Here is a 113,876-nt window from a genome sequence, read left to right on the forward strand (position 1 = left end):
AGGCCAGGTTCTGTCGGGCGACCGCAAGGACGTGTTGCTGCTGGACGTGACGCCGTTGTCGCTGGGTATTGAAACCCTCGGCGGCGTGATGACGAAGATGATCAACAAGAACACGACCATCCCGACCAAGCACGCACAGGTCTATTCGACCGCTGACGACAACCAGAGCGCTGTGACGATCAAGGTGTTCCAGGGCGAGCGTGAAATGGCAGCGGGCAACAAGCTCCTTGGCGAGTTCAACCTTGAAGGCATTCCGCCGGCATCGCGCGGCACGCCGCAGATCGAAGTGAGCTTTGACATCGACGCGAACGGGATTTTGCACGTCGGCGCGAAGGACAAGGCAACGGGCAAGGAAAACCGCATCGTCATCAAGGCGAACTCGGGCTTGTCGGACGCTGAGATCGACAAGATGGTGAAGGACGCTGAAGCGAACGCAGACGAAGATCACCGTCTGCGTGAACTGGCCGACTCGCGCAATCAGGGCGACGCGTTGGTGCACAGCACGAAGAAGGCCGTGGCTGAATACGGCGACAAGGTCGAAGCGGCTGAGAAGGAAAAGATCGAAGCGGCGTTGAAGGATCTTGAAGAAGCACTGAAGAGCACGGCGAGCGACAAGGCCGCGATTGACGCGAAGATCGAAACGCTGGCAACGGCGTCGCAGAAACTCGGCGAAAAGATGTATGCCGACATGGCTGCAGCACAAGGTGCGGCGGGCGCGGCAGCGGGTGGGGCGAATTCGGCGGGCGCAGCAGGCGGCCCCGGTGCGCAAGCGGCACCGGAGCAGCACGACGATGTTGTCGATGCCGACTTCAAGGAAGTGAAGAAGGGCTGAGTCGACCGAGCTGCTGCTTGAGCCGTGTGAGTGCCTCAGCGATAAAGCCAGACCCGTGCGGCTATTGTCATGGCGCAGGCACGGTGAGGGAAACGAGAACGCTGGAGGTGAAGATTCCGCCGGCTATCAACGGCGGTCCGATCGGCGATTTATATGTCGAGATTCACATCAAGCAGCACTCGGTGTCGGCTAAATTAGTTCACCCCCCACAAAAGGAAAAGCGGACCGTTGTAACCGCAACTACTCTTCGAGCCTGCGCCGGGCCAGAGGGCGTGCCACGATAGACGCATGTACGCCGAACTGGCGGGCCGCGTCCGCTGCTGTCTTCTATCCGGTTTCGATCAGTTTCACGATTTCCCGCTGCTGGCGGGGCTTGAGCTTTGGCCGACGGCTGCCGGGAGGGCCTTCCCTACGGGCAGCAGCGAGGCCATGGCGGGTCCCTTCGCGCAGCATCTCCCGTTCGAACTCGGCGAACGACCCGGCGAAAGAACGGGCACCGAAGACGAGGCCAGTTCCACGTCTGCACCACAACCGACGAGGTGCGTGTGGCGCCGGTAATGCTTTAGGAAGCGGCCGACCGGATCTGCGGGAAACGGCTGAAGGCGGTGATTCCGACACTGATCGAATTCATGACGTGGTATAGACATCTTTCACTGTCGGACGGCTTACTCGAGGGGATTCTCGGCGTCGAAGGAGTCGGCAATGCGTCGCGCCGGCTCTACGCATGCCCGTTTTCCGGCAGAATCGCGACGCGCACATTAGCATCGAGCGCGGCCGAGAGTAAATGTGCGTCCCACCTCGCGCCATGTCGCTCGACATCGAGCAGCGCGGCAACTAGCGACAAACGCTCCCGGCATGCCTGTGCGTTGGCAGCCATCGATGCGTTGACATCCGTGTTGTCGACCGGCCGCGGTAATTTCTGGTTGCTACCCGCAGCAAGCAGCACGAGCGCATTAAGTGCCACGAGCAACGCTTTCATCATGCGTGCCCGTTTGCCACATCCGGTTGGCTTGCGATCGATCCTTCGGCACGTGCTGCGGTTACACCTGGTGGAGACGTTCACTAACGAACGCTTTAGTCGAGGCGACCTACACTATTGCGCCTTGGGTCGACCCTTCACACCACGCTCAACTTATCCACGACGCGCTGTACTCCCTTCGCCGACCACGCAGCCCCGCACGCCGCGCGCTTTTCTGCCAGCGAACTGACCATGCCCGTCAGCGTGACCACTCCGTCACGGGCGTCGATTTCGATGCCTGCGAACTCTCGCTGCGCACGTCGCGCAAGCGCTGCAGAAATCTGGACGCCAACATCGGCGGCGACCTGATCGGCCCGGACTGTGATCTGGTTCATCACACCCATCACTCCACGCATGCGGCTCACCAGCATTTCAGCGGCATGGCGCTGATAGCCCCAATCAACTTCGCCAGTGAGGGTCACGCAACCGCGTTCGACCTCGACCTGAATCGCGTCCTTGGGGAAGTCTTCCTGCCACTTGAGCGCCGATAGGATCGCAGTGGCGAGATCTTCGTCGCTGTGCGTCGCAGGCGACGATTCCGGGACATTCACTTCCATCACGAGCACGCGGCAGCCAGCCACGCGTTGCGCAGCCTTCTGCACCGCGAGTTTCTGCGCGTAGCTCGGCACTACCCCCGCGAGCGTAACGATGCGATCGTGAACGGTCACCCTGATATCCCGCGCGTCAATCGCCGGGTCCCAGAGCAATTCCTGCTCGACGTCCTGCTTTAGCGCTTGATCTGACTTCATCCCGGTCTCCTCCTCCAATCGTCCACGGCACCGAAGGACGCCGCCATGGCAATTCCGCATGCCCGCGACGAACAATTTCTAGCATCGCCCGAGGCGTCCAGAATATGTTGACATGGATCAAGCCGGAGCTTTGTCGTGCGCGCATGCGGGTGCGCACCGCGCACCCGCTGCGACGGCGATCGGTGACTGCCGTAGTCGTCGCGGGCTTGGTCTACCTGCTGGAACCGTTTGAGGAAGCCGGTGCCCGCTTGCCGCACGAAGTTTCACCCTTTACCGACGATGTGGCGGCGAACGGCACCACCACGGCAACGACGCACGGTAGTCAAGCGAGCCGAAAATGGTCGGCCATCTCTGCCTCGGACGTCCGCTATTGAGCGACTCGACCGATCGGTCAGGGTCGGCTTCTGCCGGACGCTGACCGATCAATGGCGGCACACTCCGCCAGTTCAACGTCGGACCGACAAGCGTCGGCCATGAAGCGTCATTCGCGAGCAACTTTGCTCAGACATTCAGGCGTCGGCTCCACTCGGGAACCGGCCATTCAATTCGCAATGTTGAAGCATTGCTTGTCGGACAGTCCGATCATTCGAGCCTTTCAGTGTTTGGCCAATTTTGAATGACCGGTCTCAGAAAAATCGAACAGGCGCTAACGCCCCCTTAGCCGCCAGTGCATCCAAAAGCGCGAATGCCAATGGCATCTTGATTGCGCAGGGCAATCGCGCTCCGACGTGCAGCCGGTCTGCTACGAAATTCGCCAGGCGGCGCTCAGGTGTTGATCCAGACGCGTGCCTGCTCCAGCTCGTTGACGTGGAACGCCATGACTTCGGCCTTCGTAAAGAACCGCGCCAGATGCATCGAGGCACGGATCCAGCCCGCATCGGCCACGACAGCGGCGCGCGTGACCTTGCGGGCCACGGAAACGCCGAGCGTTATATCGGTCCACAGCGCTTTCGGCTCGATGCCGGCGAAATGCTCGATGCGTTCGAGCACGCGGGTCTTGCCGTTCAGTTCGAGATCACCACGCATGCGCTCAATGGCTTCGCGCAGATCGTGGTCGGTGATTTTGCCTTCGACGGAAATTTCGATGACAGGGGAATCGGGCTCGGTGTGATACAGGATCATGGCAAGACCGCCTGACTAGGGAGACGTTACACGCTCAGGCGCGGCGCGGATGAGCCCAGCGTTCGATAATTTCTTCACGATACCCCTTTTCACACGGCTCGGTTAGCCGGGTTTAACGCCGTCGAGAGTACGTTGATGGCCCCGACCCGTTATCATCTTCCCGCCCGTGCGACACGTGTCGCTGCATGGCCGTCCGTTCGCTTGGAGTAAGCGCAGGGACGTGCGGCGCCTCGCGGCCATCTCCTGCCATTCACCGACGTGTGCCCGCAGAAGCTCAAACGGCCGCTCCGCAGTAGGCAGCGGAGGTTCACTCGCCAATCACTCTCACCGTATCCTCGGCCGATTCGGCCATTCGAGCCTGTCCGGCCTGGGCATTCCTGAATGTCCATTCTCGAAGACGCCCGATAGGGCCGATGCGCAACTGAGCGGTTTGCCCGACCTCGAACGAACGGATTCAGCACTGCTAGACCCCATCGAGCACGCGAATTCTGGCCGCAAAGTCAATCTCCAATGCGGTCTGGGAATTACCACATAACGATATATACTGTTTATATCGTTAAAATGCCGGGAGATGGGCATGGTTGAGCCCAGCATCAGGGAGCCAACGAAGAAAGGAGTGAGCATGCCAGAGAAGCATCTTTCCAGACGGTTCGATTCGGACTTCGACCTTCTTTCATCGAGACTTCTCGAAATGGGAGGGCTCGTGGAGTCAAAAATTGGACACGCGTTAGATGTCCTGAAGGAATTCGATTCGGCCCTCGTTGACGAGGTCATCGAAGGCGAACGTCGGCTCAATGCGATCGAAATCGGAATCGACGAAGAGGTTATCAATATCATCGCCCGTCGACAGCCCGCCGCGCTTGACTTGCGACTCCTGATGGCTACTTCGAAGTGCATTACCAACCTCGAACGCACGGGCGACGAGGCGCGGAAAATGGTGAAACGCTTGCGGCGGATCCACGAGAATGGCGCGGCGCCAGCCATCAACACCGCTGAACTCAAGGTCTCCGGAGAAATGGCCTTAGCCATCCTGCACAGAGCGCTGGATGCATTTGCGCGGATAGATACGGTTGCCGCTGCACAGATCGTTCTTGACGACGAGGCTATCGATAACGAGTTCCGCGCATTCATGCACAAGCTCGTCACGTACATTACGGTAGACCCTCGAACAATCTCGATGGGCCTGGACTATCTGCTAGTAGCGAAGGCCATCGAGTGTGTCGGCGACCACGCGAAAAACATTGCCGAATATGTGATCTACGTTGTCAAGGGTGCCGATGTTCGCCATGTATCCCTGGATCAGCTTGAGCGCGACGCCCAGAGTAGTTGAGGCTGGAGGGGGAAGCGTTGAAAACCGTGTGGTACGGAGGCCTTGATTATTGGGCTCGTGAGCTTGTTGCCAACGTTGAGGCCCACTGGGGCTCGGCCACCCACTGTGGAAAGCAGTGCGGCTGTGCGTGCCAGAATGCATCCGGATGGACCTTACAAAAGCGATGAATGAGGCGCTCGAACATGTGCCCGCTCACGACGCGTGCTATCTGCGGGAATGGTCCGGCAGGATCGAAACATCATTAAGCGCCGAATTTCCTCAACCTCCACGTTTTCGTCCAGCACTTCCAAGATGACCATTGATACCGGGCATGCCGCTGCCGTACACCTACAGGATCCGGCACATTATGCGAGTCTCGGGGAGTCGCCACCGCCGCGTCGTGCGCGCATCGCGCACGACGCGCTTGCGGGCGTGTCGATTGCCGGGCTTCTGGTGCCTGAGGCCGTTGCCTATGCGGGGATCGCGAATCTGCCACCCCAGGCGGGGCTGATTGCGTTGCTTGCGGGGCTAGTCGTCTATGCACTGACGGGCAGCAGCCGGTTCGCAATTGTGTCGGCGACGTCATCGTCGGCGGCAGTGCTGGCGGCGGCAGTACGCGCCGGCCCGGGTACCATCGGTGCACAGACGGTTTACGCCGCAGCCCTCGTCGCGACGACGGGCATCCTGTTCATACTAGCGGGCGCGGCGCGTATGGGCGGCATGTCGGACTTCATTTCGAAGCCTGTGTTGCGCGGCTTTACGTTCGGCCTTGCGTTGACGATCGCGATCAAACAACTGCCCAAGATCCTCGGTGTGCCGTCGCGTTACGGCGACACTCTGCGTATGGCCCTTGATCTGGTCAGCCAGGCGCCCAGTTGGAACATGCACAGCGTCGTGATCGGCGCGGCGGCGCTCACGATCCTGTTCACGCTCGGTCGCCACGCCCGCATGCCGGCGACATTGGTGGTCATCGTGCTGGGCATTGCTGCGGGTTACTGGATCGATTGGCACCGGTACGGCATTGCGGTGGTCGGCACAATCGATCTTCGGAACGTAAGCTTCGGCTTGCCGGCGCTCGATCGGTCGCAGTGGTTACAAACCGCGGAACTCGCGTTCGCGCTGATGCTGATTCTCTATGCGGAATCGTACGGTTCGATCCGCAGCTTCGCGCTGAAACACGGTGACACCGTTTCGGCGAACCGGGATCTCGTTGCGCTCGGTTGCGCGAATTTGGCCGCCGGGCTGTTGCACGGGATGCCGGTTGGTGCTGGCTACTCGGCGACGTCCGCCAACGAAGCCGCTGGCGCGCACAGTCGCCTCGCCGGGCTTTGTGCCGCGATGGTGATCGCGCTGGCTGTCCTGTTGCTGCGCCCGCTTCTTTCGCGCACGCCCGAGCCGGTGCTCGCGGCGATCGTGATCTTTGCAGTGAGCCACTCACTGCATCCAGAGGTGTTCAGGCCTTATTGGACGTGGCGACGCGACCGGCTGGTCGCGATTGCGGCGCTGCTTGCAGTGCTTGTGCTTGGCGTGCTGCATGGGTTACTGGCGGCAATCGGCGTGAGCTTACTCCTCACGCTGCGCAGGCTATCGGAGCCTGCCGTCTCAGTGCTCGGCCGCCTGAGGCAGACCCGCGATTTCGTCGATGTGTCCGTGCATGCGGATGCGGCACCCATTCCCGGCATCACGATCGTGCGCCCGGAGGTGCCGCTCTTCTTTGCCAATGCGGAGCGAGTCCTGAGCAAGGTGCGCGCGATGTTGCGCGAGCAAACAACGCCGGTGCATACGGTGATGCTGAGCCTCGAGGAGACGCCTGATGTCGACAGTTCGGCTATCGAGGCCCTGCGCATATTCGCTGCGGAATTGAAGTCGCGTGGACAGCGGCTGCTGCTCGTGCGGCTCAAACCGCGTGCGCTGTCCGTGCTCGAACGTGCAGCCAACGAGTCGCTGCCTTGCGATGCGCTGCGGGAGCTAAGTGTCGACGAATGCGTGCAGTCCATTCTTGGCGAGGCGTCCACGGCAGGAACAATCGATCCGGCCAGAGCCTCGTCCTGACGATGCGTTCGGAAGCGGCTTACGCTAGCTGAATGACTGCTGTGGCCGAAAAGCGTAAGGGGTTCCAGCGTGAACGAATGGCGGTTGGATTTTGAGAACGTCCGTCACCGTCGCGACGACCTGAATGACGGCAGTGGGTCGCGTGCCGCCTATCGCGGACACTTCCAGCCTTTCCGCCCTCGCGCCGCATTGGCAATGATGTGGTAGGGAGCTAACCCTGCTGTGAAGCGTCGAGCAGGTGTACGCCCCAGATGACAACAAAAAAATGCGCGGCGAGCACCACGCCATTAGCGCGACACTTTCGATCGCCTCCCATGGTTGCTGATCGGTCTGTTCCGCCACCGTGGCATGCATAACCATCACCCAAGTCCGCGCAATTCGAGCGCGTGGAGCCGCGCAGGCCACGATCTCCATTCGGATCGCATCAAATAAGAGGAACATTTCTGTATCACTTTTTCAAACACGGCCGGACTTGCTGATTGTCGCAGTCCATTGCCCGGTAAGTCTGGCATAGCGGTCAGGATAGTCGGGTCTGATCTCATCCGTCGCAGGCGCCCGCGGCGGTATGACCTCTAGCAGGCCCCGGCATTTTGCGAGTCCGGTTTCGCACCCTGGGCGGATTCATGGCGGTTGTCTTTCCAGCGGAATGTGACGTGTCCATCAGTGATGTCGATCAGGCGATTGTTCGAAATGGCGACCCGATGCGTGTAACGTCCCAGGTAGTCGAGCAACTGCTGCGGGCAGCCGAACCTTTCCTTTGCGTACACCACTCATTCGGTGCGTCTTGGGCCAGCCAGATGACGGGCGAACGTGCGTACATCCTGCAGGGAAGCGAGGGCGTTGAAGAACTGCAGTCGCCTGGTGTCAAACGCACGATGCAGTCGTTCGAGGAACAGACGCCTGAACAGGCGCGAGAGCACGCGCACCGGCAGGAAGAAGTCCGGGCGGCAAGCAACCCAGCGCGATTGGTCCGGCGCAGTCCGCCACCCGAGACCGCGCAGTGTAGGTGCGAATGGTCCATCAGATTCTGGCCCCACGTATGGAGGATCGCGATGAAGCCGATACCAGCGCCGCGGTGTTTCGGATCGGCCGCGATGATCTGCATTGTTTAGGCGGTGGCTCCAGAACAGAATGTCGTAGACCACGGCCTTGTTCTGCTACGCGATCGCCGCAATTTCCTCCGGGACCGTGAGAACGACGTGGACGTATGGTATCGGCAGCAGATCGGCCCGACGGTCGTCGAGCCATTGTGCCCGGGCAAGCAACTGACACTTTGGGGTAATGCCGATTTCTGCGCCGAATGGAGTGCACGCCGTAAGGCGTTATCGCAATATGGGCGTTGGATGAAGTCGTCCATCCGCCGTCGAAGCGGTCGTCACCCGTTCGCGCATCCAGCAGCCAAAGCGAAACTCTGCCCATTTATTGAACGTCAAGGTACTCGATCGAGTAGTCATCCCATTGGGGAGTCTTGCGCAACACCCAGCCAGGACGATACTGTCGAGCCTCATTGGCGTAATCCCAGGTGAGAGTCCACGCCGGCCAATTACCGTACCGCAGCACCCACGCTGGTTGTCGCGCAACCAGGCTCGGACGGGAAGGGAATTGCGATGGCCCGTCGCCCGCGAGCAGCGTATTGATGTCCTGAGCCGGCTCATTGTCGTCGATACACGCATAGAGGCAGTTGTTCACGGAGAACCAGTATTTCCCATGCGCACCCCCAGCCCGTTCGGCGAGCCCGCCGTGCGGGACCGGGCCCCGGACGACCACGCTGATAGGGCCCGGTTCTTCGATCAACGCATAGTGGGGGTAGCTGAATGCAGTGGGCGGTGCATGTCGTAGAGGCGGCTTGCCCATGAGCAGGCGTAAAAAGAGCGCGGATTTCGCGGGCGTCGCGGGATCCAAATACGCTCCCGAGAACACTCGACGCGCCATGTCGCCGCTGACCCGGATCACGGCATCATACTGAGCCATCGCGTGGCAGACCGTCACGGCCGAGAGTTCCACACCCACAAGGAACAGGGGATTGGCAGATCTCCAGTCACGAAGTGCCTGGATTACGCGCTCGATATCGGCCTCAGTCATGGATACTCTTTTCCCGTACCTACTGGATCCGACCGTAGCGTGGGACCGGACCCAGCAAGCAGGCCGCTACGGCATCAATTCAAAGCGGGTTCTCGTGACACTCAAGGCAATACGGGCACGCGCCTGACACATGTACGTTGAGAACTCTCCCTAGCCGCGATGTGTGCGGCCCCAGGTTCAATTGACCGTCGCTCTGGACTCGCGCAAAAATAGCATCGACCGTTCGCCTGCGAAGGTTTTGCGCGTCTTAGCGTCGTTGATGCGGCGAAGCGCGAGCTCGCGTGGCGGCACCTTCGGCCGCGTGCTCCGTAAGCAAGCGCCGCATGGTCGCCAGCAGATCCGGTACGTCGACGGGCTTGCGCAGAAAACCGTCGTATTGCACAAAGGCGGGTGGACTCGAGTCGGCCGAAATCAGGATGAAAATCGTTCCAGCGAGTCCTGGTGCGTTTCGGATGTGATGGCACAGGGCACTACCGGACATTTTCGGCATGTGCCAATCGGCCACTACGACGTCGACAGGGCTTCCCATCAGGACGGCCAGTGCCGCTTGGCCATCGCCTGCGGCTTTCACATCGTACCCATCGTGTTCGCAGCACATTTCCCAGCCGGCCAACGTCTCGGGTTCATCGTCCACCAGCAGCACCGTCGTCATCCGTCACTCCTTTCCCCGAGCACGACCCTGCGGGGCTCGGGAACCCACACGACAGACACCGAGTCGGACTGGTCTGCAGAAGCCGCATCTACCCTGAGCGCGGGTCAGCACGTATTCCGTCCGAACGCCCCGGGGCTCGGGGTCTGCACCAGCGCAGTTCATGCTTGCGCGGCCGCCGAGCTGTCGTCGACGACAAGTTGGTACATGTCGGGCCGGCAAGGACGATTCCAGTAAGAGCATGGCACTGCGTGCAGCACAACGCGTACATTTCTACATACTAATCAATTTGTCACATGTGCGGAGTTTAATTTCAGCTGGAAGATCCTGCGGTCCCCACCGCCAGCGCAAGGCGCAAACCCCCGACGCGAAAATCTGGATGATGCTGATCTCGCGAGAATTGCTGCAAGGTGCATTTTCCCGTCTCAGCCAGTTCGTTGGCACCTTGCTTGGGTGGGCAGTCGGCTTTCTTGCGTGCAGGGGGCGATCATGCGAACTTCCGGTCAAAGACGATCTCGCAACGATTCAAAGGAGATTTGCCGCCGATATCAAATACGCGCGAAAAATCGATCATGAATGACGCACTGCAACATCTCGCACTCCAATGCTCGCTACGGAACAAAATCGAATTCAAATGACGCGAGCATCTGCGCATGTGCTGGACGCAGGTCACTTATACAAAAGATTAAAAACTTAATTACATTGATTAATCACGTCTAGCCGCATTATTATCAAGTTGCGTTTTTATATGAAGAAATAGGCAGAGAGCATTCTGGATGGCGGATGGGTTACGTCGGCGTTGCCATCAGGCCCGCGGCATGATCGCGGACGGGTGAGGTCCTTAACCAATATGCTTCCCCACCAAGAGATGACGATGCTGGGTCGTGAATTGTCATTTTGATGCTGATCAAGAGGTTTCCGACAGAATCGGCGCGAAGTTACGCGGGTCCAGGCATACTGCTGTTAGTAGTAACCAGACACGCTTACTATCAGTAGTACATACAAATTATCGATATTGTAGCTTTCATGCAGCAAAGCGGGGCCAGCAAGTTTTCACAGGCATCGATCAAATACGGCTCGTCGCGCAAACGTTTGCGTCCGGCTCCCCGGGCACGCGACGAATCGACTTTCAGGAGCTCGCCATGAGTTTGTCGTCACCCGAACAATTCGCCACCGCGCAGAAATCCAATCTCGATACGTCGTGGGCCGTGGCTAACATGATGTTTGAAGGGTTGCAAAAGCTCGTTGAACTGAACCTCCAAGCGGTCAAGTCGACGCTCGCCGAAGGCCGCGAGAATGTGGGCAAGGCGCTGCCGGCTAACGATCCGCAAGATCTGGCATCGGCTCAGGCGCGCCTGATACAGCCAACGGCAGAGAAGATTCAGTCATACAGCCGTCAGGTGTTCGCGATTGTGGCCGAGACTCAAACCCAATTTTCGAAGCTCGCCGAGGCGCAATACCAGGTGCATAACCACCGGGTGCAAACGCTAGTCGACAATGTCTCGCAGAACGCGCCGGCTGGGTCGGAAGCGGTCGTCGCAGCATTTAAGTCGGCTATTACGGCCACCAATGGGCTCTACGAAACGGTCCAACGCGCCACCCGACAGGCAACTGAAGTCGCCGAAAGCAACTTCGAAACGGTCGTTGCCGCCGCATCGAAGGCAACGCAACACGCCGTCGAGCAAACGTCCCGAACTGCGAAGAAATCATAAGGGACACGTGCGGTCACCTTTGGTTGTCGCGACGCAGCGCGCGCGGCGATTTCGCGGCTGCACGTCACTTCGTCCGTATGGCTGGAGAGCTCTCGCCAGCCTCGTTGATCGCCAACCTTTGAGAGGAGATGGAGCAATGGAAAAACAACTGGCCTTGGTGACCGGCGGAATGGGTGGACTGGGCGAAGCCATCAGTGTCAAGCTGATTGACGCCGGTTATACCGTGGCGGTCACCTATTCGCCGAACAATACGGGCGTCGAGCGATGACTCGCGCGGATGGTCGCTGATGGCCGACAGTTTCACGCGTATGCGGTCGATGTGAGCGGGTACGATTCCTGTCAGCAATGTGCGAAAAAAATCAGGAACGACCTGGGTCCGGTCGACATTCTCATCAACAACGCGGGCATTACCCGAGACGCCAGCTTCAAGAAACTGGACAAGGTCAATTGGGACGCGGTGATCCGGACCAATCTCGATTCGGTGTTCAATATGACGAAGCCGCTGTGCGAGGGCATGATGGAATGCGGTTGGGGCCGCATCATCAATGTATCGTCGATCATCGGCTCCAAGGGTGGCTTCGGTCAGACCAACTACGCGGCCGCGAAGGCCGGTATGCACGGCTTCACGAAATCGCTGGCGCTGGAAGTGGCGAAGAAGGGTGTGACAGTCAACACGATCTCGCCCGGGTTCATCGCGACCAAGATGGTGACCGCACTGCCGCAGGACGTGCTCGACACCAGGATCATTCCGCAGATCCCGGTTGGCCGGCTAGGACAGCCCGCCAAGGTGGCGGAGCTCGTCCTGTATTTATGCTCGCGCGAGGCTGGGTTTGTGACCGGTGCGAACATCGCGATCAACGGTGGTCAGCATCTACAGTAACCCTCGAAAGGCAGTCGAACGCGAGACAAGGAGTTCGCCATGACCGAATCGTGGATGGGAATTGTTGCCGGATCAGTCGTACTCGCAATTGCAGCGACGGTGATCATTGGTCACTATCGGCGTGAATATAGGCGGGCGCAACTGCTCAGGCGAATGGACTTTCGTCAATGTTGGGACGTGATGCGTCGCAGGCATTGATGATACCGCTTGCGCATTAAAATCTATTCGTTATCCTGATAAATAGGGGTAGTACACTGCACATGGTTGCAGCGGATCCGCCCAACAATGCTGCGCTCCTCAATCTCGTTGAGCGCAGTGGTCGTCCTGCGTGTGATGCCCAGGACGACCACTGCGCTCACCTTCTCGAATTCCTTGCACATCTTGTCGCGCAATGCGCTCGCGCCGCAGTGCCGACCGATTGCACGGATACGCCTAGTTCCTGCACACTCACCGTATTCGAGCGGCCCTCATGAGCCAATAACGGAGACCGCGCCAAAGCAGGGGCTTGAATCGGCCCCGGAAAAATAACCGAAGGAGGTGTTTATAGTGGGTCGATGGACTCCGACTCCTCCGAAGCCACTTCCGTTCTCCAGTTGCGAATCAGTCTGCGAGGCGTTAGCCCGCCGGTCTGGCGGCGACTCCTACTTCCCGAGCAGATCACGATTGCGCAGCTGCATCATGTGATACAGCTCGCCATGGGCTGGCACGACGAACACCTGCACCGCTTCGTCATCCGCGGATGGCATTACGGTGGACATCGCGACGGTGCGTTGCAGTTCTTCGACGGCCCAGAGACCCTGTCCTTGGCTGCGTTTGGCCTGCACGAACACGAGCGCTTCACCTATCTGTACGACTTCACCTCGTGGTGGTTACATGACGTGCGCGTCGAGCGGCGAACGTGCAACCACTGGTCAACGCCACTACCACGCTGTGTCGCGGGCGCCGGGCGTTGCCCGCCAGAAGACGCCGGAGGTCCCGAGAGATATATGAACGCTCTGGAAGTTCATAGTGAGCACGAGTTTCTCGAGTGGATCGAGACTTTACGCGAAAGCCAGATCGAGGTGAACGATCTACGCGTTGAGGTCGATGAATGGCTGATCTGGCTGGATCGGTGTTTCGACCGGTGTGCGGCGAATGAGCGGCTGCAGACGCTTGCGCGGTAAGCTGATTACCCAGGCGACGGTTGAGCGGGAGGCTGCGATGCAGATCAGCGTGCAGATTGTGGTTCGGACGGAAGTCGACGAGCAGGCAAGCGTCACGGAGATTGCCCACTTGGAACGGGAAGGCTTCGATGCCGGCTCTCTCGGCTTGCATCTTGATGAGGCAAAGGCGCTGCTGGGCCGGCTGCAGCGTTCGATGATCGATGCCCAGGCCGCTGAGGCAATTGCTCGAGTGAGCGTGTGTCCGCAGTGCGGCTCCCGTCTGACCGTCAAAGGCCACCATCGTCTGGTCTACCGCTCCGTCTTTGGTCGGCTATCGATCGACAGCCCGCGGTTGTACCAGTGCCGTTGTTCCGGAAGCGGGCGACGGTCCGTCAGTCCACTGGCCAGTTGCCTGCGTGAGCGGACGAGTCCGGAGCTGCAGTATTTGCAAGCCAAATTTGCCGCGTTGATGTCCTACGGGCTGACCGTCCGGGTACTGGGGGAGGTGTTACCGCTTGAGCATGTGCTGGCGGCCACCACGATCCGGAGACGCGTCGCCACACTGGGCCGTCGCCTTGAGAGCTCGAGGGCAGCGGTCGCCGTCGAGCAACGGCGATGCACAGATCTGCCTGCTGGCCGATGCAACATTCCTCAGCACAGTATAGTGCGCGCCGTCGGCATTGACGGCGGCTATATCCGCCTCGCCGGGCACAGTAGTCGACAGGACGGCTGGTTCGAAGTCATCGTCGGAAAATCATTGCGCGACGACGGTAGCGGACACAGCTTCGCGTACGTTCATACACTCGAGCACGCGCCCGTCGATCGTATGCTGGCGTTTCTCGCGCAGGAAAGCGTCGCGGCGGATCAGCCGGTGACTTTCCTGTCCGATGGCGGTGACACCGTGCGTCGCGCGCAGCTCGACTTTGGCGATTGTGGCGATTGTGTACTCGACTGGTTTCACGTCGCCATGCGGGTACAAAATCTCGAACAGATGATCAAGGGGCTGCCGGATCGCGACGAACGGCCAAGTGTCGACGTGCTGATCGATGTGCTGCGCAGGGCCAAATGGCACCTCTGGTACGGCTGCCCCTACCCCGCACTGCGGCGGCTCGAAGGCCTGAGCTGGGAGCTCGATGCGGATTGCAGCCTCGAGGAGGCCAAGCTGCTGGCCAGACTGGAGGAGTTCATCGGCTACATCGAGAACAACCAGCGCTTTATCGTGAACTACGGGGACCGCTACCGTCATGGCGAGCCGATCACGTCGAGCTTCGTCGAGTCGGCGGTCAACCAGGTGGTCAGCAAGCGCTTTGTGAAGCGGCAGCAAATGGCGTGGCGACCGGCTCATGCGCATGACCTTCTGCAGGTGAGGACCGCCGTTCTGAATGAGCAGCTGCGATCACGCTTCGAGCAATGGTATCCGGCACTCGCGGCCAGCAATCAGGCTCACCATATTGCGGCATAGAGCCCCTGCTTTGGCGCGGTCTCCATGCTCAAGGAAGTTCTGCCGCTAAACAAGGGCATTTCGTTCAGCGGCGCCCGGAACCGGATTCACACCCTTGGAAAACTGCTCGACGCCGATATCGAGCGCGACATCTCGAAGCTGCCCCACGGGCGGTCATCGAAGTTGACGCTACCCACGAAGAACATTCGGCTCTTGTTGATTTGTGTCGCCAACGAGAAGCCAAGGCGCGCGCCAAATTTCTTGAGCGCCACCTATTGGATGCCCGCGAGCAAATTGTGGGCATCGTAGAGAAAGTTCTAGCACGATAGATAGTCTACCGGTGCCCGTCTTTCGAGGGTTCCGTCTGTACTGTCCGAGCCGATGTTCGATCACCCAGCGCAGCCTCGCAGAGAATCAAGATAGTCAGCATAGTGCTGCACCATTTTCCGGCGATGCGTGAGATACAACGCCTTGTTGTAGGTGCCCGCGACCTTGTTGCGGTGTACGTGCGCTAGTCGCCGCTCGACATCCTGAGGGGGAAATCCCGCTCGTGTAGATATGTGGACGCGGTGCCGCGTGCGCCGTGAGCGGTAAAGCCGATGCTGCCTGCACCGGCAAAGCCCAAGCTTTGCAGCGCGATTGATAGTCGTGGCGCTCATGCCTATCGCCGTTCAAAGAGCTCGCACGCTGAACGGCAAAGTCGCAGTTCTGCTTATGCAGATATCAAATCGACAGTCATCTTGCTACCAGTTGAGTCTCAGCCCGGCCTCTGTTGCACGATGCCGATCGTCGTCGTCCGCATGCAGGTATTGGCTCGTGGTCGAGATCGATTCATGGCCCAGGTTGTCCCGCACGTATCTGAGATCAACTTGACCATCCATCATGCGCGAACCCGTTGTGTGCCGCAGCCAATGGGCAGACGCCTGGCGCAACCGTTCGGTTGCGCGCTCGCGCGCTTCGCCTGCTGATTGCAGATGGTCGATCGCGTTGTCGAACACCTGCTTGATGATCAGGTGCACGGCGCCACGGGTCAGCGTCCGGGGCGTGCCACCGATCGGCAAGAGCAACGGCGTCGTTTCACCGCCATAGGGCAGGGCCGCGAGACCGTAGTGTCGCCGATAGCGGGTCAGTTCCGCCATCAGTTCCGTCGTCGCTGGCAGCAAGCGCTCCTTGTCGCCCTTGCCGGTGATCGCGAGCCACCAGCGGTCCTGACCGTCGCGATCGCGCCGTCTAAAAAACCCGCCCATCGGACTACTCACGACTTCCGAGATGCGCAGACCCATCAGATACAAGAGCGAGATCAGCCAGCGTACCCGCGCGTAGTGCTCCTGCTCACGTGCGGTGCCACGGGGCATCGCGTCAATCGATGTTTTGACGGCCTGCCAGAGATCGTCCTCGAGGAATCTCGTCACCCGTGGCTTGGCCTTGCGCGACCGCTGACGCGATAGGGACAGCGGATTGCCGGCAAGGTAGCCCGCGCTGACCAGCCACGCGAAGAGCGTATTCAGAATCACAAAGGCCTGCCGTTCGCTCGCGGGGGAGAGCGGTCCCGCGAACGGCCGCCACGACGGGTCCGCGCGGGCCACTTTGCGGCCGGTCATGACCCAGCGCTGTGCGGGTTGCGGGTCGGCCAGAAAGCGCCGATAGAGGAGCAAGTCTTCGTGCGTGAGCGAGGAGAGGGGTTTCCTCAGTTCGGTGGTCGACCACAGCAGCAGGCGTTCGGACTCCTTTCGGTAGGTGTCGAAGGTCGCCTTCGTGTCGACGAAGCGCGCGAGCCACGCCCGGATCGCGTCGACGTCGTTTTGCGCGGCGATTTGAGGGCGCGTACCGAGTGCGCGGTTCGAGCCATGGCCACCGTCCAGCTCGGACGGCAGAGACAGCTGTTCGAGCTGCTTTGGAGACAGGAGGGCGCCGTCGGACAGGCGGAGGGGCTCGGGAAGCGGCATGTTGGGTGAGACGTCGGTTTAAGTAATTTTGTTCCCATCAAGCAATGGCAAGTTGGCGGCAACGTCGATCATTGGGAACAAAATTGCTTTAAAAAGTTTTAACCAAAATTGTTCCTTCGGCTGACACTTTAAGCAATTTTGTATGATTGCCGGGCTGATCGACGGTTGAGCCCAACACCGGCCGCCGGGTGCATCGGCACGAAGATTTCAACCCAGGGGGCTGAGAACAAAATGAGTTTAAGAATGGACACAAATTCGCTTTAACCAACGGTGGACGTAGTCAATTCACGCAATGCGTCATTTTACTCGACATTATCGTCATAATGTCTAAATTGTTCTTTCGTATTCAGCGAAATTGACGTTATACGTTATATTATCAACACACAATCCTTTGGAACTGCTCGCCATGGATGCTTCGCCCGCCCTGGAGGCGCAGCTACACGCGGACATCGCGCAGGAAATCGAGCAGCTGCGCGCGCAGTTTCCGCGCACGCAGGAGCTGTATCGCGAGGTCTGCGTGCTGCTGTTTTTCCGGCACGGGATCACGCCGACCGCCAACCGGCTCTATCAACTGGTGAAGAAGGGCAGCATGAACGCGCCGGCCGAGGCGCTCACGCGCTTCTGGGCGACCCTCCGTGAAAAGAGCCGGGTGCGCATCGAGCATCCCGACCTGCCGGCGGAACTGCAGTCCGCGACCGGCGAGCTGGCGGCCGCGCTCTGGACGCGGGCGGTCGATATGGCGCAAGAACAACTGGCTGCCGCGCAGTTCGAGGCGCAACGCTCGGTCGCGGACGCGCGGACCCAGCAGGCTCAGGCCGAGGCCGAACGCGACCAGGTGCGTCAGGAACTGACGGGCAGTGCGGCCGCGCTGGACGCCGCGCAGACTCGCATCGCCGAACTGGACCAGGCGCTGGCCATCTCCGTCGCCGCGGCGTCGACGCTGCAGGAGCAGGTACGACTGACGCAACAGGGCGAGCAGCAGTTGCAGCGAGCGCTCGAAACCGCTCGACATGACTTCGCTTCCGAACTGGACAAGCTGCGTGCCGACGGCACGCTGGCGCAGGAGCGGCTCAAAGCCGCCGAAACCCGGGCGCTACTGGAAATCGATCGCGAGCGGCAAGCAGCCGCCCGCTTGCGGAAGGAGCTGGACGCGGCCAACCGGAAAGCGGAGCAGGGCAGTGTCCGGTATCGCGACGACGTGCAGAAATTGCAGGCTCAAGTCGGTAATCTGCGTCAGCAAGTCGGTGTGCTGGAGGGTAATCTGGATGCGCTGCGCACCGCGAACGCGCGTTATGCCGATGAAGCGGCGCAGGCGCGTGAGCAGAGGGACCAACTGGCGTTGTCACTGACGCATGCCACCGTAAAGAAGGTACCAAAGACAAAGCAGACCGCCGGCGTGCGCACAAGCAGTGCACCAGTGCGCAAATCGCCGCGCACGCGAGAATCTTGAGTGTCTCGCACCCCCGTGTCCGAGAGCTGAGTAGAGCATATTTGCGAAAAATATTCGCTGTCAGCGAATATTTGTTGCTTCTTGGTTAAGACCTTGCTAATCTAAGTCCGTGGTTTGGTAAACAGAGAAACCTCAAGCAAGTTTGAGCTTCGGCTCGCGGGATACATGTCGTATGTGTGTTCCAAACCTATGCCCCGTTCTGATTTTCACGACGACACGGTGCGTACCTGATCGCAGAGGGATGCGATCAGTCAAGAGTGGATGAAGGGTTTTCGGTTTGTTGTCTCTGCTCAAGAAAGTGTGAGGGGAGAGCCGTTGGTTTTACATCGGTCATCGATCGGTGTCTTTCGGCGCTCACATCGGTCATCGATCGGTGTCTTTCTTGGGAACTGTCCGTATGAAAACACAGACCACACAACAACCGAAGTGCATTAAACGGAAGCTGGGCGTAGCTGACAAGCCTCGTTCAGTGCCGAAAGCGGACAAGATGAAGCTGCTTTGTCTTGTGCGTAAAGTGCTTCAGAAGTGGCTTCTGCATCCTGCAACCTTCCACTGGTGCCTTGTGCATTTCCCGGCATTTGTGGAGCAAGCGGAAATGAAGACTCGCGATTTCTTGGAGTTCATTCGCGTCTTACGTTGACCTGCACGCCCTTCCATTTTTGAACTGGAGAAAGTCATGATTAGTAACGCGCTAAAGGTTGTTCGTCAGTATCACAATCTCAACCAAACCCAGCTTGCTGCAAAGCTGGATATCTCCACCTCCTATCTGTCAGAACTTGAGGCGGGGAAGAAAGAGCCTACCCTGGAACTATTGAAGCGGTACTCGGCTGTCTTCAATGTGCCACTGTCGTCGCTGGTTGTGTTTTCTGAGTCGTTGGATGGAGTGCACAGCAAAAGTAAGCTGCACGCGTTTCTTTCCAAGAAGATGTTGAAAATTCTGGAGTGGATTGGGGACCAAGATGAAGAAAAACCAGCCACCGAGCGCAAAGCGATACCGGCTAGATGAGTCTCCGCTGTTTGGTTTGGAGAACCGACGAAAACTTGCGGAGCTTCTAAGAGTAGACCCTAGCAAGCTGCATTCCGTTGAAAAATCGGGACTGGCAGGTCAATACAAAGTTTGGCCTGACAAAGAAAGCGGCCGGTTAATTACTCAACCGGTAGGAGATTTGGCGGTGGTACACGAGCGTCTTTTGACGCTTCTAACCAGAATAGCTCCCCCGGCCTACCTACACTCGGCGGTAAAAAAACGATCCTATAAAACGAACGCCGAGGAGCATCGATCTGGCGCCGTCCTAAAGATCGATATCCGCAAGTTTTACCCGTCGATTCGGTATAACTTCGTCTTCTCGTTTTTTCGCGAAGTGATGATGTGTTCGGTCGATATCGCGACCATTCTTTCGAAGCTTTGCACGGCGACCACACATCGGCATGGCGTCCATATGCCCACGGGGAGCTGTATCAGCCCGTTGCTATCGTATTGGGTAAATTGCAGGCTGTTCGACGCTCTACACGCGCTGTGCGCTTCGAAGGGTGCGGCATTTACGCTCTACATAGACGACATGACAATGTCGGGCGTTGGCGCGTCGAGAGCTTTGCTTACAGCGGTCGCGTTACGGATCAAAGGCTTTGGCTACGACTATCACAAAATAAAGACGTACGAGAGCGTCCCGGCCAAGGTCACCGGCATCATGATCGTTAACGGACAGCTTCGGCTCCCACATTCCCGATTAAGAAAAATCCGCGAAACTCAGTTAATGCTCGAAAGTGCGACGGGTCAAGACCGTACCAAGCTGCTTGCCAGTTTGGTTGGACGCCTATCAGAGGCGGAACAGATAGACCCGCAACTTCGCCCCCAGCGCGAGCGTATCTTGCAGAAATATCGTGACGAGTGGAGTGCTGTTGTTGCCGCCCGAGCACAAAAAGCGGCAGCAGCAACGCGACGCAAGCAACAGCGTGCGTCTGACAATGCCGCTGCAAAAAAGACCAGCCCTGCGGTCGTGTCCGGCTGACCCCGCGAGCGATTTGAAGGCCTATGGACCTGCTCTTGCAATGTGAGTCCAGTCTGGTCAGCACCAGCGGGGCTCCCGGGACGCATTGGCGTGTCGATCTGTGCCATGGGCGCGGGAATGAACGCCGTTGTGCGACCGATAGCGCGGCCTGGTTCTCCAGGATGTCGTCCGCTTCAATGAGGTGGCGCACTTCATAGGATTTGAGCGCGACGCGCATAGCCGTAGCGCTCGTCAACGTGGTCTCGTCCAGATGTTCGTCAGCCCAGTCCAGTTAGCACTGTCCGGCTGTAGCATCGATGCTACGCCTGACAGTCATCCACTACACTGAGTCGCTCCATGCTTTTTGGAAGTCATCCTGTCTTGATAGCGTTATATCTGAACGGATCTTCGGCAGCCAGCTTACCTTCGATGACCAGTATCGGTGAGCGCTGGTTGCTGAGGGCGGCAAGTAGTGACCGGTGGTCGATGATCTTAAGCCAGACGCTCGTCCCGTACGTCGCGGGAGTCTTTTCATAGGACGAGCGCCCCTCCGCCGCGCCGTAACCAGACTGACGATCGTTGGAAAGTGCCTGGATCGATTCGCCACTTGTGGTTTGTAGCCAGCGTCACGACAAACTGGTAACAACGGATCGTAAAAGCCTTAACCCTCGCGTAAGTGGGTAATCAAGAAATCAACCTTTCTATGTGGTCTCGAATGAAATTTTTGAAGGCGGTCCAGAATGGAGATGTACCCGGCCCGTTGCGCCGAAGTTTCAAGGAAGCAAAGTGGTCGGCGACGTATGCGAACCTTGGAGAAGATACCGCTGATGAGAACCTACATCGTGCGGGTTTGATGATTCATAAGAAAATGGAGACTCTTAGGGCTAACATTTGGCTTACCAATGCGGTCGATATCAACGCGGCAACGAAAGTTCGTAGCGTGCTCGCGATGGCCAATCACAGCGTCGATAGGACGATCAGACGGATGAGATCCGCCATGGTGAGACCATTATCAAAAGAGGAGGCCGTATCACCGCTAAATCAGTTGAACATCAAGTTGCGTACTCCAGGCGGCGGCGACCATAGCCCCGACGAACTAATGGAGGCAGCAGAGAACGCGGTCAGCGTGTCGGTCGGCAATATCCTGCGCGATGCAAAGAAAGTCCCCGGAGAAACTAAGGTCGAAAAGACAAAGAGCCTCTCTGGCAACATTACGTTCGCAAAGGTCAACTGGGAGGGCGCTTTAACGGAATTCAACGCTGGAATCCAGTTTGTGTTCATGGAGGAATTGTGGGATGACTTTCTATGGAACGGTTTTCAGGTAAAGAACGGCAAAAACGGGGTAAGGCTGGCAGCGAGCGATGAGGAATGGTCAGTCCGCTATCGGATTTCCACCCGACGCATGGACAACCTGATCATGCAATTCTACGCACTGTCAATGCAGCACCTCCTGACGATGCCACAATCGTTCCTTTACGCCAACTTTCCCAAAGCAATCGAGAGCGTGGGCAAACGCAATGGCAAGCTGTCGGTCTTTGTCAGCCGCAACCACGTCGAAGACTTTGAAGAAGCCGCGCGCTGGCAAGCAATGTCAACCTACGCTCAAGAGCCGTATTATGGGGTGTTGCTGAGCGCTGCCCAGGATTGCCTTGGCGGAGCTTCAATCCGCGAACTTATGACGGCCTGGTCAGTTGTCCGTTCGATTTCTCTCAAGCTCTGCGACTTCACGATCAACGACGAGGACGAGCGCATGCCCCACGAGTGGATTGCTGAATACGTTCCAGTCATTCAAGTGGACGCCATTGCCCGAGGAATTCAAGAAGCGACTGGCTTTGCGTTTGCTCATGCGCAAAAAATCGTGCAGTTTCTAACGTATCGAGGCGATCAGGGACAAGAGTTGTACAGCCAACCGCTTTTGCCTGTTGGCGAGGCAGTCGTCTCCCCGTGTCTTGCGGCTATACATTCTCCCAATCTGCGCCGCCTTTGCGATATATGGCTGCGGCAGCTGGGGGTCGACCTTGAAAAACGCGGGCCAGCTTTCGAAGCACACATCCGTTCACAGGTGCGCAGCATGATGGCATCATCGCCTCTCCTTTCCAAGGGTGTGACACTAGCAGATGCGATGCACTTCGATGAGCCGGATGAGCGGGTCGAAGAAATCGACCTAGTTGCAGTGGTCGGAGAACTGGTTATCTTGGGTGAAGCGAAATGCATATTACAACCAACCGAAGCGAAAGAGGTCGCAATGCATCGAAAGCGACTCAGCGATGCGGCGATCCAGATTGGCAGAAAGGCGGCTGCCGTAAGCCGTAGTCCCGCGGCGTTCCGGCAGCAACTTGCCGCGCTGGGCTGCGCCTGTCCGGAGGTTTTTGAGGTGCTACCGCTAATTATCCTGAATAACGCCGTGCACGCAGGTTTTCCTGTGGATGGCGTGCCGGTCGTTGACGAGAACATCCTTGAGGTGTTTTTCAGTGGTGAACTGCATGACGCCGCCGTTCAACGCAGCTCGGGCGCCATCGACGCTGTTAAAAAACGCATTCTGTATGACAGCCTTGCGGATGCTGTGAGCAAAGCCACCGATTACTTCTCTGCCCCACCCCAGTTGGACATTTTCAAGAGGTCGGTTGTGCATCGCTCCATCCTGGTTCCTCCGATGAACCAGGATGACTGGTACGGCGAGTACATCACGGTGGAGTGCGAGGTAAATATTGATGCTGACGCATTGTTATCCGGTAACTCGCCTGGCGCCTCATCGACTTGACCGGGGCGCGTAGACCGTCGGGATATGACCCGCGATGAGCTGGATGCTCTTTTACGAGCCAACAATGCGGGTTACTTGGTCCTCGAGCAGCAGTAACTCGCAGGTCGACCTTTCGAAGCCTCGCGTTCTTTGCTACGGGTGATGCCGGGCCGTGGCCGTCCGCTACGGGCCAATCCCGACCGCTCGATCTTTTAGAAAGCTGCCATTCGATACTGGCAGTTTCTGTAACAACTCGAACGTCCTCAATGGCCGAATATGCACCCCTCGGATCACGATATGATCATAAACTCTGCAAGATTCGGATCCCAGACGGAATTTGTCCCGCATGACAAACGAATTTGATGGATGGCTCCGACCGCGGCCGTTGAGAGTCGCTTTTTTGGTCGAGGACGGTGAACACGCAAAGCTGACCTTAGACGGCATTTTCGCCGATTGCTATAGCCGTTGGGGGGGCCGCTTTAGTCTCATCGTACCTTGCATCAACAAACGGCTGATGGCCGAGTACTGGGCGTGGCTTGAGGCCTTCGATCCTGACGTCATATACTCCTATGTTCATCTTGAGCGGCCTGAGATACTTGAATTGAATGAACGGCTGTACCCGGCTCAGTATATTTTCCATAATCAGCAGGGAGAGCTGAGGCTCGATGTCTTTGGCTTCAAGCCGAGATATCAGTTCACGCCGCTTGCTTCAATGTCTGTTATTTTCAGGCTCGCACGCTACGGCGGTCTTTCACGAGGGTACGGGATAGTTCGGGTCATCGATAGCTGGCACACTGAAACTCCGTCCAGGCTTTTGACGGACAATCTTGGAACGTACCATCATAGTCAAGGCGGTAGCACCTTCCCGGCTGATGCCCTGGCCGCTTCCAACCTACTTACAGTCGTTTCTCCTGAGAAGAAGGCTGACCGTCGGTACGGCGTCCCACGGGACCTCGATACAGTCGATAACGAGATGTCGGTGCTTAGCGCGTTTGTGAACAAGGAGGCTACTAGCCTATCGGTCCTCTCGGCCCAGTTCGCATCTAAGCTCAACATACGGGCCGGAAATTGGAGTGAATCGTTCAATCTTGTCGTTGGCGACGAGTTTGGAGATCGAATCATGTTCTGGAATGCGCGGCTCATGATTCCCGATTGACTTGACAACGATATCTGTTGCTTCAGTGTCGACCTTGACCACCTCAAGGACCCCGACTTTCTGCCCATTCTGGGAGACCTGCTAAACCAGCGAAACCATGTGAATAACGGTACTGGAGGCCAGCCTCAGGTTTTCGTTCGATCTGCATCACTTACCGCGGCAGAACTTGCAGAAGCGCATGCACTCGTGTTGTCGGCCAAGCCGTGGGGGGGTATCCGCATCGAGTCGGTCTCAGGACTAGCATCTGCCATCCCTTCGGATGCTGCGCTGGACAACGCAAGAGAAGGCAACAGATTTGGCAGCGGTCCATTTGCTCGACCGGATTGGACTCGGTTTCGATGGTCGCCTCCCAGAGCTCGCCCGCCGGTCGCGACCCCTGACCACCTATTGGACGCGCCAGTCAGACAGGCCTTTACTACTGGCTACTGGTGCACCGATCTAAGTTTGCAATATGACGGCCCAGGTTCGCGGTCTTCAGATAACAACTCTTGGGCAATCCCGCGTCGCTGGCGAATTGCAGGTGCGTTCAACGCAACCGTTGTTGGAGCTACTCTCCATACGGCTCCGCCGCTTTTACGGCGGAGCCGCGAGGGGAATCTAGCAATTCTGATGTGCATGGACCATCCTCTGGAGGAGCTCAGGGTACCCACCCCGTATGAAGCCATCCAATACGCGCTCGCGGCAGATGGAGCGTGGAGCAACCCGTCGGCCAAACACGGTGAGGTGCAAGCTAAGAACAAAGTTGTTTGGACAGACCCGTCTAATGAAGCGCGATACCTCGCCGGTGTCCTTGGTATGGCCGGAGGGCTTCGTAGGGCGGGCCAGTTTTTGCTGCATCCATTTCTGCGGGAGCAGTTTTCGAAGCTTGGTGGTACGCCACGATTGCCCATGGATCAGGTGCAAGTGACCGCGAACAGACTTCAAAAAATGTCGCGTCAGAAGGCCACTTTTGACTTGAGGAGCGAGACAGAGCGGAATGCGCTCGCGGAGATAATTGCGAAGACAGCCCGAGCGATCAAAAGCCCAGTGGAATTCGTAAGCTATGCGGGCTTGAAGTCAGACTGGAAGAAGTATCGCAGTCGCTACTGGGCCGAAAATCCACAACCGAGTGACCCAAATTCCAACTTCGACTGGGATTCTCACGAGGAGCAGTCGCTTGACACTTGCCTTATTGAAATGCGGCGTCGGCAAATGATATTTCAGGGACATCGTTGGACATGCTCGAACTGTCATCACAGAAACTGGGTCAGCTTGACCGCGCTTTCATCCGATATCCCCTGCGAGGTTTGCAAATTGCCCACACCGGCGCCGCTCAGTATCGGTTGGCTCTTTCGTCCTAGCGAATTTCTGATTGAAAGTCTGCGTGACCACAGCGTTCTCTCGCTCATCTGGGTGTTGGAGGCACTGCGTTGGAACTCGCGGCGCTCTTTCATGTTTGTAGGCCCGACAAATTTCGGCTTCAACAGTGATTCACAGAGCCCCGATGCTGAGGCAGATCTGCTGGCTGTCGTGGACGGACGCGCAGTAGTGTGCGAAGTTAAATCGTCGTGGAACAGTCTCAGGGCGACGGACATCCTCACGCTCGTGGAGTTGGCGAAGCGATTACGACCTGATGTTGCCTTACTTGCCGTGATGGAGCGTGGCGTGGGACTGAAGCCACAACTGGATGCAGCAAAGAAAGAGCTAGCCGACGTAGGGATAGAGTTCAGGTTGTTTACTATTGACAACTATGATGTCTCAGACGATCCCTATCTGACTTTTGAAGATCTTTCATAAAATCGCGGCACTGGCAGATCGTTGAGGTAGGCGGGGCTGGCACGCCCCATCTTGCGGTCTGCAAGACTGTCGCCTTGATGAGCCAACGGACACATCATTGTCTGCGAGTAGCGAGAGGGGAAGGCGCGTGTCAAGTGGACAATGAGGGACGAGTCTTGTTGTGTCGAGGCTGGGAATATGATTCAGAACAATAATAAAATAATAATACGTATTCGTAAATTTTACGTAAGCGGTGTTTTCCCCACACTGCGGAAGAAGCATGAGGATCGGCGCTCCCCTAGAACGGCATATCGTCGAAACGCGACGTGGCTAATGACCGTTTCACGGACTTTAGCCAGCCCTTAAGTTGCTTGAGGTCGTCGAATATGAGCAGGTCATGTTCAAGGGCGTGGAGGCTCTCCTGCAGCGAGAAGATATCAGCGGCAAGATTGCGCATGATGGTGCCGGGCGACACGTCGATGAAGGGTGGAATCCCATAGCTGTGCTTGAAGCCGTTCTCGACATGCAGGATTTCGTGGTCGAGTTCACCGACCTGTTCCTTCAGAATCTTGTTGTAGTGTTTCAACCGGTCTTCGCCGATGTTGTTGATGGCGCTCTGGTCAATGTGTTCTAACTCCAACTGCAACTCAAGCAATTGCAACAGGCTATTTTTGCTATACGCCTGATTCACCCTCTGCATCAGGGTGGTCTTGCGCTCACGTTCCTGCGGATCGGTTTCGCGGTCGGGATGCAAGGCGCTGGCCAGTTTGCGATAGACCTCGCGAATCGATAAGCTCAGTTCGGCCTGCTCAACTTGTTCTCGTGCCTCTGCTGCGAGTTGCCTGGGCGTCTTTTTTCGTTTGGCGTGGCGCGCTTCTCGAGCCTGGTTTTCGAGTGCATCTTGTGCCTGCCGCTGTTCCATTTGCGCGTGCGCGCGCTGCAGCACATCCTCGGGCGAACTCATATCAACGTCGTCGCCCAGCTCGACCCCGAGCATGGCCTCGAGCGCCGATTTCATGTCCTCCAACTCGGCGGCGGCTTCACTGTCAAAGTCAGATTCGCTGTACCGGTTGTAAATCGATTTAAGCTCCGGATCATCGCTCTGCGCGACCAGCTCACCTGCCAAGTCGCTGATCAGGTCTGCAATCGTGCGTCGCTCGGATTTGGTCAGCCCCTTCTGACCGTACGCCTGGTCCAGGCGATGCACGAGCTTGGTCCGCAAGTCGATGGAAGTTTGCTCAAGGGGAGCGAACTCGCTTAGGTATTTCCGGTGGAAGGCAGGCATTGCAGCCTCCCAGGCACTCAGCCGGGCGCGCCGCTTTTCGATCTGCTTGATGAGCGTGTTGAACGCCTTTTGCCCTTTCGACAGATGAGACTTGTTATGGTCGGGAGCAATGCTGATGGACCTGAGATTTGTCCTGGTCATAGGATGGTTTCCGCTGGTTGATGCGAGAACGAGCACGCCGCTATTTTAGCCGAGGCCGCGCTGGCACCCGCGTTGCGATAGCGAGCACGCCTCCGTTGCCGATCGATGGTCGGTTCGTGCCGGAGCTCGTGGAGAACGAGCATTGGACCCGAGATTGGGGTGCTTCAGGGGTGGGTTGTAGCGAGTTGCACTCGTTTGGCGAAGTTGAACGGCAGCAGGTCGCTGATGTCGGCGTCCGGTGAGCGCTGCGGCAGTTCGGTCAGCACATGCAGCAAATACGCATACGGTTCGACGCCGCATGCGCGACACGTTAGCATCAAGCTGTACACCGTCGCACTCGCTTTTGCACCGGCAACCGTGTCGCTGTACAACCACGATTTTCTCCCAGTGCAGAATGGCCTTATGTCCCGTTCTTATCCACGTGACGGAATTATGCAGGGCTCCTCCCGAGTCCAAAGCGTATCGCACGCTGCGCCTGCTCTGTTGCAGTGCACGGTGGGTTGCTCTTGCTGAACATAATAAATGGTGCTTTTCTGAGAGACTCAATTGTCTCAGAGGAGAGCTACCATGGAAGAGGACCAGCTCGGAGTTCGATCGTGGCGACTGCTCGAAGATAGTGTTCTTGCAGCGAGTCGTCAGGCGTATGTCGGCTACCTTCAAAGTCACGGCTATGCCCTTCACACCATCGGACATTACCTTGCCAGCGTCGCGCACTTTTCGCGCTGGCTCACCAGAAAGCGAATCAGGCTCGATCAGATCGATGAGAATCTGGTACGTCAATTCATCTCCGTGCACTTGCCGAACTGCGACTGTCCCGGGCGAAGGAAGTGCGCATTAAATTTCACGCGGGCAGCGCTCAAACATTTGCTTAAGGTGCTTCGCGTGGACGGTCGTATCCGACCACCGGCGCTTCGGTTGCCTGGCACTGTCGTCGACGAGTTAAACCACCTTGACGTTTATCTTGACGAGATCCGTGGTCTTGCCGCGAGCACCCGCCGCAACCACCGCGACTGCGTGCGCGACTTTCTAGTCGATCAATTTGGTGGTCACCGCATTGACATGCGTCGAATCAAACCGGCCGACGTGCTGCATTTCATCGTCGAGAGGAGTAAGGGCCACACCCCGGCGAGCGCCGGTACCATCGCAAGCAGCGTGCGCGTGTATCTGCGTTTCCGTCAGTTCAGTGGCGACCATACCGAGGCATTAATCGCCGCTGTGCCAAAGGTAGCGGTATGGTCAATGGCTCGCTTGCCCAAATTACTGACGCAAGCCCAACTCGCACAATTTCTGAGTGCTTTCGACACACAGACGGCGTCTGGCCGGCGAGATTACGCCATGGCGCGTTTGCTGGTAGATCTAGGGTTGCGCGTCGGAGAGGTGGCCGCACTGCAACTCGCAGACGTTGATTGGCATGAGGGAACGTTGCGCATCAGGGCAACCAAATGCAAGCGTACGGATCTTTTGCCGCTGCCCGTACAGACCGGGCGCGCGCTGTTCGATTACGTGCGTTTCGGTCGACCCCAGACCTCTAGTCGTGCGCTGTTCGTGCGACATCGAGCCCCGTTCGATCGGCCGGTCACCCCGGCTGTTGTATGCAGCGCGATCCGACTGGCCTATGCCCGATGCGGTTGGCCGAGCGCGTCCATGGGTACTCATTTACTGCGGCACACCGCAGCCAGTCGCATGCTGGGCAATGGTGCTTCTCTCAAGGACATCGCGGATGTGTTGCGCCATCGCAGCATCAATACCACCATGATTTACGCAAAGGTCGATTTCCGCAGACTCGCGGCGGTGGTCTCCCCTTGGCCCGGGAGCAGATCATGAATCGCTTGTGGTCGATGACTACCCGGGTAGAGGATTATCTCTATGCCAGGCGTCAACTTGGTTTCAAGTTGAAGAGCCAGGGGACGCAACTACTTGCGTTTGCCCGGTTCGCCGAGAATGGCTGCCATCAGGGCCCTGTAACGTTGGAACTTGCGTTACGCTGGGCCCGGGATTCCGACTCTGCCAAGCCAATTACCGCAGCGAAGCGGATTGAAGTGCTCCGTCCGTTCATCAGATACCTTCAGCAGTTCGAACCCGCCATAGAAGTCCCGCCACCCAAGCTACTGGGCTCTACCCATCGCCGACCGGCGCCTCATATCTACAGCCACGAGGAAATCGAGGCGCTCTTGGCTGCAGCTGGACACCTGCGTCCGTCAGGTGGGCTACGGCCAGCGACTTACGAAACGCTCTTTGGCCTGATTGCCGCTACCGGCATGCGAATTTCGGAAGCGCTGCGACTTGAGCGCGTGGACGTATTGCTTGAGCACGGTGTGTTGATCGTTCGCCAAAGCAAATATCGCAACTATGCCGCGTTCGTGGCAATGCCGATCAAGCCGGGATTGGATCACGATGATGCTTTAAAGAGCCCGCAGGAGGTCATTCTCAGGTCGCCCGAATCGGCATAGTTTTAATGGCTAAAGACCCTTGAGAAACGTCGCGAGCTTACTGTCAGGCCGGTATCGTACGGGCTTGCCATCATGTGGTCCGACACGAGCGAGAATTTTTTCCTTCATCTCCAGACTGGCATCCAGGTACATCTGGGTTGTCTGGAGCGATTCATGGCCCATCCACAGGGCAATGTTGAATGGATCCACGCCAGCTTGCAGTAATTCCATGGCTGCCGTGTGCCTCAATACATGCGGGGTTACCCGTTTCTTGCGCAGCGAAGGGCATCCCTTGGCAGCCTGGGTAGTGTACTTTTTCAGGAGACGTTGTACCGCGTCCGGACTGAGATGGCCACCTCGAATACTCGGAAACAGCGCATCACTGTTGGGTATGCGAGGCTCTTTCATCCAGGCTTTTAGAATAGCGGCGGTCTGCTTGCTAAAAGGGGTGACGCGCTGTTTTCGACCTTTACCCACAACATCAATGTGCGCGCCTGTGCCAAGGGTCACGTCCTCGCGTGTGAGGCCGGTCATTTCCGACACACGAAGTCCTGTCTCCACGCCCAGTCGGAGTAAAGCATGATCGCGACGACCACACCAGGTGTGCTTATCGGGTGCGGCGAGCAGCGCCGTGACTTCCGGCCGCGTCAGAAAGTGAATGAGCCTGCGATCGTAGCGTTTGCCGGGCATCGACAGCACACGCTGGATCTGCGCGGAATACGCTGGCGCCTCGAAGGCCGCGTAACGGAAGAACGAGCGAATCGCCGTCAGGCGCAGATTCCGGGTGCGGACACCGATGGCTCGGGTCTTCTCCAGATCATTCAGAAATGCCGTCACGAGCGGCGCATTGATGTCCTCAAATGCCAGATGATCCGGCGGTTTGTGCAGTCGCTTGTAGGCAAAGCGGAGAAGCAGCCGGAACGTGTCGCGATACGAACTGATGGTGTGCGGACTGGCCTGCCGCTGTTGCATGAGACGTTCCGTAAAGAACCGCTGCACTAACGCTGGGAAGCTGACGGTAGATTTCATGACACATCCTTCCAACGATGCTCCAGGCGCTTCATCGCCTGCTTCATGAGTTCTGGGTGCTGCTCTACATACCAGTACGTATCACGCGCCCCCTGGTGCCCGAGGAAGGTCGACAGTACCGGCAACCAACGCACCGGGTCTTTACCCGATCGGTCTAACCTCATCAGCGACGTGACCGCAAATAGATGCCGATAGTCGATCAGGCGCGGGGCGCGCCTTGTTGATGAATCGCGTAGACCGATTTCCCGTGTGAGCGCCGTAAATGTATGAGAAACCATGCCTCCATTGAGAGGCTTGCCTTGCGAAGTGATGAACACATGGGCTTCCGGGCGCCCGGCAAGACATCGTTCACGACGTTGAAGATAGTTTGCAAGTGCATCTCGAGTGGAGGAATGAATGGGAACCCATCTCGACTTGCCAAATTTGCTTCCCCGCACCGTCAGCACGCATTCTTTCAAGTCAACGTCTTCAAGTTCCAGATTGACGGCTTCACCGGGGCGCAAGCCCGTGACGCTTAGCAGACCTATCAGCGTAAAATAAGTCCACCGCCGGAGTCCCGATGCCGGAGGAAGAGCCAGTGCGGCAGCCAATATCTTCTCGGTTTCCTCATCGGTGTAAAGGTAGGGAGCACGTCGATGATACCGGTGCGGCAACAATTCGGCCCGTGGAATCTCTGTGTGCGGATCGAAGGCACTCAGATAGCGTGCAAAGCCACGCACTACACCCAATCTCTGAGCCCAGATCACTGGTTGAACAGACGGGGATTTTTGTGCCCAGGTCAACGCAAGTGACGTATTAATGTGAGAGGCCCGACGCCGTTCCATATAGCAGACGAAGTCTTCCAGCCGTTGGCCTGCTTCATGGAGTTTGAATCCCAAGCGACGACGCATCGCCAGGTACTCTTCCATTGATTTGCGTAACGTACTCATGGTCGGCTGCTCGGCCATGGCCGCGCCAGGACCCGCAGTGAATCCAGATCGACCTTCGCATATATTCTCGTCGAGTCGGGATTTTTGTGCCGCAATACTTCGCTAATCTCGGCCAACGAAGATCCTTGACGCAGCATCTGCGTCGCTAGCGCATGCCGGAATTGATGGGCTCCTTTTCTCGGCGAATCGATACCAGCCCGCTCCAGAGCGTATCTGACTACATTGCTTACCGCTTTTTCCGTCTTGAAGCCACGGATCGGCGCGTTTATCCGCAGGAAGACACTCCGACTCTTAGAGTCAGCGCGACCGTTTTTCAGGTAGTCGGCGATCGCTTCGCCCACCGGTGCGAGTAATGGCAACGGCGACTCCAAACCGCCTTTTCCGTGAACGTTCAGCGTGCCGGTTTCCCAATCGATGTCATCCAACGTCAAGGAAACCACCTCGCCACCGCGCAATCCCAGCCGGGCAAGGAGGAGCAGGATCGCGTAATCCCGGCGGCCGATGGGGCGCCGCCGGTCGCAACTGGCCAACGCTCGTCTGGCATGCTCAGGGGATATCTCTTTGGGGATTGACGCCATTGACCAGTGGGCGACCTTGGGGATCACCGCAGCGAGGTCAAGCTTGATCGACCCCCGATAACGCGCATACTGCAAGAACGAGCGCAACACCATTGTCATCGCTTGCGCTCGCGTGGGATGCTGAGCGGCCTCATGCCGAACAAAGTCGATGATCTCTTGCGCACGGAGATCCGACAGCCGTGTCGCTCCATCACCGAACTGCTTTGTCAAAAACAAATGCGCACACCACCGGTATTTCCTGATCGTCGTAGCTGCCAAGCCTCGTTCCTGGTGCAGATACAAAGCGTATTCGCTTACCAATTTTTCAACTGGTGTCTGCGCAACGGGCGCGTCCCTCGCAACCTTTCCGTTTTCTTGCAGCAATTGTACAAAGCGTCTTAGCGCATATTTTGCGCCGTTCCGATGACAGCGGTGGTGTTCTCGGTAGTGCAGATAACGCTGCGCAGTTTTATGAGTCACTTCCTCGATCGACATCTTCTTGCACTTGAGCCATACGCTGAAATCGGCAACGAGAAGTAAGTGTCTTCGAATAGACTCCTGCGCGTAACCTTGATCATTCAGCACACCTTCAAATGCACCGAGGTGTTCAGCAAGGGGGCCCTCAGGTGTATCGAGTGAATGCGACCGCGTTTTCGAGCACAACTTGTCCATGACCTGCGCCTCATTAAAAGCGGGTCTAATGTGAGTAAGACTATGCCGAGCATTTTTCGTTCATCGCCCTTGAATTAGCTCTCGGCGTGCACACCGCGAACATAGTTTACGATGCGGCATAGTTTCCGAACTTCGCACCACGGATCGTCAATACTCCGTTGACCAGATCAACGTCGTCGCGATCAAGTTGCAAGGCCTCGTTGACCCGTAGCCCCGTAGCCACGTAGAGGCCGAAGAGCGTGAGGAATGTAAGAGGCCTCAGACCTGTCAGAGACGGAAGGCGGCGGGCAGCAGCAAGCAATCGTTCGATCTCTTCGTCACGGTAAATGTATGGAGCTGGACGATGGTAGCGGTGGGGAAGCAGGTCTGCCGGAGGTACGGCGTTGCGCGGATCGTTTGCGCTGCAATATTGCGCGAAACGACGCAACATGCCGAGGCGGTTTGCCCACTGGGCGGGTTGTGCGGTGGCCGGCTGCATCGCCCATGCGACTGCGAGATCGGTAGTGATGTATTCGGCACCCTCGCGAGAAGCGAAGTCGACGAAGCGTTGCAGCAGTCGGCCGGACAGGCGCAGCTTGAACCCGAGGGCGCGACGCACTGCCAGGTACTCGTCGAGTGCGACCTGTAACTTGCTCATGACGCACCTCCCGGCCACGGCAGCGCAATATCACGTAGCGACGCTATGTCCACCTTGGCGTAAATCTGTGTAGTTATTGGCTGACGGTGACGCAGCAGTTGACCAATCTCACTCAGCGTCGCACCGCGGCGAAGTAGATTAGTGGCAAGGGAATGGCGTAACAGGTGAGCCCCTTTGAACTCAGGGTCCAGACCGGCCCTGCGGAGAGCGCGTCGAACAATACTGCAAATCGCGACCGGGCCGGCAAGTCCCTGGTAGGGAGCCTTCATCCGGATGAACACGCGACGCGTCGTGCACGCCGGACGAACGTCGCAAAGATAGCTAGCCAATGCTGCGCCAACCTGAGCGGGCAGTGGCAAGCGTTCCAACCGCTGACCTTTGCCTCGAACTACGATCTCGCCGCGCTCCCAGTCCAGATCGTCTAGCGTCATGGCCAGGACTTCACCACCCCGCAACCCGAGTCGGGCCAGAAGGAGCAAGATGGCATAGTCGCGCTCGCCGGCAGGTGTGCTGCGATCGCATGAGGCGAGCAATCGTTCGACCTGATCGGGAGGCAACGACTTGGGCAGATGTGGCAGTCTCCAGCATGCTACCCCAGGCAGAGTACAAGCCAGGTCTGTCTGAATGGCACCACGCTGCAGTAGAAATCGCAGGAACGAGCGCAGCGCGGTGACGGCCATCTTGCCCTCGCTGCGACTAACACGCTGGATCTCGTGCAGAATGAAATCGTGGAGATCCTGTGGCCGCAACCGGCCAAGATGCAGGACCTTGCACCCAAACCGCTTATCAAGGAAGCGCCGGATGACGAGCAAGTATCTGACGACTGTTGACCGTGACAGGCCTCGCTCGGTATAGAGAAATGCTTCAAAGTCGCGAATAAGGCGGCTCGAGTGGCTTCGATCGATCTTCTGTGCTGCCGGAGCAATGTCGCCCTGGTCGCGCAGATACGCGAGAAGTTGCTGACCAGTAGCCAGATCGCCTCGTCGCACCCTGTTCCGGAGCCGACGAGCTTCCTGGAACTGTTTTAGCAGCGTCTCATTTAGGTTTGCCAAAGGAATCTGACGCCGTTCGAGCCATCGGCTCAGCGCAGCCAGAAAATCACACTTTGTGTGGACTGTGCTCGGCGCGTACCCTATCCGCGAAAGTTGAGCAGCAAAGCCTCCAACGTGAGAGGCCAACGGCCCGCCGCAAAGCTGTCTATCGGGAGAGGTTGTTCCAACGTGGGGAGTGAGCATCATGGCGTCTCCTTAAAAATCCGGAAAGATTCCCGGATGGAGACAACAGAATAATGCCGAGAAAGTGGGCGCCATTTCCGAGTTCAGTCAAGCAACGACGCCTCATGTCAACGACGATCGAGATCGCACTCGGAATAATCTTGGCCTCGGAGTTATGAGGCTAATTCCGAATGCGGAATTAGAGGCATACGTTTATCACGAATGTAAGCGGTGTTTTCTCCACACTACGGAAGAAGCATGAAGGGCGGCGCTCCCCTAGAACGGCATATCGTCGAAACGCGGCGTGGCTAATGACCGTTTCACGGACTTTAGCCAGCCCTTCAGTTGCTTGACGTCATCGAATACGAGCAGGTCATGTTCAAGGGCGTGGAGGCTCTCCTGCAGCGAGAAGATATCAGCGGCAAGATTGCGCATGATGGTGCCGGGCGACACCTCGATGAAGGGCGGAATTCCGTAGCTGTGCTTGAATCCGTTCTCGACGTGCAGGATTTCGTGGTCGAGTTCACCGACCTGTTCCTTCAGAATCTTGTTGTAGTGTTTCAATCGGTCTTCGCCGATGTTGTTGATGACGCTCTGGTCAATGTGTTCTAACTCCAACTGCAACTCAAGCAATTGCAACAGGCTATTTTTGCTATACGCCTGATTGACCCTCTGCATCAAGGTGGTCTTGCGCTCACGTTCCTGCGGATCGGTCTCGCGGTCCGGATGCAAGGCGCTGGCCAGTTTGCGATAGACCTCGCGGATAGATAAGCTCAGTTCGGCCTGCTCAACTTGTTCTCGTGCCTCTGCTGCGAGTTGCCTAGGTGTCTTTTTTCGTTTGGCGCGGCGCGCTTCCCGAGCCTGGTTTTCGAGTGCATCTTGTGCCTGCAGCTGTTCCATTTGCGCATGGGCGCGCTGCAGTACATCCTCGGGAGAACTCATATCAACGTCGTCGCCAAGCTCGACCCCGAGCATGGCCTCGAGCGCCGATTTCATGTCGTCCAATTCGGCGGCTGCTTCACTGTCAAAGTCAGATTCGCTATACCGGTTGTAAATCGATTTAAGCTCCGGATCATCGCTCTGCGCGACCAGCTCACCTGCCAGGTCGCTGATCAGGTCTGCAATCGTGCGGCGCTCGGATTTGGTCAGCCCCTTCTGAGCGTACGCCTGGTCCAGGCGATGCACGAGCTTGGTCCGCAAGTCGGTGGAAGTTTGCTCAAGGGGAGCGAAATCGCTTACGTATTTCCGATGGAAGGCAGGCATTGCAGCCTCCCAGGCACTCAGTCTGGCGCGTCGCTTTTCAATCTGCTTGATGAGCGTGTTGAACGCCTTTTGCCCTTTCGACAGATTAGACTGGTTATGGTCCGAAGCAATGCTGATGGACCTGAGATTTGTCCTGGTCATGGGATGATTTCCGCTGGTTGATGCGAGAGCGAGCACGCCGCTATTTTAGCCGAGGTCGCGGTTGCACCGCGCTGCGATAGCGAGCACGCGCACGTTGCCGATCGATGATCGATTTATGCCGGAGCTCGTGGAGAGCGCGGATTGGATCCCAGATCGGGATGCTTCACGGATGGGGTGTAGCGAGCGGCACTCGTTTGGCGAAGTTAAAAGGCAGCAGGTCGCTGATGTCAGCGTCCGATGCCCGTTGTGGCATCTCGGTGAGCACATGATGCAGATACGCATAGGGCTCGACGTTGCAGGCCCGGCACGTCAGCACGAGGCTATAGACAATGGCGCTCGCCTTCGCGCCCGCAACTGTGTCAGAGAAGAGCCATGAATTTCTCGATGTTGCCATTGCCCGTTCATTCTGCCCATATCGGGCAGGAAGTTGAAGTCCACTATCGTTGGCACCCGCTGTATGGGCACCGCGTCAAGGTTAGAGATGTCGAGCAGCGCGGCGGAAGCCGAGTAGTCCACATCGATGCCGGATGCGGTACGGTCAAGATGATTGCTGGGTGGATGCTGGATGCTGCCGTGTGTTCATCCATGAAGCTTGGTGACCCGAGAGTCACCGTGATGGCGCTGCGCAATCTGCACCAGTTGCTTGTTGATCGGCATTTGCGAGGAAACTCACCGGACGATTCCACCATCGTCCGGGAGAAGCGCAATGGGCAAGCTGCCAAACGTCGTTCCAGCAAGTCTGCAGTCGTTGCAATCGATACCGCGCCAGATGAACATGACGTTCGACGCCGTCGAGCTTCAGGGGATGAGCGCGGTACAACGCGCAAGGGCAATCACCCATCTGGCGAGCCTGCTGATGCAGGCCGCCGGCGTCGCCACGCCAAAGGAGCATAACGATGACGAATGTTGATCGTTTACCTGAGCTCCTTCTCAAACGCAAAGCAGTGGTCTATGTCCGGCAGTCGACCCAGACTCAGGTCCAGACGAACCTCGAAAGCCAGCGTCGTCAATACGACCTCGTGAATGAAGCAAAGCAGCGGGGATTCCGCGACATCGAGGTTATCGACGATGATATGGGCCGTTCTGCCAGCGGCGCAGTCGCCCGGCCAGGATTCGAGCGTCTCGTGGCTTTACTGTGTGCTGGCGAAGTCGGAGCGGTCCTTTGTATGGACGCCTCACGTCTTGCACGTAACGGGCGCGACTGGCACCATCTGCTTGAACTCTGCGGGCTTGTCGAGGCCAGGGTAATCGACCTGGACGGTGTGTACGATCCTTGTCGGGCAAACGACCGGTTGCTGCTCGGAATGAAAGGCAGCATCAGTGAATTCGAGCTCAACGTGCTTCGTACGCGCATGCTCGATGCCAAACGCGCGAAGGCTTACCGCGGCGATTTGCGTATCAGCGTGCCGTTCGGCTACATCTGGCATCGGGAAGTTGGATTGGGTCTTGATCCGAATTTGCGATTGCAGGAAGTCATACGCCTGATCTTTGCACGCTTCCGCGAACTGGGCAGTGCACGGCAGGTTCTACTGTCGCTGCGAGCTGAGCAGGTCCACTTCCCGCGCCCCTCTGATGGCAGGACGTTGACCCACTTCGACTGGATACCGGTGCGCTATCGAAACGTGATCTCGGTGCTCAAGAATCCGTTCTACGCCGGAGCTTACGTATATGGCAAGAGTGGCAAGCAGATGGCGATCGTGGACGGGCGCGCGCGCAAGAGCTACAAGCACCCCAAGCCGTTTGATGAATGGGATGTCCTGCTCAGGGAACATCACGAAGGCTACATCGACTGGGCTGAATTCGAGCGCAACCAGAAGCAGCTCGCGGCCAATGCCCACGGCAAGGCAGGTGACGTAAAGTCGGGCCGTGGCGGCCGGGCATTGCTCGCCGGCCTGCTTGCCTGCGCGCGCTGTGGGCGCCGCCTGTTCGTGGCCTATACTGGGCGCATACCGCAACCTGTCTACCGATGTGCCCGCTTTGACATGCCACCGCAATGCATGAGTTTCGGGGGCTCTCGCATCGACGCCGCTATCGGGAAGGAGCTATTGCGTGTCGTGGAACCAATGGCAATCGAAGCAGCCCGGCAAGCCGAGCAAATGCACATGGATACCCTGAACGAGCAGCGACGGATCGTGGAACTTGAACTGCAGCAAGCGCAGTACGAAGCCACACTGGCCGAGCGGCGCTATGCCGCCTGCGATCCTGACAACCGCCTGATTGCCGCGCAGCTGGAGAAGAATTGGGAAGCAGCATTGCACCGCGTACTGGCCTGCCAGACGCGCCTGGAGACGGTAAGCACGCCGGCGGCGGATATCCCCACTCCTGACTTTGCGAAGCTTGCGGAAGAGCTCACTGCTGCCTGGAATGCACCGAACGTCACGATGAGCATGCGCCAGCAGCTTGTTCGCGCCATGATCGTCGATATTGTTGCCGACGTGGACGAAACGGCGCGTGAAGTCATCCTGACGATTCACTGGCAAGGCGGTCAGCATTCGCAGTTACGGGTCCGCAAGCCCCGATCGGGCGAGCATGGATGTAGCACGTCCGACGAAGCGCTCGCGGTCATCCGCAGCATGGCAGCCCGATGGTCAGATCAGGACATCGCCGCATCATTGAACCGGATGGGAATGCGGACCGGCCAAGGCAAGACCTGGACCGCACACCGTGTCAGCTCCATACGGCGCGTGCGTGACATCCATGCCTACAGGCCGGCAGAGAAGGATGGGGAATGGTTGACGATGTCCGAAGCCGCAAAACAGCTAGGCGTCACCAGTCACGCGATCCGGCGGTTGATCAACGATCGCATCCTGCCCGCCGAGCAGGTGATGCCCGATGCCCCATGGCAGATTCGCGCGAGTGATCTACGCAGCGAGGCTGTTGCGGCGGCGTTGACGCGCAAACATCGCCCGTGTCGCAACGATGTCGAAGGACAAATCCCAATGTTTATCGAGGTTTCGGAAGGAGGTGCACAATGAACGCCCCATTACAAATGGCCTGATATCTCTTTCCAGAATGTTATGCCGACTCCCGGATTATGCCGCGCGCCCCGAGTCGAGGACGCACAGCCGGGCGATGCGCCGTTTGCGGTCGCCCGGCTGTCGGCATTATCAGAGGCTCTCCAGGAAGACCAGCAAGGGATCGGGCGGTTTGTAACGCGTCGGCACAACGCCGCTCTCGTTGGCGTGCGCGAGAGCGCGTTGCTTGATTTGCACGTCGGCATGCAAATAAATTTGGGTCGTTTCCGACGACTCATGACCAAGCCAAAGTGCGATCACGCTCAGGTCGACGCCGTGCCGCAGCAAGCTCATGGCCGCGGCGTGTCGAAGGGTGTGTGGAGAAACGGATTTCCCCTCGAGTGAGTGGCAGCTCTTGCATGCAGTTGCGACATGACGCGACACGAGTCGCTGAAGTGCGTCGGCACTCAGCGGGCCACCCCGCGAACTGGGGAAGACTGGGTCATCGGGTTCGCCAGGCTGACGCAGCAGCCATTGCTTCAGGACAGCAATAACGTCCGGCCGCAGAGGTGTGCATCGCATCTTTCGTCCTTTGCCAAGGCAACGGACGTGAGCGCCTGTGCCAAGCGCCACATCCTGACGCCTGAGGGAAGTCAGTTCACAGTTGCGCAGGCCCGTCTGAACCGCGACAAGAAGCAGCGTTCGATCTCGGTCGCCAATCCATGTTCGCGCGTCGGGCGCGGCTACGAGCGCTGCGGCTTCGTCTTCGGTGAGAAACTCGACCGGTCCGTGTTCGCAACGCTTCGAAGGAATCGCAAGGATCCGCTGACACTGCAGACCCAGCGCCGGCTCCCGGATCGAGACGAACTCGAAGAAGGCGTGCACGGCTGCGAGGCGAGTATTGCGCGTGCGCACGGAGTTGCCCCTGTCCTGTTCGAGGTGCCGAAGAAACTTCTCGATGAAGGAGACGTCAAGCTCTTCAATCTGCAAAGATGACGGCGCTCGCCCGACGTGCTTGGCGGCGAAGGCTAACAGCAAACGGAACGTATCGCGGTAGCTTGCCACCGTGTGCGGGCTTAAACCTTGTTGCTCAAGCAAGCGCTGCGTAAAGAAACGATGAACAAGGGATGAAAGGCTGGCGGTGTTCATTTCCGCTCTCCCAAACAGTCTCTGTCCAGATAGCAAGCCGCAAGCTGAAGCAACTCGGGAACTGCTTCGATGTACCAATAGGTCAGACCCACATCGACGTGTCCGAGGTAGGCGGCAAGTTTCGGCAATTCGCGTGTCACGTCCAGTCCGGTTCGATACCATTCAACCAGCCTTCCAGTCGCAAAACTATGGCGAAAGTCCTGAAGACGTGGACCGTAACCATCGCGTCCATCCTCCGTCGTTACCCGCAAGCCGACCGCGCGCGACATTCTAACGAACATGCTACGGGCAGTATTGGCCTTCAATCTCGTGCCGCGCTCACCAATGAGGAACGCCTCACTCAACCGTATTGGACAAAGACGGTCACGCTCTTGTGCATAGTGTTCGAGAGCAGAGCGTGTTGACTCCTCTATCGGAACAAAGCGTGATTTACCCAACTTTGATTCTCGGATAGAAAGTATGCCGTTCACGAGATCGACGTCGGATCGGTCAAGACTAAAAGCCTCACCTGGCCTGAGGCCTGTTGTTACAAGAAGTCCGATAAGCGTTGTATAGGTCCTTGCTCGCATGCCCGTACGCGAATGCAACCGCGCAGCATGTGCCATGAGTTGGCAGATCTCCTGGTCGGTATAAATATGAGGAGAATTGCGCCGCCGGCGAGCACTCAATAGCCGTGCAGGAGGAACCTCATTCCTGCTGTCAATGACGATCATCCATTTGGCAAATCCTCTTACTTGAGAGAGGCGGCGCCCCCATGTGGCGCGTTCGACCGATTCGGACGCCATCGCCCAACGCAGAGCTACATCGGTGGTGACGAACTCGGCCTCCTCACGTTCGAGGAGATCAACGAAGTGATTCAATGCTAATGCCGGTTCATAGAATGTTGCCCCAAGAGCCCGACGGACGGCCACATACTGAGCTAGAGAATCGCGGATCGCACTCATCATGCACCTCCGGTCGTTGGCCACGACCGCGCCACACCACGCAGTTCTTCGAACGCGACCTTCGCATAGATTGCGGTACTGTCCTGGGAGCGATGCCGCAGCACCTCGGCGATTTCGGCCATTGACGCGCCGCTGCGAATCATCATAGTTGCCAGACCATGGCGGAACAGATGTGCGGCGCCGCGGCATGCGGGACGGAAGTCGGCCCGAACGAAAGCTAGACGCACAATATGGCCAATTGCCGCTGGACCCGTTAGGCCAACGCGGGGCGCCCACATGCGCAAGAAGACCCGTCGGGATGCACTTGTGCCGCGATCTGTTTGAAGGTAACTGGCGAGCGCCTCCCCAACATCGGATAGAAGCGGTACGTGTTCAACCATTCGTCCTTTGCCATGTATAACGAGTTCTCCTGACCGCCAGCGGATGTCGCCAAGCTCAAGCGCGACAATTTCTCCGGCACGTAACCCGAGCCGAGCCAACAACAGCAAGATGGCATAGTCGCGGCGCCCGCGCGGAGTTGATCGGTCAGTAGAAGCAATGATGACTTCTTCTTGCTCAGGCGTGAGGAATGTTGGCACGGACGATTGCCGGCACTTGCGGACCGTCGGTACCGATTCATACAGGTCATGTGGCGTATAGCCACGCAGAAACAAGAAATGGCAAAACGAGCGGAGGGACACCGTCATGAGTCGCATGTACTCGCCGGACCGACCTCTACTGCGAGCAAGCAAGTGATTTCGAATCGTTACGGCGTCGAATGCATCGGGCAAAACAGTGCCGTTACCGACATCCTGGCAATCGAGGAAGTCGCGAATGAATGGTCCGTAGACGAGCACTGAGTTCTTTGCCAGCCCACGTTCCTGCCTCAGGTAATCCACGTAACGGTCATGTATATCGGCGACCGCCGACTGACAGTTTACCGACGGTAAATGCACGATTCCTTCGTTACGCAAATAGACAAGAAACAGCCGTAATACCGCAAGCTCAAACTGAACTCGGGGAGCCGGTGCATTGCTCAGGCGTTTCATGAACAAGGCGGCGTCGGACTCGTCGAGATGGGCCAGGTCGATGTTCTGGCTCTTCATCCAGAGAGAGAAGGCTGCCAAGACCCTTCGCTTCTTGCCAAGCGTGACCTCGGAATATCGCGCCGCCCTTAGACGGTCAAGGAATGCATCAACGTGACGGGCCGGCAGTCCGTCGGATGAGCCGACTGAGTTTCTCGCCTTCATGTGATTTCTCCTGGCCAGCGCAATAGCCAGCCTAGAGAGATCATAGGATTATGCCGACTCAATCGTTATTCGAGGGCGTGCCCTGCACCATGGGCGACTACGACGCGGCATAATCCGGGAGTCGGCATAATCCCTGTCATGCCGCTAGCGGCATGAACCCAGTTGTTATCCACGGGGGCACGCCCATCGATCACGTAGCGGCTTAAATATTTCCATTGGTTTCTCGTGTAGCTGATCGCCTTGCCCAACAAGCTTTCAGGCAGTACTTGGAGCGCCTGCGTGTCCAGCCAAGCCTTGAACGCTTCTAGCAACGGCACGCTGTGTTGCTGCCGCAGCCCGTAGGTGTAGTCGACTTGCGCCTCGCCATCGGGCAGTTCTGCCCGGGCCAGGGTCTCGACCTGATACAGCGCCTTGAAGTACTCAAGCGCCTGCAGCGCGCGACCACCCGTTTTCTTCTTCTGTCCCTTGTGCGCGTCAACGAACAAGCGCCGTGAATGGGCGATACAGCCGAAGTGAGTGACACCTTGGAGCGTACGCCAGGCACTGTATCCATCGGTCATCAGCATGCCTTCGTAGCCAGCGAGAAACGCTTGCGGGTATTGCTGCCCGCGCCCCGGCTGGTAGTCGAACAACACGACCGGCTGCTCGCTGTCCCCGGCGCTTCTGTACGTCCACATATAACTCGTGCTTTGCGGCGTCTTGCCTTCTTCCTTGAGGACCTGCACCGTCGTCTCGTCGCCGTGAATCAGCGGCTGCGACAACAGTGTTTGGCGCATCGCTTCGTACAGTCGGCCGTAGTGCATCTCGGCAGGCCTGATGATCCAGTTCGCCAGCGTGCCGCGGCTCACCGCAATCCCCGCACGGGCCAGCACGTGTTCCATCCGGTACAGCGGCGTGCCGTCAACATATTTGCCGGTTGTCACCGTCGCAATCATCGCCGCGCTCGCGCTGCTACCCGGCAACGGCTGCACGGGCATCGGCGCGATTACCATCGGCGTGCGTTCGGCGTTGCGCTCGCAGTGGCGGCACGCGTATTTGAAGCGCACATGTTGCAGCACCAACGCCTTGATCTCGATGTGCAACTGCTCGCTCGTCTGTTCGCCCATGCGGTGCAACGCGTTCTGGCAGCACGCACAGATCTTCTGCTCATCGGGCAGATCGTACTCGATGCGCCGGCGCGGCAGCTCGGCCGGCAGCGGCTTGCGTCCCCGCTTACCGTGCTTGGATTTATCAACCTCCGGCAGTCCCGTATCGGGGAGCGCGAATGCGTCATCCGAATCATCGTCACCGGGTTCGGTCGCGGCGATCTGCTCGGCTTCATCGAACACGCGATCCTTGAGTTTCTCGCTGCTCGGCGCGAAGCGCTTGAGCTGCGCCAGACGGAACAACTCCTCGAGTTGCCCGATACGTTGCGCAAGTTGCTGGTTATTGGACTGAAGCTCGAGAATGCGCGCGATCAGCTCATCGGGCGAGAGCTGTTTGAGATCGTCCTCAGCGGACGGGGAGCGGGCGTCGGTATTCATGTGCTCCACGATAGCGAAGCCGCACAACGAATGGGTTTACGTCAAAGTGTAACAATCGCGCCGGGCGTCGCGCGCACTACGCCCGGCGTGCTGCTACTGAACGTTCAGCACACGTGTCGGTACTGCCTCGAAGGGTGACGACGCACTGCGTCGATGTCGATGCCTTCGAGTAACCAGTGAAGCTGCTCGCTCGTGAGTTCCATCACCGCCTGCTGTCGGCGTGGCCAGACAAAACGGTCAGCCTCTAACCGTTTCATCATCAGCCAGAAACCCGAGCGCTCGTAAAACAGCAGCTTGATGCGGTTGGCCCGCTTGTTACGGAAGGCGAAGACCGCACGGGCAAATGGGTCAAGCTGCATGGACTGCTCGACCAGGATAACAAGACCGTTAATCCCGTTCCTAAAATCGACCGCGTCGCGGTGCAAGTAGACCCGCAGTTCAGCGTCCAGTCGGAACATCACAGCGTCCAAGCGTTTCTATCATCGCCGACACCAACGTCGCGTCCTGGGCACCGCACTCGAGTCTGAGCGTGATGCCGTTGGGCATTTTCACCGTCAATCGTGACGGTGCCGCCGGGCGCTGCGCTACAGGGGGCGCTTCGCGGTGTGGCGGCGCCAACCTGGGTAACTGAGGTTGCGCCTCGGTGCCAGCGCTCTCGACGACCGTAACAAACGCCGCCGCGTTCCCTGACACCGGCGTCACTCCCGTGTCGCGGTGTTCCTTCTGGTGCTCGCAGATCCACCGGCGCAGTAAATTCGCGTTCACGCCAGCCCTCAGCGCCATGCCAGCTACCGATACTCCGGGCTGCAGGCAAGCCTCGATCAACCTCTTCCTGTCCCGTTTGTCAAAACGTCGTTTGCCGTCCCGCCCAACGCTGACAACCTTGAGTGGCAAAAAATCCAAATCTGAATAGTTCTGTGTCATGGAAGGTGTCCACTGATTTCAGTGGACACATCCTGCTCCGTCCGCACCTAAGATGCCATGTGCGCTCAATTCACCGCTTACTCACGAATTGCCTGGTTCGCTGGTATCAGCACCAGATTGCGTATTTCGGCGAACGTGATCACCGATTCCGGTTTAACGTGATCAGTGAATCCGGAGGAAGGTGATCAGTCATTTCGGTTGATGGTGATCGCTGATCACCCGTTTCCGAAACGACTGATCATCTTGCCGAAACAGGTGATCACGTTCCCGGAATGAGTGATCACTGGACCGAAACAGGAACGCTATTTCGGTCTGGCGGTGGTGTTGCGTATGACATCAACGACGGGCGTTAGCCTTGTCTCTTTTATAGGGGACAGGTAATGCCGGCACATCGGATGAGCATGCGCAAATTGAAAGAAGTCCTGCGGCTGAAGTGGGTGTGCGGCTTGTCGCACCGCCAGATCAGCCGGGCCGCGGGTATCAGCGTGGGTGCGGTATCGGCGTATGCAGCGCGTGCAAGCGCGGCCAATCTGGACTGGGCGAGCGTCGAACCGCTGGCTGACGACGAACTCGAGGCCAAGCTGAGGCTGCCGGCCGATCAGAATACGCAGGCCCGGCGTGTCGACCTGGACTACGCGCTCGTTCATCGCGAGTTGCGGCGCGCAAACGTGACGCTGCAACTATTGTGGGAGGAGTACGTTGAGGCGCACCTCGGCGAGCGTACCTATCGCTACACCCAGTTCTGCCAGCGCTACCGCGACTGGGCGCAGACGCTCAAACGTTCGATGCGTCAGCAACACCGCGCCGGCGAGAAGCTGTTTGCCGACTTTGCCGGGCACACCATGCCGATCCTGGACGGGCGCGGTGGCGTTGCGTTTCGTGCGCACGTGTTTGTCGCTGCGCTCGGCGCATCGAATTACACGTATGCCTGTGCGACGCGTTCGGAGGGCACGCACGATTGGATCGGCGGGCTTATCGGCGCCATGGAATTCTACGGAGGCGCCCCGAGCCTGCTGGTCCCTGATAATCCGCGCGCATTGATTGCGCGACCTGACCGATACGAACCGGGCCTTGGCCGCACGGCGCAGGAATTCGTGAACCACTACGCGACAGCGATGCTCCCAGCACGGCCAAGAAAGCCCCGTGATAAAGCGAAGGCCGAGGTAGCAGTTCAAGTGGTCCAGAGATGGGTTCTTGCTCGTCTGCGCAACCACCGCTTCTTCAGCTTGGCCGAGTTGAACCGCGCGATCGCTGGTCTCATTGCTGATCTCAACCAACGCCCCTTCAAGAAGCTTCAGGGTAATCGCCGCGAATGGTTTGAGCGGCTCGACCAGCCCGCGTTGCGGCCGTTACCTGCCCAGCGCTACGAGATCGCGACCTTCGTGCGATGCGTCGTCAACATTGACTACCATGTCGAGGTCGATCACCACTACTACAGCGCCCCGCACAGCCTCGTGCGCCAGCCAGTCTATGCTCGCCTGACCCGTTTCGGCGTCGAGATCCTCCACGGCGGCAAGCGCGTCGCAGCTCACGCCCGCAGCCACCTGCGCAACAAACACACGACGTTACCCGAGCACATGCCCGTAGCTCACCGCGCTCACCTGGAGTGGACGCCCGGGCGCCTGCTGAACTGGGGTGCCTCCATTGGCCCCGGCGCCGAGGCGATCGTCCGGCACCTGCTGACCAACCGCCCGCATCCCGAAATGGGCTACCGGGCTTGTCTGGGACTGCTGGCGCTGGCCCGCAAATACGGTCGCGAGCGCCTTGAAGCGGCATGTCAGCGCGCCCTCGTGGTCGGCTCCCCTACACGTCGCTCTGTCCTCTCGATCCTCAAGTCCGGATTGGACCGCCAGGCATCGCTGCCGATCGAACTCACTGAGTGGCAATCCCCCGAACACGAGAACGTGCGCGGGCCTGACTATTATCACTGACCCGAAGGAGGTCACCATGTTGATGCAGCAAACCCTCTCGCAACTCCGGAACCTGAAACTCGACGGCATGGCCCGCGCCTTCGAGGAACAAGCCGCACTGACCGCTAGCACCAGCCTGTCGTTCGAGGACCGGTTCGGCATGGTCGTCGAACGCGAACTGGCTTGGCGCGACACGCGCCGTCTTGAACGCCTGATGAAGGCCGCCAGGCTGAAGAACCCACAAGCCTGCATCGAGGACATCGACATCCGGCAAAGCCGCGGCTTGGACCAGCGCGTGGTTGCCACGCTCGCTAGTTGCGACTGGATCCGCAACGCCCAGAACATCATCCTGAGTGGACCGACCGGCGCCGGTAAAACCTGGATCGCGTGCGCCTTTGCGCAGCAGGCATGCCGCCAAGGGTTCTCCGCGTTATACGTGCGCGCTGCGCGCCTGTTCGAAGAGTTGCGCATCGCCCATGGCGACGGCAGCTTCACACGCCGTCTCGCTCAACTCGCCAAGATTGACGTGCTATTGCTGGACGACTGGGGACTGCAGGAACTCGATCAGGGCGCGCGAAACGACCTACTCGAAGTGATCGACGACCGCGTGGGCTCGCGCTCGACGATCATCACCTCGCAGTTGCCCCTTGAACATTGGCATGCGTGGTTGCAAGACCCCACGCTCGCCGACGCAATCCTCGACCGGCTCGTGCATCAAGCGCATAGGCTTCCAATAAAAGGCGATTCGATGCGAAAGACCAACGCAAAGCAATCCGACTCATCCCCATCGTGATCACCTTCGTTATAATTCTCTGACCGCGCAACACCAACTTCCAAACTGATCACGTTCACCGAAACGGCTGATCACCATCGCCGAAATCCGCAACCAGATCAATGTCGATAACGCGATCGCATCGTTATCCACTTATGTGGGGCATGTTCGCGTCACCGACACCTATTGGTATGTCAGCACCGTCCCTGAACTGATGGCGTTGGTCTCTCAACGCTTCGAAGGTTACGCCCGGGAGATTTCAAATGACTAGTTCCGATCCAGCAGTACGCTTCTCGACCTTGATTCAGCAGTTCTTTATGGACCGTCTGATCGAGCAGCGCAACGTAAGTCCTCGCACTGTGGCCAGTTACCGCGATACCTTCCGGTTGCTGTTCAGCTTCGCGGAGAATGACTTGAACAAGCCACCGCATAAGCTCCGGTTAGTCGACTTCAATGCAGAGCTGATTCTCGCTTTCCTCAAATATCTGGAGACTACACGTCACAACGCGATCCGCAGCCGGAACGCGCGGCTGGCTGCGATCCGGTCTTTTGCCCACTATGCAGCGTTACAGGAGCCTTCGGCGCTGCCCGGGCTTCAGCGCGTGCTGGCCATTCCCATGAAACGCTTCGACAGACCAATGGTTGGTTTCCTCAGTCGAGAAGAAATGCAATGCATCCTTGCAGCTCCTGCTGCAAACAGTTGGTGCGGTCAGCGCGATCAGGTTATGCTGGCTACGCTCTACAACACAGGTGCACGGGTCTCTGAACTCATAGCCATGCGCGTCAGGGATGTCGTACTGGACCGCGGCGCCTGCGCAAACCTGCACGGCAAAGGACGAAAGGAGCGGACCGTGCCACTGTGGGCGGGCACCGCGAAACAAATCCGCCGCTGGCTACACCAGATTAATCCAGATCCGGATCAGTGGCTTTTTCCTAATCGTGCTGGCGGCCAGATGACCCGGTCGGGCGTAACTGACAGACTGAAGGTGGCTGCGACTGGCGCTTCAATCCGCTGTCCGCAACTCAAGACGCGAAGCGTCACTCCACACATCGTTCGACACGCCACGGCCATGCACATGCTTCAGGCTGGTGTAGATGTCACGTTGATTGCCTTGTGGCTTGGCCATGAAAGTGCCGCCACCACCCATATGTACATCGAAGCCGATCTCGCCATGAAACAGCGGGCACTGAACGCCATTCAGGCACCGCAATTCAAACAGCACCGGTTTCGTCCGCCGAAAGATATTCTCGCCTTTCTTGATGGCCTGTGATTATGCTTGCTTCGTGGGTCACCCTCATTAGCCACTTAGCATGAACGTATCGCGTTTCCGAACCCCTCCGAAGAAACGTCCGGCCCTCGGCGGTCGGACGCACGACTGACGTCAAGGCGCAGAAAGTAGGACTCTGCATAATTCCGTCACGAGGATAAGAAAGACTATGGATTCGAATCCATAGTCTTTCGATGACGTTGTTGTCTACGGGGGCTTGACCGTACATCGCGTAACGGCTTAGGTACGGCCACTGATTCCGACAGTAGCTGATCGCCTTGCCAAGCAGACTTTCGGGCAACACCTTGGGCGCCAGTTCGTCGAGCCACGCCTTGAAGCTGTTCAGCAGCGGGACACTATGCTGCTGGCGCAGACGGTGCCTGTAGCCGACGCGTGTTTCGCCGTCGGGCAATTCGCCCTTGGCGAGCGCTTCGACCTGATACAACGCCTGGAAGTATTCGAGCGCCTTGGCAACACGTGGACTGGGCTTGTTCTTCTGCCCCTTGAGGACGTCGGTAAACATCCGTCTCGCGTGCGCCATGCATCCAAAGTGCGTTGCCTTTTTGAGCGTGCGCCAGGCGCTATAGCCGTCGCTCATCAACATCCCATCGTAACCGGTGAGGAACGCCTTCGGATATTCCTGGCCGCGCCCTGGCTGATACTCGAACAACACGACCGGCTCGGCGCAGTCCTCGGCACTACGGTAGCACCACATATAACTTTTGCTCTGCGCGGACTTGCCGGGCTCCTTGAGTACCTGGACCGTTGTTTCGTCACCGTGAATCAGCGGCTGCGACAGCAACGTTTGGTGAAGCGCGTCATACAGCCGACTGTAGTGCAGTTCGCTCGGCCGTATGATCCAGTTCGCGAGCGTGCCGCGCCCAATCGGTATGTTCGAGCGCGCAAGCACGTCTTCCATCCGGTACAGCGGCGTGCCGTCGACGTATTTCCCCACGGTGACGGTGGCGATCATCGTGGGACTCGCGTGGCTGCCGGGCAGTGGCTGCGCCGGCATCGGTGCAAGAACGATCGGGGTCCGCTCGGCGTGGTGCTCGCAATCCGCATCGGCAGGCATACTTGAAGCGCACGTTTTGTCGCACCGTTACCTTGACCTCGATATGCAACTGCTCGCTTACCTCTTCGCCGATACGGTGCATCGGGTTGTCGCAACTCGGGCAGCCCTTCTGGTCCTCAGGCAGATCGTATTCGATGCGTTCGCGCGGCAGGTGTGACGGCAGCGGTTTGCGGCCACGTTTGGCAGGCACGCTCGGTTCGACTGCTGGCAACCCGGTGTCGGGCAGTTCGGGCAAGTCGTAGCCCTCGTCGGCCGGCTCGGTCGCGGCGATCTGCTCGGCCTCATTGAACACGCGGTCACGGCGCTTCTCGCTCTTCGGCGCGAAACGCTGTGCCAATGCGAGGCGATACTGCTCTTCGAGCATCTCGACGCGTTTGGTCAACTCCGCGATCTGCGCGTCACGTTCGGCGATGCGCTGCGCATCCGTGCTCGCGCGCGCTTCGAGATCGCGGATATAGGTCTTGGCAGCCGGTGGCAATCGGAGGAAGTGGTGTGCGCTCATGCGTTCCACAGTAGCGAAACGCGGCCTCACGCAGGTTTACGGAAATGTGTAAATGGCGCGCACGCCGTTGTTTACCGGCAACAACCCAAGGCACCGTTCAGCTCACATGGGCGTACTGGCGCTTCGGATGGCGGTGCACAGCGTCGATATCGATGCCATCGAGCAGCCACTGGAGTTGCTCCGTCGTGAGCTCGATCACCGCCTGCTGCCGGCGAGGCCAGGCGAAATGGTCCGCCTCGAGTCTTTTCAACATAAGCCAGAATCCGGACTGATCGTAAAGCAAAAGCTTCACGCGGTTACGCCTGCGGTTATGGAAGGCGTATACGGCGCGCGCAAGCGGATCGAGTTGCATCGACTGCTCGACCAGCGTCACCAGACTGTTGATGCCGGCCCGGAAGTCGATCGGCTCACGATGCAGGAAGACCCGCAGCTCTGTATCGAAGCGAAACATCAGCGTGCTCCCAATGCGACAATCATCGCGCTCACGAGCGCGCCATCCTGGTCCGAACATGCGAGTTCAAGTTTCACGCCGTTGGGCAGCTGGGCAGACAGCCGTGCCGATGCACCTGATCGTGGCGATAAACGCGATGGCTCCGGTACTGATACGCGCTGCGCAGCGGGTGATGAAACCAGCACAGGCGCTGCGTCATCGATCGCGACGACCGGCACGAAGGCTGATGGCGCGATCGCTGCGTCACCCCTCACGGCGGCATTTGACTGTTCGCGCAGCCGAACCCATTTGTGCAACTGGTTAGCATTCACCCCCGCCTTCAGGGCTAGGCCCGACAGCGATGCTCCCGGTTCTAAGCAGGCATCGATTAACCGCTGCTTGTCGGCCGGGTCAAAGCTACGTTTGCCTCCAGCTCCAACACGCGTCACCCGCAAGGGCAAAAAGGTCAAGTCATTCTGGATCATGGATTGCGTCCGCAAGTTGTTATTGCGGACGCAATCGTGAACCGTCTTAAACATGGAAGCTACGTGTGCGGAAACTCGCGCTTACAATTTTACTTAGGCGAAATTGTCGACAAAAGGCGTGTGGGAAGAAAGGGGCGCTTGGCTCACTCGCCGCCAATTTGGGAAAGTGGCGAGCAACAACCGAGCTGCCGTTCCCTTCAAAACATGCATATTTATGCGAAATTGATCACGGCAGACCATGAGTTAAAACTTGCTGGCTTCCAGATTCTTGATTTGACGGCCGCGTTACTTGGGGAATCCGCAGCATCGAAGATCAAGACGTTTGTCTAAGCACTCGTGAAAGGTAAGGCGTTTCTGTGAATTTCAGCCATTACTTGGCCGCCCCTGTGTTCTCGGCCTATATCGGGCCGTTAAATACGACTCGGAACTCGAGACGATGTGCTGGGCTGCCATGCATTGCTCACATGCCGGCGGCCTCCCGTTAGGCCGCGTGGTTGGTTCCACGCAAAGCGCCGACGAATCAGATGAGGCTAAGGTATTTCAGAGATATGCCGTTAAAGAACTATTTAAGACGTTAAAGGCACCGTGGAATCAAGACAACTACGCAGGTGGTTCATCAAGCTAGCTAACGAAAATCGGGTTTTCGTGGCGTCGGTTGGCATTCTAGCGCTCGGCGGCATTCCAATGCTGTTCTATGCTCTTTACATAGGGCAGTTGCCAGACTTCACGCTCACCGATTTGACGGGAAATCTTATCGCGACGTTTATCACGGAGGTCGTGGTTAGTTTCACATTAGGCGGCTATTTCTTGCTCGCGGGATTCTTCGCTCGTCACGTGGTGAGTTTATTTTACCCGATAGCACTGCCGTGGTCGAAGAACGATGCCACCAAGGTGGTAGAGCAGATCGCTCAGACAAAAACCGTTGAATATCTGTTCAAGGGAAGATTCATCGTCGGAGCAACTCTTTTCTCTCTCATGATGTGGGCGAGCATATTCCTTTATCTGCTGACAAAAGACCATCCGGGCGCAAATCCGTCGACCCTGAGCTGGATGACGTTGCTAGTCGGCCTCGGCTGCGCGGCTTTTTTGACTTTGGTTGACTGGAGAGTCTTTCCGCTACCCCGGATGAAGTATGCGGTTTTAGTCTTGCTTCTTTCATCGGTTGCAACCTGGGGGCTTATGTTGGTCGACTGGCCAGCAGTCTATGTAGCGGCAAACAGTCCAGTCAAGCCCGCCCAATTCGCGTCGATGCCGCCCGCAGTAGGAGCAGATTGGGTTGCCGCGATCGTACATGGCTTGTTTACCGCAAGTAACGGGTACAAGCTCGCTGTCGCGTTTCTGATCCTTATGGTGTTGTCAGTTTTGGCGTTATGGTATCGCCAGGTTGGAACTTGGCTCAGAATTTTGACGACTCGCCGGCAGTTAAGACTTGTGTTGGCGAAAATAGCTACCACGACAGCTTTTGGTCTCTTTATCATTCTGCCGGCACTATTCATCTTGATGACCAGCAGTGATGGCGCCCCCGAACGGAATATTCTGGCGGCAATCGTTGCATGCGTGCTGATCCCAATGCTTAATTGGATGATCTTCTCAGCAAATGACGTGAAGATGAGGTTTGTGACCTTTATCTGCACAATCTTCATTTGCTTAGTGTATGTTCCCATGGTTACCAACAATCCGATTCTTTACGCAAAAGTACTCGTAAGTAAGCTTGGATTTGCAAACCTGCACGCTACGAGCGTGACTTTGTCCTCACAGCAGTGTGCGACACTTCGGCCTTATGGAGTCGACTGCGAGTCCAAGAAGGACGAAAGCATTACGATCACCGACGTCAACATACTGAATCGGATCGGAAACACGGTGCTCTTGGAGCTACTCGTCCATCATGCTGACCAGTGTGTCAGCGAGTTGGGCACACTAAGGGATTTGGACAAGGCCGACGTGCATGCTGCAATTCAGTTTCGACAACTCAATGTGTGCGATAGCTTTCTGCAAACGTCCATTGCGAAAAATTCCTGTGATCAACAGTTGATGCAGCAGGACGATGCTAGTCCATACACCGCAAAGAACCAGCTAACGTGTGTCCGCCTTAGCGTCCCGAGGGACCAACTGGTCGGATTTGCAGCCGATGGACAAAGACGATATGACGGGCGCTTTTCACAGTTTGTCGACGTTGTCAAAAGGCTAGATCTTCCTCCGGTTAGACTCCAAACACGCAAGAAGAGCAGCAAGACTACGCAGGACGGCAGATGCCGGGAGGGCGTCAATACGGGCGGCTGAGACAACCACTTACGAGGAACGTGATAGCAGTGAATCAAGAGCAAGGGGAGCGCACGAAGGTAGCTGCCGCACGACTGCTAGGAGATGCGACGCAAGGAAAATGCAGGAGAGCACGTCGAGGTGGATTGACGGTAGGCTACGGAAATCTAACTTTTTGACACCACCCTCCGTGGGTCAAGATTCAGTGCAAACCAACATATCTTTGCAAACTCATAACGCAATCCTGGTTTTACTATAGTGAACGTAATTGTACGAGCCCAAGCGTCCACGACGATGTCGATCCACTTTTTTTTGATCGCAGGTGTGGCAGAGGCTATGCCAATCACGCCGGTCCGTTTCGAGCCTGGGGTCACCCACGCCGGCAAATGTTCGATTATCTGCGCCCGAACGACCGCAATCATCAGGTCAGTACGCCGCTGCGACGAGCAAATACGCAATCGTGAAAATCAACTAGTTTGTCGGACGCATAGGCCGACCGATCCTGACTTCAATACTTGCGGTACCGTGTCGGCTCGTCTATACCGGACGTCATTCCACCCTGGAGGTCATCATGGTCGTTCCAATGGTGATGCCGCGCCTGTTCTGCGAAGTGTTCGAATGGGCCGGCGCCGTCCATGACGGCGAGTCGCAGGTTGAGCACCACGAGTTCATGCATATCGGAGCACACCTCGCCGACTGCTATGGAGATGATCCCGGTCTGTGAGAAGGCGCTCGTTGCCGTAGCGACTGAGGTCTTCAACGATGAGGGCGCTCGAGCTTGCTATCTCGCACGCGCGCGGATGCGCTCGGTTCGTTGTTTGCCAATGCAGGCTTGATGGAGGTGTGGGCGGATGGTGGATGAGTGCGTCGCTCCACGACCGATCCGGACTGTTTCGCTCTTGCACGGTTCGTCATCGAGGCAGCTGCGATCTGCCCGCTCGTAGAGTACGGTCCCGGGTTCGATCTGCGTGACTTCCACGCGGCGGTATATCGTCGTGCAACCGCTTGGGGAGTGGAATTCCGGTGACAGAAAACATTGCCTGAGAAGCTTTTTGATTCCCCGGCCTCGTCAATTCACCTACGCTGAGAAACGGAGACATCGATAACGCATCGAATACCCATGGGCGTGGAAGTGGCCGCCTTAACGCAGCTGGTATCCGCGTCGACTTTCGAACTCTCGATAGTCGCGCGCTACCGAAGGGTCGTCGTATTGCGCGGCTTCGTCAGCAGGCTGGTCTACCCCATCAAGTCCGGGCATCTCTCCGACGGTCATCAGCCACTGATTTCTCGGAATCTGCGGGGCGACGAACTGCTTCAGGTATTGATCAAGATGGCCAGAGTTGGGTGACTCAATCTCTGCCGTGAGCGCTGTCAGATACGGGAGCTTGTTTGTCTTCGTCCAGTCGATCGACATCCCAGCCCTGAAGCAAAGTTCTGCATGAACCAGCAACATCGCGCGGCCATTCCCGTCGAGGAACGGATGCCCATATGCGAACATGCCCATGATGAAGCCAGGCCGCTTCATCATCTGCTGTGCATCGTGACCATGCCTCAGCCCATCTTCGATGGCAAGGCGGCAGTCACGCGGATGGCAAAAGAATACTGACCCCTTGGTGATGGCCCTCTCGGGCAGCACCTCGGCGCGATCCTTCCCTGCCCAAGAGGGATACAACGCTTCAAACAGAAGTCGATGGACTTCAAGGAAATCCCCGTATTCAATACGCTGGCAATCCGCGAGGAAGGCCAACGCGGTGGGCAATTGAGCCCGAAACAAATTGTGTTCGGCGGCTTTTACGATCTCGAGGTCTTTCTCGGCATAGGTGTTCCGTAAATAACCGGCCGTCTCGAAATCTCCGAAAGGATCAAACATGCTTTGTCGCGCGATGGTGTTCCATCGTGAGCTTCACCATCTCATTCGGCGAGAGCTTGCCCGCTCGTGTTAATGCGACGAGCAAATCGTCCGTAGCGTCACTATTAATGTCATCGCCGGCGAGACGGGTTACCGCGCTGGCCCACTGGTCAGCCAATGTCGGCTCGAATGCGACCCCTGCCTGCTTGGCAAGATTTTTTACTACGCGCGCAGCCTGCGTCAGGCGAGAACGCTTTCGTCGCTTGACCGATAGATGAAGTTCGCGGGTTTCCACAGTAGCCGCCGCCAGGAGCGCATCACGTCCCACCTCGGCCAGCTTGGACGGCTTAGCGTACACGCCGCGCGCTAAACGGGTGATAACACCCTTTGCACATAGTCTGGTGAGGGCCACTGACACCTGGCTCGGGCTACCGAAAGCTCGAACGTGCCGCCGCAGCAGCAACCCATTGCGGCGAGGGCGAACAGCTTGCAAGATTCGTTTCTCGATGTCCATGCGGTTATTATACATCAACCGATAAATCTCTTCTAGATCATAGCGTTACCGTATTTTTACATGCCGGCGCTTAATGGGGTTGGCGGAGGTACCCGTATACAAGAAATCGGCCCAGGCCTCGGCTTCTTCCATCGACACGGCGCGGCCCCGTTAACGTCGTCCAAACCTTCCCGAATGAGGCGTCTCAGTTCCGAGTTTGGCGCGATGTCCGCGATCAATGCCCGTTCGACCACCCTGTGTTTGGGCCTTCTATTTGCGCGGCGAGCGCGCCTATGTTCCAGGCTGAGAAGTCGGCCCCTGCACTGAAATGATTTTGCTCATTCGGGACATGTTCGCCTCGCTTTCAAATAGTGCTGTAGCCGTACGGACACTTCGCACGAGGTGAGCGCTGACCGGCAGGGCGGACGCAAAAAAGCTAGCAGTCCGGCAGCAAAAATGCACGCGTATGCCTCTCGGCGGGAAAGCCAAAGCGCTGCGCCGACTTATCTGGAGTTTTACGCGCGATCCGGATACCGGACTACCGTCGGCCACATTGTCGGCAAATGGGCAATGGCATCCGCGGCTCTTGATGGCAACCAAGGAGCATGTAGCGGCGTTGCTCGATGGGGTGAATTCCGAAGTCGGTCGTATTGGCTATGTCGCTGTCACGCGCGCAAGGAACCTCCTGTGGCTAGGCGTCCCGGCCAACGCCTTGAAGGAGCTTCAGCCAGCCTTGTTGGCCAGTGGTTTCCGGGAAATGATCCCATAGCCGCCGCTGAGTGCGAACGCGTGTTCACGGCAATGTCGAAAGTTTAGGAAACAGATCCGCCATTTCCGCGATTCTTGCGAGACGATAGGACTTTCCCACAGCGCACCGTTGATCCGCCGAACACGCGCTGTATCATGGTGACCTACAGCGAGGGAAAAAGAATGGCGCGCGACGCCACCTATAGCTTTCTGACCTATTCCGAGAAAACCCGGCCGAACAATCCGTCGGGATTGGATATTGCATTGCAGATTTGGTCATATTTGACGCAACAACTTGACCTTATTGATGCTCAATCGCCCAAAGTTCGGCCCCACGAACGGCGCAACGTCCCAAGCAGTGACCAAGAGAGTTCGCCATGAACCCAAAGCGGCGCACCGCGCAAATTGAGATTCTGGCCCAAGGGATAACACGCATCGGCCCTGAGTTTGAGCGGTTTGGCGCCGTGTTCATGGACGCTCTGCTGGGAGTGCCAATGACGCACGCGGGCACCAATCTCTTAGGCTACCCGGTTTCCGGCGTGGTCGATTCCGTCAGCGATGACGAGTGTGTGGCGGTCGAGTACTCCGATCGGGCGAACTATTTCGACGGCGAAATGAAGAAGGCCGAGGAGGATCTGACCAAAGCCTTGGGCGACAAGCCGAAAGCTGCAGAAATTTTCTTACTGTCCGGGACGCAGCGACGGCCTCAGAAGGCCGACACGTTCCATAAGGTTGTGATGGCGCGGCCCCAGATGCTGGGCAGGACGCTCCATATTTGGGGAAACGAGGAGATCGCCGCCAAGATCATCGACCATTTGATTTTCAGCGACGAGGTGGTACGGCGGCTTTCGCATTACTTGCCCGACCTCCAGCGGCTCTGGGATGAGGAGGCAGCGAGCGCTCTTACGCCGAGTCCCGAGGCCGCCAGCCTGTTACGCGCGGATGTGGACTGTGAGCTTTCCCGGCGGCTTGCCATCATGCCGGTCGTCGCCATCGCCGGTATGGCTGGGCTTGGAAAATCGCATGCTGCAGCTGCTTTCGCGAAGAAGCACAGTGACGAATACGATCTGGTCGTTTGGCTTAAGGCTGGGGAATGCAAGCAAATCGAAGACCTCAAGTCGCTGCCGCTGATCCGGGCAGGCGAAACACGCAACATCACTGCACTCCTCAAGACCCGGGCTTGCCTGTTGGTGATTGACGACGCAGATCCGGGCCTTGCGAGCGGTCAGCTCTCGACGCTATGCGGGCCGAGATCGCACATCATCCTGACTCAGCGCCACCGGAGCATTCAAGCCTACGATCTTCCGCTCCTTGCCGAAGACGAAGCTAGAACCATCTTGGACCAGGCTGGCACGCCGTGTCCCGAAGACATCTTTCGCACTATCTGGTCGACCGTGGGCGGCCATCCCCTGAGCCTAAATCTGCTGCGGGCGACCGTTCAGCAGCAAAACGCCAACTGGGCCGAAATTGCGCTCGATTGTTGCGTAGTGGGTGAGCTTCCTGACGACAAGGGACAGCGCCTGGCCGACCGAATGCTGGCACGCCTGCGTCCGATGCTGCAACGGGAGCTTTCCGTCTTTCAATGGGCCGCGCTTGCGGCGGTCAACCAGGATTTTCTTTTTGAAGTGCTCGCGCCCGTAGGAGTGCGAAAGCTACGAGACGCGGGCCTGACCGCCACTGACCGTTCCGGTACCGTGCGTTTGCATGACATCGTCTTCGCATCCGTGCAGGGTGGGACTTGGTGTGACGACGCGCGGAGCGCCGAGCTTACCGGCGCATTGGAAATCTACCTGACTACGACCGCGAGCACAGCAGGATTGCAGTTCTGGGCCATCGCGCGCAGCCTGAGATCCAAGCTTGAGAAACTGATCGCCTCCGGCGACCGCCGTACCGCGTTTCTCTACGCGCTTCTGTCGGTGTGGGAAACAACCGAAATTCGTCGAGACCTCGTGGGTGAGCCGCTCGAAGACGCCAAGGCGTTGATGGGGCAAAAACGCGACGAACTTGCCGTCATCGCCGTCATCGAGGCGGTCGAGCAGTTCTACCTGCTCGATAAGCATGACGGAGACGAGGTCGCCCGGCAACGTCTAGACGGGCGTATGCCAACGTTTGACGTTCTGGCGGAGCTCACCGACCCGACCGATCTCGAACGTGCTCAGATCCAACACCACAAGGGAAAGGCGCTAAAGCGGCTGGGCCGCGCGTCCGAAGCGGCGGCCCTTTTCGAGGCCGTGCTAGCCGGGCCTTGCCGCTTGGAAGAGGCGCGCTTGCAACTAATCGACATTTACCGGAAGGACCCTGAAAAGACATCGGAGACGATCGCCCTGGTCGATGGTATCTTCGAAAAGCTCGCCGGTAACCGCGAGGTGACCTTCTCGGTGTTGCTGGGCGTTATCGAACGACTTCCCGCCGGCCACGGAAATTGGCGCAACGACATCATCGCCCGACATGCCGCGGCGATCGAGAAGACAATCGTCGATGCGGCTAATCTTGGTGTGGGTCAGGCGTTCAGTGCTTTTGCGCCGCTCGGACGTTTCTTGTCCGGCGAAAACCCCGCTCTTTTCACCGCCATCTTCCGTCAGTTGCCTGAACCGGGTGTCGAGAGCCTCGACAGCGATAGTGATCGCTTCGCTTGGGCCGAGATTTATGCCGAGGCCGCCAAGCTTCCCGGCTGCGATCGGGACCGGCTTCGAGCCAAGGCGTTGACCCTTTACGAGGCCCTAGCCAAGCCCGTTGCCTTTCGCCAGCAAAGACAGGCCGAACTGCTGATTGACATGGGGCGCCCCGGTGACGGCGAGGCAATGCTGAAGATGCAACAGCACTTGGCCGAAAGCGAATGGCTGCAGCGACTCATGGCGCGCGCCCGCTTGGTGCAGGGGGATGCGCAAGATGCCCTGAACTGGATCGAATCAGCGCTCAAACGATTGAGGGCGGAACACTTTCGCAGCGAGTTCTTAGAATTGCGCTACGACATTCGCACGGCTTTGAGCGAGGCTAATGCTGGTGCGGACTTGCTCGCGGCGCGCGCGGTCAGTCAAAAGGTAGGCGAAGCCGCCAGGCTCGACGAGCGAATTCGCGCGGCTGGCCTATCGATGTAGAGTCCGTCGGGGCCGTGAGAATTTCAGCCTGTGCAGACAGTTTGATTGCGTTGGCAATACACGGCATGAAAACATCAGCTTACCCGCTGCCAGTCCACCGCTACCTTGATGCATGCGAGCTCGCGTACTGTCTTGGCCTTTCGTCGCGCGCCATCCTTCTGCGCGCAGAACGCCGCGTTCAGCTGCTTTCACCGCGTGCCGAATCCTACGCCGCGTAAGTCGCCTATTCGAGAATGTCGAGCCAATCCTTGGGTACAAGGTAGTCGTTTCCACGCCACTCTTCAGCCAATGAGACCGCTTCAAGTTGGTCCCACACATCCGGACCCGCATGGTCGAGTACGATTATTTGTAGTTTTCCCTTGAAATGGGCAGCGAGCTTGCCCATGGCCTCAAAGAAGCGGCGGATCGATGCAACGTCTTCGTCACCGATGTCGTCCTCTTCACTTTGCGCGGTGGGTCGCGTCAACCGCTGGGGGAAATAGACTTGGCTTGGCTGGTCGAAAATGATTAGCGCCGGTACCGGCGAATGAAGTTGCCGGAGGAAGAATACGTGAAGAGCCAGAATCGCAGCCACGTGATATGAGAGCCAGTTTGCCCCACTACCCAGATGCCATAAAAAATCTTCGCGACCGGCGTCATCTCGCACGCCGACTGTGAGTTCTTTAATGTCGAGGCGCGCTGGAGCATCTTTACGTTCGACATCGAGCTTCGCAGCGATTCTGGTTATGTCTTTCGAAACACGGGCCGTTGCAGCATCAAGCTTGAGCGCGTACTGCTGCTCGGAAAGGGATTTCCGTAGGTCTTCGATACTATCGTTCAGCTTTTCAAGTTCTTCGTTCAATCCACCCGGTGCAGAGCGCGCCGAAAATAGCTCAAGCGCCTGCTCGACGCGGCCTAGGAAACGGGCAACACGTGCTGACGTCTGTTCTCCTTCCCGGATCGCTTTCGAGCGTGATTCGATTGCTCGCTTTCGAATCCGGACCGCTTTCAGTTGGTCTTCAAGCAGCGACAATTTGGATTTGACGTCGACGAGATCACGGTCCAGTACAGGTGGCGCCATCGAGACGGTATGCGTTTCGTTCTCAATCGTGGCCAGCGCGTCACACAGTTGCTCAAGCTCACCGCTCGACGACGTCATCGCACTATCGCAAATTGGGCAGCGGGCGCCATCATTTGACAACGTTCGCAGCCATCGCGAGACGCCGAGGCGGGCAGCCTGACTGTCTAGCGCTCCCTTGTAATAACCCACTGTGCCGCGGACCGCAGTAATCTGATTCAGGCGATGCCGCGCTACGCTCAAGTCAAGAACAATCTTCGACTCTTCAGTCTGCAGCGCCGCGTATTCATCCGCTGATGCGCCCGTGCCCTGCGCAGAGAAGCCATTCCCTTCTTCTCCAGCAGCGAGAACCTTTTCCAGAGCAACGATGAGGGTTTCTTCGGTGGCTTCCAAGGCATCTCCACGGAGCAAGCCTAGTTCGCGCGCCTCCGTGACCCACACTTGCAAGTTAGCAAGCCAGGTCGCAGAAACTGTGTCATGCGCTGCACGTTCTCGTTCCTTGCGACGGAGTTCTCGCAGGAGATTTTCGAGCTCCCATTTTTTTGCGAGACGCTCAGCGGTCGTTGCTCCGAGTACATACGGGAAAATCGTTCGTACTTTTTCGCGATGTTCGTTAGTGTCAGCCCTGAAGTACAGGACGTCGGGGTTGGCGACGATATTCTGAGGTTGAAAGCAGAACGCCAAGGTGTCGCGAAAACTGGGGCGTCCTTGAAAGCCACTTCGAGGCTCTTCCGGATCGAAGCCCAAATTCGAGAGACCGGCTAGTCTGTCCAGAAGGTGTTTGACCGCCTGCCGGGTTGTGTTCTTCTTTGGAGTATCCGTCGGCACGTCAAGCACCGAGTCCTCAAGCAGCATCATCTCGTCGGTGCTTTGCTGTTTTCCAGGTTCCCGGCGTGCGAATATTTTTTCCCCTTCGCTCGTTTGAACCCGGATACCGAACCACGCGCAAGCTTCGCGAATTGTGCCCGCGGGGATGGCGCAGAGTCGCGACCCGAGGCAGTAGTCGACAATCGGGATGACCGATGATTTTCCGCGCTTCGATGCTCCACTGATGACGTTAACCTTACCTGGCTCGAACGGGACCCGGCGTGGTGGAAGGCCGGCGGCTTTTGGCCAAAGAATGACTTCAAGGATTTGCAGTTGCACGATTACAGTTCCAGACGAAGCGCGAAGCAGAGTTCACGAAGCGATGTTTGCTGGGCCCAGACGCCAAGCTTTTCGGCTGCTGATGTGAGCGGAGAGACTTCGGGCTTTTGGGAATGAGGTGGGGTTGTACTGCGCGGCCACACTGTCGCGGTCGCTGGCGTCAAACTTACGAGGCCGGTTGAGATGCCGATTGCAAGCGAACGACGGGATAGGTCGAGCATTGCCTTAGCGCGTTCCTGAATCGATAGCAGGAGGTCTGCCTGTTTGTCGAATTTGCTCTCGAATTTCCGGATGCCAGATGATTTGTAGGTGCTGCCTATCACCTCGCGCAAATCCTCATTGAATACCAGCGGCAACACCAGGAACGCGAGAATCATAGGGGCTCCGTCGGTCTTGCCGCTTGCGGAGTAAAAGCCGCAGACCGAACGCCAGATTAGTGTCGCGCCAAGCGCAGGGTTCTGGATTGCATCGATTTCATCAAGCAGCATGCGCTTGGTCCTTTGTTGAAACTAACAGGTTTGCGAAGTCCGGGTGCCATCCGATGTGCAGTGAGTTCGCCAACTTATGGAAACTCCCCGGCGTGAAGTGACTCGGGACGTGCTTCCCCTGCAGATCAATGTTCGCTTCTAGGCAGCTTGAGAGTAGGGTGATTCCCACCTCGACCGGTTCTCGTCCCCGCAATTGAACATTTACCGCGGAACGCTTGGCACGCCATGTGCGAGTAAGAGCCGCCTCGTATTCGAGCATGCTGCTGCGGTGGACGTATCCTCTCTTCGCCCATTCGACGCGATCCGTGGACGCCATCAAGTACGTGTTGATTGCGTCGAAGACAAGATCCATGTCGGCGTTGATGAGTTGAAGTTGATGTACATAAGTCTCACCCAAAAACTCCACCTGTATTTCGTCGTCTGTCGGAAGCTCTGCGAAAGACGGAAGTACCGTGTCGGCACGGTCGAATTTGCGAACGGCAGCCAAATACTCCACAAAGAAATCGTCGCGACCAATCGACACTGCCCGCCTGTTCTGAATCTGTTTGAATGTCGTCGTTCGAATCCAGCCGGCAAGTTGATTCAATATTTGCGGAACGTTTTCGGCGCCCACAGGCGCGTTACCGATTTCGGCGGCAATCTCCTCGTATGGCGAACCGATACCGCATTCCAACGTAAATGAGCGAATTATGTCCGCGAGCGCTGCGTCCTTTGCAGACAGGACGACATTAAGGTATTTCCCAAGCGACTCTGGAATCAACACTTTCTTCTCGAAATCTGGCTTTGTTCCCCAGAACTGCGTTCGCAACCAAGCGATTAACGCTTTTGCCTCTTGCAGACCCTGGCAATCGCTCATCTTCTGAGCGACTTTCCCCTTGTATGGCTGTGCGACGTACAAAATGAACTTCGTTCCTGGCGGAATATAGCCACTACGCCGCCCCTCAAGCCAGTTCGCAAATGTTTTCCAAAGGTCAACTGCGTGGTCGCTGATCGGGTTGTGAGCTAGCCCACTTTTATCCTGCTCGGCAAAGGACTCGCCCGCCTTCACGCCCGACACATCGTCGACCCATTCCAACGCGACGGTATCCCCCGAATGAGACCGCAATAGATGATGAAGAAAGCGGGCCTCCTGAACTCCATAACCGTACAACTGACCAAGCGCCGGTTTCGGCGCACCATTTGGTCTTTTTGCCATGTTACCCCCGAGGGTTAGCGCCAACTGGCCCGTGATGTCGGTGTTATTCAAACAAAGGCGGGAAGCTTTCAACCAATAATCGTGCGCGGATTATGTATTTCAAGAGACAAATAGGCAAACTAATGCTCCATGAGCGGGAAGCGCTCATCATCTCCGGCGAATCCTCGCGCTTCAGTGCTGTGCAGTTTATTTCGTTCTATCGCTCCGACAATCGTGTTGCAGGCAAGATGCCGCCCCGGTGCATGGGCGAGTGTGACAGTTCGTATAGCAAGCCGCTTAGTTGAGCCGCGCAACATCTGGAATTCACAAACATTGCGTTTTCTTATTTGACATAATCTTATTCACCAAAAAATAATAAAGTACGAATTTTGCGTAAATAAATCATAGATAATTTGATAAATAGCGCAGATTATCGATTATAAATTCGTTCAATGGCGATAATACCGGTTATCGCCATTGAACCGGCTTAAAAATGGCCGAAAGAACGGTTTCCGTTGCACGCACTGCGGGGAAGCAAATGCAGGTGTCGTAATAACGGCGTTATCACACCTGGAACAGGCCGAAGCGGAGCGGTTTCGAGTTCAAGACGACGACCGGGAAGCGCGAGGGAATGGCACGGTGGCGTCGGCCGGCGTCACGGCTGCCCCGTGTTTGCCTGTACTCAGTCCGACGCCGGTGGGCGCGTCAACTAGACACAGTCAATGGCAACTCGAGCGCCTGAAACTGTCCCGCCTGGCGGCATGGAGCTTGCTGGAACACGCGCACTCATTCCAAAAGGAGAGGCCAAATGTCCGAAATCCACAAGCCCGGCGAGACCGTCAAAACATCCGGCATCTATAAGGTCGTGAAGGAAGGAGACGGTGCGGCAGCTTTCGAAGTGACGTGTGTCGAGGGGGAGCATTTCCCGCCGACGCGCAGTGGAAAGGGCGCGCACTTCGAGCTCGTGCATGCGGCCACGCATTCGCATAAACATGAGGAGCTGGGCACCAAAGATAGCTGAGCCCCGTACCGTATCGCCGTCGGGCGACCAGCCTGTGCGCTTGCGGTCGAACCCGAGGCACTGGAAAGCAACGTCGTCACAGAAGTCCGCAATGCTATGGATATTGAAAGTGTGAAGGCAAAACTCGTTTCGCTGCTTGGCGACAAACCGCGCGGCACCGCCGCCGATGTTACTGAGCACACCGTCGTCTGCCTGAACGGCACGCAGCTAATCGGCTTTCGCCTTTGCGCTGACTATCCTGGCTTCGACGGAATATTCGACATCGATCACAATTGCTGCGGGGACATGCACGAGCATTTGGTGGAGTGGTTTGCTGACCCACGGTTTTCTTCGCGTCCGGACCTGCTGGATTGGCTGGATCGAGCGGCTCTGACAGACGGCCTCAAGCCGGATGCGTGAACCTCATGGCCGGGCGATGGGGTTCTGCGAGCCGAAAGGCGCCCAAACGGGTCATGGAAGACCCGCCCGGCGCGATGCCGTCATTCATTGAACCTCAACTCGCAACGCTTGCCAGTCGTGCACCGACCGAAGGCGACTGGTCCTACGAAATCAAGTTCGACGGCTATCGAATGTTGTGTCGAATCGAGCACGGGTCATCTCGGATATTTACCCGCAACGGGCACGATTGGTCAGACCGCTTGCCAAAACTGATCGTGGCATTGAATGGGCTCCCCGTTGAGGACGGGTGGCTGGACGCCGAGGCCGTCGTGCTCAATGCCGCGGGTATGCCAGACTTCAACGCACTTCAGAACGCATTCGATCGACGCAGCACTTCGGAAATCCTGCTTTTCGTATTCGATCTGATGTATCTCAATGGCACGGATCTCCGAGAGCAGCCGCTTCGTGCGCGCCGTGACGTCCTGTCGGATCTGATGGGCGAGGTCCATCACGATTTGCTGCGGTACTCGGAAGATTTCGCGCAAGACCCGGCATCACTCGTCGCATCCGCTTGCAAGATGCGGCTCGAGGGCATCATTGGCAAACGCGCGGACGCTCCCTATCGTTCTGGCCGCTCCACGGATTGGATCAAGCTCAAATGCCGTCTGCGCCAGGAATTTGTCATCGCTGGTTTTACCCGGCCGAAGGGCGCGAAAACAGGCGTTCGCTCGCTCATGCTGGGTGTCCATGAACCCGACGGATCATTGCGGTTCGCCGGCTCCGCGAAGCAAAATCTGCGGCCCTCGCAGCTTTCCACTCTCCAGAGAAAAGCGAAGCCGCTCGCACGCAAGACGAGCGCTTTTTATAATCCACCGCCAGCGGACAAAGATCGGGACTACGTCTGGTTGGAGCCGCGTCTGGTTGCCGAGATATCGTTCCTGGAATGGACACCCGGTGGGGAAGTGCGCCAGCCTATCTTTCACGGGATGCGGGAGGACAAGCCGGCAGAGGCCGTCACGGAAGAGCCGGTGGTCGACGTCGAGAACGGTGAGCCAGTCGAAGCGCAAACAGGGTCGACCCGGGTTCAACCTGGTCGGCGTGGCAACGTGACACTTTCGGGCCAAAAGATCTCCAACGCCGAACGCGTCATCGATCAAACCACGGGTCTCAAGAAGATTGATCTCGTGCGCTACTACGACGAGATAGCCGAATGGGCGCTGCCGTATTTGCAAGATCGGCCGGTGTCGCTGGTACGTGCGCCTGATGGGATAGCCGGCGAGCTATTCTTTCAAAAGCACGAGGAAAGATCGCGCATTCCCGGCATCACCAAGCTGCCCACCGCCTTGCATCCGAATCACCCGCCTTTGCTCGCGGTGGACACCCATGAAGCGCTCATTGGTCTGGCCCAAATGAACGTGATCGAGTTGCACACCTGGAATGCGTCACAGCCAAATCTTGAGCATCCGGACCGATTCGTCCTCGACCTCGACCCAGATCCGGCCCTGTCGTGGCGCATGATGACGGAGGCCGCTGAACTGGCAAAGGTTCTGCTCGACGAGGTCGGACTTCAATGCTTCGTCAAGACGAGCGGCGGCAAGGGCTATCACATCGTCATTCCGCTGACACGCCGACAAGGGTGGGACGAAGTGAAGTCGTTCTCGCAGGCCATTGCGAGGCATATGGCGAAGGTGTTTCCGGATCGGTTTTCAGCCGTGCTCGGTCCGAAAAACCGCGTCGGCAAGATCTTTATCGACTACCTGCGCAACAGCAAAGCGGCGAGCACGGTCGCAGCCTTTTCCGCGAGAGCGCGCTCTGGCATGGGCGTGTCGATGCCTATTGCATGGGAAGAGCTACGAGAAGTCAAAAAGGCGGATCAGTGGACAATCCACACGGCGATCAAGCGCCAACGAACTCTGGGCGCTGATCCATGGCAGGGTTACTGGCGGTGCAGACAGGGCCTGACGAGCGCCATGCGACGTGCGATAGGCACGAAATAGGGGCGCGGACAATCGGGAGATAGCGAATGGACGATGGTATCGAACGACGTGCGCTGCTGCTACACCTGGGCGATGTATTGGAAGCGAGTGCATGCGTGATGAAGTGCGCGCTGCGCTTCAATACGGTGGGCGAAGCAGCCGCCCAAGAGGAGTCGCTGATGAGTTTCCCGATCCTGCGAATGGTCGATCCGGAGATGACGCCCTACGAGTTCGCCAAGCGAGCGGCGAGCGCGTTTTTCTTGTGGCCCAAGGCGCTGCTTGAGAAGGAGCTCAACCGTCCACTACTGGCGAACCTGGTGCAACACGATCTTTTCGTCGGTCACCAAAGCGGATGGGACAGTTACGTGTCCGAGCTTCGACAACAAGTCTCGTGGTTTGGAAAGGGGTTTGACACTGTGCCTGAGCCCGACCTCGAAGGCCCATTGTTGTCAGTCGGAAAAGCTTCGAAGGAGGATATCTCGTGAAGGCGATCATTTGTCGACAAACCAAGCTGCCTGAAGGCCACGAAGAAGTTCATCGTTTCACCTTCGAGTTGCACGATGGGAGCTCGATGTTGCCGGTGCGCGAGTCGATATCGCTACGTACTGCGCGCGTGGTCGTTGCGCACTTGGCAGACGGCAATGCATTAATTCAAATGTTCAGAGCCATTGTCAGCGCCGATCCAGCAAACTATCAAAGCCTCGTCGGACAGGTCTTTCAAGACTCGTATATAGAAAACGGCCCGAGCGACAAAGTAGACGATGCGGGAGCCGGCTGGCAACAGGCGCAACAGACATAGCCGGTGGTCGGCAGGGTGAAACCGGTGCAGGCATGACGCCGAAAACGCGCAGCGCGGGGGTGCAACGATTCCCACAGAGGGACGCCTTACCCCATGACGACTCTCAAGATCGCCACCTTCACGTTTGCCAGCGCTGCTCGCCTGGCTGTGCGAGGCGTCTACCGACTTCGTCTGTCTGCAGGAGTTATGGCCTTCCCGCTTGAGAAAGCCGGCCGCCGCCACGTGTCGACCCAAAATGGTAGGCGCCATCCACCATGTGCAGGCTTTTACTGGCCCAGCGCCTGCCCGCGTTGCCATCTCAAGGAGCGATGTTCGCCCAGTGTTGAGGGAAGCCGTTAAAAACCTTGGGATGTTTTCTGCCAGGGCCACGTAACACGTCGCTGTCCAATCCACGGAAACTGTCGTTGTGCAAGTTCCTGGAATTCTTGGTTCAACAGCGCGACGCGCAATTGCACGATACTGTGTGCTCCCATGCGACTCCAGCGCATATGCTGGCTCTTGCACATTCGACGGCCAACTATTCGGTTAATCGACGATTCGACGAAGCCGGTGGAGATTCGCCGTCCCACACGTTGCCAAGTGCGATAGTCGATCAGCGACTCAACGTTGCTCTTGAGATACGTGACCACATTCGAGAGGCTGTAGCTTGCATTCTTGATTTGGCTACTCACTGTCGGATCTCGTTTCTCGCGCAGATCAAGCAAGTGAGCGAGCTTAGCTGCGAACTGCTGCCAAGCCACCGTGTCTCCGACCCAAACGTAGTGGCGGAAGCGGACAAATAGGTCCCACAGTTCGAACGCTGATCCATTGTCCGTGAGTCGCCCGTATGCCAGAGGCGCGATAGCTTGATCGACGCGTCGCAACATTCGCCCAATGTGCGCCCAATCGAGAATCCACTCACTATCGTAGGGAAGGTCGCTCGCGATACCGACCAGGTCCAGAGCTCCATCAGTCAGGACTACGACTTCATTAGGGTCCGCGTATCCACTGTCCTCCAGGAATCGCGTCATTTCTTGATTCAGTCGCTTGGTGCGCGGCATGGCTGAAGCCCACACTCGTGGTTGCTCACCGGCTTGGCCCACAGCAGCAACGACGACTGCGATCGACGATGACCGGTTCCCGGCTTCTGCGCGATTGTCCTTCGGACCCTTGCGATTGCAACGTGCGCGACGGACATAGCCGACGTCAATGCCAAGCTCCGCATTCGGCTTTGTCGTCTCGCACCATCGGCGCACAGGTCGTGCGTGCTGTATCGATTTTCCGACAGTCACGGTGTGATTGCGGATGGTTACATGATTGTCGCGGCCTGATGTGGGTAGCAGAAGGTCCATGACGCACTTGGCTTGCCGATAGGGCATCGTGGCGCCAAGCTCCGCGTGCAGCCATCTCAGTTCACCGGTGCTTGCCTCCGTCAGGTAGTTCTTGAGCGGAGAAACATATCTCGAACCGTCAGCACCACAATTGCAATCCTTCCATCGTTCGCGGCAATAGAAAACCTTTCCCAGCGCGGTCTTCAGCTCCGAGCAATGACTATCGTGCAGGCGACGCTGTACGCCGCAGCCCACACAAGATCTACGCGACGCGCAAAAACGTTCGATCTGCTCGACAACGAACTCCTGCTGCACACAATTGAGCAAAGACTTGCCTTCGGCGAGTGACAATCCCACGTCTCCGGGTGTCTGGTCTTCGATGGGCCTGTGAAACCGCATGACCTCAACTCGCTTCACCACACTCTCATCGCCGTTATCGAACTCAAGAACGATTGTGCATCGCATGGCGGCTCCCCGTCTCGTAGTCAGGGAGACGATACCCTTTCGTGCGCCCGGCTCCCAGCCTTTTTAACGGCTTCGGCGAGATGTTCGTTAATTCTGCTAGCGCATTGGCCCTGCCCATTAATTCCGCTATTACGTCATTCTTCAATTACCATAAAATATAAAGCGATCCTAAATAAAATATCGTGCAATTGTGACACTGTCCTCCGGGGTTTCCTTAGTGCAAGGACAAAACGGGCGTCGCAAAGTTGGCGGGGCGCACTCAGGCCTGCGAACGTGAATGAGTAACCGCCCACGCTGGTTTCAGAAACGCGTCGGACAGAAAATCGACCAGCCGCCGAACCTTGATCGGCAACTGCTTCCGGCTGGGATATACCGCGTAAATGCCCAGTTCGACCGAACGGTAATCGGGCAGGATTCTCACCAGATCCCCGCGCTTCAGATCCTCTCCAATCATGAAACTGGGTTGCAATATGATGCCGCCGTCGCGCAATCCGATCGCGCGGCAGGTATCTCCATTATTTGAATAAACCCGCGCACGCGTGCGTACGACCACTTCGCCGTCCGGGCCCTCGAATTTCCATTCGTCCCGCCCGGCAAGGTGCGAGTACGCCACGACCCGGTGGGCAGCAAGTTCCTTCGGATGAGCCGGTATGCCGTGGCGCGACAGATAACCCGGTGATGCGCATGCAAGCATCTCCGTCTCTGCAAGCTTGCGACACACCAGCGATGAGTCCGGAAGTGTACTGATCCGTACCGCCAAGTCGTAACCTTCGTCGACGAGGTCCACGACGCGGTCGTTGAGCGTGATGTCCAGATCGACCTGCGGATGCGTTTCCATGAAGGCACCCCATAACGGCGCCAGATGCATGATGCCGAAGGTCAACGGCACATTGACACGGATCAGTCCGCTGGGCTCCTGCGTGCGCGAGGTCACCTCCGATTCGGCGTCATCCAGCGAAACCAGAATCTCTTTCGAGCGCTGATAGAAGAGCCTTCCTTCCTCAGTCAGCGAAAGCCGGCGCGTGGTGCGCTGTAGCAGGCGGACGCCAAGGCGCTGCTCGAGGGAGTCAACATGACGGGAGACCGCGGCCTTTGACATCCTCAGTGCATCGACCGCGCCAACGAAGCTTCCGGCATCGACGACGGCCGTGAAAACGCTCATTTCAAGAGTTCGATCCATTTTATTGTCTCGATAAGTGGGACTATATGTCCAGATGATAGCGGTTTATCAGCCTGCGTCGAGTCAATAGAATGGACTCACTGGTTACGGCTATGAACAAAAAGGTTCGCAGCTGAATAGCCAAAACTCTGAGGTACGCCATCATGAAGTCGCTCATTCAAGCCGTTGTTGTTGCCGCTGCATTCGCCGCTCCCGTCGTATCGTTCGCCCAATCAAACCAGCCCGTGAGCCGCACTCAGGTACGCGCCGAATTGCTCCTGCTCGAAAAGGCCGGTTATAGCCCCCATGGCAGAGATCCGTACTACCCGGCCGACATCCAGGCTGCTGAGGCTCGGGTGGCTGCACAGAACGGCGCGGCACGAGCTGAAAACACCGGCTTTGGTGGGGCAAGCAGCGGCTCGTCGCAATCTGGTGTGTCCGCAGCGAATACCTCAGGGAAGTCGATTTACGCGGGTCATTGACCGTCGGATTGGCGAGCCGCGAGCAATTCACTGCTGAAACGCTGCGCGCCAAATGTGATTACTTTCTACTCAACGTGTCAGCTTAACGAGGTTATTGATATGAACATCACCGTCATCGGCACCGGCAACATGGGATCGGCATTCGTCAAGCAGCTCGCCAACGCAGGCCATGCGGTCCGCGTCACCGGCCGCGATATCGCCAAGGCCCAGGCAGTTGCCGCTGGGCACGCTGGTGTAAAGGCCGCTCCCCTCACCGAAGCGCTGGGTAACAGCGAGCTTGTCATTCTCGCGACGGGCTACGGCGATGCCGTGGCTGCCCTGCAAGGTCTGGGCGACCTCACTGGCAAGGTCGTCATTGACATCACTAATCCGCTGAATGCCGACTATTCGGGCCTGATCATTGGCCATGACACGTCGGCCGCGGAAGAAATTTCCAAGGCAGTGCCCGGTGTTCAACTGGTCAAGGCGTTCAACACCCTGTTTGCTCAGGTTCTAGCCGACGGGCCCGTCTTTGCCAACGAGCAGACCGCACCGGTGTTCTTCGCCAGTGACAGTGAGCCTGCCAAACAGACCGTCAAGGCACTCATCGAAAGCCTCGGTTTTAAGCCTATCGACGCCGGCCCGCTGAAAAACTCCCGCTACCTCGAGCCTCTTGCGGGCCTGAATATTTATCTGGGTTATGGCGCGGGTCTGGGCACGGCGATCGCGCCCACCTGGATCGCAAAGTGACGGCACACGGAGTAGAGCAGATCATGAACGTCCTGCACGAAGACGCCGCTTCCGGTCTCGCGTTTCGTCTACGCCCGGCAGCGGGTCAGCCCGCCGCACGACTCTTTCTGCTGCATGGAGTCGGAGGCAATGAAACTAACCTGCTGCCGCTTGCAGACACGATCGACCAGCGGGTGCAAGTGGTCTTCGTGCGCGGCCCACTGGAGCTCGGCTCCGGACAATATGCCTGGTTTGATGTGCGATTCGGCTCGCAAGGACCGGTCATCAATGCGGCCCAAGCCGACGAAAGTCGCCTGAGCCTTCTGAGGCTGGTCCGGGCCATGGCCAGCACCGACGCGAACGCATCGGTGCCGGTCTTGATGGCGGGGTTCAGCCAGGGCGGGATTCTCAGCGCGAGTGTTGCTTTGTCCTCGCCCGAGGACGTGGAGCGTTTTGCCGTCCTGAGCGGTCGCATTCTTCCGGAGCTGGAGCCGCATCTCGCACCAGCCGAAAAGCTCGCCAGACTCTCGGCATTCATTTCACACGGCCGACTCGACGACAAACTGCCAGTGAAGTTCGCAGAACACGCTCACTCGTGGTTGACCCGGCTCGGTGTCCCGCATGAAATGCACTTGTATTCCGTGGGCCACACCCTGACGGGCGACATAGTCGGTGACTTTTCACGCTGGGTCAGCCAGCAAACCAATCTCGTTTAACCAGAACTGGAGTTTCATCATGACCGATGACCGTACCGCTCCTTATGCGGCTTTCCTCCTGCGCTTCGCGCTGGGCATTATGTTCCTTGCGCACGGACTGACTAAGCTGTTCGTCTTCACACCCGCAGGCACCGCAAAATTCTTCGAATCGGTCGGCTTCGCAGGCTGGTTCGCATGGCCAATCATTTTGTTTGAAATCGTCGGCGGGGTCCTCCTGCTGACGGGCGTTTATGCGCGCGCCGTCGCGGCAGTTGCCGCCATCGAGCTGTTCGCCGCGTCGACCGTGCACTTTGGCAACGGCTGGTCCTTTACCAATCCGAACGGTGGCTGGGAGTACCCAGTTTTCCTCGCGATTGCGGCTGCGACGCTGGCGCTGCTTGGCGATGGTGTCTTTGCTGTGAAACCGACCGTTCGCAAGGTCTGAGCGCGACGGACCATTACGACGTCACAGGAAGAACGCAATGGAATTCGGCATTTACACGTTTGGCGATCTTGCTCCCGGACAAATCAGCACCGAGCACGCGCGTCAACGCCTCGGCGAGATCGTCAGTGCGGCGCGGATCGCCGATGAGGCCGGAATCGACGTCTTCGGTGTGGGCGAACACCATCGCCCGGATTTCGCCGTATCGTTTCCATCGGTCGTTTTGGGCGCGGTAGCGAGTGTGACACAACGCATCCGGCTCACGAGCGCCGTAAGCATACTTAGCTCCGACGATCCTGTCCGACTCTACCAGCAGTTCTCCACGCTCGACCTCCTGTCGGGCGGACGTTCCGAACTGCTGGTAGGACGCGGCGCATATAGCGAGTCGTTTCCGTTGTTCGGCCATTCGCTTACTGACTACGACTCGCTGTTTGACGAAAAGCTGGGCCTCCTGGTCTCGATCAACGAACCAGCGTCCGTCACATGGTCAGGTAGGCACCGGCCGCCTCTGACCGACGCCAGGATCATGCCGCGACCGTTGCATGGTCGCATTCCAATCTGGGTCGCCGCGGGCGGAACGGCGTCGAGTGCTATTCGTGCTGGCCGTGCAGGCTTGCCGTTGAATCTTGCGAACATTGGCGGAATGCCCGAGCAGTTTGTACCATTCGTCAACCTTTATCGGACTGCGGGTATGGAGGCCGGGCATTCCCCAGCACAACTGAAAATGGCTGTCTCCGGCCATCTCCATGTTCAACGCGACGGCCGACGTGCGCGAGAGGAATTCTTTCCCTACTACCGGCACTACATAGCAAACAATCTTCCCCGCGGGCACGCAGAGATGTCATGGAGCGACTACGAAGCTGTATCTTCGCCGCGCGGGGCGCTCTTTGTCGGAAGCGTAGAGGAAATCGTCGACAAGATCCTGATGGAACATCAGCTATTCGGGCATCAGCGCTATATGGCGCAGCTTGACATCGGTGGCCTTCCATTCGCTATGGTCAGGGAATCGATTGAACTGCTCGCCTCCGAAGTAATCCCCGCAGTTCGACGGGCTATTGCATAGCCGGCGAACTGCCTGCAGCACCACACAGGGATGCTGGCCGGTGCTTCTCATCATTCACGAAGTCTGCGTATCTACCACCGGCCGCAGGCCGGTTCATTGCTAGTGATCTGCCATGTATAAAAAAGGTGTAGCGGTTGAAATTCAGTTTTCGCCTGACCGTCTGAACGACGGAGCCGGCGATCCGTATTGGATCGATCTGACGCGCGAGGAAGCACAGGCGCTGTTGCAGGCATTGCAGTCGCAACTGGAGGGCGGCACGACCGCCCCCGTAGTGTTCAGTATGGACTGCTCGGGTAGCGATGCCCTCGAAGGGCACAATGCAGATCAAGGAGCGGTTCCTGTTAGCACGTCTACTGAAGTTCCATCCAGCGATTTCAAGCAATGGGTCTGCGTGATCTGTGGCTGGATTTATGACGAGTCAACAGGCCTTCCCGAGGAAGGCATCGCGTCCGGCACCCGATGGGCCGACGTCCCCGAGGATTGGCGCTGCCCCTTATGCGATGTAGGAAAGGAAGACTTTGTCTTAGTGGAATTTTGAGGATGCTACGGTTTGGCGGGGGGCCAAGAGCCCGATAAAAGTGTTGGTCCGAACCCAGTGAATTGATTGGGACCAGCCCTCGGCCATCTCGTAGTAGCGACCGGTGATACGCCCAGGCCATGAGCCGAAATGAGCCTGGCGCCCACACATGGGCAACCCTCGAATTGTATGCATACCTGGACATTTTCCTGGAACCGACGGTATTTGTGAAGCCCGATTTGAGCGAGCGGTGAGCGTCAAAGCAGCGACGGTCGCCTTGATCCCGATGGGTTACTGGTGCGAATCAGTTCCGCAACCAAGCAGACGAGCTATCGGACGCGTCATCTAGTAACGCGACACCATATGGCTGAGCTCGTTTGCAACGACGCAAGAGAATGCGTCAGGGAGACGTTTTTCCCTTTTACCCTGGCTTTTCAAGGGGTGACACCTTTATACGCGGAACGGTGACTGCGTTATCTCGGTTGCCACGAGACCGGCATCACGGCGTTTGTTCCCAAGACGAACACCCCGGGTGCGACCTTCGACGGCCGCTTCGGCAAAGAAAATTATATTTACGACGCTGAGAAGAACGAGTATCGATGTCCGGCGGGCGAGTGTCTCATATGGCGCTACAGGACAACTGAACGTGGCCTGAAGTTAGATCGCTACTGGAGCTCGCAGTGCCAACAGTGCTCATTGAAAGATAAATGCACCCCAAGCGCCGCACGCCGGGTAACACACTCGGAGCACGAAGGATTGCTCGAAGAGATGCAGGTCTGGCTTGATCTAGCCCCGGACATGATGCGTATCCAACGACAGACCGTCGAGCATCCCTTCGGCACGATAAAGGCCTGGATGGGAGTGACTCATTTCCTAACGCGCACTATCGAGCGGGTGAGCACGGAGACGAGCTTGCACGTGCTCGCCTACAACATGAGCGGGTTATCAAGCTAATCGGTTCAGAAACGGTTATGAGGGCGATGCGGGCGTGAAGCCCGCCCGGGGCGGACGGGTCCTTGCAATACGTTCAGCTCTGATCTGACCTTTGTGGTGCCGCGATCGATAAGCTGCGATCTGCTCTGAGAAAGCGTGCCGTCAAATTTCCAGCGGCTACGCGTTTTGACACATTCTGGGCCATCTACGGCCGCTCGTCGAGAGAGACATTTGGACGTTGGTTCCACCTTGGTAGAGTACGTTGGATGGTCGTGAAAATTCGCGGGCCAGTGTGCGCTTTCACGTAGGCGGCCAGCGGGCAGTTCGAAATGAGCCCGCCCAGGGCCGCCTGACAACTAACAGTGCACCCGCGTTTGTTATCTGGGAGTCCGCGATCAATGAATGTGACTGCCGCCGTTTACGTCGATGGTGGCGCCCGTCACATAACCTGAAAGATCGGATGCGAGGAAGAGACACGCGCCGGCAATCTCGACGGGTCGTCCAGCGCGCTGCAATGGGATGCTCATTTCGATCTCTTTCTGCCTCTCCGCAGTCATGCCATCCAGCATCCCAGTTTCCGTCATCGACGGACACACGACATTCGCGCGAATTCCCAAGGGGCCGAACTCGCGGGCGATAGTGCGTGTAAGGCTGATCACGCCGCCTTTGGAAGCGGCGTAGTGCGCACCGCCGACCAGCCCACCGCCACGTTGCGCGGCCACTGAAGCCACGTTGACGATCGTTCCGCTCTTGCGCTCTGCGAATACTTCCAGCGCGCTCTTGCAGAGATTAAAGGCGCCCTTAAGGTTCACGCCCATGATTCGATCGTAGTCGGCTTCCTCGATTGTCAGCATGGACTGCGCCTTTACAATCGCGGCACTATTCACGAGGCAGTCCACCGTTCCGTAGCGCGAGAGTGCCTCCTTAAACAGTTGCCTGCAATCTGCACTATTCGCAATATCGCAGCGGATACCTGATACATACGCGTTGCGTCCGGTTTTGCTGTCAATGGAAGCTTTGATCTCGCTGGTGATGATGTCGTTCATCAAAATATCGACGGCGATGATCTTTGCTCCGTGCTCCGCGAACAGCTCTGCCACGGCATAGCCAATCCCTCTGAGCGACGCCGCGCCGACGATGACACAGACCTTGTCTTGTAAAAGCATGTTTTTACACTCCAAATGCTGCCAGTGCGTGTCGCACGAGCGTTAACGTTTAATATCCAGGTGCCGTGTCTCAGGACTGGCAATGATGGCGATCAGCGAGGCGCCTATGACAACTGCGCAAAAAGCGGTAATTACCCAGGTCTGTCCGCCCGCATGCTGAAGCAGCCATGCGCAGATAAAAGGTGTGGGGCCGCCCACCAGCAGATTCGCACCGGTATATGCAGCGGCGGAGCCCGAGTAGCGGACGTTCGTCGGGAACGGTTCCGCAAAGAGAGCAGGCTGTACTCCGGACTGGATCTGAAGCGACCCGACAAACGCCGCTATCGCGAAGAAGATGACGTACCAGTTCTTCGTGTCGAGCAGCGTGAAATAAGAAAGCGCGATCGCGAGCGTCAGCACCGATGCAATCAGCATGGTCGGCTTGCGGCCAATCCGATCGCTCACGGCACCGCCCAATATCACCGTAAATATTGCTATGAGGTTCGCGCCCATCAGGCAGAGAAACGCGGTCTGAGTCGGAAGGCCCAGATTCTTTGTGATGTAGCTGAGCGAGAAGACAGTAATCACGTAGAAACATGCTGTAGGAGCGCACCAGATTATGAGCAGACGGAAAATCGTCCCCGGATATTGAGCGAATGCCTTCACGAGTGGCACGCGTTCTTCCGCGCCTTTGGCGTGCGCCTGAATGAAGGCGGGGGTCTCCGAAACCCGCAGGCGAATATAGATTCCGACAACGACGAGCAGGAAGCTCAAAAGGAAAGGGATACGCCACCCCCACGCCTGGAATTGCTCCGCACCGAGCGTGCTCGTCAGCACAAACAGCATTCCGCTCGCCAGTGCTGCGCTCAGGGACGAGCCAGTGTTAATGAACGATCCGTACAGTCCCCGGCGGTTCTGCGGAGCATGCTCCATCGTCATCAGTTGAGCCCCGGTCGCCTCGCCGCCCAGCGCGAAGCCTTGCAGGAAACGTAGGAGTACGAGACACAATGGTGCCGCGAAGCCGATGGTAGAGTAGGTCGGCAGGCAGCCAATCAAGAACGATGCGGCTCCCATGAGCGACAACGTATAGAGCAGGATGTTCTTTCGTCCAATGCGATCACCCAACATTCCGAAGAAGAGCCCACCAAGCGGGCGTGCAAAAAACCCAATCCCAAACGTAGCGAACGCGGCGAGGATTCCGATGTTCGGATCCATTTGAGAAAAGAAAATCTTGGGAAAGACGGTTGCAGCGACCGCGCCGTAGGCGGTGAAGTCGATCCACTCCAGCGCTGAACCGACGGTACTCGCGACGGTTGCGCGCTTCGCCATCGAGTTCTTTGGAGTGGTTGGCGCCTCCATGGTTAATGTGTCTGTCATCGGGATGTCTCCTGGTGGGTGATTGATTTGCTTTATAGAGAAATGGCTGAGTAATCTCGATCAGGAATGTCTGGGTTAAGCGTTGGTCACACCCAACCGGGGAAACGGGAGGACAGAGTTTCCTGCGAGAGGCGCAGCACTTGATCCTGACCGTCTACCGGAGATGGATCCGTCGCTGCACCTGGCGCAACCTAGCGCCCGAATACATTCGGTTGATGCACTTCGATCACGTTTCCATCGGGATCCTGCAGGAAAACCTGGTGCCAGCCCGCGATCGCCCACCGGCCGTAATCGGAATATCGGATGCCCTGTTGATCGAGGCGTCGCTTGAAACCCTCGATGTCATCGGTGCGGAAGCAGAAGTGTCCACGCGCCATAGGATTGACGATCTGGTTCATCTTGAAACCAGTATCCAAGTCGCGCTCGGCCCAGTGAAACTCGATGTCCCCATCGCTCAAAAAATCGACTTTGCCGTTGTAGCCGGTGGTGGTGCTCTCGGCGTTAACACGAGCGTGTTCCTCGTCGTTGATCGTGCCGAGATCGAAGAGGGTTTGATAGAACTTGGTCAGCCGCGGAAGGCTGTCAGTGCACAGATTCAGGTGGTGGAATTTGAAGTTCATGTCGGGTCCTTATCGGTTCGAAATGGGTGGCACCGCGCGTGGCGGTGCTGTGATTTGCTCCAGGGAGCTACGCACCTTCTCGTCCCTCCCGAGGCACGCTTGCCTTCAGTGAGGTGGCTGAATTGCGCCGGCCCCAGAGCGTGATGTCAAGGTAAATGGTTTCATAGGTGAAGTCAACTATGCATAGGTGCAAACACCTACAAGTTTTTTCAATGAGTGATCCTCCATTTCCCCTTAGGGCGCTGGAACCCACGCCCTACATCATCTGATGTCCAAGGCTGGGCTTTGCGCGATCAGTATGCGATGCAGCGTAGCCGACGAACTGGGCGTGAGTCGGAAATGCGGTCAATGCCGAGGGGTTGACCAATTAGGGAAGAAATCGCAGTTGAAAATCGTAATTTCACATATAAAATGACGATGATAGACGGAAGTCGTCAGTGAACCATCGCGTGCCGCAGGTGTGCCGGGACGATCGGGGGCGATTGTGCGAGTTCACAAGTTCATTTCACGCGGCCCGCTTTTCCAGCCAGAGGGCTAAGCGATCCAATTGCCGCAATAGAGGAATTTGCTATGAAAGACGATTTCAGCGTGGCTGAGAAATCAACCGAAGCCAACGCAAGAAGCTATTCCGCGCCTGCGCTGGAGAAGGGCCTCGATATTCTCGAGGTGCTTTGCCGCAGTCAGAGTCCCGTGTCGCTGAAAGACCTCGCTGGGCAGGCGGGCAGGAGCGTGGGCGAGATTTACCGCATGGTCCTGTGTCTGGTAAACCGCGGCTATGTGGCTCAAGTCGACGACAGTTACACTATTACGACCAAGCTTTTTGAGCTTTCGCAGCTGAATCCGCCGACTCACAAGCTGCTGCTGGAGGCGACGCCGATCATGAACAAGCTCGCCAGCGAATTGGACGTGTCGTGCCATCTAACGGTGTATAACCATGGCAAGCAGGTGGTCGTTGCAAAAGTCGATACGCCCAGTGGCATGGGGTTCAGCCTCAGGGTTGGCTCTGATCTGGATGTGTTGATATCCGTCTCCGGTCGGGTGCTCGTTGCCTTTCAAGACAACGAGACCAGGAATCTGCGAATTGCCGAGTCGCTGCAGCGCAGGGCTGACCAAGAGGACCCACAGATTGCGGTCGTCCTCGACTTCATCCGCGAGTGCGGCTATGAATCGTCACCTAGTTCGCAGGTGCGAGGGCTGTACGCTGTGAGCTTCCCTATCCTTGACTCTCAGGGTCACGCGAACGCGGCGCTCACCGTCCCCTACGCCGAACGGATCGACCAGGCGCAACGCAAACCAATTGCAGTCATACACGAGGCGCTGGCTGAGGCAGCCAAATTGCTATCTGAAAAGATAGGGTGCCCCTCGCGATAGTCAGGCCCCCGCTCGAGCGGGTCGAAACCGGTACGCGGCTGACTTATGAATGACCGATACCCTCTAACAGGAGAGCTGATCCACGGCTGCGTGCGGCCAAGATCCGCTCCGACTAGGCGCGGGACTTAGCTTGTGATGGTCCGCCAATGCGCGCGCAGAGCAGACGTGCTGTCTCTCCCAACGCATCTTCGATGTCGGAAATTGACTTGCGCCGCGCCTGGTCGATCCGTTCGGCGTAGGGAACGGTCAGTGCAGCGATGGCATGGCTTTGTGAATCAAGGATCGGGTAACTCACAGCGTATAGTCCACGAACCTGAACGCTGGGCGCGGATTCATACCCACGTTCCTTGATGAATTCAAGGAGGCCTTCGATTTGCGGATCTGTCTGTTCAGGGCGTCGACTGAGCGACTCGTCGATACGAAACTGTCGGGTTTCACGATCCTGAAACGCGAGAAGCACCCGGCCGGATGCGGACACCAGTACGTCCAGCTCGGAGCCCACCCGCACGCTGAAACCCATTCCACTTGGCGTGTCCACCTTGGCGATAACGATCTGCCGGCCTTGTCCGTACATCGTCAAGTGGCACGCCTGATCGAGCTGGCTCGCGAGCTTTTGCATAAGCGGCCGCGCCTCGGTGAGCAACCGGTGCGTGGGTGGATTGTTGTGCGAGAGTTCGAATAGCTTCGTTGTAATGTAGTAGCTATCGTCAATCTGCGTCACGTAATTGCGACTCACCAGAACGGCAAGCATCCGATAAATTTCGCCGACACTACGTCCGAGGTGATGCGCAATCTCTTTCTGTGGAAGTGGCGTTTCTGTGCGGCAAAGCATCTCGAGAATATCGAGGCCTTTCTCGAGGGCGGGCGCGGAATAGCTGCGGCCTTCCGCTTCAGGCGCTTGCGCGGTGTCAGTCAAATCATCCTTCATGGCGGCCCTTCTGGATTTTCGCATTGCTGCCGCCCGGTTTTCCCCACATTCACTTCACGGTAGGCGGCGTTTCATCATCGAAGCCTTGGCGGCGCCTGTCAAATCGATATGGCAGCGCTCAAAGCGGAGCCGGTCACTTTACTGGATCGGCTTGCTCACTTCAATCATGTTCGCGCCCTCACTACAGTGTTGTCGCGGGCGCTACGTCGGCCTTGCGCTCCGCGCGAACGCGAAAAATGTCAACTGTTCAGGCCTGCATTCGTGCTTTTTCACTGTTTTCCGTCATCAGCGAGTCGTTTGTGGCCGTTTCCCGCATTCATCGGGCAATTCATCCAGCCAAAGCAGGCGCGTTGTGTTCGAGCGGCGCAGTGACCAATCGCTACGAACTTCCAACCACTCGTACATTGCTGATTTTATATACGAAACATGACATAGCGTTAACCATGGCTTACGTTAGTTCGATAAGCGAATATAATCACCAGTGAAATAATAAATGCATATATGCAATATAGACGTTGCTGGCGAGAATTGAAACACGCCGGCATAACCCTCAAGGCTAGAGAGGAATCGACAGATGTTTGATAACGGCGAATATCAGCCGGTAACGCGCAGCGAAGTCTGCTCTCTTTCCGCGGCTCGGCGCGTTGCTGCGATGCTGGACCTTCCGACCGAGTCCATCTCAGAAGGCGATCCGCTTCCGAAAGGTTGGCACTTTTTGCTAATGGCCGCCGACACGCGCCGCTCGGACCTTCGGAGCGATGGTTTCCCAGGATTGGGCGTGCCGATGCCCGACCTTGGGTTCACGCGTTTGCTGCTCGGTGGCCGAAGCACCGCGTACCACACTGAGATCCCGGTTGGCGCGAAGGTGATTCGGACCAGCGGGATCACGAGCCTGACGCAAAAGAGCAATGCGTCCGGGCCGATGGCCGTCGTCATCATTGGTCATCAAATTCGACTCGAAGGCGCCACCGAAGCCGCCGTCACTGAGACGCAGACTTATCTCCTGCTACCGGGTCAGTCACGCTTCAAGGAGTCGGTGCAGGCGGTTCAGCCCATAACAGCGGCGAGGACGCAGGTTGTTGTGCCTGACGAAACCCTGCTCTTCCAGTACTCAGCGCTGGGCTTCAACTCGCACAAGATTCACATCGAAAAGTCCTATGCGTGCGAGGTCGAGGGTTTCCCTGATCTGGTGGTCAACGGTGGTCTGACGACGCTCCTGCTTACCGAGTTCGCGCGCAGGGAACTCAAACTTGACCTGCGCAATTTCAGTATGAAAAACGTCGCGCCTCTCTTCTGCGGCCGGCCGATCACGCTTGCGGCCGATCCTCACGGTGAAGGATGGACCCTGAAAGCATACGACGACACAGGAAAACTCGCCGCTGAGATGGAGGCTAACGTCAATGAGTTTTGAACCGCTGAAGGGAATCCGGGTTCTTGATCTGACCAGTGTGGTGGTCGGCCCGGTATGCAGTGCGAGACTTGCACAATACGGTGCCGAAATTATCAAGGTCGAAAGCCCGGATGGCGATCTGATGCGTGGCCTGGGCGGACTATCGCCGACAGGCCAGCACTCTGGCGCATACCTGCATCTGAATCGCGGCAAGCGGAATATCTGCTGTGACCTGAAAAAGCCTGGTGGCAAGACGATCATGGAGAAGCTGGTCGCCTCCGCTGACGTCATCATTGCAAACATGCGTCCTCAGGCACTCAAGCGCCTGGGACTCGATGCGAACACTATCCGAGAAAAGCACCCGGACAAGATCTACTGTCTGATTACCGGTTACGGGACCAACGGCCCCTATGCCGGTCATCCCACCTACGACAGTGTGGTGCAGGCAGCCACGGGCATGACCGGCCTCACGCTTGCACGCGACGGCGTGCCCGCTTACGTGCCCATGCTGATCTGCGATCACGTCGTGGGCGAAATCGCAGCCGGGTCGATTCTTGCCGCCATCATGAATCACAAGGTGACGGGCAATGGCTCCAGCATTGAGGTTCCAATGTTTGAGACGATGGCTGCATTCGTGTTGCAGGAACATTTGGCGCAGCAGAGTTTCGATCCGCCTGTCGGACCGCCGGGCGACCTTCGTCTACTGAGTCCGCACAACAAACCGGTGAAGACTGCGGACGGCTGGGTAGCTTTCACCATCAATACCGATCAGCAGGTCCGCGCATTCTTGAAAGCGGTCGGGAGAGACGAACTCATCGATGACTCGCGTTTCGCAACGGTCGCTGCTCGTGCGCAAAACGTCGCGGAGTGGTTTGCAATTCGAGGTGCTCCACTGACCGACAGGACGACAAAGGAGTGGCTTGAGATACTTCAGGCAGCAGATATCGCCGTTAAACCGTGTCATACGCTCGAAACCCTGCCTCACGATCCGCATCTTGAAGTGGTCGGGCTGCTGCAGTACGAGCAGCATCCGACCGAGGGCAAGACAGTGGCGATCCGGTCGACCATCAGCTTCGACGACGCCTACCCGCCGCTTCGATCGTTCTCGCAGCCACGCGGGTGGGAGACGCTTGCTGTTCTTGAGGAGATCGGTTACTCGTCCGGCGAGATAGAGAGCTTGCTCGCGGAAGGGGCCGCCGTCGCGAACGTCGAGCAGCAAAGCTAACGCCGATGAAATGGGGATGGCCGGCGGTAGCCTGTGGTGATGACCGAGGTTGAGCGATCGTGCAAGCCAACTTAACTATCTGGATGAGGACGAGCATGACTGAAGCATTTTTGTGCGACGCGATTCGTACCCCGATCGGCCGTTATGCGGGCGTGCTCTCGTCGGTGCGCGCCGACGATCTCGGCGCCGTGCCGCTGCGTGCGTTGATGGAGCGCAACAAGGATGTCGACTGGGACATGGTCGAGGAAGTGATCTACGGTTGCGCGAACCAAGCGGGCGAAGATAACCGAAATGTCGCGCGCATGTCGTCGCTGCTCGCGGGCTTGCCCGAAGGCGTGCCGGGCACGACCGTGAACCGCCTCTGCGGCTCGGGCATGGACGCGATCGGCATCGCAGCGCGCGCGATCAAGTCGGGCGAGGCGAGCTTCCTGATTGCTGGGGGCGTGGAGAGCATGAGCCGCGCGCCGTTCGTGCAGGGCAAGGCCAAGTCCGCGTTTTCGCGTCAGGCCGAAATCTACGACACGACCATCGGCTGGCGCTTCGTCAATCCGCTGATGAAAAAGCTGCACGGTGTCGATTCGATGCCGGAAACGGCCCAGAACGTGGCCGACGACTACAAGGTCAGCCGTGCCGATCAAGACGCGTTCTCCGTGCGCAGCCAGCAGAAGGCGGCCCGCGCGCAGCAGGACGGCACGCTCGCCCAGGAGATTGTCGCGGTGACGATTGCGCAGAAGAAGGGCGATCCAATTGTCGTCTCGAAGGACGAACATCCGCGTGAGACGAGTCTCGAAGCGCTGGCGAAGCTGAAAGGCGTAGTACGTCCGGACGGCAGTGTGACGGCGGGCAACGCGTCTGGCGTGAACGACGGCGCGGCGGCGCTGATCCTCGCGGACGAGGGCAACGCGAAGCGCTTCGGGCTTGTGCCGCGCGCACGCATTTTGGGTCTCGCAACCGCAGGCGTGCCGCCACGCGTGATGGGCATCGGCCCGGCGCCCGCGACGCAAAAGCTGCTCAAGCGCCTGAATATGACGATCGACCAGTTTGATGTGATCGAACTGAACGAAGCGTTCGCTTCGCAGGGCCTTGCGGTGCTGCGAATGCTCGGCGTTGCCGATGACGATCCACGCGTCAATCCGAATGGTGGTGCGATCGCGCTCGGACACCCGCTTGGCATGAGCGGCGCACGACTTGTGATGACTGCGAGTTACCAACTCCAGCATACCGGTGGCCGCTTCGCGCTCTGCACGATGTGCATCGGCGTCGGGCAGGGCGTTGCTATCGCCATCGAACGAGTCTGAGCGAGCCATGAAAAACGTTGAAGACGCGAAGATTGGGATCGTGGGCGCGGGAGCGATGGGTCAGGGTATCGCCCAGATCGCTGCGCTTGCGGGTTTGGAGGTGCGGCTGATGGACATCGATGCCGCCGCGTCAGCACGCGCCATCACTGCGATCGGCACCATGCTCGACAAGCTCGCAGCCAAAGGCAAGCTCACCTCGGGGCAGGCGCAGGCGGCACTGCAGCGCATTCAGCCGGAGGACTCCGTCGGCGGACTTGCCGATTGCGATCTGGTGGTCGAGGCGATCGTCGAAAAGCTTGAGGTGAAGCGGCTCCTGTTTGCCCAACTTGAGGAAGTCGTGCGCGACGACGCGGTGCTCGCTTCGAACACGTCGTCGTTGTCCATCACGGCGATTGCCGCGGGTTGTCGTTACCCTGAGCGGGTTGCAGGCTATCACTTTTTCAACCCGGTGCCGCTCATGAAAGTCGTGGAAGTGGTGCGCGGACTGCGCACCAGCGATACCACGATCGAGTGGCTCGCATCGCTCGCCGCGCAACTGGGACACACGGCGGTCCGCTGCCGGGACATGCCGGGTTTCATCGTCAACCATGCAGGGCGCGCGCTCAACACCGAAGGCTTGCGCATCGTCCAGGAGGGCGTGACCGACGAAGCGACCGTCGACGCCATCGTGCGTGAGCAAATGGGTTTTCGAATGGGACCCTTCGAACTGCTTGATCTCACAGGTCTTGACGTGTCACATCCTGTGATGGAGTCGATCTATCGACAGTTCTATGACGAGCCGCGGTTTCGGCCATCGCCGATAACGGCGATTCGTCTTGCGGGCGGTGTCCTGGGACGGAAAACCGGCTCAGGGTTCTATGAGTATGCGCAAGGCGCGAAGCTCTCGAAACCGGCCGTCCTTGAACCGAATGCCCCGCAGTGGAAAAGCGCGCCGGTCTGGGTGAGTGGTCGACACTCGGACGAAGCCCGGCTCGTGCGCGATTTGCTCGAGAAGTTAGCTGTCGAAACGGAGTCGGGCAGTGCTCCCAGCGACAACGCATTAATCCTGGTTACGCCGCTCGGGCACGACGCGACCACAACCGCAATGTCCGAATCGCTCGATGCCACACGCGTGATCGCAGTCGATACGCTGTTCGGCTTCGATGAAGGCATTAGGCGCGTCCTCATGCCTACTCCGGCAGTCCGGCCGGACATGCTCGCGAGAGCGAAAGCGCTGTTTGCAATCGACGGCTCGGCAGTTTCCGTGATCCGTGACTCTGGCGGCTTTGTCGCCCAGCGCGTCGTCGCCAGCATCGTCAACACTGCGTGCGAAATTGCCCAGCAGCGGATTGCCACGCCGGCTGATATCGACGCGGCCGTCCGTCTCGGACTCGGCTATCCGCTCGGACCACTGACGCTCGGCGATAATATCGGCTCCAAAAGGATCATTGGGGTGTTGCAGGGGCTTGTCGAGGTCTATGGCGATCCGCGGTACCGCCCGGGCGTCTGGCTGGCGCGCCGAGCGGCGTTGGGACTGCCCCTCTCGCTAGTGGACTGAGGCGGCACCTCGATTGCCAGCCATTTGGGTACCGCATGGGCGGCATATATTGCAGCGCAGGCTGCCAGGCCACGGTGAAGGAGAACGGCGCATATCTGGACCTTGTCTGGTTCGTCTGCGTCGAACATGCGGACTGTGGACCGAGACTCGGCTCTTGGCGTAACCAGCCAAACCGGGGACGAGCTCGAACGGCCAGTTCAGCCAGTTAGCCGCCGCTGATTCGCTCCCGGCTTCAACGTGTCAGATGGTCAATTCTGTTAAGAGGTCTTTTTTATCCCAATGATTAGGTTCGTTTAAATATTGAAGGACGAGAATTAAACCGTCATGACGGGTCAACTGGATAGCGGACAGGGCAAGGTTTTCTAATCGTTCAATCTCGATAATCACGTTCCTCACTGCCACCTGCTGCGAGGCATCGACCGGGCTATCGATCTCGGCGACTTGCGTCAACATCTCGCGCCGTTCTACAGTTCGATCGGTCGCCCTTCGATTCATCCAGAATTCGTGATCCGCATGCTCATGCGTGGGCTACTGCTTCGGCATTCGCTCCGAGCGCAGGCTGTGCGAAGGGGTCCCTATCGGAGATTGAACTCACCTATGTATCTGTGGACAGGCGGACCCGCTTCGCCGGGGGAAGCTGCAGCGCCGAAAGATCTATTGATACGCTTCAGGATCTCCGCATATTCAAGCAGGTGGTCAAATATGCGAGCTTCACGGCCGCGGGAGTGCCGCCGGATGTAGCTAAGCGAAGGTTTCGCGCGCCGGTCTTAGAGTGCGCTTGCGCACCCGTCTTCTGCATATAACAACCCGTCGTATCGCGCTTACCGAAGCTGGCGAGTGATGCCGTGCGCCTTGCAACATATTTATTTGTTCACGCTATCATGACCATTTCAATATCAAACGAAGAAGCCATGCCTCGATTAAATACTGTCTCTGATTTCGTACTCTCAGGTGTTTCATTACGCCAGTCCCTTTACAAGGGAGAGTCGGCGTTCGAATTGAAGATGCTGTCCTCTTCCTACCAAGATCCGGCGAAGGAACAACTGAGCGATCGAGACTTCATGGCATGGCTCCCGATTGATTTTCGCAACGGGACAATAGAGGTCGATCTCGCCAGCGACTTGGCGCCCGACGCGCCCGACTATGCAAGGGGCTTCATTGGGCTTTCATTTCGAATTGACGACGCAGCGCGATTCGAGAGCATTTACCTGCGCCCGACAAATAGCTTGGCTGACGATCAGGTTCGGAGGAACCATACGGTGCAATATGCTGCCTACCCAGACTTTAGGTTTGCTCAACTTCGGACTGATTCCCCGGAGAAATATGAAACTTATGCCGATATCGCTCTCGGGCAATGGATTCACATGAAAATCGTGGTGGACGGCAATCGGGCGCAACTTTACCTCGATCACAGCGACAGGCCGGCGTTTCTCGTAAATGATCTTAAATTCGGGAGCGCACAGCGCGGTGGCGTCGGCGTTTGGATCGAATCCGGCACGGTCGCGCATTTTAGAAATCTGCGCGTCACGAATTTCAACTAGCGCCGCGACCGTACATATCGAACGGGGAATGCGGTTCGAAGAGAGAAGCAAAGCTGGTGACGATATTCTTCATTACAGGGCCCTTTGTTGTCGGAAATTTTTGCGCCCACGTGTGTCACACTGACGATCGCCCACCACAACAAATGCTTTTCAATTAGGATAACTTCGTACGCGAGACGAACCTGGTCGTACCCAATGACCGTCGGGCTAGTTATAACGGGAGACGACGCCGTGCTGATAGGCGCGCTTGGGTGCGGTCCGTGAGATTGGAACGGAGCAGGCCGAATGCGATGTAGCGGTCGTCTGACCAGGCGCAGCCTGGCCTCGGGGGAGCATTCAGACAGGACAACTTAGGTTATCAGGCGACCGCGAAAATCGGCTTGGACGAAGCATCAAGGGATACCCTGCTAGCCGGTTCCATCCCTGCCATTTGTTGCCGGTAGCGGATGAGATCGCGGATAGTAATGAGGGGCAGCCCATGGAGTCGCGCAAAGCTCTCCAACTGTGGACGGCGCGCCATACTGCCATCGTCGTTCACTATCTCGGCAAGTACACCGCCTGGTTGCAAGCCGGCCAGACGAGCTAGATCGACGGCAGCTTCCGTGTGTCCGGGCCGCTTCAGCACCCCATCGCGAACTGCACGAAGAGGAAAAACATGGCCTGGGCGAGTGAAGTCGGCGGCACGGCGTGCGGGATCGACAAGTGCCCGAATCGTCGCGGCGCGCTCGCTTGCCGAGATTCCGGTAGTGGTCCCGTGACGGAGGTCGACCGATACAGTGAAGGCAGTGCGCATGGAATCAGAATTCTCTTGCACCATCGGCGGAAGTTGGAGTTCCGATGTCCGTTCGCGGGGCAAGGCTACGCATAGAATGCCACTCGTCCAGCGTATCATGAAGGCAACGGTCTCAGATGTCGCCATCTCTGCTGCGACGATCAGGTCGCCTTCATTCTCGCGATCTTCATCATCGACAACAATCAGTGGGGTGCCGTTGGCCATGGCCGACAGCGCTTCTTGAATTGTGGTACTGGTCATTTCGCCATCGCTGGTGACGCGTGCAAGGTCCATCATGTCTCCTGTTGAGGTGTGTTTATTCTCAACAGGAACATTGCAGATAACATGCCAGTCGGTAGTTCCTTGAAAATCAAGGGGTAGAGTGGGGCAGCACTGTTGCAGATGACACGCATTGCGACAGTCACTGTCGCGTCATCCCCTTACGTCGGTGCGATTTCGTCATCGGGACGATCGATCCCGAGTGCTCTCATTTGCCGATGTAACGTGGATCGCGAGATGCCGAGACCAGTTGCTGCTTCGGACACGTTCCACTGACTGCGTTCCAATGCTGTCTCAATTGCATTTCGTCTACCGCGGCCCGTTGCCGACATATCTGTGCCACCGTGGGCATTCAAGGGTGGCGGCAGATCACGTTGACCGATCACACCATCGGTATCGACTGCGATGGCGAAGCGGGCGGCATGGTGCAATTCACGGAGATTTCCCGGCCAGCGATGTGCCGAAAGCGCACGCCGAGCTTGCTCATCGATGCATGGCGTGCGTTTCCTTGCATTCTGCGCGGCCTGTTTAAAAACCTGCTCGAACAGGTGGTGCCGGTCATCGCGCTCCCGCAGGGCGGGCAACCGAACAGTCGCCCCGGCCAACCGGAAATACAGATCTTCTCGAAACTTCCCTTCGCGAACGAGCTGGGGAATGTCATGCAGGCTTGCCGCCACCAGTGCGAAGTTCACTCTCACCGGACGTGTAGCACCGATTGGAACGAACTCTCCATCGGATAAGACCTGCAAGAGTCTCGTCTGCAGCCCGAGGGGCATGTCGCCGATCTCGTCAAGAAAGAGCATTCCACCATCGGCATCAAGCAAGCGCCCTCTGAAACCTTGGCGAGAGGCGCCCGTGAACGAGCCCGGGCGGTAGCCAAAGAGCTCGCTTTCGATCAGCTCAGCCGTGATTGCAGCGCAGTTGATAGAAACGAACTTCGCATCGTCGCCACCCGTGTCCATATGAATGGCGCGTGCCAGAGCACTCTTTCCCGTTCCCGTCTCGCCTTGCAGCAGAATTGGAACGCGGTTGGCAACGAGCCGACGAGCAATCTCAGTTGATTCTCGAATCCCTTCATCGTCTCCAATCAGCTCGTCCAGAGATGGACGAGCTGATGCAATTTCATTCCTTGGACCCTGAGCCCGTTGGGGAGATGGGATTGACGAGGCGCGGCGTCTGTTCTCCTCCATGCGCAGATATACGCGGCCGTTCACAGTATCGAGCGCGGCGGTCGGCTGAGCCGCGGCGTCGAGCCACGCCTCCATGCCTTGTACGCTCGATAAAGGTTGTCCTATGAGCGGGAGCGCCCGATTGCGCAACAAGAGATGCGCGGAAGGCGTCGCTTCGACAATGTGACCAGTCGCATCCAGCGCCACACGCACTTCGGCGGCTGTGTCACAAAAATCGTTGTGCTTGGATAATCGTAGGATGAAATTATCTGCGTTACGTCGGTCGAAATAGAGATTTTCGATGCGACGCGCGGATGCCGAAACGATGTTTCGTACTATCGCCTGCGCCAGATGGTCAGAAGGTCGCAATGTTGTGACATTGAGCACGGCGATAATCTCGCCAGTCCCGCCGAAAATTGGGGCAACGGTACAGCTCACCGTTTCCAACGACGATGCGAAATGATCGCCCATCACGACGGACACCGGGCGTTGTTCTCGGAGGCACAGGCTTACGCCATTGGTGCCCTGAGTTTGCTCCATCCACATGGAGCCTGGTAGGACCCCCGCGGCATCGCAGGCATCAAACGTGAACGCATTGGAGCGAAAATCTAGCGCTATGCCATTCCCGTCGGTCAACATTACGACGTAGTCCTGCTCCGCAAGCACCTCGAAAAGTCGATGCACTTCTCCCTGCGACAAGGCGAGCAGCTCTGCGACAGGCTCGCGGTGATCCTTGAGTTCCGGCGCGGTCAGCACAAGGGGACGCCCGATCCGATCAGGACTCAGGCTATGCAGCGTAACGCAGCGTTCCCACGAAACAGGGACGCTGCTGTCAGAATGTGGTCCAGCTTGCAATGGGTGACGCTCGACGGCCGTCAACACCGCGCGAGTATGGCGATCTGGCTCCATTGACATTGTCTCCATATCCGAGCCTTGTGGCTCGTGTCTTGTATAGGCATGATACATGCCGGCCGGCATTTCTTCTCGGTGCTGACGAGCAGCCACGTTGCATGCTGGTTCTGCTCAAAACGGCCAAACGGCCATTGAGGTTCGTTTCTTCTGCGGAAGGCCCCTTGTCGTGCTCATCTACGACCGCTTTTGACAGATGAACTGCGGCAATCGCCAATATCAAGCTCAGCGAACGGCTCTTCTGGGGTTCGCTGCAGGTAATGCCGTATCAGTAATAACGCTCAAACATTCGCGATAGTAATCGCTCGTACATTCAAGTACTGGTCCAGAGCTTCAGGACCACCTTCGGATCCGAACCCTGAGTCCTTCATTCCACCAAACGGCATCTCGGCGGAGGTCGCAGCGGCCATGTTGATCCAAAGCATGCCAACCTCCAGATTTCGCGCAAGCAAGTCCGAGCTTTTCAGCGAGTTCGTAAACGCGTAGCCCGCAAGTCCGAACGGAAGGCGATTGGCCTCCGCTATCGCATCCTCAAGCCTGCTAAATGGACGAACCGCCGCGATCGGACCGAAAGGCTCGTCATTGAATATCGCCGCAGATGTCGGTACGTTGTCGATAACGGTAGGCTGCCAAAAATTACCCGTTTTGCCGATGCGCTTGCCACCTGCCACTATTTCCGCACCTGCGTGGATGGCGTCCTCCGTGAACAGGGCCATTGCGTCAAGTCTACGCCCGTTGGCCAGCGGTCCCATGTTTGTGTCCAGGGCCAAACCATCCCCGACTTTCAAACTTCCGGCGTATGAAGCCAGCGCGCACACGAAATTTCTATGGACGCTCTCATGCACGAGAAAACGCGTTGGCGATATACATACCTGACCTGCATTACGGAACTTGGCGGCGCCAACCGTCCTGACCGCTAGGTCGATATCAGCGTCCTCGCAGATGATCACTGGCGCATGGCCGCCGAGCTCCATGGTCACGCGTTTCATATGTTGGCCCGCCAGCCCCGCAAGCTGTTTGCCCACGGGAGTCGAGCCCGTGAACGTAACCTTGCGAATCACGGGGCTCGCAATCAGATGGCGGGAGATTTCCGCCGGGTTACCATAAACGAGACCTAACACGCCTGGCGGAATCCCGGCGTCAACGAACGCTCGGATGAGCGCCGCCGGCGAGGCAGGCGTTTCCTCCGGTGCTTTTACGAGGATAGAACACCCAGAGGCAAGAGCGGCGCTTACCTTTCGCACCGTTTGGTTGATCGGGAAATTCCACGGGGTAAATGCCGCAACTGGGCCAACCGGATCCTTCACTACCATCTGCCGAACGGAGAGACTCGTTCGTGAAGGAACGATGCGTCCATAAATGCGAAGGCCTTCTTCAGCGAACCAGTCGATGATGTCCGCCGCCGCGAGGCACTCTGCTCGTGCCTCAGCCAGCGGCTTCCCTTGTTCGAGAGTGAGGTGCCGGCTAGTCGCGTCGACTTGACTGCGCAAGGACGAAGCGGCGTCGTGCATGATCCTGGCCCGCTCTGAGGCCGTCATCGAGCGCCAGCGTTCGAAACCTCCCTGGGCGGCCGCGAGCGCTCTGTCGAGATCGGCTGTGCCCGCGTAGGCAACTCGCCCGATCTCTTGGTCGGTGGCTGGGTTCAAGACGGCCTGGGTTCGCCCGTCTTTTGCATCCTGCCACCGGCCGTCTATATGGAGTTGTGTGTTCAAGTAGTTCATGAAGTAGGCATCGGCAGGGGAACTTTGAAGCGAGAGGCATCCTGACCAGCTTGCTTGTTGCTTCCGGGCAAACAAAAGGCTGACAGGATGACCATGCGACCGAGACCCGGATACGGCAGATCTGCCAGGCGCACCCATTGCGTTGTCGGAAACAATCGCGTCGTTGTATCGCGGTCAGACAAACAACATGCCGCCGTCGATCAGGAGCGATTGTCCAGTCATATAGTTCGAGTCAGGTCCGGCGAGCCAGGAAACGAGCCCGGCAACATCTCCGCCCGTCGAGACACGACCCAGCGTGATTCCTTGAGCCATAGCTTTCATCGATTCGCCCTTGCCAACCTTGTTGATGGTGCCGAGGTCGCGATCAACCTCAACCCACATCTGCGTGTCGACGATACCAGGACAGTAGGCATTGACAGTAATGCCATGACTCGCCCATTCCTGCGCGGCCGTTTGAGTTAGCGCGCGGACGCCGAACTTCGACGAACAATAGACGCCAAGAAGCGGAAACCCTTTGTGCCCAGCGATGGAACAGGCACCGATGATCTTGCCGCCCATGCCTTGCTTGATCATCTGCCGGGCCGCTTCCGTGTAGCACAAAAAAACGCCACGGCCATTGACGGCATGTACCTTGTCATATTCTTCGGGCGAGACATCGAGAAGGGCCTTGGTCTGCACAATTCCCGCGTTAGCGACCATCACATCGAGCGATTCCAACTGCTTGGCCGTATCTTCAATCATAGTTCGGACCGATCGGGGGTCGGAGATATCGCCGTACAGACTGATTGCTTTGACGCCTATTGACTCGATCTGATTGCGGGTGTCCTCGAGTTCCTTTTCCATCGAAGGAAGATCTGAGACCGCAATGTGGAAGCCATCTTTGGCAAGCCGAAGAGCAATGGCTTTTCCGATGCCGCGCGCCGCACCGGTAACGTGTGCAACTGTCATGGTTTGTCTCCTTGATTCGAATAGATCGAATTTGACGGCTTGATAATGACCAAGGCGCAGGAATCACGCCGTTGGATCGACGAGCACTTTCATCCTTCGCCCGGCGCGCAATTCCGCGAAGCCCTCCGTCAGAACACTCGTCAGCGGAACAGTTTCCACCCAGCCCGTCGTCTCGTAGTGGCCTTTCGACATGAGGTCAATAACGGCCCTATAGTCGTCGCTGGTGTAACAGATCGTTCCTTGGATGCGTCTTTCACGTAACACTGCGCTGAGTAACGGCGTCTGTATGGGCTTGTCATAGATCGCAACGCTGACCAGAGGCCGACGTTCGCCCAAGCAGTCAAGGGCTGAAGCGACAGCTGCCGGTACCCCTGCTGCGTCATATGCAGCGTCCACGCCATCCCCGTTCGTCTGTTCAGCAATTAATTCTGTGACGTTCACGCGGCTCGGATCGAGTGTGCGGGCGCCAAGCGTTTCAAGGGTCTTACGACGGAATTCGGATGGTTCGACAATCTCAATCTCGGTGAGACCCATACTGCGAAGTGCGAACCAGAGACCAATACCTATTGGACCACCCCCAAAAATAAGCGCCCGGCTTTGATCGTTGACCTCACCGAGCTTTGCTGCGTGATAGGCGACAGACATGGGCTCTACGAGAGCACCCATTTCCACTGGCACCGTTTCGGGAAGCTTGTGGACCATATTGCGTGGAACGACCGTGTATTCGGCCATTCCGCCGTCCGCCATCAACCCATGGAAGCCTATGCAGTTGCATAGGTTGTAGTAGCCGCCTCGACACGGTCGACATCCTCCGCACCGATAGATGGGTTCGATCGTAACGCTGTCACCTTCGTGTAGGTCGGTTACACCGAGGCCTACCTCAGTGACGATGCCAGAGAACTCGTGGCCGAGAACAATCGGGATTTTCTTTCCAGTCAGTGGGTGTGGGTCCACTTTCGGCACGAATATTGGGCCGTCGTAGTACTCGTGCAGATCAGTTCCGCAAATCCCATTGCGACTTACCTTAATCTTGACAGTCCCTTCAGATACTGACGGCTCAGGAACATCCTCAATCACCAGGTTATTGTTGCCGTAGTAAACCGCTGCTCGCATGCTGTCTCCTGTTTCCGTGCCCCGGTGCTAGAGGCAATGGCTTGAACGTTGTGCGAGAGGTCCATTCAAACTGGGCCTCTCGCAACGTGCTCATTGCAAAAAGCATCATTCAGGTTCTGATTGTTTTATGCCGGCTGTGCGGCTTTATCCGATTGAGCTGCGGCACTACGCAGACCAGGCATGACTTCGGTCGCCAGACGCCGCATCGATTCCCATTCCCATTCACGGTTCTTCCCAGATCCGTCCATCGAAGCCATCATCAGACCGCCAAACGGACCCACTCGCTCCCTGAAAGCGACGAGCTTGTCGAGAACGGTCTGCGGCGATCCATAGATAACCATGCTGTCGATCAGTTGTTCTACTGTCACCTCATCGTCTGGCCGTTTCGGGTCGTCCTTCATCACCGCCGTATAGTCAACGGCCTTCAAGATTCGCCACATGTAGTCGAAGTAGTAGTAGCTACTTCCTTTGGGATCCATCACGCGATCACGCGCTTCTGCGTCGCTTTCAGCAATCACCAGATTGCGCGCCACACGCCAGACATCACCCGATGGCTCACGACCTATCGCGTCACAGCCCTCCACGTATTTCTTCCAATGGCTGGCAACGACATATTCTGGGCAGAAGTTTGCTGTCATTGCTCCGAAGCCCCGCATTGCAGCAACCTTGACACTGCCTGAGAAGGGCGACATCGCTGTCATCGAGATCTCTGGATGAGGCTTCTGAAACGGCTTGGGCATGAAACCGACGCCTAATTCGGGGATCACCGACTTCTTCAGCGAGATGTTCCAGTGTTTCCCCTGGATGTCATAGGGGGGATCCTGCGACCAGATCTTCAGGATCGTGTCGATCGATTCCATCATCCGTTCGGTGCGATAGGCAGTATCCTCGACGTCAAACATTTCCATGTCGCTGGAGAGACCACCGGGGCCGATGCCGAAGATGAACCGCCCCTGTGACATATGGTCGAACTGTGCGACTTCAGCTGCAACGAGCGCGGGATGATGGTTCGGCAACGCGATGACGCCAGTGCCGAGCTTGATCCGCTTCGTTTGGCGAATTACTGAAGCCAGCAGGATGAGCGGCGAAGCGATCGGCTCAGTGGTGCAAGAGGTGTGTTCGCCAAAAAAAGCCTCATCAAAGCCGATCTCGTCGGCGTAGATCACCTTCTGAGCGTTTTCTTCGGCGGTATCGCGCAACGAACGAGTGGGGGGGTGAAGCGGCATGCCAAACAGACCGAGTTTCATATCGTCTCCTTCTCAGTTGTAGCGAGGCGGTTGCCTCGAAAATCAAGTCATGAATCGTGGGAAATAAATCAGGCGATTGCTGCTTCACGCGAGACGCTTGCACTGGCACCGTTGAACCAGAGAAGCGGATCAACGTCCTGGTCGAAAAGACGAACACCGGTGACTCGGCCGATGAAAAGCGTGTGCGTGCCGTAATCGACGTGGTGATCGAGTTCGCAGAAGATGGCCGCCGGCGCACTGGTGAGGTAGAGCAGGGAGCCGGTCCCTTCGCGCCATTCATCCGAGGCAAACCGTTCGCTGCGTCTGGAGGATTGCGAAAACGGCGGCAGAAGATCCAGGTGCGATTCGCCGAGGAGGTTGATACAGAAGTGGCCCGTTGACTGGACTACCGGGTGCAGGCCTGAGCTGCGATTGGCGGCGACCAGCATTGAGGGCGGGTCCATCGACACGGGTATGACGGCCGAAGCCGCCATACCATGAGGATTGCCATGACTGTCTCGGCTCGTTACCAAGGTCACCGATGAGGCGATACGGCGCATTGCAATGCGAAAGTCACCTGCAAGCGCCGGATCAAACATGGCGTCGCTAAGATTGGAGGTCTGGCTCATGAGGTCACCTCGTCAGTGAAGGGGTTGAAGGCCCACCATATAGAGCACGGCCCTTGCCAACTGGTTCTTTCTTTTTAAATCAATGACTTGCGTTCTTCCAACATGTCGCAGATGCGACACCGTGCGACACCGCGGGACACCGCGGGACACCGCTGTCGCGCGCCAAATTCGGCTGCCGCTTGAGCTCTGATGCACCCCCGTTCATGCTCGACCATTAGGTGTTCAATGGTTAACCAGGAATACGCTTTGAGCCCTGATGGGAGCTTGCTGCACACACAAAGCATCCACGTTCTTCGTCAAAAGTCGCGGGCGTGCTCCGTGCTTAGTGGCAACCACTACACTGCTCAATGTTCAGCACAGAAAGCCGCGACTATGAGCGCGGGGTCGAGGAGAATCTCGAATGGGCATTCGGTATCGGCGGGTGCGGCCGGAAAAGTGACCGCAGCGTCCACCGTTGGAGCTAGAAAATCCTTGCTACGCGAAGTCGTATGCTCGAACTGTCTGACTTCGCGGCCACCTCGGCTTCGAACCGGTGCTGAAGTTGGGGCATGCAGAACTGACGTCCTGGCCGATAAGGGGTGCAGTGGGGTTGGAGGATCCAACTGCGCATCCAAAACCGCTAGTTCAAGCGGAAACTCTCCGGAGTGAGTCTGCTCTCGTGGGGGTCGGCCTTGCGACACCCGATCCCGCACGAATCAAACTTTAGACGCGCATGTCCGCTTCCGAACGAGAGGACTAGCTTTGTTTGAGGTACTGGCAACTACGGCATGTTCGGCGAGAAGTTGTTCAATTTCGATTGAGAAGTATCCAATCTCTTCCAGAACTTCGAAGGTCTCCCGTCCGCGCGGCTGTGAAAATGTTCCTGGAGAGGGATAGGCGTCATCGGAGCTGATGGTCGACCGGATCGCCATTGTCTTGCCCTCGGTGGGATGGTCTTCGTGTTTAAGTAACCCGACCGCATTCAAATGCGGGTCCAGAGGTAGGGTCTTGAGCGTGTGGCAGGTCTTGACAGGCATGTCCGCCCGCTGGGTCTTCTCCCACAGTGGCCATGTGCGCGCCACTGACCGACAGCATCCTTTCCCTTGCGTCTGCGGCACTATCGCGCGCATCGGTGTTCTCATGGGACGGGCGACCACAGATGTAGATTTATTTGCTACCTGGGTGGCGACTATCTACCTGCGGCCCGCGCTATGAGCTTTGTCAAGCATAAACTCTATGAAGGTTAGCGTCGCGCGGGTGTGGTGGCGATTGGGCATGTAAAGCATGTACATGTGAGTGCCGAAAATGCTGAGGCGCCACTGGTCCAAGGCAGTGACGACGTCGCCTCTAAGGATGTCTTCCTGGACCACATAGTCCGGCACGATACCAACGCCAAGTGCAGCGAGAATTGCCTTACGCAGGAACAAGAAATTCTCCGAAATAAGGCCCGGCTCAAGCAATACCTCGTGCCTATCATCGTGCAGATAAGCAGCGACGCGAAGTTGGCGTCCGACGACAGCAGAAGTGATCAAGGGCGCAGTGCGGAGGTCTTCGAGACGGACCGGCATGCCGTGTTGCTCCGCATAAGCAGACGAGGCGCAAGCGACGTAACGCACTGGCCCCAAATCGCGCGCGACGAGGTTTTGTGGTGGGTCTGACATGACGCGTACTGCAATGTCCACTTCATCACGCAACAAGTCTTCGACGCGGTTCTCGAATATCACGTCGAGTACGATGCCAGGGTATTGACGTCTGAACTCTATCAACCAGTCGGACATGACGATCTGCCCGTATCCGCTTGGCACTGAGAGGCGAACGCGTCCCTGGAGACTTTGGCCGAGTGTTGACACAGATTCGTTTGCCGCAAGCAAAGCGTTCTGGATAGTCCGGCCGTGTTCGTAAAGCTTCAGCCCGATCTCGGTCGGTTCGACCCGCCGCGTTGTCCTGCGCACCAACTGTAATCCGATCGACTTCTCGAGATTGATGAGGTGATAGCTGACATTTGCTCGGCTCATTTTGAGTCGGCGCGCGGCCTCGCTGAGGTTGCCGGCATCAAGAATCTCGACCAACAGGGTAAGGGAGTGTACGTCCACCATCTACCTCAGTGTCAAAAAATACTTGACAGTCTGTCAATGACTGATGTGATTGTCAATTCCTGTCGTCGACGTGAGAATCATCGAAACGCTTCGCAACCTAGGGATACACGGCCGATGACGCCATCCATCGCTTCTCAATCAGTCGTCGTTACGCACGAGCTCCATGGAAATATTCTGCTTGTCATCGTCGACAATCCGCCCGTCAACGCACTGGGCGTCGAAGTGCGACAAGGTCTCCTGGCCGCGGTCGAAGCAGCAGAAGTGAACGATGCCGCGCGTGCAGTGTTGATCATCGGTGCGGGCCGCAATTTCATAGGTGGCGCGGACATTCGCGAGTTTGGCAAGCCATCGCGACTCCCGACGCCGCCGGACGTCTGCAATGGCATCGAGTCGTGCCGCAAGCCGGTTGTCGCGGCGATTCATGGCGCAGCGCTTGGCGGAGGCCTGGAGGTGGCTCTGGCATCACACTATCGGATCGCGGTGGATGGTGCGAAGCTCGGCTTGCCGGAGGTGCAACTGGGACTGTTGCCCGGCGCGGGAGGCACTCAGCGCGCACCACGCCTGATCGGCGTTGAGGCCGCATTGTCCTTGATGCTGAGCGGACGTCACGTTGGTGCACAGGAGGCCTTGAGCCTCGGTCTCGTCGACCGTGTTGGCCAGAGCGACGACATCCTCGCGGAAGGACTCGCATACGCGCAGGAGTTGCTTCTGGCACACGCACCGGTTCGTCGCACACGTGATGCACTGGGACTCGCGCATGGAGAGTCAAGCGCTCCCGCGCTCTCCGCGGCACGAGCAGACATTGCAAGGAGTTCGAAGGGTCTTTTTTCGCCGTCAAAGATTGTCGATTGCGTCGAGGTCGCGGTAAGCATGCCATTTGAAGAAGGTCTGCGCTTCGAGCGGGAGCAGTTCCTCGCATGTCTGAACAGCCCGCAACGTGGCGGCCTCGTGCACGCATTTTTTTCCGAACGCGAAGTGCAGAAGGCGCCTGAGACCCGTACCGCGGTGCCACGCCCGATTCATGCTGTCGGTGTGATCGGCGGCGGCACGATGGGCGCAGGCATCGCAGTCGCATTGCTCGATTCAGGATTGCCCGTCACGATGATCGAGCGCGACGACGCATCGCTCGCACGCGGTCGCGCACACGTCGAAAAAGTCTACGACGGACTTATTGCAAAAGGTCGCCTGACAGACAGCGAGAAGGGAAAGAAGCTTGCTTGTTTTACCGGCAGCATCTCCTATGACGCGCTCGCGGGCGGCGATATGGTGATCGAGGCCGTATTTGAGTATATGGCTGTCAAGCAGGAGGTCTTTGCGGAGCTAGAGCGCGTGTGCAAGCCCAGTGCGGTGCTCGCGACCAATACGTCATATCTGGACATCGACGCTATCGCCGCCAGCATTTCTCGCCCTCAAGATGTGGTGGGCCTGCATTTCTTTTCTCCGGCGAACATCATGAAGCTCTTGGAGGTCGTGGTGCCAGCACGTGTCAACGCTGAGGTCGTCGCAACTGCGTTCGACCTTGCGAAAAAGCTCCGCAAGGTTCCGGTGCGAGCCGGAGTGTGTGATGGTTTCATAGGAAACAGGATTCTCGCGGTCTACCGCGCGGCCGCTGACCACCTGATGGAGGATGGCGCCTCGCCGTACCAAATCGACAAGGCGGTGCACGACTTCGGCTTTCCGATGGGCCCTTACCAGGTCATGGACCTTGCTGGCGGCGACATCGGCTGGGCTACCCGCAAGCGCCGCGCGGTCACGCGAGATCCGAACGCGCGCTATGTGCAGATCTCGGACCGGCTGTGCGAACGTGGCTGGTTCGGCCAGAAAACCGCGCGCGGTTTCTGTCTCTATCAACAAGGCAGTCGCACGGGTACGCAGGACCAGGAAGTCAAGGCCATCATCGCTGCGGAGCGCGAACGCGCGAGCGTCACGCCGCGCACTTTCAGCCATGAGCAGATCATTCGCCGCTACATGGCCGCGATGATCAACGAGGGTGCGAATGTTGTGCACGAGCGAATCGCGCTGCGTCCACTCGATATCGATGTCACGCTGATCAATGGTTTCGGCTACCCCCGGCATCGCGGGGGGCCGATGAACTATGCGGACACCGTTGGTCTCGCGAACGTGCTTGCCGACATCCGCGAGTTCGAAAAGGAAGACCCCTTGTTCTGGCGTCCGTCGCCGCTCTTGGTGAAGTTGGTCGAAAGCGGAAATAACTTCGCCAGTCTGAACCAAACTGCGTGATTGTTGCGCGTTCACATCTTCGAAGAGACTTATCCAATGGACCTGAATTTTAATCCCGAAGAAGAAGCATTTCGGCTAGAGGTACTGCGTTTTTTGAGCGAACGGCTGCCGCGGCGCATCGCCGACAAGGTACATGCGGGAAAGCGCCTTACGCGAGATGACATGGCCGAGTGGCATCGCATTCTGAATGACAAGGGCTGGCTCGCAAATCACTGGGCACGAGAATATGGTGGCCCCGGCTGGAACGCGGTGCAAAAGTTCATTTTCGAGAACGAATGCGCAATCGCCGGGGCTCCACGCATCGTGCCCTTCGGCGTCAACATGCTCGGACCAGTGCTTATCAAATATGGAAGTGAAGCGCAGAAGCGCTATTGGTTGCCACGCATTCTCGATGGATCCGACTGGTGGTGTCAGGGTTATTCTGAGCCGGGTGCGGGTTCCGATCTTGCGTCGGTACGCACGACAGCGGTGCGACGAACCGACAACGGCGAAGACTACTACGAGGTGAATGGCCAGAAGACGTGGACGACACTGGCGCAGTACGCGAACATGATCTTCTGCCTCGTGCGGACCGCCACAGACGTGCGCAAACAGGAAGGTATCAGCTTCCTGCTAATCGATATGAACACGCCGGGCGTCGAAGTGCGGCCAATTATCACCCTGGACGGCGAACACGAAGTGAACGAAGTGTTCTTCACTGACGTCCGGGTGCCGGCAGAGAATCTCGTTGGAGAGGAGAACAAGGCCTGGACTTACGCGAAGTACCTGTTGACGTACGAGCGAACGAATATTGCGGGCGTCGGCTTTTCTGTAGCTGCGCTCCAGCGCCTTAAGGGAGCTGCGCAAACGGTCAAGCGCAATGGCCATCCTCTCCTCGATGATCCGCAATTCGCTGCGCGGCTGGCGCGCGTCGAGATAGACCTTCAGAACATGAAGACGACCAACCTTCGGGTGATTGCAGCCGTCGCAGGCGGCGGAGTACCCGGCGCCGAAAGCTCGATGCTGAAGATCCGCGGCACCGAGATCCGCCAGGAGATCTCGTCGCTCCTACGTCGCGCGATGGGTCCTTATGCGCAACCGTTGATCGAGGAAGCGCTTGAGGAGGGCTATGACGGTCCGCAGGTCGGCCCAACTGAGGCCGCTAGCGCCGCATCGCAATATTTCAACAATCGCAAGCTGTCGATCTTTGGCGGCTCCAATGAAATTCAGAGAAGCATCATCTCGAAGATGATTCTCGGGCTGTAAAGGTACCTCAATGAATTTCCAGCACACTGAAGAGCGCCGGATGCTCGCGGATTCGCTTAACCGTTTCATCGCCGAACAATATGGCTTTGAGACACGCGACCGGATCGCGACTTCCGATGAGGGATTTAACGTCGACATGTGGCACCAGTTCGCCGAGTTGGGCGTGATAGGGGCGTTGTTTGATGAGGAGGACGGCGGCTTTGGCGGAGACGGCTTCGACGTTGCCGTTGTATTTGAATCCCTTGGGCGCGGACTTGTCGTTGAACCCTTCCTGGACGTGCTGATCGTCGGGCGTGCGATTGCGCAGTGCGGCAATGAAGCACAGCGCATGCAGATTGGGCGGATGATCGAAGGAACGCGCATTGTCGCTCTAGCGCATGACGAGCCTGGTTCTCATTATGAGGCGTCGCAGGTAGCGACTCGTGCGGAGAAGTACGGTGAGGGCTGGCTTTTAAATGGCGCGAAGGGTGTCGTCCAACATGGCGAGCACGCAGATATGCTGCTCGTTTCCGCACGGACCTCTGGGAGTGCCGGCGACGAGACAGGGATTTCTTTATTTCTTTTGCCCAGCGACTTGGAAGGAATGCACGTGCGCGGGTATAGGAAGATTGACGGCGGGCGCGCGGCGGAGATCGTACTTGAAGACGTGGAAGTCGACTCTGGCACTTTACTTGGAAGCGAGGGGCAAGGTCATGCCACGCTTGAATACGTTATTGGTTACGGCCTAGTAGCGCTCGTTTCTGAAGCGGTCGGCGCAATGGATGTCGCGAAGGACCAGACGCTGGACTACCTCCGTACACGCAAGCAGTTTGGCGTTCCTATCGGCAGTTTTCAGGCCCTTCAACACCGTATGGCGGACCTGTTACTTGAGATTGAGCAAGCGCGATCGTCAGCGATCAATGCCGCTGCGGCGCTAAGCGCAAATCGCACCGACCGTGAACGTTCGCTTTCAGCTGCGAAGTACACCATCGGTCGGGTCGGTGCGCTTGTCGCCGAAGGATGCATTCAGCTTCACGGTGGAATCGGAATGACGTGGGAGCTTCCGGTTTCGCATTATGCCAAGCGTCTCGTGCTCATCGATCATCAACTAGGCGACGAGGACCATCACCTTGATCGCTACATCGCATTGTGCCGTGCGTCGAGAGAATCCTTCATGGCAGGCAATCGATCGCAAGAAGTGGACAAATAGCTTTCGCTGCTACTGTCAGTACAGGAGTTGAGCAATGAAGATGCTGATCGCTGCGAGGCGGTTGATCGACTATCACGCGAAGATTGCGTGAAATCGGACAATTCGAATGTCGAGTTCGCGAATGAAAGATATCAATGAACCCCTTCGATGAGACCAGCTGTTGAGGAAGCGGTCCGCTTGCGCGAAGCCGGTGTGACGGCTGAGGTCGTTGCTGTGTCGTGCGGCGTGACGTAAATCAGGAGATGCAGTGTGCCGCGATGGCGACCGCCGCGGATCGAGCGATCCTAGTCGAATCGGCCAGGGCACACCAGTCCATTGGAGCTAGACATGTCGATTGTCCGTCCCGGACAGGTGCGGTCTGACGCAGCGAAGATTGCTAACGAGGAAGACGCATCTCTTTGGCGGTGGTTCTCCGGCCTTTACGATGAGGGCCGTATAAGGTGGTGTAGATCAGCTCAGGGGTGGCTTGTGAGTGTAGATCACAAGCACCTCGCGACCGAACCGGACTTTGACTCTGCTATTCGAGTGTCTCGGCGCCGCTATTTCTCTCGAGGTCGGCACCGACTGACAAAGCCCCCTTAATCCCTTGCCGGAACTGCCACTCAACAGTGTGCGATTTGCTGCGGCATCCGGGATCAGAAAGGGACGTGGCGTAGCCAGATTGCGGGAAATGCCGCGTCGTTCAACGTCTTCGCCACCGCGCGTGATTTTCCAGCGAGGATCATTGCGTAGTTGGGGCGTTCGCCACAGGGGATGAAGCCGAAAGTCAGCCATGCAGCACACGACGTCCAGTGCGATCGATGCAAAGGACAATGTCGACGTAAGGTGCGATTCGATTGCCGATCGTGAAGCAGCCAGGCTCCGGTTAGTCCAGAGCCACGTGCTGACTAACCCAGCGGCAGAAGTCGCTAATAATGTCCGCTGCCTGATCGATTGCCTGTCGGATGCGTTTCGCGCGCCGCCACGGGAGACGCAATTGCTCGTGCCGAGGTGCGAGCACGGCGGCATATGCGCAACATGTCGAGCTCAATCGAAACGTCCCTGACTTCCTAGCTCGATGAGCGCATCGACGACATGCCGGACTTTCGGCCGCAGGTGAGCCACCTTCGGCCATATAGCATGGACATCTACGGGATCGGGCCGATAGTCGTCGAGGACCGTGACGAGGTGGCCCGCTTCGATAGGCTTGCGGAACAGCGACAGTGGCATTTGGCACAGACCGAGCCCGGCCGCGGCAGCGTCGATCATCGCCTCGCCATCGCTTATCTGATGCGTCGGTGGAGGATGCAGCCGGAATGACTGGCCATCTTGCTTGACTCGCCACGATAAGGGCAGGCCGCGGCGGTAGCCAACAACGCATCGGTGCTCGTCGATATCGTCGAGGTTCTGTGGCGTGCCATGACGTGCCAGATACGCGGGGGATCCACAAATCACCCATTGTTGCGATGCCAGTCGCCGTGCCACCACGCCGCTCGAGTCTGCCAGTTCGCCGAAACGAATGGCGAGATCGACTCCCTCCTCGACCGGATCGATCACGTGGTCGGTGAAGGTCATCGTGAAGTGCAACCCGGGGTAAGCGTTCCCGATCTCCAAGAGGATCGGCAGCATAAACTGCCGGCCGAATGCAGACGCCATGTCGATCCGCAAGCGCCCAACAGGCTCACGGGAGCGCGGGCCGAGACCGGATTCTGCCGTGGCGATTTCATCGAGCGCCGACGCGCATGCGGCAAAGTAAGCCTCGCCGTCGGCGGACAGGGTTATGCGCCGAGTCGTCCGGTGAAACAGATTGGCGCCGAGCCGCTGCTCCAACCGGGCAATCGATTTGCCGACCGCCGATTTAGAAATGCCGAGTTTTTCCGCGGCTTCGGTGAAGCTGTTCGAACGTGCCGTCGCGACGAACGTGGCGACCCCGTTGAGCGATTCTAATGGAATCATAGGATGGCCTAGGACGAAGATAGTCGACATATTTTCTACAGAATGTCGCATTTTAGCGTGTTTATCAGCGGTCAATTCGCCGATAGCATGATAGCCGTGTCAGCTGCAACGAATTCGATGCAGTGACCGCTTGCGCCCGATCCGCCCGAGATTGCGATGCAGTCAGCCTTTCTTTGGTCTACCATTCTTGAGGTGCCGTATGTCTGAAGTTCAATATCAACCGTCTATCCTAATTGTTGGCGCATCGCGCGGCATCGGTCTGGGTCTTGTTCGCGAATATCTCAGCCGAGGATGGAGAGTGATTGCGACCGAGCGCAGGCCCTCAGTCGCACTGGCTGGCTTGGCGGCGAATGCGGACAGCAGACTGGTCGTCAAAACGCTCGACATTAACGATCGCGATCAGATTTCCGCGCTGGCCGACAGCCTGCGCGGCGAGTCGCTCGACGTCCTGATCGTGAATGCTGGCGTCAGCGATAACGCAAACCAGACGATCAACGAAATTACCACGGAGGAATTTGCGCACGTGATGGTCACGAATGCGTTGAGCCCACTGCGCGTGATCGAAACGCTGAGTCGCGTTGTAAAGGCCGAGGGACGCGTGGCCGCTATGTCGACAGCGCTCGCCAGCATCTCCACCAACACGGATGGCGGCTATGAAACGTACCGCGCCAGTAAGGTCGCGCTCAATATGTTACTGCGCAGCCTCGTTGTGCGCGCCGGCGGTCAGCGTTCGTTCCTGGCCCTGATGCCGGGTTGGGTGCGAACCGACATGGGTGGACCGGATGCGCCAGTCGAGGTGAAAGAAAGCGTGCGTGGCCTCGCCGATGTGATCGATCAGCATGCTGGCAAGCCGGGTCTTGTGTTCGTCGACTATCAGGGCAACACGATCCCTTGGTAAGGACGCTGTAGCCGCGAGAAGCAGGGTGTCGGCGGTCATACTTCGGGCGGCGACCGGTATCTCCTGGGGCATTCGCGATCATCGCGGCGCTGTGGGCGGTATTGACTGTCCTTAGCCCCGCTTGCGTTTGCGCTCTCGTCGGTGGAATGAGCGTTGCAGGGCCACCTTGCGGTCAATCTTTCAGCCGGAGGGAGGGGTCGTGATGGAGGGCTGTTGTTCGATCGTGTCTGAATGTGGGGGAGAGCCTATTACATCGGCTCGCGCAAACCGGCGCTGACGAAGTATTGACCGACGCTCGTGTCAAGGCGTCAAGCATCACGATGCCGATCTCTATCGCTGGCATCCAGATACATGGCAGATTTGCTTAACTAGCTGATGTCATGTCTGTTCGAGGAACACCGCCGCGCCCACACGGTGGGGACAAAGCGTGGCAATCCTATCGAATTGTCGCGAGCGGCGAGGGGAATATTAATCCCAGCGCTTGAAACCGTCGAATTGGGAGAGGTAGATTGGGGCGAACGCGTTGAGTTTCTGGCGTGCCCCAGTGTCGGGATTGCCGTAGACGACGAGCCCCTTGACCTTTACGAGGGATAGAAACCGCTCGGCGTAAGGTCCGAACGTCTGTTCGACGTGTTCGACGATCGCCCGGGAGTCCCGATAACGCTCGACGATATGTGCGGTATTGCCATCGTGACTCGCGCTGTATTCGTACATGATCGTACCGGGCTCAGCTCCGGCGAGCGGGACTATTTGCGCTACCAGTTGCTTGAACTCGTCGAATTTCCCGGGTTGGACTTCGAGGGAAAAAACACAGGTGATTTCGTTATGCATGGTATCTCTCATCGCGTTAAATTTTGCCGCTCGTCACGGCATCGAGGCGTTGCCAACCTGATCCGAATGTCTGCGAAGACTCGCGCTATCGACCTGTTGTCGGAGAGGGCATCGCATTTAAAGATACGGCTGCCGACTTTTCAAAGGCGAAGAGCGCGATAAACGCGAACTCTCGCGTCCCAGCGAACGCAGAGACGAGAGAAACGGCGGCCGGACAAACCCGCCCGTTCTGCAGTGATGGCGTCAGGAGGACTTTGGACCTTCTCCAAACAGTTGACCAGCACCAGCCCAATCTGACGGGGCGATGTCTTCGAAGATGACATAGATATACTTCGGATCGGTACCGGTGTTCTTGACAATGCTTTCGGTGATTTCGGCGGCGACTGCCTTTTTGGCGGTAGTGTCCTTGCCTTCGAACCAGCTCACACGTACGACGGGCATGACGGAGTCCTCAAAGAATATGCGGTGGATGTTGCGCAGTAGCAGCGGTATGGGTGAGCCGCCACGCCAGCGGGTGAACTTCGAGAAGCAGTCTATCGGAGTCGTCAACGAGGATAAACAACCGGAATATACGATTAGAGTAGAAAAAAAGTCGACAATGAGCGTTTTGAGATTGAAAATCACCTGGGCAGTTTGATAACAGCCGGCCGGTAGGTTGCGAGTCAGCCACGGCCAACGCGGCTCCGAGCGCGTTTCGTACGAGTGATCAGATTGATTGTGTCCGCATATCGTCGGCCTGCGATGAAGTTCTGCCAACGACGATATCAAGCTCGCCGCGTTTGGGCTGTTGAATCAAGGCTACTGTCGCAGATCGTCAGCGCACTGCCGATGGATTGCGATTTGATAACTTATCCGTGCGGCACGGGCGTGTGATAGCACGCGCTGAAAGTGAGCAGAGGGGTCCATAGGCCGAACGCCATACGTCCTAGTAATGGCGCTTAACTCCGCCCAGGTGCGACTTTGTCATTCACCGGGAACCAGTAGAAAACGGGCGCTCCCTTGCCCACTCTCTAGTTGCTGGTGGCCGAGTGCGGCATCACGTAGCGGCAACGTACGATAGGGGATCGAAGCGAGTTTGCCGGAAAGCACCGCCGATACGATCATTTCGATCGCAAGGCGTAACCCGTCACCGTCAAGGCTCTCGGTCGAGTAGCCGGTCAAAACGATGGGCTTGATGAGGTGCCAAGCGTCAAAGCCGACGTTGCCACCACCCACCGCGCCCACGAGCGACAACCTACCTTTTGGGCGCAACGCGGCGCATAGTTTCGGGAACAGAACACCACCTACTGTATCGAGCACACCGTCGAACTGATCTTGTCCGAGCGGTAGATCGTCCCCCTTCGGTATGACAACCACGTCTCGTGCGCCCAGTCGGCGTACATGTTCCTCCTGCTCCTGTCGCGCGATTAGCGCAACGACCTCTGCGCCGGTTGCGCTGGCGATCGCGGTGGCGGCGGAACCCACGCCGCCCGCCGCACCGGTCACAAGGATGCGCCGATTCGTCGAAGTGCCGATGCGCTCCAGTCCATGAAACGCCGTCACGGCAGCCAGACCAAGTGCCGCTATTTGCAGAATATCGATATCGCCCGGCAACGGGGCAATCGATCCTTCCGCCACGTCGACGTATTCCGCATACGCGCCTGGACGCCACGCGCGAACGCCACCCAGCCCCTGCATCATTGTAATGACACGCTGGCCAACCCTAAGACCCGTCACGCTCTCGCCGATGGCCTCGATCGCCCCCACCACCTCGACACCAGGAACGTAGGGAAACGGAGCCACCTTTGCAATTGGCCAGTTCCCAGCGCGGATTTTGAGATCCGTGTGATTGATGGCGGCCGCCATTGTCCGGATCCGGATGTCGTTGGGAGCGAGCGGGGGCAAACGGGTGGTTTCGAATCGCAATACGGCCGGGGGGCCGTATTGGCGCATGACGATCGAACCGCTGACTGATTGCATGACATACCTCACTACATTGCAGGTTATGGCTGCCAGAAATGGTTGCCTGTACTCTATGGGTTAGCAAGGAATTGCCAGGCTGTAAATCGAAGAATTTTCTATCACGATAGGAACACCGTGGCCGACGCCAATGCACATTGTGCACAATGCGAAGCTCCCTTGCGTGCGTTGCAATTGATTCGTCGCGGTCGTCACCAGACGAGCGTCGCTCATGCTGAGCAGATGCCCAAGTGCAACTCCGTCGCCGTTCGGGTTCACGCGAGCGGCGCCATCCGCGACATTGAGTGTGAGCATCATAGCGATGCATTGCGATGCGAACGGCTTCGTTGAGTTCGATCTCGTCGAACTGGTCGATCGTCATGTTCAGATCCGACAATGACTTTCGCGTCGCGTCGCGTCGCGGGCGCCGGGCCGATCTCTATCACGCGCGACGCATCCGCGGCCGTTGGCATGCCGTGCAAGCGTGTACGCGGCGTGAAGCAAGGCTCTTCGCGCTTTTCTCGTTGGCGAGCAGCGACGCCGCCGCGCCGTCTTTGACGCCCGACGCATTACCCGCATCATTGGAGCGCGATTTTCTGGCCTTTTCTCCAGTAAGTAATTGGTAAGTGCATCAGACATACAGTCGATCCCGTCTCGCTTCATTTTGTCAGGAGCGACTGTGAAAAAAAGATGTTACCGGAAGCAACCTTTACTGTCGGCCATGGCATTGGCCATTCTGTGTTCGGGAACAGTTGCGGCCGAAGCTGAAAATGCGGAGCTCGTCGGCAGGCCGGGAGACGGATTTACGTGGTTAAGCGATGCACCGAATGTCACCCATTGGAGCCTGGGTGCTGGACTTGGCGTAATGCCTTCTCGGTACGAGGGCGATCGTATGCGGTACCTTCCGATTCCCCTCCTCGTGTTCGATAGCAAATGGACGCGCGTTGCTACCACGAAGGCGGATCTGAAGGTCGGCACCTGGAGCGGCGCGAGCCTCACGTAGCCTCTCCACTGGCAAGGTGCCGCACATTACTCCGCTAGTCCAACGGACCATGAAAGCAACAGTTTCAGCTGTCACTTTCTCTGCACCGACAATCAGGTTACCTTCACTCTCTTGATCCTCATCATCGACGACGGTCAGAGGCGAACCGTGCGCCATCACCGGTAATGCGCGCAAGATCTATCGCCGATCTTGTTGGGGTTGTGCTTTTCTTCGTGCACAGTCGAGGCTAGAGGGCGAATTCGTCGAACACAAGTTGGCGCAGCCATTGATTGCTCGGCTCGCGATGATTTCTCGCGTGCCACAAAACATTGATAGTGATGTCCGGAATTTTGACCGGGCATGGCGCACTCAGCAGATCGAACGGCGCGAGGGTTCGGTTCGCATATGCCTCTGGGACGACGGCGACTAAGTCAGTTGTCTGCAGGATGTGCCCGACAGCTACGAAGTGGGGCACGCGCAGTCGCACGTTCCTCTGTATGCCTGCCCGCTGGATCGCAGTATCGACCATGCCATGTCCGGTGCCCTCCGCAATGATTGAGACATGCTCAGCGTTGAGAAATGACTTCATTGTCAGACCTGCTTCCGCGAAAGGGTGCCCTTTCCGGAACAGGCAGACGTAACGCTGCCGAAATAGTCGCCGCTGAAAAAAGGCTGTCTTGAGATCTGGTAGAAACCCGATCGCTAGATCGACCGCGCCGCGCTCCATTTCGTCACGCAGCGTGTCGGATTGATTCCGTACCGTGCTTATCTTGATTCCTGATGCCTCGAGTGCGAGTCGTTTCATTAGACCGGGAAGGAAATAGATTTCGCCGATGTCGGTCATCGCAATGGTGAAAGCGCGAGAGGTCGTGACGGGGTCGAACTCAGGCGTCACGTTCAGCGTGTTGTGGATCGTGCCCAGCGCATAGCCGATCGGTTCAGCAAGTGTCTCGGCGAACGGCGTGGGCACCATGCCTTTGGAGGTGCGAAGAAAGAGCTCGTCGCCTAGTACCTTTCTGAGCCGGTTTAGCGCGTTACTGATAGCCGGCTGAGATATCCCAAGGCTAGCCGCAACGGCCGAAACGCGCCGCTGCCGCAGTAGTTCATTGAAGACGACGAGCAGGTTGAGGTCGATTTCCTGAAGTTCCATCCCTTGTCTCCGAAAGCATGTCATATATTATTGATCCTGGTGATATCAAATATCAAGAATGTTCTATTTATCAATTTTGTCATTCGAAGCATCATGGGGCCATAAGTTGTCCAGATCGGAGACACTGGTTCCATGGAAGTTTCAATCCTGCCGCTTCAGCGCACGCTTGATGTACGTCCGGGCGAAAATCTGCTCGAAGCCTTGCGTAGCAATCAAATTCCGGTTTCATACAGTTGCATGGCCGGCCGATGCGGTACGTGCCGGTGCCGTGTCGTTTCGGGAAACGTCCTTGTAACTGGCGCGACTGATTCCAATTTGCCTGCCGCCAACGGGCAATCGGTGCTGGCCTGCCAGACGACGGTCGTGGAAGACTGTGTGATAGAAATCCCGGAGGTCGACGAGATCGTCGCGCACCCAGCGAAGATCATCAAGACGACCGTTGTGGGGATCGAGGACCTGACGCACGACATAAAACGGGTGCGGCTCGCACTGCCCAAGTTATTCGAATTCTCGCCGGGACAGTACGCCACCCTGCAATTCACGCCGCAGCATATTAGGCCGTACTCGATGGCGGTCACAGCGAATTCGGACGAAGTCGAATTTCACATTCGTCTGGTGCCGGGCGGCCGCGTCACCTCGTACGTGGCGACAGATCTCACAGTCGGAAAGACAGTGCGTCTCAGCGGCCCGCTCGGAACAGCGTACCTACGGAAGAAATATACCGGTCCGATCGTATGTATTGCAGGAGGGACGGGGCTAGCGCCTATTCTCTCGATCCTGCGTGGTATGGCCGATGCCCGCATGCGCAACCCCGTGCACGTCTATTTCGGCGTTCGTTCGTCCGAGGACGTATATGGCGTTCGTTGGCTCAATGAGATTCGCGAGGCGCTGCCGGACCTCATCGTGCACGTCGTGGTCGCGGCCGGCACAGCGGGTAGCCCGTATCGCGCGGGCGTTGTCACGGAAGCGGTGAACGCTGACTGGAAAAACATGACCGGCTGGCGCGCCTATCTGGCGGGAGCACCGGTGATGGTGGATGCTGCTTCCATCCTGTTGCGCCAAAAGGGTGTCGATCCCGACCATATCTACGCGGATGCTTTTTACGCGAGCGGTGTGTAGACACCGACGTTGTCAATTAATTCCGTATCAGGAGACAAGCCATGAATGAGGCCCCCATTGTCTTTACACGGCCCGAATGGAAGGGAGACGGCTCAAGCCGCATCCCGTTCTGGGCATATACCGACGATTCAACCTATCGCAAGGAGCTTGAGCGCTTCTTCTATTCGGGCCACTGGTGTTACGTAGGGCTTGAAGCAGAGATTCCAAATGCGGGTGACTTCAAGCGCACCGTGGTCGGTGAGCGCTCGGTTATCGTCACGCGGACTAACGACGGAGAGGTCGCCGTGGTGGAGAACGTGTGCGCCCACCGAGGCGTGCGCTTCTGTCGCGAGAAGTCTGGCAACCGGAAGGATTTTACATGCCCGTATCACCAATGGAACTACGACCTGAAGGGCAATCTCGTTGGTGTGCCTTTCCGTCGTGGTGTGAAGGCAGACGGAAGGGTCAACGGTGGAATGCCGGCGGACTTCGATCCTAAGCAGCACGGTTTGACGAAGCTGAAGGTTGCCGCGCGTAATGGCGTCATTTTCGCGTCGTTCGATCACGACGCGCCTTCGCTTGAAGACTACCTAGGTCCAATCATCCTTAGCTATTTCGACCGCGTATTCGACGGTCGCAAACTCAGGATCTATGGCTATAACCGGCAGCGCATTCCAGGAAACTGGAAACTGATGCAGGAAAATATCAAGGACCCGTACCACCCGGGCTTGCTGCACACGTGGTTCGTTACGTTCGGGCTGTGGCGCGCGGATAACAAGTCCGAACTCAAGATGGACGAGCAGTTCCGCCATGCTGCGATGATCTCGACCCGGGGTTCTGGCGGGAAGGGAGACGTCACGAACGGCGTGTCCAGCTTCAAGGAGCAGATGACGCTCAACGACGACCGTTTCCTCGACGTGGTGCATGAGACCTGGTGGGGCGGCCCGACTGCAGTTCTGATGACCCTGTTCCCGAGCGTCATCATCCAGCAACAGGTCAATTCGCTTTCCACACGGCACATTCAGCCGAATGGTCACGGCTCGTTCGACTTTGTCTGGACGCACTTCGGGTTCGAGGACGATAACGAAGAAATGACCCGCCGGCGGCTGCGCCAGGCCAACCTGTTCGGCCCAGCGGGGTTTGTTTCCGCCGATGACGGCGAAGTCATCGAGTTTTCGCAGGAGGGCTTCGAGCAGAAGCCATTCCATCGAACCATCGCTGAACTCGGGGGGCGAGAAGTCGCGGACTCGGACCACATGGTCACGGAGACCCTGATTCGTGGGATGTACGCCTACTGGCGCCGTGTGATGGAGGTCTGAGATGCTCGATTTCGAAACCTGGCAACAATTGCT

Annotated in this window: 100 protein-coding genes and 14 pseudogenes (2 of these 114 only partly in view); 62 read left to right on the top strand and 52 right to left on the bottom strand. The window is 57.6% G+C overall.

Features of this window, described 5'->3' with window-relative positions; translation table 11 throughout:
• Together dnaK and ACSQ36_RS42605 are read left to right on the top strand one after the other, a co-directional pair.
• Positions 1–832, top strand: partial view of a molecular chaperone DnaK gene (gene dnaK / locus ACSQ36_RS42600; protein ID WP_436186897.1) — the final stretch only. It extends 1,136 nt beyond the left edge of the window; 832 of the gene's 1,968 nt are visible here — the last part of the coding sequence; its start codon lies off the left edge, out of view; it ends in the stop codon at positions 830–832.
• Between the two features lie 47 nt (positions 833–879).
• Positions 880–1,017 (top strand): annotated as a pseudogene (locus tag ACSQ36_RS42605) (molecular chaperone DnaJ); the annotation flags it as partial.
• 533 nt (positions 1,018–1,550) lie between these two features.
• Here ACSQ36_RS42605 and ACSQ36_RS42610 read toward each other — a convergent pair.
• Positions 1,551–1,814 carry a hypothetical protein gene (locus tag ACSQ36_RS42610; protein WP_436186898.1) on the bottom strand — a complete coding sequence of 88 codons (264 nt, stop codon included), beginning with the start codon at positions 1,812–1,814 and terminating at the stop codon, positions 1,551–1,553.
• Between the two features lie 134 nt (positions 1,815–1,948).
• Positions 1,949–2,599 carry a BON domain-containing protein gene (locus ACSQ36_RS42615; protein WP_436186899.1) on the bottom strand — a complete coding sequence of 217 codons (651 nt, stop codon included), beginning with the start codon at positions 2,597–2,599 and terminating at the stop codon, positions 1,949–1,951.
• A gap of 104 nt (positions 2,600–2,703) precedes the next feature.
• On the opposite strand from ACSQ36_RS42615, the gene ACSQ36_RS42620 reads away from it, so the two are divergent.
• Positions 2,704–2,973: a hypothetical protein gene (locus ACSQ36_RS42620; protein ID WP_436186900.1), complete on the top strand. Its 270-nt coding sequence runs from the start codon at positions 2,704–2,706 to the stop codon at positions 2,971–2,973.
• A gap of 391 nt (positions 2,974–3,364) precedes the next feature.
• Here the strand turns inward: ACSQ36_RS42620 and ACSQ36_RS42625 are convergent, their stop codons facing one another.
• Positions 3,365–3,721 (bottom strand): STAS/SEC14 domain-containing protein, encoded by a 357-nt coding sequence (locus tag ACSQ36_RS42625; RefSeq protein ID WP_436186901.1) that lies wholly within the window; start codon positions 3,719–3,721, stop codon positions 3,365–3,367.
• Positions 3,722–4,343: 622 nt separating this feature from the next.
• Between ACSQ36_RS42625 and phoU the strand changes: the two genes are divergently transcribed.
• The gene (gene phoU / locus ACSQ36_RS42630; protein ID WP_436186902.1) at positions 4,344–5,051 is read left to right on the top strand and encodes a phosphate signaling complex protein PhoU; all 708 of its coding nucleotides are present in this window, start codon (positions 4,344–4,346) and stop codon (positions 5,049–5,051) included.
• A 291-nt stretch (positions 5,052–5,342) separates the two neighbouring features.
• Entirely contained in the window at positions 5,343–7,082 is a 1,740-nt protein-coding gene (locus ACSQ36_RS42635; RefSeq protein WP_436186903.1) for a SulP family inorganic anion transporter, read from the top strand.
• A gap of 462 nt (positions 7,083–7,544) precedes the next feature.
• Here ACSQ36_RS42635 and ACSQ36_RS42640 read toward each other — a convergent pair.
• A pseudogene (locus ACSQ36_RS42640) lies at positions 7,545–8,359 on the bottom strand (IS91 family transposase); the annotation flags it as partial.
• Positions 8,360–8,501: 142 nt separating this feature from the next.
• Entirely contained in the window at positions 8,502–9,164 is a 663-nt protein-coding gene (locus ACSQ36_RS42645) for a hypothetical protein (RefSeq protein ID WP_436186904.1), read from the bottom strand.
• Between ACSQ36_RS42645 and ACSQ36_RS42650 the strand changes: the two genes are divergently transcribed.
• Positions 9,163–9,291, top strand: coding sequence for a hypothetical protein (locus tag ACSQ36_RS42650; protein ID WP_436186905.1), 129 nt, complete (start codon positions 9,163–9,165; stop codon positions 9,289–9,291). The two genes, ACSQ36_RS42645 and ACSQ36_RS42650, sit on opposite strands and share 2 nt — an antisense overlap.
• A gap of 120 nt (positions 9,292–9,411) precedes the next feature.
• Here ACSQ36_RS42650 and ACSQ36_RS42655 read toward each other — a convergent pair whose 3' ends face one another.
• On the bottom strand, positions 9,412–9,816 hold the full coding sequence (locus ACSQ36_RS42655; protein WP_436186906.1) for a response regulator: 405 nt from the start codon (positions 9,814–9,816) through the stop codon (positions 9,412–9,414).
• Between the two features lie 238 nt (positions 9,817–10,054).
• Between ACSQ36_RS42655 and ACSQ36_RS42660 the strand changes: the two genes are divergently transcribed.
• The 8 genes and pseudogenes from ACSQ36_RS42660 (at position 10,055) to ACSQ36_RS42695 (ending at position 15,297) form a co-directional block, all read left to right on the top strand.
• Positions 10,055–10,393 (top strand): hypothetical protein, encoded by a 339-nt coding sequence (locus ACSQ36_RS42660; RefSeq protein WP_436186907.1) that lies wholly within the window; start codon positions 10,055–10,057, stop codon positions 10,391–10,393.
• Positions 10,394–10,955: 562 nt separating this feature from the next.
• Positions 10,956–11,525: a phasin family protein gene (locus ACSQ36_RS42665; protein ID WP_436186908.1), complete on the top strand. Its 570-nt coding sequence runs from the start codon at positions 10,956–10,958 to the stop codon at positions 11,523–11,525.
• 136 nt (positions 11,526–11,661) lie between these two features.
• Positions 11,662–12,405: pseudogene (phbB, locus tag ACSQ36_RS42670) on the top strand (acetoacetyl-CoA reductase).
• A 39-nt stretch (positions 12,406–12,444) separates the two neighbouring features.
• Positions 12,445–12,603, top strand: a complete 159-nt coding sequence (locus tag ACSQ36_RS42675) for a hypothetical protein (RefSeq protein ID WP_436186909.1) — start codon at positions 12,445–12,447, stop codon at positions 12,601–12,603.
• Between the two features lie 356 nt (positions 12,604–12,959).
• Positions 12,960–13,376, top strand: a pseudogene (locus tag ACSQ36_RS42680) (plasmid pRiA4b ORF-3 family protein); the annotation flags it as partial.
• Between the two features lie 15 nt (positions 13,377–13,391).
• Entirely contained in the window at positions 13,392–13,568 is a 177-nt protein-coding gene (locus tag ACSQ36_RS42685) for a hypothetical protein (protein ID WP_436187009.1), read from the top strand.
• Between the two features lie 37 nt (positions 13,569–13,605).
• Positions 13,606–15,009: an ISKra4 family transposase gene (locus ACSQ36_RS42690; protein ID WP_436186910.1), complete on the top strand. Its 1,404-nt coding sequence runs from the start codon at positions 13,606–13,608 to the stop codon at positions 15,007–15,009.
• A 24-nt stretch (positions 15,010–15,033) separates the two neighbouring features.
• A complete protein-coding gene (locus ACSQ36_RS42695; protein ID WP_436186911.1) occupies positions 15,034–15,297 on the top strand; it encodes a hypothetical protein in 264 nt (87 codons plus the stop codon).
• Between the two features lie 434 nt (positions 15,298–15,731).
• On the opposite strand, the gene ACSQ36_RS42700 is transcribed toward ACSQ36_RS42695, so the two are convergent.
• Entirely contained in the window at positions 15,732–16,934 is a 1,203-nt protein-coding gene (locus ACSQ36_RS42700; protein ID WP_436186912.1) for a tyrosine-type recombinase/integrase, read from the bottom strand.
• A 406-nt stretch (positions 16,935–17,340) separates the two neighbouring features.
• Between ACSQ36_RS42700 and ACSQ36_RS42705 the strand changes: the two genes are divergently transcribed.
• The 7 genes from ACSQ36_RS42705 to ACSQ36_RS42735 all read left to right on the top strand — a co-directional run bounded on the left by ACSQ36_RS42705 (position 17,341) and on the right by ACSQ36_RS42735 (position 26,044).
• Positions 17,341–18,384: a DNA-binding protein gene (locus ACSQ36_RS42705; protein WP_436186913.1), complete on the top strand. Its 1,044-nt coding sequence runs from the start codon at positions 17,341–17,343 to the stop codon at positions 18,382–18,384.
• 397 nt (positions 18,385–18,781) lie between these two features.
• On the top strand, positions 18,782–19,024 hold the full coding sequence (locus tag ACSQ36_RS42710; protein ID WP_436186914.1) for a hypothetical protein: 243 nt from the start codon (positions 18,782–18,784) through the stop codon (positions 19,022–19,024).
• Between the two features lie 36 nt (positions 19,025–19,060).
• Positions 19,061–19,390, top strand: a complete 330-nt coding sequence (locus ACSQ36_RS42715) for a helix-turn-helix transcriptional regulator (protein WP_436186915.1) — start codon at positions 19,061–19,063, stop codon at positions 19,388–19,390.
• Positions 19,344–20,393, top strand: a complete 1,050-nt coding sequence (locus ACSQ36_RS42720; RefSeq protein ID WP_436186916.1) for a reverse transcriptase family protein — start codon at positions 19,344–19,346, stop codon at positions 20,391–20,393. The genes ACSQ36_RS42715 and ACSQ36_RS42720 overlap by 47 nt, the downstream gene beginning before the upstream one ends.
• A gap of 694 nt (positions 20,394–21,087) precedes the next feature.
• Positions 21,088–23,133, top strand: a complete 2,046-nt coding sequence (locus ACSQ36_RS42725; protein WP_436186917.1) for a hypothetical protein — start codon at positions 21,088–21,090, stop codon at positions 23,131–23,133.
• A 325-nt stretch (positions 23,134–23,458) separates the two neighbouring features.
• Positions 23,459–24,268 (top strand): hypothetical protein, encoded by an 810-nt coding sequence (locus tag ACSQ36_RS42730; protein ID WP_436186918.1) that lies wholly within the window; start codon positions 23,459–23,461, stop codon positions 24,266–24,268.
• A gap of 615 nt (positions 24,269–24,883) precedes the next feature.
• Positions 24,884–26,044: a hypothetical protein gene (locus ACSQ36_RS42735; RefSeq protein ID WP_436186919.1), complete on the top strand. Its 1,161-nt coding sequence runs from the start codon at positions 24,884–24,886 to the stop codon at positions 26,042–26,044.
• Positions 26,045–26,321: 277 nt separating this feature from the next.
• On the opposite strand, the gene ACSQ36_RS42740 is transcribed toward ACSQ36_RS42735, so the two are convergent.
• Both ACSQ36_RS42740 and ACSQ36_RS42745 read right to left on the bottom strand, forming a co-directional pair.
• Positions 26,322–27,449: a J domain-containing protein gene (locus ACSQ36_RS42740; RefSeq protein ID WP_436187010.1), complete on the bottom strand. Its 1,128-nt coding sequence runs from the start codon at positions 27,447–27,449 to the stop codon at positions 26,322–26,324.
• 164 nt (positions 27,450–27,613) lie between these two features.
• Positions 27,614–27,862 (bottom strand): annotated as a pseudogene (locus tag ACSQ36_RS42745) (transposase domain-containing protein); the annotation flags it as partial.
• A gap of 154 nt (positions 27,863–28,016) precedes the next feature.
• On the opposite strand from ACSQ36_RS42745, the gene ACSQ36_RS42750 reads away from it, so the two are divergent.
• Positions 28,017–29,273, top strand: a complete 1,257-nt coding sequence (locus tag ACSQ36_RS42750) for a site-specific integrase (RefSeq protein ID WP_436186920.1) — start codon at positions 28,017–28,019, stop codon at positions 29,271–29,273.
• Positions 29,270–29,899: a tyrosine-type recombinase/integrase gene (locus ACSQ36_RS42755; RefSeq protein ID WP_436186921.1), complete on the top strand. Its 630-nt coding sequence runs from the start codon at positions 29,270–29,272 to the stop codon at positions 29,897–29,899. Before ACSQ36_RS42750 ends, ACSQ36_RS42755 begins: the two co-directional genes overlap by 4 nt.
• Before the next feature lie 9 nt (positions 29,900–29,908).
• Here ACSQ36_RS42755 and ACSQ36_RS42760 read toward each other — a convergent pair whose 3' ends face one another.
• From ACSQ36_RS42760 to ACSQ36_RS42790, 7 genes and pseudogenes are all read right to left on the bottom strand, one after another.
• On the bottom strand, positions 29,909–30,907 hold the full coding sequence (locus ACSQ36_RS42760; RefSeq protein WP_436186922.1) for a tyrosine-type recombinase/integrase: 999 nt from the start codon (positions 30,905–30,907) through the stop codon (positions 29,909–29,911).
• A complete protein-coding gene (locus ACSQ36_RS42765) occupies positions 30,904–31,854 on the bottom strand; it encodes a tyrosine-type recombinase/integrase (RefSeq protein ID WP_436186923.1) in 951 nt (316 codons plus the stop codon). The genes ACSQ36_RS42760 and ACSQ36_RS42765 overlap by 4 nt, the downstream gene beginning before the upstream one ends.
• On the bottom strand, positions 31,833–33,065 hold the full coding sequence (locus ACSQ36_RS42770) for a site-specific integrase (RefSeq protein WP_436186924.1): 1,233 nt from the start codon (positions 33,063–33,065) through the stop codon (positions 31,833–31,835). The genes ACSQ36_RS42765 and ACSQ36_RS42770 overlap by 22 nt, the downstream gene beginning before the upstream one ends.
• Before the next feature lie 106 nt (positions 33,066–33,171).
• The gene (locus tag ACSQ36_RS42775) at positions 33,172–33,702 is read right to left on the bottom strand and encodes a tyrosine-type recombinase/integrase (RefSeq protein ID WP_436186925.1); all 531 of its coding nucleotides are present in this window, start codon (positions 33,700–33,702) and stop codon (positions 33,172–33,174) included.
• Positions 33,699–34,940 carry a site-specific integrase gene (locus tag ACSQ36_RS42780; protein WP_436186926.1) on the bottom strand — a complete coding sequence of 414 codons (1,242 nt, stop codon included), beginning with the start codon at positions 34,938–34,940 and terminating at the stop codon, positions 33,699–33,701. Before ACSQ36_RS42780 ends, ACSQ36_RS42775 begins: the two co-directional genes overlap by 4 nt.
• Before the next feature lie 252 nt (positions 34,941–35,192).
• Positions 35,193–36,320 (bottom strand): molecular chaperone DnaJ, encoded by a 1,128-nt coding sequence (locus ACSQ36_RS42785; protein WP_436186927.1) that lies wholly within the window; start codon positions 36,318–36,320, stop codon positions 35,193–35,195.
• A 163-nt stretch (positions 36,321–36,483) separates the two neighbouring features.
• A pseudogene (locus tag ACSQ36_RS42790) lies at positions 36,484–36,720 on the bottom strand (transposase domain-containing protein); the annotation flags it as partial.
• Between ACSQ36_RS42790 and ACSQ36_RS42795 the strand changes: the two are divergent.
• Positions 36,693–37,214 carry a hypothetical protein gene (locus ACSQ36_RS42795; RefSeq protein ID WP_436186928.1) on the top strand — a complete coding sequence of 174 codons (522 nt, stop codon included), beginning with the start codon at positions 36,693–36,695 and terminating at the stop codon, positions 37,212–37,214. The pseudogene ACSQ36_RS42790 and the gene ACSQ36_RS42795 overlap by 28 nt on opposite strands.
• 2 nt (positions 37,215–37,216) lie before the next feature.
• Positions 37,217–39,295, top strand: a complete 2,079-nt coding sequence (locus ACSQ36_RS42800; protein ID WP_436186929.1) for a recombinase family protein — start codon at positions 37,217–37,219, stop codon at positions 39,293–39,295.
• A gap of 132 nt (positions 39,296–39,427) precedes the next feature.
• Here ACSQ36_RS42800 and ACSQ36_RS42805 read toward each other — a convergent pair whose 3' ends face one another.
• The 6 genes and pseudogenes from ACSQ36_RS42805 to tnpA (ACSQ36_RS42830) all read right to left on the bottom strand — a co-directional run bounded on the left by ACSQ36_RS42805 (position 39,428) and on the right by tnpA (ACSQ36_RS42830) (position 45,043).
• On the bottom strand, positions 39,428–40,423 hold the full coding sequence (locus tag ACSQ36_RS42805) for a tyrosine-type recombinase/integrase (RefSeq protein ID WP_436186930.1): 996 nt from the start codon (positions 40,421–40,423) through the stop codon (positions 39,428–39,430).
• Positions 40,420–41,370, bottom strand: a complete 951-nt coding sequence (locus tag ACSQ36_RS42810; RefSeq protein WP_436186931.1) for a tyrosine-type recombinase/integrase — start codon at positions 41,368–41,370, stop codon at positions 40,420–40,422. The genes ACSQ36_RS42805 and ACSQ36_RS42810 overlap by 4 nt, the downstream gene beginning before the upstream one ends.
• The gene (locus tag ACSQ36_RS42815; protein WP_436186932.1) at positions 41,367–42,596 is read right to left on the bottom strand and encodes a tyrosine-type recombinase/integrase; all 1,230 of its coding nucleotides are present in this window, start codon (positions 42,594–42,596) and stop codon (positions 41,367–41,369) included. Before ACSQ36_RS42815 ends, ACSQ36_RS42810 begins: the two co-directional genes overlap by 4 nt.
• 161 nt (positions 42,597–42,757) lie before the next feature.
• Positions 42,758–44,119: pseudogene (gene tnpC / locus ACSQ36_RS42820) on the bottom strand (IS66 family transposase); the annotation flags it as partial.
• A 104-nt stretch (positions 44,120–44,223) separates the two neighbouring features.
• On the bottom strand, positions 44,224–44,577 hold the full coding sequence (gene tnpB / locus ACSQ36_RS42825) for an IS66 family insertion sequence element accessory protein TnpB (RefSeq protein WP_062092793.1): 354 nt from the start codon (positions 44,575–44,577) through the stop codon (positions 44,224–44,226).
• Complete coding sequence (tnpA, locus tag ACSQ36_RS42830; protein ID WP_436186933.1) at positions 44,558–45,043, bottom strand: IS66-like element accessory protein TnpA; 486 nt, start codon at positions 45,041–45,043, stop codon at positions 44,558–44,560. The genes tnpB (ACSQ36_RS42825) and tnpA (ACSQ36_RS42830) overlap by 20 nt, the downstream gene beginning before the upstream one ends.
• A gap of 380 nt (positions 45,044–45,423) precedes the next feature.
• On the opposite strand from tnpA (ACSQ36_RS42830), the gene istA reads away from it, so the two are divergent.
• The 3 genes from istA (at position 45,424) to ACSQ36_RS42845 (ending at position 48,996) form a co-directional block, all read left to right on the top strand.
• Positions 45,424–46,974, top strand: coding sequence for an IS21 family transposase (gene istA / locus ACSQ36_RS42835; RefSeq protein WP_171929383.1), 1,551 nt, complete (start codon positions 45,424–45,426; stop codon positions 46,972–46,974).
• Between the two features lie 16 nt (positions 46,975–46,990).
• Entirely contained in the window at positions 46,991–47,746 is a 756-nt protein-coding gene (gene istB, locus ACSQ36_RS42840; RefSeq protein ID WP_436186934.1) for an IS21-like element helper ATPase IstB, read from the top strand.
• Between the two features lie 242 nt (positions 47,747–47,988).
• On the top strand, positions 47,989–48,996 hold the full coding sequence (locus tag ACSQ36_RS42845; protein ID WP_436186935.1) for a tyrosine-type recombinase/integrase: 1,008 nt from the start codon (positions 47,989–47,991) through the stop codon (positions 48,994–48,996).
• 184 nt (positions 48,997–49,180) lie between these two features.
• Here ACSQ36_RS42845 and tnpC (ACSQ36_RS42850) read toward each other — a convergent pair.
• From tnpC (ACSQ36_RS42850) to tnpA (ACSQ36_RS42860), 3 genes and pseudogenes are all read right to left on the bottom strand, one after another.
• Positions 49,181–50,570: pseudogene (gene tnpC, locus ACSQ36_RS42850) on the bottom strand (IS66 family transposase); the annotation flags it as partial.
• 97 nt (positions 50,571–50,667) lie between these two features.
• Positions 50,668–51,021, bottom strand: coding sequence for an IS66 family insertion sequence element accessory protein TnpB (tnpB, locus tag ACSQ36_RS42855; protein WP_436186936.1), 354 nt, complete (start codon positions 51,019–51,021; stop codon positions 50,668–50,670).
• Positions 51,021–51,485 (bottom strand): IS66-like element accessory protein TnpA, encoded by a 465-nt coding sequence (tnpA, locus tag ACSQ36_RS42860; protein WP_436186937.1) that lies wholly within the window; start codon positions 51,483–51,485, stop codon positions 51,021–51,023. The genes tnpB (ACSQ36_RS42855) and tnpA (ACSQ36_RS42860) overlap by 1 nt, the downstream gene beginning before the upstream one ends.
• Before the next feature lie 36 nt (positions 51,486–51,521).
• On the opposite strand from tnpA (ACSQ36_RS42860), the gene ACSQ36_RS42865 reads away from it, so the two are divergent.
• From ACSQ36_RS42865 to ACSQ36_RS42875, 3 genes are all read left to right on the top strand, one after another.
• Positions 51,522–51,815, top strand: a complete 294-nt coding sequence (locus ACSQ36_RS42865; protein WP_436186938.1) for a hypothetical protein — start codon at positions 51,522–51,524, stop codon at positions 51,813–51,815.
• 315 nt (positions 51,816–52,130) lie between these two features.
• Positions 52,131–53,765: a hypothetical protein gene (locus ACSQ36_RS42870; RefSeq protein WP_436186939.1), complete on the top strand. Its 1,635-nt coding sequence runs from the start codon at positions 52,131–52,133 to the stop codon at positions 53,763–53,765.
• A 550-nt stretch (positions 53,766–54,315) separates the two neighbouring features.
• The gene (locus tag ACSQ36_RS42875) at positions 54,316–54,468 is read left to right on the top strand and encodes a hypothetical protein (protein ID WP_436186940.1); all 153 of its coding nucleotides are present in this window, start codon (positions 54,316–54,318) and stop codon (positions 54,466–54,468) included.
• 417 nt (positions 54,469–54,885) lie between these two features.
• Here the strand turns inward: ACSQ36_RS42875 and ACSQ36_RS42880 are convergent, their stop codons facing one another.
• Positions 54,886–55,614, bottom strand: coding sequence for a Fic family protein (locus tag ACSQ36_RS42880; RefSeq protein ID WP_436186941.1), 729 nt, complete (start codon positions 55,612–55,614; stop codon positions 54,886–54,888).
• Positions 55,607–56,107, bottom strand: a complete 501-nt coding sequence (locus ACSQ36_RS42885; protein WP_436186942.1) for a DUF6088 family protein — start codon at positions 56,105–56,107, stop codon at positions 55,607–55,609. Before ACSQ36_RS42885 ends, ACSQ36_RS42880 begins: the two co-directional genes overlap by 8 nt.
• Positions 56,108–56,989: 882 nt before the next feature.
• Between ACSQ36_RS42885 and ACSQ36_RS42890 the strand changes: the two genes are divergently transcribed.
• Together ACSQ36_RS42890 and ACSQ36_RS42895 are read left to right on the top strand one after the other, a co-directional pair.
• Positions 56,990–57,214, top strand: a complete 225-nt coding sequence (locus tag ACSQ36_RS42890; RefSeq protein ID WP_436186943.1) for a hypothetical protein — start codon at positions 56,990–56,992, stop codon at positions 57,212–57,214.
• A complete protein-coding gene (locus ACSQ36_RS42895; protein WP_436186944.1) occupies positions 57,211–59,931 on the top strand; it encodes an NB-ARC domain-containing protein in 2,721 nt (906 codons plus the stop codon). Before ACSQ36_RS42890 ends, ACSQ36_RS42895 begins: the two co-directional genes overlap by 4 nt.
• A 223-nt stretch (positions 59,932–60,154) precedes the next feature.
• On the opposite strand, the gene ACSQ36_RS42900 is transcribed toward ACSQ36_RS42895, so the two are convergent.
• The 3 genes from ACSQ36_RS42900 to ACSQ36_RS42910 are packed head-to-tail and all read right to left on the bottom strand — an operon-like array spanning position 60,155 to position 63,889.
• A complete protein-coding gene (locus ACSQ36_RS42900; protein WP_436186945.1) occupies positions 60,155–62,134 on the bottom strand; it encodes a DUF3732 domain-containing protein in 1,980 nt (659 codons plus the stop codon).
• Between the two features lie 2 nt (positions 62,135–62,136).
• Complete coding sequence (locus ACSQ36_RS42905) at positions 62,137–62,622, bottom strand: three component ABC system middle component (protein ID WP_436186946.1); 486 nt, start codon at positions 62,620–62,622, stop codon at positions 62,137–62,139.
• Complete coding sequence (locus ACSQ36_RS42910; protein ID WP_436186947.1) at positions 62,612–63,889, bottom strand: ABC-three component system protein; 1,278 nt, start codon at positions 63,887–63,889, stop codon at positions 62,612–62,614. Before ACSQ36_RS42910 ends, ACSQ36_RS42905 begins: the two co-directional genes overlap by 11 nt.
• Positions 63,890–64,604: 715 nt before the next feature.
• Here ACSQ36_RS42910 and ACSQ36_RS42915 point away from each other — a divergent pair.
• The 5 genes from ACSQ36_RS42915 to ACSQ36_RS42935 all read left to right on the top strand — a co-directional run bounded on the left by ACSQ36_RS42915 (position 64,605) and on the right by ACSQ36_RS42935 (position 67,970).
• Positions 64,605–64,817 (top strand): hypothetical protein, encoded by a 213-nt coding sequence (locus ACSQ36_RS42915; protein ID WP_436186948.1) that lies wholly within the window; start codon positions 64,605–64,607, stop codon positions 64,815–64,817.
• A gap of 96 nt (positions 64,818–64,913) precedes the next feature.
• Positions 64,914–65,216 carry a hypothetical protein gene (locus ACSQ36_RS42920; protein WP_436186949.1) on the top strand — a complete coding sequence of 101 codons (303 nt, stop codon included), beginning with the start codon at positions 64,914–64,916 and terminating at the stop codon, positions 65,214–65,216.
• Positions 65,217–65,269: 53 nt separating this feature from the next.
• Positions 65,270–67,192, top strand: a complete 1,923-nt coding sequence (gene ligD / locus ACSQ36_RS42925) for a DNA ligase D (RefSeq protein ID WP_436186950.1) — start codon at positions 65,270–65,272, stop codon at positions 67,190–67,192.
• Positions 67,193–67,218: 26 nt separating this feature from the next.
• A complete protein-coding gene (locus ACSQ36_RS42930) occupies positions 67,219–67,656 on the top strand; it encodes a hypothetical protein (RefSeq protein ID WP_436186951.1) in 438 nt (145 codons plus the stop codon).
• On the top strand, positions 67,653–67,970 hold the full coding sequence (locus tag ACSQ36_RS42935; protein ID WP_436186952.1) for a hypothetical protein: 318 nt from the start codon (positions 67,653–67,655) through the stop codon (positions 67,968–67,970). The genes ACSQ36_RS42930 and ACSQ36_RS42935 overlap by 4 nt, the downstream gene beginning before the upstream one ends.
• Before the next feature lie 335 nt (positions 67,971–68,305).
• Here ACSQ36_RS42935 and ACSQ36_RS42940 read toward each other — a convergent pair whose 3' ends face one another.
• Positions 68,306–69,745 carry an ISKra4 family transposase gene (locus ACSQ36_RS42940; protein WP_436186953.1) on the bottom strand — a complete coding sequence of 480 codons (1,440 nt, stop codon included), beginning with the start codon at positions 69,743–69,745 and terminating at the stop codon, positions 68,306–68,308.
• A 259-nt stretch (positions 69,746–70,004) separates the two neighbouring features.
• Positions 70,005–70,925 carry a LysR substrate-binding domain-containing protein gene (locus tag ACSQ36_RS42945; RefSeq protein ID WP_436186954.1) on the bottom strand — a complete coding sequence of 307 codons (921 nt, stop codon included), beginning with the start codon at positions 70,923–70,925 and terminating at the stop codon, positions 70,005–70,007.
• 143 nt (positions 70,926–71,068) lie between these two features.
• Between ACSQ36_RS42945 and ACSQ36_RS42950 the strand changes: the two genes are divergently transcribed.
• From ACSQ36_RS42950 to ACSQ36_RS42980, 7 genes and pseudogenes are all read left to right on the top strand, one after another.
• Positions 71,069–71,386, top strand: a complete 318-nt coding sequence (locus ACSQ36_RS42950) for a DUF4148 domain-containing protein (protein WP_436186955.1) — start codon at positions 71,069–71,071, stop codon at positions 71,384–71,386.
• A 54-nt stretch (positions 71,387–71,440) separates the two neighbouring features.
• Positions 71,441–72,115 carry an NADPH-dependent F420 reductase gene (locus ACSQ36_RS42955; protein ID WP_436186956.1) on the top strand — a complete coding sequence of 225 codons (675 nt, stop codon included), beginning with the start codon at positions 71,441–71,443 and terminating at the stop codon, positions 72,113–72,115.
• Positions 72,116–72,138: 23 nt separating this feature from the next.
• Positions 72,139–72,810, top strand: coding sequence for an alpha/beta hydrolase (locus tag ACSQ36_RS42960; RefSeq protein WP_082163387.1), 672 nt, complete (start codon positions 72,139–72,141; stop codon positions 72,808–72,810).
• Between the two features lie 19 nt (positions 72,811–72,829).
• Positions 72,830–73,234 carry a DoxX family protein gene (locus ACSQ36_RS42965; protein WP_047847792.1) on the top strand — a complete coding sequence of 135 codons (405 nt, stop codon included), beginning with the start codon at positions 72,830–72,832 and terminating at the stop codon, positions 73,232–73,234.
• 37 nt (positions 73,235–73,271) lie between these two features.
• A complete protein-coding gene (locus tag ACSQ36_RS42970) occupies positions 73,272–74,294 on the top strand; it encodes an LLM class flavin-dependent oxidoreductase (protein ID WP_047847793.1) in 1,023 nt (340 codons plus the stop codon).
• 112 nt (positions 74,295–74,406) lie between these two features.
• A complete protein-coding gene (locus ACSQ36_RS42975) occupies positions 74,407–74,832 on the top strand; it encodes a rubredoxin (RefSeq protein WP_075645356.1) in 426 nt (141 codons plus the stop codon).
• A 456-nt stretch (positions 74,833–75,288) separates the two neighbouring features.
• A pseudogene (locus tag ACSQ36_RS42980) lies at positions 75,289–75,803 on the top strand (transposase); the annotation flags it as partial.
• A gap of 336 nt (positions 75,804–76,139) precedes the next feature.
• Here the strand turns inward: ACSQ36_RS42980 and ACSQ36_RS42985 are convergent.
• From ACSQ36_RS42985 to ACSQ36_RS42995, 3 genes are all read right to left on the bottom strand, one after another.
• A complete protein-coding gene (locus tag ACSQ36_RS42985; RefSeq protein WP_047847803.1) occupies positions 76,140–76,910 on the bottom strand; it encodes an SDR family NAD(P)-dependent oxidoreductase in 771 nt (256 codons plus the stop codon).
• Between the two features lie 42 nt (positions 76,911–76,952).
• Positions 76,953–78,266 (bottom strand): MFS transporter, encoded by a 1,314-nt coding sequence (locus tag ACSQ36_RS42990; RefSeq protein ID WP_047847804.1) that lies wholly within the window; start codon positions 78,264–78,266, stop codon positions 76,953–76,955.
• A gap of 191 nt (positions 78,267–78,457) precedes the next feature.
• On the bottom strand, positions 78,458–78,886 hold the full coding sequence (locus tag ACSQ36_RS42995) for a VOC family protein (protein WP_047847805.1): 429 nt from the start codon (positions 78,884–78,886) through the stop codon (positions 78,458–78,460).
• A gap of 570 nt (positions 78,887–79,456) precedes the next feature.
• Here ACSQ36_RS42995 and ACSQ36_RS43000 point away from each other — a divergent pair.
• Positions 79,457–80,257 carry an IclR family transcriptional regulator gene (locus ACSQ36_RS43000; RefSeq protein ID WP_047847806.1) on the top strand — a complete coding sequence of 267 codons (801 nt, stop codon included), beginning with the start codon at positions 79,457–79,459 and terminating at the stop codon, positions 80,255–80,257.
• Positions 80,258–80,369: 112 nt separating this feature from the next.
• Here the strand turns inward: ACSQ36_RS43000 and ACSQ36_RS43005 are convergent, their stop codons facing one another.
• Positions 80,370–81,185 (bottom strand): IclR family transcriptional regulator, encoded by an 816-nt coding sequence (locus ACSQ36_RS43005; RefSeq protein WP_047847807.1) that lies wholly within the window; start codon positions 81,183–81,185, stop codon positions 80,370–80,372.
• Between the two features lie 236 nt (positions 81,186–81,421).
• Between ACSQ36_RS43005 and ACSQ36_RS43010 the strand changes: the two genes are divergently transcribed.
• The 8 genes and pseudogenes from ACSQ36_RS43010 (at position 81,422) to ACSQ36_RS43045 (ending at position 88,176) form a co-directional block, all read left to right on the top strand.
• Entirely contained in the window at positions 81,422–81,670 is a 249-nt protein-coding gene (locus ACSQ36_RS43010) for a hypothetical protein (RefSeq protein ID WP_436186957.1), read from the top strand.
• 89 nt (positions 81,671–81,759) lie between these two features.
• Positions 81,760–82,596: a hypothetical protein gene (locus tag ACSQ36_RS43015; protein ID WP_436186958.1), complete on the top strand. Its 837-nt coding sequence runs from the start codon at positions 81,760–81,762 to the stop codon at positions 82,594–82,596.
• Positions 82,586–83,800: a CaiB/BaiF CoA transferase family protein gene (locus ACSQ36_RS43020; RefSeq protein ID WP_047847809.1), complete on the top strand. Its 1,215-nt coding sequence runs from the start codon at positions 82,586–82,588 to the stop codon at positions 83,798–83,800. Before ACSQ36_RS43015 ends, ACSQ36_RS43020 begins: the two co-directional genes overlap by 11 nt.
• A gap of 95 nt (positions 83,801–83,895) precedes the next feature.
• Positions 83,896–85,098, top strand: a complete 1,203-nt coding sequence (gene pcaF, locus ACSQ36_RS43025; RefSeq protein WP_436186959.1) for a 3-oxoadipyl-CoA thiolase — start codon at positions 83,896–83,898, stop codon at positions 85,096–85,098.
• Positions 85,099–85,105: 7 nt separating this feature from the next.
• Positions 85,106–86,635, top strand: a complete 1,530-nt coding sequence (locus ACSQ36_RS43030; protein WP_047847811.1) for a 3-hydroxyacyl-CoA dehydrogenase — start codon at positions 85,106–85,108, stop codon at positions 86,633–86,635.
• Positions 86,636–86,959: 324 nt separating this feature from the next.
• Positions 86,960–87,209, top strand: a pseudogene (locus tag ACSQ36_RS43035) (transposase); the annotation flags it as partial.
• Between the two features lie 82 nt (positions 87,210–87,291).
• A pseudogene (locus ACSQ36_RS43040) lies at positions 87,292–87,473 on the top strand (LysR family transcriptional regulator); the annotation flags it as partial.
• A gap of 43 nt (positions 87,474–87,516) precedes the next feature.
• Entirely contained in the window at positions 87,517–88,176 is a 660-nt protein-coding gene (locus tag ACSQ36_RS43045; protein WP_436186960.1) for a hypothetical protein, read from the top strand.
• Positions 88,177–88,534: 358 nt separating this feature from the next.
• On the opposite strand, the gene ribB is transcribed toward ACSQ36_RS43045, so the two are convergent.
• From ribB to ACSQ36_RS43090, 9 genes are all read right to left on the bottom strand, one after another.
• Complete coding sequence (ribB, locus tag ACSQ36_RS43050; RefSeq protein WP_436186961.1) at positions 88,535–89,245, bottom strand: 3,4-dihydroxy-2-butanone-4-phosphate synthase; 711 nt, start codon at positions 89,243–89,245, stop codon at positions 88,535–88,537.
• 143 nt (positions 89,246–89,388) lie between these two features.
• A complete protein-coding gene (locus ACSQ36_RS43055; RefSeq protein ID WP_436186962.1) occupies positions 89,389–91,305 on the bottom strand; it encodes a sigma-54-dependent Fis family transcriptional regulator in 1,917 nt (638 codons plus the stop codon).
• 281 nt (positions 91,306–91,586) lie between these two features.
• Positions 91,587–93,026 (bottom strand): NAD-dependent succinate-semialdehyde dehydrogenase, encoded by a 1,440-nt coding sequence (locus ACSQ36_RS43060; protein WP_436186963.1) that lies wholly within the window; start codon positions 93,024–93,026, stop codon positions 91,587–91,589.
• 174 nt (positions 93,027–93,200) lie between these two features.
• Positions 93,201–93,974 carry an acetoin reductase gene (locus tag ACSQ36_RS43065; protein ID WP_436186964.1) on the bottom strand — a complete coding sequence of 258 codons (774 nt, stop codon included), beginning with the start codon at positions 93,972–93,974 and terminating at the stop codon, positions 93,201–93,203.
• Positions 93,975–94,037: 63 nt separating this feature from the next.
• On the bottom strand, positions 94,038–95,087 hold the full coding sequence (locus ACSQ36_RS43070) for a 2,3-butanediol dehydrogenase (protein ID WP_436186965.1): 1,050 nt from the start codon (positions 95,085–95,087) through the stop codon (positions 94,038–94,040).
• A 125-nt stretch (positions 95,088–95,212) separates the two neighbouring features.
• Positions 95,213–96,334 (bottom strand): LLM class flavin-dependent oxidoreductase, encoded by a 1,122-nt coding sequence (locus tag ACSQ36_RS43075; protein WP_436186966.1) that lies wholly within the window; start codon positions 96,332–96,334, stop codon positions 95,213–95,215.
• 68 nt (positions 96,335–96,402) lie between these two features.
• The gene (locus ACSQ36_RS43080; RefSeq protein ID WP_436186967.1) at positions 96,403–96,942 is read right to left on the bottom strand and encodes a flavin reductase family protein; all 540 of its coding nucleotides are present in this window, start codon (positions 96,940–96,942) and stop codon (positions 96,403–96,405) included.
• Between the two features lie 695 nt (positions 96,943–97,637).
• The gene (locus tag ACSQ36_RS43085; RefSeq protein WP_436186968.1) at positions 97,638–97,958 is read right to left on the bottom strand and encodes a hypothetical protein; all 321 of its coding nucleotides are present in this window, start codon (positions 97,956–97,958) and stop codon (positions 97,638–97,640) included.
• A gap of 156 nt (positions 97,959–98,114) precedes the next feature.
• Complete coding sequence (locus tag ACSQ36_RS43090) at positions 98,115–99,014, bottom strand: LysR substrate-binding domain-containing protein (protein WP_436187011.1); 900 nt, start codon at positions 99,012–99,014, stop codon at positions 98,115–98,117.
• Between the two features lie 117 nt (positions 99,015–99,131).
• Here ACSQ36_RS43090 and ACSQ36_RS43095 point away from each other — a divergent pair, with 117 nt between their 5' ends.
• The 4 genes and pseudogenes from ACSQ36_RS43095 to ACSQ36_RS43110 form a co-directional block, all read left to right on the top strand.
• Positions 99,132–101,258: a 3-hydroxyacyl-CoA dehydrogenase NAD-binding domain-containing protein gene (locus ACSQ36_RS43095; RefSeq protein ID WP_436186969.1), complete on the top strand. Its 2,127-nt coding sequence runs from the start codon at positions 99,132–99,134 to the stop codon at positions 101,256–101,258.
• Positions 101,259–101,294: 36 nt separating this feature from the next.
• Positions 101,295–102,503, top strand: coding sequence for an acyl-CoA dehydrogenase family protein (locus ACSQ36_RS43100; RefSeq protein ID WP_436186970.1), 1,209 nt, complete (start codon positions 101,295–101,297; stop codon positions 102,501–102,503).
• A 10-nt stretch (positions 102,504–102,513) separates the two neighbouring features.
• The gene (locus ACSQ36_RS43105) at positions 102,514–103,692 is read left to right on the top strand and encodes an acyl-CoA dehydrogenase family protein (protein ID WP_047847822.1); all 1,179 of its coding nucleotides are present in this window, start codon (positions 102,514–102,516) and stop codon (positions 103,690–103,692) included.
• Positions 103,693–103,726: 34 nt separating this feature from the next.
• Positions 103,727–103,988, top strand: a pseudogene (locus ACSQ36_RS43110) (electron transfer flavoprotein subunit beta/FixA family protein); the annotation flags it as partial.
• A 730-nt stretch (positions 103,989–104,718) separates the two neighbouring features.
• Here ACSQ36_RS43110 and ACSQ36_RS43115 read toward each other — a convergent pair.
• A complete protein-coding gene (locus ACSQ36_RS43115) occupies positions 104,719–105,657 on the bottom strand; it encodes a LysR substrate-binding domain-containing protein (RefSeq protein WP_436186971.1) in 939 nt (312 codons plus the stop codon).
• 169 nt (positions 105,658–105,826) lie between these two features.
• Here ACSQ36_RS43115 and ACSQ36_RS43120 point away from each other — a divergent pair, with 169 nt between their 5' ends.
• Entirely contained in the window at positions 105,827–106,525 is a 699-nt protein-coding gene (locus tag ACSQ36_RS43120; RefSeq protein WP_047847824.1) for an SDR family NAD(P)-dependent oxidoreductase, read from the top strand.
• A 468-nt stretch (positions 106,526–106,993) separates the two neighbouring features.
• Here ACSQ36_RS43120 and ACSQ36_RS43125 read toward each other — a convergent pair whose 3' ends face one another.
• The 6 genes and pseudogenes from ACSQ36_RS43125 to ACSQ36_RS43150 form a co-directional block, all read right to left on the bottom strand.
• Positions 106,994–107,356: a putative quinol monooxygenase gene (locus ACSQ36_RS43125; RefSeq protein WP_047847825.1), complete on the bottom strand. Its 363-nt coding sequence runs from the start codon at positions 107,354–107,356 to the stop codon at positions 106,994–106,996.
• A gap of 243 nt (positions 107,357–107,599) precedes the next feature.
• A complete protein-coding gene (locus ACSQ36_RS43130; RefSeq protein ID WP_047847826.1) occupies positions 107,600–107,797 on the bottom strand; it encodes a tautomerase family protein in 198 nt (65 codons plus the stop codon).
• 522 nt (positions 107,798–108,319) lie between these two features.
• The gene (locus tag ACSQ36_RS43135; RefSeq protein WP_047847828.1) at positions 108,320–109,315 is read right to left on the bottom strand and encodes a quinone oxidoreductase family protein; all 996 of its coding nucleotides are present in this window, start codon (positions 109,313–109,315) and stop codon (positions 108,320–108,322) included.
• A gap of 60 nt (positions 109,316–109,375) precedes the next feature.
• A pseudogene (locus tag ACSQ36_RS43140) lies at positions 109,376–109,871 on the bottom strand (3-oxoadipyl-CoA thiolase); the annotation flags it as partial.
• A gap of 477 nt (positions 109,872–110,348) precedes the next feature.
• Positions 110,349–110,453 (bottom strand): annotated as a pseudogene (locus ACSQ36_RS43145) (3,4-dihydroxy-2-butanone-4-phosphate synthase); the annotation flags it as partial.
• A gap of 70 nt (positions 110,454–110,523) precedes the next feature.
• Entirely contained in the window at positions 110,524–111,426 is a 903-nt protein-coding gene (locus tag ACSQ36_RS43150) for a LysR family transcriptional regulator (protein WP_047847829.1), read from the bottom strand.
• A gap of 132 nt (positions 111,427–111,558) precedes the next feature.
• On the opposite strand from ACSQ36_RS43150, the gene ACSQ36_RS43155 reads away from it, so the two are divergent.
• The 3 genes in view from ACSQ36_RS43155 to ACSQ36_RS43165 are tightly spaced (at most 41 nt apart) and all read left to right on the top strand, a layout consistent with a single transcriptional unit that may run on beyond the window.
• A complete protein-coding gene (locus tag ACSQ36_RS43155) occupies positions 111,559–112,545 on the top strand; it encodes a 2Fe-2S iron-sulfur cluster-binding protein (RefSeq protein ID WP_047847830.1) in 987 nt (328 codons plus the stop codon).
• Positions 112,546–112,586: 41 nt separating this feature from the next.
• On the top strand, positions 112,587–113,843 hold the full coding sequence (locus tag ACSQ36_RS43160) for an aromatic ring-hydroxylating dioxygenase subunit alpha (protein ID WP_047847831.1): 1,257 nt from the start codon (positions 112,587–112,589) through the stop codon (positions 113,841–113,843).
• Between the two features lies 1 nt (position 113,844).
• Positions 113,845–113,876: the start of an aromatic-ring-hydroxylating dioxygenase subunit beta gene (locus ACSQ36_RS43165; RefSeq protein ID WP_047847832.1), read on the top strand. The gene runs 442 nt beyond the window's last position; only the first 32 of its 474 coding nucleotides appear in the window; the start codon lies at positions 113,845–113,847; its stop codon lies beyond the right edge, outside the window.

The sequence above is a fragment of the Caballeronia sp. LjRoot34 genome, assembly GCF_964253815.1.
In the GTDB taxonomy this organism is placed as follows: Bacteria; Pseudomonadota; Gammaproteobacteria; order Burkholderiales; family Burkholderiaceae; genus Caballeronia.

Coding starts and splice junctions, on each gene's coding strand:
- ACSQ36_RS42780 (WP_436186926.1), bottom strand. CDS start 34,940: ATGATGCTCACTCCCCACGTTGGAACAACCTCTCCCGATAGACAGCTT.
- ACSQ36_RS42950 (WP_436186955.1), top strand. CDS start 71,069: ATGAAGTCGCTCATTCAAGCCGTTGTTGTTGCCGCTGCATTCGCCGCT.
- ACSQ36_RS42635 (WP_436186903.1), top strand. CDS start 5,343: ATGACCATTGATACCGGGCATGCCGCTGCCGTACACCTACAGGATCCG.
- ACSQ36_RS42675 (WP_436186909.1), top strand. CDS start 12,445: ATGACCGAATCGTGGATGGGAATTGTTGCCGGATCAGTCGTACTCGCA.
- ACSQ36_RS43020 (WP_047847809.1), top strand. CDS start 82,586: ATGAGTTTTGAACCGCTGAAGGGAATCCGGGTTCTTGATCTGACCAGT.
- ACSQ36_RS42895 (WP_436186944.1), top strand. CDS start 57,211: ATGAACCCAAAGCGGCGCACCGCGCAAATTGAGATTCTGGCCCAAGGG.
- ACSQ36_RS43155 (WP_047847830.1), top strand. CDS start 111,559: ATGGAAGTTTCAATCCTGCCGCTTCAGCGCACGCTTGATGTACGTCCG.
- ACSQ36_RS43100 (WP_436186970.1), top strand. CDS start 101,295: ATGGACCTGAATTTTAATCCCGAAGAAGAAGCATTTCGGCTAGAGGTA.
- ACSQ36_RS43005 (WP_047847807.1), bottom strand. CDS start 81,185: ATGAAGGATGATTTGACTGACACCGCGCAAGCGCCTGAAGCGGAAGGC.
- tnpA (WP_436186937.1), bottom strand. CDS start 51,485: ATGATCCAGAATGACTTGACCTTTTTGCCCTTGCGGGTGACGCGTGTT.
- ACSQ36_RS43160 (WP_047847831.1), top strand. CDS start 112,587: ATGAATGAGGCCCCCATTGTCTTTACACGGCCCGAATGGAAGGGAGAC.
- ACSQ36_RS43030 (WP_047847811.1), top strand. CDS start 85,106: ATGAAAAACGTTGAAGACGCGAAGATTGGGATCGTGGGCGCGGGAGCG.
- ACSQ36_RS43080 (WP_436186967.1), bottom strand. CDS start 96,942: ATGAGCCAGACCTCCAATCTTAGCGACGCCATGTTTGATCCGGCGCTT.
- ACSQ36_RS42960 (WP_082163387.1), top strand. CDS start 72,139: ATGAACGTCCTGCACGAAGACGCCGCTTCCGGTCTCGCGTTTCGTCTA.
- ACSQ36_RS43130 (WP_047847826.1), bottom strand. CDS start 107,797: ATGCCCGTCGTACGTGTGAGCTGGTTCGAAGGCAAGGACACTACCGCC.
- ACSQ36_RS43135 (WP_047847828.1), bottom strand. CDS start 109,315: ATGCAATCAGTCAGCGGTTCGATCGTCATGCGCCAATACGGCCCCCCG.
- ACSQ36_RS42890 (WP_436186943.1), top strand. CDS start 56,990: ATGGTGACCTACAGCGAGGGAAAAAGAATGGCGCGCGACGCCACCTAT.
- ACSQ36_RS42905 (WP_436186946.1), bottom strand. CDS start 62,622: ATGCTGCTTGATGAAATCGATGCAATCCAGAACCCTGCGCTTGGCGCG.
- ACSQ36_RS42735 (WP_436186919.1), top strand. CDS start 24,884: ATGGACCATCCTCTGGAGGAGCTCAGGGTACCCACCCCGTATGAAGCC.
- ACSQ36_RS43065 (WP_436186964.1), bottom strand. CDS start 93,974: ATGACAGTTGCACACGTTACCGGTGCGGCGCGCGGCATCGGAAAAGCC.
- ACSQ36_RS42990 (WP_047847804.1), bottom strand. CDS start 78,266: ATGACAGACACATTAACCATGGAGGCGCCAACCACTCCAAAGAACTCG.
- ACSQ36_RS42920 (WP_436186949.1), top strand. CDS start 64,914: ATGGATATTGAAAGTGTGAAGGCAAAACTCGTTTCGCTGCTTGGCGAC.
- tnpB (WP_062092793.1), bottom strand. CDS start 44,577: ATGTTCCGACTGGACGCTGAACTGCGGGTCTACTTGCACCGCGACGCG.
- ACSQ36_RS43125 (WP_047847825.1), bottom strand. CDS start 107,356: ATGCATAACGAAATCACCTGTGTTTTTTCCCTCGAAGTCCAACCCGGG.
- ACSQ36_RS42765 (WP_436186923.1), bottom strand. CDS start 31,854: ATGGCCGAGCAGCCGACCATGAGTACGTTACGCAAATCAATGGAAGAG.
- ACSQ36_RS43095 (WP_436186969.1), top strand. CDS start 99,132: ATGACGCCATCCATCGCTTCTCAATCAGTCGTCGTTACGCACGAGCTC.
- ACSQ36_RS42620 (WP_436186900.1), top strand. CDS start 2,704: ATGTTGACATGGATCAAGCCGGAGCTTTGTCGTGCGCGCATGCGGGTG.
- ACSQ36_RS43060 (WP_436186963.1), bottom strand. CDS start 93,026: ATGAACTACTTGAACACACAACTCCATATAGACGGCCGGTGGCAGGAT.
- ACSQ36_RS42795 (WP_436186928.1), top strand. CDS start 36,693: ATGAATTTCTCGATGTTGCCATTGCCCGTTCATTCTGCCCATATCGGG.
- ACSQ36_RS42945 (WP_436186954.1), bottom strand. CDS start 70,925: ATGGATCGAACTCTTGAAATGAGCGTTTTCACGGCCGTCGTCGATGCC.
- ACSQ36_RS42645 (WP_436186904.1), bottom strand. CDS start 9,164: ATGACTGAGGCCGATATCGAGCGCGTAATCCAGGCACTTCGTGACTGG.
- ACSQ36_RS42685 (WP_436187009.1), top strand. CDS start 13,392: ATGAACGCTCTGGAAGTTCATAGTGAGCACGAGTTTCTCGAGTGGATC.
- ACSQ36_RS43000 (WP_047847806.1), top strand. CDS start 79,457: ATGAAAGACGATTTCAGCGTGGCTGAGAAATCAACCGAAGCCAACGCA.
- ACSQ36_RS42615 (WP_436186899.1), bottom strand. CDS start 2,599: ATGAAGTCAGATCAAGCGCTAAAGCAGGACGTCGAGCAGGAATTGCTC.
- ACSQ36_RS43055 (WP_436186962.1), bottom strand. CDS start 91,305: ATGGAGCCAGATCGCCATACTCGCGCGGTGTTGACGGCCGTCGAGCGT.
- ACSQ36_RS43010 (WP_436186957.1), top strand. CDS start 81,422: ATGTCAACTGTTCAGGCCTGCATTCGTGCTTTTTCACTGTTTTCCGTC.
- ACSQ36_RS42965 (WP_047847792.1), top strand. CDS start 72,830: ATGACCGATGACCGTACCGCTCCTTATGCGGCTTTCCTCCTGCGCTTC.
- istB (WP_436186934.1), top strand. CDS start 46,991: ATGTTGATGCAGCAAACCCTCTCGCAACTCCGGAACCTGAAACTCGAC.
- ACSQ36_RS42715 (WP_436186915.1), top strand. CDS start 19,061: ATGATTAGTAACGCGCTAAAGGTTGTTCGTCAGTATCACAATCTCAAC.
- ligD (WP_436186950.1), top strand. CDS start 65,270: ATGGAAGACCCGCCCGGCGCGATGCCGTCATTCATTGAACCTCAACTC.
- ACSQ36_RS42800 (WP_436186929.1), top strand. CDS start 37,217: ATGACGAATGTTGATCGTTTACCTGAGCTCCTTCTCAAACGCAAAGCA.
- tnpA (WP_436186933.1), bottom strand. CDS start 45,043: ATGACACAGAACTATTCAGATTTGGATTTTTTGCCACTCAAGGTTGTC.
- ACSQ36_RS42810 (WP_436186931.1), bottom strand. CDS start 41,370: ATGATGAGTGCGATCCGCGATTCTCTAGCTCAGTATGTGGCCGTCCGT.
- ACSQ36_RS43075 (WP_436186966.1), bottom strand. CDS start 96,334: ATGAAACTCGGTCTGTTTGGCATGCCGCTTCACCCCCCCACTCGTTCG.
- ACSQ36_RS42700 (WP_436186912.1), bottom strand. CDS start 16,934: ATGCCGCTTCCCGAGCCCCTCCGCCTGTCCGACGGCGCCCTCCTGTCT.
- ACSQ36_RS42710 (WP_436186914.1), top strand. CDS start 18,782: ATGAAAACACAGACCACACAACAACCGAAGTGCATTAAACGGAAGCTG.
- ACSQ36_RS42655 (WP_436186906.1), bottom strand. CDS start 9,816: ATGACGACGGTGCTGCTGGTGGACGATGAACCCGAGACGTTGGCCGGC.
- phoU (WP_436186902.1), top strand. CDS start 4,344: ATGCCAGAGAAGCATCTTTCCAGACGGTTCGATTCGGACTTCGACCTT.
- ACSQ36_RS42885 (WP_436186942.1), bottom strand. CDS start 56,107: ATGGACATCGAGAAACGAATCTTGCAAGCTGTTCGCCCTCGCCGCAAT.
- istA (WP_171929383.1), top strand. CDS start 45,424: ATGCCGGCACATCGGATGAGCATGCGCAAATTGAAAGAAGTCCTGCGG.
- ACSQ36_RS42805 (WP_436186930.1), bottom strand. CDS start 40,423: ATGAACACCGCCAGCCTTTCATCCCTTGTTCATCGTTTCTTTACGCAG.
- ACSQ36_RS43120 (WP_047847824.1), top strand. CDS start 105,827: ATGTCTGAAGTTCAATATCAACCGTCTATCCTAATTGTTGGCGCATCG.
- ACSQ36_RS42970 (WP_047847793.1), top strand. CDS start 73,272: ATGGAATTCGGCATTTACACGTTTGGCGATCTTGCTCCCGGACAAATC.
- ACSQ36_RS42720 (WP_436186916.1), top strand. CDS start 19,344: ATGAAGAAAAACCAGCCACCGAGCGCAAAGCGATACCGGCTAGATGAG.
- ACSQ36_RS42940 (WP_436186953.1), bottom strand. CDS start 69,745: ATGCGATGCACAATCGTTCTTGAGTTCGATAACGGCGATGAGAGTGTG.
- ACSQ36_RS42725 (WP_436186917.1), top strand. CDS start 21,088: ATGAAATTTTTGAAGGCGGTCCAGAATGGAGATGTACCCGGCCCGTTG.
- ACSQ36_RS42665 (WP_436186908.1), top strand. CDS start 10,956: ATGAGTTTGTCGTCACCCGAACAATTCGCCACCGCGCAGAAATCCAAT.
- ACSQ36_RS42610 (WP_436186898.1), bottom strand. CDS start 1,814: ATGATGAAAGCGTTGCTCGTGGCACTTAATGCGCTCGTGCTGCTTGCT.
- ACSQ36_RS43015 (WP_436186958.1), top strand. CDS start 81,760: ATGTTTGATAACGGCGAATATCAGCCGGTAACGCGCAGCGAAGTCTGC.
- ACSQ36_RS42775 (WP_436186925.1), bottom strand. CDS start 33,702: ATGAGCAAGTTACAGGTCGCACTCGACGAGTACCTGGCAGTGCGTCGC.
- ACSQ36_RS42750 (WP_436186920.1), top strand. CDS start 28,017: ATGGAAGAGGACCAGCTCGGAGTTCGATCGTGGCGACTGCTCGAAGAT.
- ACSQ36_RS42880 (WP_436186941.1), bottom strand. CDS start 55,614: ATGTTTGATCCTTTCGGAGATTTCGAGACGGCCGGTTATTTACGGAAC.
- ACSQ36_RS42815 (WP_436186932.1), bottom strand. CDS start 42,596: ATGAAGGCGAGAAACTCAGTCGGCTCATCCGACGGACTGCCGGCCCGT.
- ACSQ36_RS42625 (WP_436186901.1), bottom strand. CDS start 3,721: ATGATCCTGTATCACACCGAGCCCGATTCCCCTGTCATCGAAATTTCC.
- pcaF (WP_436186959.1), top strand. CDS start 83,896: ATGACTGAAGCATTTTTGTGCGACGCGATTCGTACCCCGATCGGCCGT.
- ACSQ36_RS42705 (WP_436186913.1), top strand. CDS start 17,341: ATGGATGCTTCGCCCGCCCTGGAGGCGCAGCTACACGCGGACATCGCG.
- ribB (WP_436186961.1), bottom strand. CDS start 89,245: ATGATGGACCTTGCACGCGTCACCAGCGATGGCGAAATGACCAGTACC.
- ACSQ36_RS43150 (WP_047847829.1), bottom strand. CDS start 111,426: ATGGAACTTCAGGAAATCGACCTCAACCTGCTCGTCGTCTTCAATGAA.
- ACSQ36_RS43045 (WP_436186960.1), top strand. CDS start 87,517: ATGACCATTTCAATATCAAACGAAGAAGCCATGCCTCGATTAAATACT.
- ACSQ36_RS42915 (WP_436186948.1), top strand. CDS start 64,605: ATGTCCGAAATCCACAAGCCCGGCGAGACCGTCAAAACATCCGGCATC.
- ACSQ36_RS42730 (WP_436186918.1), top strand. CDS start 23,459: ATGACAAACGAATTTGATGGATGGCTCCGACCGCGGCCGTTGAGAGTC.
- ACSQ36_RS42875 (WP_436186940.1), top strand. CDS start 54,316: ATGGTCGTTCCAATGGTGATGCCGCGCCTGTTCTGCGAAGTGTTCGAA.
- ACSQ36_RS42985 (WP_047847803.1), bottom strand. CDS start 76,910: ATGCTTTTACAAGACAAGGTCTGTGTCATCGTCGGCGCGGCGTCGCTC.
- ACSQ36_RS42975 (WP_075645356.1), top strand. CDS start 74,407: ATGTATAAAAAAGGTGTAGCGGTTGAAATTCAGTTTTCGCCTGACCGT.
- tnpB (WP_436186936.1), bottom strand. CDS start 51,021: ATGTTTCGCTTCGATACAGAGCTGCGGGTCTTCCTGCATCGTGAGCCG.
- ACSQ36_RS42660 (WP_436186907.1), top strand. CDS start 10,055: ATGGCACTGCGTGCAGCACAACGCGTACATTTCTACATACTAATCAAT.
- ACSQ36_RS42755 (WP_436186921.1), top strand. CDS start 29,270: ATGAATCGCTTGTGGTCGATGACTACCCGGGTAGAGGATTATCTCTAT.
- ACSQ36_RS42690 (WP_436186910.1), top strand. CDS start 13,606: ATGCAGATCAGCGTGCAGATTGTGGTTCGGACGGAAGTCGACGAGCAG.
- ACSQ36_RS42845 (WP_436186935.1), top strand. CDS start 47,989: ATGACTAGTTCCGATCCAGCAGTACGCTTCTCGACCTTGATTCAGCAG.
- ACSQ36_RS43085 (WP_436186968.1), bottom strand. CDS start 97,958: ATGCCTGTCAAGACCTGCCACACGCTCAAGACCCTACCTCTGGACCCG.
- ACSQ36_RS43105 (WP_047847822.1), top strand. CDS start 102,514: ATGAATTTCCAGCACACTGAAGAGCGCCGGATGCTCGCGGATTCGCTT.
- ACSQ36_RS42770 (WP_436186924.1), bottom strand. CDS start 33,065: ATGGACAAGTTGTGCTCGAAAACGCGGTCGCATTCACTCGATACACCT.
- ACSQ36_RS42695 (WP_436186911.1), top strand. CDS start 15,034: ATGCTCAAGGAAGTTCTGCCGCTAAACAAGGGCATTTCGTTCAGCGGC.
- ACSQ36_RS42995 (WP_047847805.1), bottom strand. CDS start 78,886: ATGAACTTCAAATTCCACCACCTGAATCTGTGCACTGACAGCCTTCCG.
- ACSQ36_RS42760 (WP_436186922.1), bottom strand. CDS start 30,907: ATGAAATCTACCGTCAGCTTCCCAGCGTTAGTGCAGCGGTTCTTTACG.
- ACSQ36_RS42650 (WP_436186905.1), top strand. CDS start 9,163: ATGGATACTCTTTTCCCGTACCTACTGGATCCGACCGTAGCGTGGGAC.
- ACSQ36_RS42785 (WP_436186927.1), bottom strand. CDS start 36,320: ATGACCAGGACAAATCTCAGGTCCATCAGCATTGCTTCGGACCATAAC.
- ACSQ36_RS42930 (WP_436186951.1), top strand. CDS start 67,219: ATGGACGATGGTATCGAACGACGTGCGCTGCTGCTACACCTGGGCGAT.
- ACSQ36_RS43070 (WP_436186965.1), bottom strand. CDS start 95,087: ATGCGAGCAGCGGTTTACTACGGCAACAATAACCTGGTGATTGAGGAT.
- ACSQ36_RS43115 (WP_436186971.1), bottom strand. CDS start 105,657: ATGTCGACTATCTTCGTCCTAGGCCATCCTATGATTCCATTAGAATCG.
- ACSQ36_RS42740 (WP_436187010.1), bottom strand. CDS start 27,449: ATGACCAGGACAAATCTCAGGTCCATCAGCATTGCTCCCGACCATAAC.